The following is a 112,863-nucleotide window of genomic DNA, read 5'->3' as shown; positions in this document are numbered from 1 at the left end:
TTCAGGCAGCGGCGGGCGTGGCGGATCTGTTCCTCGACAGCGGCCTGATCGTCTACACCGAAGGGCGCCTGGCCAACACCGAGATGTCGTTCTCCGCCACCACCGCCACGCCGGCCCGTGACGTGCCGCTGGTGGTATTGATCAACGGTGGCAGCGCCTCCGCCGCCGAGATCGTCGCCGGCGCCCTGCAGGATCAGCGCCGTGGGGTAATCATGGGCACCGAGAGCTTCGGCAAGGGGTCGGTTCAGCAGATCATGCCGCTGGGCAACGGCGAAGGGCTCAAGCTCACCACGGCGCTCTACTACACGCCCAACGGACGCTCCATCCAGGCCCAGGGGATCGTCCCGGACGTGGAAGTGGTGCGCGGGCGCCTGGAGGTAGCGGACGAACGCCGCGGCATTCGCGAAATCGATCTCGAGGGCCACCTGGATAACCAGGCCGGCAGCGCCCAGACGCGCGGCGAGTTTTCAGAGCGACTGCGTGACGACTACCAGCTCAGCGAAGCGCTCAACCTGCTCAAGGCGCTCAACGTGGTGGATCGCCGCCGCTAGCTCAGCGGCATGTGGGCGGCAGGCGACCGCGCTCGCCGGTCGCCTGACGAATGATCAGTCGCTTGAGCGGGGTGGCCCGGCTCATCGCGCTCATCCCGAGGTTGCGCGCCAGCGTCAGCGCCGGTGAGCGGCTACCGAACAGCTCCTTGAAAGCCTTCATCAAGGCGAGCATGGCGGCGTTGTCCAGTCGCCGACGTCGCTCGAAGCGATCGAGGGTAGCACGCTCGCCCCAAGGCGCGCCCCGCCGCCAGGCGCGCACCACCTCATCGGCGAGCACCGCCGCATCCATCAGACCGAGATTCACTCCCTGGCCCGCCAGTGGATGGATCGTGTGCGCGGCATCGCCCACCAGCGCAAAGTGATCCAGCACGTAGGTGCTGGCGTGGCGCTGAACGAGCGGGAAACGGTAGGCCACGTCGCACACGTCCACCCGGCCCAGGCGATGCCCGAAGGCCTCGCCCAGGGTCTCGCCGAGCGCCTCGCGGGAGAGCCCGCTCAAGAGTCTTGCGTGTTCCGGCGTGGTCGACCAGACGATCGAGCAGTAGCGGTCGTCGCCCTCGACGGTCAGCGGCAAAAAGGCCAGCGGCCGGCCGTCGATGAACACCTGGCGGGCTGCGCCGCCGTGAGGCCGTTCGCAGCGTACCGTGGTCACCACCGCGTCCTGCTCCATGGCCTCCTCGCTGACCTCGATACCCGCCAGCGCCCGCAGCGTCGAGTGCGCGCCGTCGGCGGCCACCACCAGCGGCGCGTGCAGCTCGCGGCCATCCTCGAGCACCAGGCAGCGCCCGCGGGCAGCGCTCTGAAGCGTAGCCACCTTCGCGCCGAACATGGCGTGCAGGTGGGGGAGCACCAACACCTGATGGTTGAGCGCGGCGAGCGTCACGTCGTTCTCCACGATATGCCCCAGCACCGATGTTCCCGCGTCAAACGCGGAGAAGTCGATGCTGCCGCTGCCCTCGCCGTCCCATACCTGCATATAGCGATAGGGCGTGATCCGCGTCCTTTCCATGGCGGGCCAGGCGCCCAGGTGGGTCAGAAGCCGCTGGGAAACCGGCGTGAGCGCGCTGACGCGTGCCGCCGGCTTCGCCAGATCCAGCGACGCCAGATCAAGCGGCGCCGCGGCGGCCTCCACCAGGGCGGTGCGCATCCCGGCACCGGCCAGAAGCCCCGCCAATGCCGCTCCCACCATGCCCGCCCCGACGATGACCACGTCGAACCGCTCGAAGGATCCATTCGGTGACGCCTTTGGCGTTTGCATAACGCTCCCTAATGACGACTGATTGAAGACAGATGATCGCAATGCGCCAAGAAAGTGAACACTCACTCAGCGCTCGAGCCCCATAGCTCGGCGCGCCAGCCCACGACGCAGTGGGCCGACCAGGTTGAGTCCGATCAGCCCCGCCGCCCGGGCGTGGGGCAGCAGCGGAAACGAAGCGCCGAACAGCCGTATCAGGCTGTCGCTGAAGCGGATCACGTTGGCGCGATCCCGCGCCCGGCGGCTCTCGAAGTCGAGCAGCGTCTCAAGATCACCCAGCGATCGTCCCTGCTCGTGACCCAGGGCAAGCGCCTCGACCAGATCCACCACCGAGCGAAGTGCCAGGTTGAAGCCCTGGCCCGCCACCGGGTGCAGGGCATGGGCCGCGTTGCCCAGCACCGCCAGGCCCGGGCGCACCGATTCGCGAGCGGTGACTAGTGACAGTGGGTAGCTGAAGCGCTCGCCCACCTTGGTGAAGCGTCCGGCGCGGTCGCCGAAGGCGCGCTGGAGCTGATCAAGAAACGCACGGTCGTCGAGGGCCAGGCGAGCGCGTTCGTCTCCGCTCTTGTGGGTCCAGATCAGCTCCATCGCCTGATGCTTCAAAGGCAGAAGCGCGATCGGCCCCTCCCGGGTGAAGCGCTCGAAGGCCACCCCTTGGTGAGGCTGGCTCACGCCGACGTGGGCGATCAGCGCGGTCTGGTCGTAAGGACGGCGACGACTCTCGATGCCCAGCTGCTCCTTGAGTCCGGAGCGACCGCCGTCGGCCAGCACGGTGAGCGTGGCGGTGAGCTCGGCGCCGGTGGAGAGCGCCAAGTAGTGCCCCTGGGCGGTCGGTGCGAGGGTCTCGACCCGGGCCGGACAGTGCCAATCGATGGGCAGCGCCGACAGGTGCTCGTGCAGCACGCGCCCCATCCAGGCGTTGGGAATCACGTGGCCGAGCGCATCGACCCCCAGCTCCGCCGCGCTCAGCCGGGTCGCGCCCAGCCGCCCGCGCTCGCTGATATGGATACGCTCGATCTTTGCGGCTTCGCGCCGCATCGCCTCCCACACGCCCAGCTCGCGAAAGCGCTGGGCGGAGCCTTCGGCGATGGCACTCGCCCGGGCATCGAAGCTCGGCTGCCACTCGGCCGTCCCCTCGGTGGGCAGCGCCGCGGCTTCAACGATCGCAACGCGCAGGCCCTGGCGCGCGATCAGGGGCGCCAAGGCACAGCCCAGGCTCGCCCCCACCAGTCCACCGCCCACGATGACGATATCGTAGTGAGCTGTCGCTGTAGCGTTGTCCGGCGCTTGAATGGTCATCGACCGGTCTCCTCTACCATGCGTGTAATTTCGTAATATTTTTACGTATCTAAAACAAGACACATCATTAGCTGATCATTTATTCGCCATCAATGCCTCGATTTCTTCTACCTGCTTGGGCACATCGCCAGTGAGCACCTCGCCACCGGTGTCGGTCACCACCACGTTATCCTCGATCCTGATACCGATACCGCGATAGGCGTGCGGCAGGTCCTCGGCCTCGGGCACGTAGAGCCCGGGTTCGACGGTGACCACCATGCCTGGAGCGAGCGGGCGTGCCGTGTCCTCGTCGAACCGATACACGCCCACGTCGTGCACGTCGAGCCCCAGCCAGTGAGAGGTGGAGTGCAGGTAGAAGCGCCGGTAGCTCTCGTCTTCGATGCGTGCTTCGACCTCGCCCTGGAGAAGGCCAAGTTCGATGAGCCCGCGAGTCAGATCCTCCACCACCCCTGTATGGATGTCGGCAAGCGTGACGCCCGGGGCCACGGCGGCCACCGCGCGCTCCTGGGCACGCAGCACCACGTCATACAGCGCGCGCTGGGCATCGCCAAAGCGGCCATCGACCGGGAAGGTACGGGTGATGTCACCGGCGTAGAGGTCGAACTCGGCGCCGGCGTCGATCAGTACCAGCGTGTTCGCCGCGAGTTCGGCGCTGTTCTCAATATAGTGCAGCACGCAGGCATTGGCGCCGCCGCCGACGATAGTGCCGTAGGCAGGGCCGCTGCCGCCGTGCCAGACGAACGTGTGCTCAAGCTCGGCCTGAAGCTGATACTCGAAAAGCCCCGGGGCGCAGGTGCGCATCGCTCGGCAGTGGGCCAGGGCGGAGATATGCGCTGCGTGGCGCAGGAGATCGATCTCCGCCGGGCTCTTGACCAGCCGTTGTTCGTGAATCAGCTCGCGGCTGTCGAGAAAGCCCTGTAGTGCCGGCTTGCCGCGCCGCCGGCCGGCGCGCGCCCGGGCAAGCGCCTCGTCGGCGATGGCCAGCGCCTGCTCGTCGTCCAGCGGCAGGTAGAGGCGGGTACACCCGTCAAGCAGTGCCTCCAGGCGCTCCTCGCGCTCGGCGTTCTCGAACGCCTGATCGATGCCATGGCGCGCTACCACCCCGCTTGCGCCGAGTCGTCGGCCCGTCCAGGCCTCCAGCGTCGGGTCACGGTCCTGGCAGAACACCACGCTCGTGCCGCCGTCCTGGCTCGGCAGCAGCACCAGGAGCGCATCCGGTTCGGTGATGCCGGTCAGGTAGTAGAAGTCGCTCTGCTGGCGAAAGGGGTACTCACTGTCGTTGGAGCGGGTCACAAGGCTCGCTCCGGGCACCAGCATCGCCGCCCCCTGGGGAAGATGTTCTATCAAGGTGGCGCGGCGGGCGCGGTACTCGTCATTGGTGATGGCGGCGGGGCGCAAGAGACGTTCGGGTAGCATCGAAACTCCTTGGATCAGTGAACCGGGGCGTCGGTCTGTTCCACTTGGGGCTTGCCGGGATGCTGCTCGGTGTAGAGCATCATCGCCGCCATGCGCGCATGTTCGCTGAGCGCGAACAGGTCATTCTCGTTCTCGGAGCTGTCCTCGAGGTCGGTGTCGATCTGGCCAAAGCCCGCCAGGTCGTCGATCGCTTCACCCAGCGGCTGGGACCAGCGCTGTCTGAGCGCGTCGTCGGCCACCTCCTCGACCACTTCCATGAAGCCCAGCGCCCACTCCTTGAGACCCTGGGCCTGCTCGCCGAGGGAGAAGAGCTCGTCGGGCAGCAGCGGCGCGTAGTTCAGGTCGCTGGCGCTGAGCGCGTCCAGGGTCTGGCGGCGCCAGCCGAGCAAGCGCTCGGCGCTTTCCGGGTCACGGGGCTGCTCTACCCCCAGGCTCGTGGTGACCTCGTCGAGCCACGCCTCGGCGCTGACGTCGCGCAGGGCGAGCAGCGCGCAGAGCCGGCCATCCAGGAAGGCGGGCGACTGCATGCTGCCGTGAAGCAGGAAGACGTCGGCGATGTCGGAAAAGTCCTGGCGCTGGTCGATGACTGACATGATGTGCTCGCATTGGTATCGTCGAATTGAGGCAGAGGGCGCGTTGACCCCGCGCAAGCGGCTCTCTTATAGTGAACGCCGACCCTCACCCATGACGGTGATGTTAACGCATTCGGGCCCGCACGTGCCCGCGCCGGAGTCTTCGATGAGCACCGCCAAGCGGCCAACCAAAGAAATCACCCTGCTGGGTCGCGGCTACATGATCGCCTGCGACAGCGGCGAAGAAGCCAAGCTTGAACGCGCTGCTCGCTACCTGGACCGTGCCATGCAAGGCATTCACTCCCAGAGCAGCGTGCTGGGCAACGAGCGTATCGCCATCATGGCGGCGCTGAACATCACCCACGAGCTGCTCGAGGCGCTGGACGAACACCGCGCCGGCGAGGCGAGCCTGAATCGCCTGCACGACCGGCTCGAGCGCGCTCTGGAAGGCGCCCGCCCGGCGAAAAGCTAGCCAATCCTTTGGCATTGCGCCGGGCTCTGTTAAAATGAAGCGGTTCTCTGGAGTGTGCGCCAGTCGTTATAGTCCCTCGAGCCTATGCGCAGTACCCAGGGGGCCAAATGCTAGCCAGGCCCGTGTGCATGTCCGTGCGTCGGAAAGCCTGACGGTCTGGCTGCGGCCACCCACCTGAACCAGTAGGTTCAGGGCCAGAACGACAGCGGCACTTCGGGGAACTCTCGTGCAATACCACACCCTCATCGACGCCGACCGTTTCGACAAGCCTGCCCTGCGCCGCGAACTTCGCCGCAAGCGTCGCGCCTTGAGCGATGCGCAGCAGCAAACGGCGGCTATCTCTTTATGCCAGCGCCTGAAGCGCCTCCCCGAACTCCAGCGCGCCCGCCGCGTGAGCCTTTACCTGCCCGTGAGCGGCGAGATCGACCCGACGCCGCTGCTGCCCTGGTTCGAGAAACGCCGCGTGGCGGTCTACCTGCCGGTTCTGCGCCCCTTGAGCGACAATTCGCTCTGGTTCGTGCGCTTTGATGTCGACACCCCCATGGTCGAGAACCGCTTCGGCATTCGCGAGCCCTGCACCCGCTTTGCTGCCCAGCGCGGCAACCGCCTGCCCGCTTGGGCGCTGGATACGCTGATCGTGCCGTTGGTAGGCTTCGACGCCCGCGCCAACCGCATGGGCATGGGAGGCGGCTTTTATGATCGCACTCTGGCCTTCATGAAAGGCAATGGTCCCAAGCCGCGACTCATCGGTGTCGCTCACGCCTGCCAGCAGGTCAGCGAACTACCGGTAGAACCCTGGGATATACCGCTGGACATGGTGGTCAGCGACCGCACCTGCTGGCCTCGACGCTAGCGCGCCTCGGCAGTGACATTTCCCGCGACGATGGTTGGCGCGTTTTCGGTTCGATCCGCCTGTCGATCGCCCATCATCGACCATTACAGGGTCGCTTTAGCATCCCTCTTTTGTATATACGAAAGATTAATTGACCCCTCCCACGTTAGCCCTTTTACTGACAGTGCATGTGCAATCGTTTGCACAAACAGTTAGGAATTCGATGTAAAAAACCCCATTCCAAGAATAAGAGTGAGAAAACACTATGCGTAAATTCCTCATTACCCTGATGGCGCCAGCCCTCCTTATCGCGGCCCCTACCCTTCACGCCAATGAAAAGATTATTCGGATTGCGACCAGCGTTCCGGAAACCAATTATCTGACTCAGAGCATTCAGCGCTTTGCCGATGAGATCACCGAGCGTACCGACGGCGACATCACGTTCGAGGTGTACGCCGCTCAATCGCTGGCCACGGACCAGCAGATGGATGAAGCCGTGAGTAACGGCACTGTGGACATCGGGGTCGCTTCCGCCTCGATCATGGCAGGCACGATTCCCGCTTTCGATATCTTCGCCGTTCCCTTCTTCTTCGATACCCAGGAGAAAATAGATCGCTCGACGACGCCCGGCAGCCCCATCCGAGAAATCCTCGACGAGGAGATGGAATCGAAGGGGTTCGTCACGCCGTTCTGGATTCCCTACGGCTCGATCGTGCTGGTTACCCGCAACGCGCCCGTGCGCGTACCGGAGGACATCCAGGGCATGAAGATCCGCACCTTCGGTGCGACCGTGAGCGACTTCATCGAATCCGTGGGCGCCTCGCCCGTCGTCACCAGCGGCGGCGAGCAGTTTCTCGCCCTGCAGCGCGGCATCGTGGCGGGGGGGCTGACCGGCTGGCCGTCGGTCATCGACCGACGACTCTACGAAGTGACCGAGTACGTCACCGCCTTGAACCATATGTACGAAACCCACTTCGCGCTCATGAACCAGCGTACCTGGGCATCACTCAGTGAGGAGCAGCAGGCGATATTCATGGAGGTCGGCCAGACTCTCGAGCAGGCGCTGCACAGGGACATTGTCTCGAAGGCGGAAGAGGTCAAGCAGGAGCTTGATGGGCGCATGACGGTCATCGAACTGGACGAAGACCAGCGAGCGCTCTGGCAGCAGGCCTCGGCCTCCGTCGCCGAGCGCTTCTACGAGCAAGGGGACGACGTGTCACGTCGAGTGTTCGAGGAAGCCGAAACGCTGCAGTCACGTTGAGGAACCCGCCATCGACCACCCTGTCGTGCCCTTTCGGCATCCTGGCGGTGGTCGGGCCCCCTAGCCCATCAACTCGAGACCAGAGAACCATGCCCGATATCACAGGCAATCGCGCCTTGCTCACCTGGCGCAAGCTCATGAAAGGCTTCGGTGAAGCCGCCTCCTGGATCTACTTTTTTATCGGCATCGCCGTAGCCTACGAAATCGTCTCGCGCTACCTGTTCAACAGCCCCACCCACTGGGTCGAGGAAATGTCCCGCGTGGGTATCGTATGGGCCACTTTCGGGCTACTGGCGCCTTGTCTCAATCAACGTCAGATGATCGCCATCACCCTCTTGCGCAACAACGCAAGTCCCCGGGTCGGGTTCTCGATGGATCTTCTGCAGCTGGTGGCCATGTTCGCGGTAGGGGTGATCGTTGGATGGTTCGCCTTTGCCCAGATGATGCAGTCGATCGAGATGGGACGCTCCACCGCGACTACGTTGGCCCTGCCTTACTGGGTCTTCCATCTGGCGCTGGTCGTCGGTTTTTCGCTATTCGCCCTGCAGGCGGCCATCGAGACGGTCTGGCTCTGCCTGAGCGGCGAGCGCCTGTTCGACGCCGAAGACAGCGGGGAGATGCACTGACATGGATACGTTCATCATACTTACGGGCCTGCTCGCCCTGCTGCTGGCAGGCATTCCCGTCGCCATCTCGTTGACCCTGGTGGGCATCGCACTGATTGTCTCCCTCGGTGTTCCCCTAGCGAGCATTCCTCAGGAGTTTCTCGGCTCGACCAACAGCTTCATCCTGTTAGCGGTACCTCTTTTCCTGCTGACCTCCAACATCCTGCTCAAGGCGGGGGTGGCTCGGGATCTTTTCGACGCGGTGCACAGCTGGATGGGTAACGTACGCGGTGGTGTCGCCATCGCCACCATTCTTTCCTGCGGCATCTTCTCCGCCATCTCGGGTTCTTCCGTGGCGGTTGCCGCCATGATTGGCACCGTCGCCATTCCGGAAATGACCAGCCGTGGCTACGAGAAGCGTTTCGTGATGGGCACGTTGGCCGCCGGCGCGACTCTAGGGATCCTCATCCCGCCCTCGATCCCCTTGATCGTCTATGCAGCTGTGGCGGAGCAGTCCACGGTCAGCATGTTCCTGGCCGGGATAGGGCCGGGGCTCTTGTTGATCGGTCTGTTTCTGTGCTACTGCATCGTCAAGTCGTTCATGGGGGGAGCCCCTGTCGTTGGCAAGGGGGAGAGCGTCGATGTCGAGGCCCGGTTTCGCGCGACCCTGAAGGCGCTGCCGACGATCGGTATCGCCTTCACCATGATTGGCGGCATCTACGCCGGCGCCTTCACCCCCACCGAGTCTGCCGCGGTCGGGCTGATCCTGACGCTGGTTTACGTGCTGGTCTTCAAGCGCAGCATCGTGTTCAGTCAGCTTCGCGAAGCCATCGCTGAATCCGGTCTGACCACATCAAAGCTGCTGCTGATCGTTGCGGCGGCCAACGTCTTCGGCAAGGGCATCATGCTCTATCGCATTCCCTACGAAGTCTCCAGCTGGATCGCCATGAACATCCATACCCCGTTGATGTTCATTCTGGTAGTGATGCTGGTGCTGCTGTTGCTAGGACTTTTCCTGGAAGGTATCGCGATGATTCTGATCGTGCTGCCGATTCTGATGCCGTCGCTCAGTATTCACGGCATCGATCCGGTCTGGTTCGGCATCTTCTTCGTTCTGATGATCGAGCTTGCGCTGATTACTCCCCCGGTGGGGATGAACCTCTTCGTCATACAGTCCGTGGCCAGGTCGCCACTCAAGGAAGTAGTGCGCGGAGTCGTCCCTTACGTAGTGATCATGATGGCATCGGTCTTCATCATCTACTTCTTTCCGCAGATCGTGCTCTATCTACCCTTCAACATGTGAAAGGCGGGATCACCCTCCGCTCGAGCCGCGAATGAGAAGCCGCCCCTTCAGGCTGATGGTTTCATCCGGAAGGCTGGGGGTGGCCACCCGGTTGGCAAGCAGGGCGAAGGCACGCTCGATCATGGTCGTCAGCGGTTGCTCGATCGTGGTGAGGTCATAGATCGGGCGCGCCGCGGCGGGAAGCCCGTCAAACCCTACCACCGCCATGTCCGACGGCACCGCCACGCCCTTCAGGCGCAGCGCATCGAGCAGCCCCATGGCCATGATGTCGCTGAGGGCGAACACGGCGTCCGGGCGCTGGGCACCGGAGAGTTTCGCAAGCTCGAGTCCCGCCTCGTAGCCGCCCTCGTAGTGGGACTTGCCATCGTAGCGATGGGCGAGCGAAAGCCCTGCCCGTGCGAGCTCGTCGACGAAGGCGTCCTCACGCTCCTGGGCGGTCGAACTGTAGGACGAGGTGGTCACGACGGCGAACTTGCGCCGGCCGCTTTCAAGGAGCAAGCGCGCCAGATCACGTCCTCCTGCCCGGTTGTCACAAGTCACGGCGCAGCCATGCTGAAGAGCCACCCGGTTCACCATCACCAGGGGCACCGCGTTCTTCTCGCACACTTCTGCCACCCGGGAGCTCTGGATGGCGGAAGACACCAGACAACCGTCGACCTGATACTGCAACAGCGCCTCGGCGGTGCGCTCCTCGACGGGGCCGGAGCCGGCATGAATGATCAAAAAGCGATAGCCCAGGCTTTCCACCTGGCGGGTCGCCTCATGCAGAAGCTCGGAATAGAAAGGGTTGGAAGAGGGTCCCAAAATCAGGCCGTACAGGCCACTTCGTCCGGACGACAGGGTTCTGGCCAGCACGTTGGGGGTGTACCCCTGCTCTTGTGCCAAGGCAGCGATACGTTGGCGCGTCTTTTCCGAGATACGCGTATCGCCACGTAACGCACGGGTGACGGTGGAGGGGGCCACCCCCGCCAGTTTCGACAGCGTGACGATGGTGGATCGGCGGCTCGGGGAGGACATGGGCATCTTCTTTCAAAGTGAATCGACGCATTGAAGCTTAACTTAAAACCAGTATTGACCCTACCAATTCACCAAGTGTTAGACCTATTGTTAATGAATAAGTACTTGCCATCGCCAAAAAGCCAGGCATAGACTTCAACAACTGTGCAAACGTTTGCACTTGACCAATAAACAAGATGCTCGAAAGGTGGATAGACATGACAACAAATAAACGTCAGATAAAAATGGTGGGCTTTCTACAGGCACAGAACTGCTCGATCGCGCCGGGCTCCTGGCGCCATCCTGCCAGCGCGACGGACTTTTTGACCCCGGAGTATTTCCAGCGCATCGGCCGCGTCCTCGAAGAGGGCAAGTTCCACCTGGCGTTTTTCGACGATCGCCTCGCCATGCCGGACATCTACCAGAACGATCATGGAGAGGCAGTCGAGAACGGCGTTCGAGTGGTCAAGATGGATCCGGTATCGATCATCACCGCCATCGCCATGGCGACCCGCCGTATTGGCCTCGGCATTACCTACTCCACGACCTACTACGAGCCCTTTCACGTGGCGCGCCTGTTCGCCACCCTGGACCTGATGAGCAAGGGCCGCGCTGCCTGGAACGTGGTGACCTCGCTGAACAATTCCGAAGCCGCCAACTTCGGGCGCACTGAACACCTGGCCCACGACCTGCGCTACGAGCGCGCCGATGAATTCCTGGAGGTCGTCCAAGGACTCTGGAACAGCTGGGAAGAGGACGCGCTGGTCGTCGACAAGGCCTCCGGCCAGTTCGCCCATGCCAACAAGGTCCACCGCCTATCCCATAAGGGCAAGTTCTTTTCCGCCAGCGGACCCTTGCCGGTCCCCCGCTCGCCCCAGGGCCAGCCGGTATTGATCCAGGCAGGACAGAGCGGGCGCGGGCGCCAGTTCGCTGGCCGCTGGGGAGATCTGATCTTCGTCGTTTACCCGACCCTCGAGGCGGGCAAGCGCCAGTATGCGGCGGTGAAGCAGGAAGTCGAGGCTGCCGGGCGCAATCCCGATGACGTGGCCATCTGCCCGGCCTGCTACGTTTGTGTCGGGGAAACCCAGGCCATCGCCGAAGAGAAGCGCGAGTACATACGCGCCCTGGCGAAGCCAATCGATGCCCTGGTACTGCTCTCCGAAGCACTCAATTTCGATTTCGGCAGCAAGTCCATGGACGATGAATTCACCGATGCGGAGCTAGAGACGCTCTCCTGGACCGGGTTTCGCGAGCGGGTGGTCGAGCTCAGCGGCAAGGCCAACCCCACGGTTCGTGACTTCGTGTACTTCTCCGGTCGCGGCACCATCGGCGAGTTCCCCATCTTCTGCGGAACGCCGACAGCGGTCGCCGACCAGATGGAGGAGTGGTTCACCGAGCGCGCCTGTGATGGGTTCGTGCTCGCCGCGACCCACACCCCCGGCGCCTTCGAGGACTTCACCCGAATGGTGGTTCCGGAGCTTCAGCGCCGCGGTCTCTACCACAAGGACTATCCGGGCACGACCCTGCGCGACAGCCTCGGTCTTGCCGTGCCGTCCCGATCAGCCTGACCCGCCTTTACCACCAACACCCACTGCATGAGGCTGATATGAAAGAGTTTCGTATGTTATCGACCAGCGGGATTCTCGGCTACGGTTTCGCCGAAGAGTCGCTGAAGATCGGCATGTCCTGGGAGCCCCACGTCATCGGCTGCGACGGAGGCAGCACCGACCCCGGTCCTTACTACCTGGGCGCGGGTAAATCCTTCTGCTCGAGACTGTCAGTCAAGCGCGACCTGCGCTTGATGTTGAAGGCCGCCATCGACGCCGGCATTCCCTGCATCATCGGTACCGCCGGCGGTTCCGGCGGCGAACCACACCTGAAGGACATGGCGGCGCTGGTACGGGAAATTGCCGCCGAAGAAAACCTGTCATTCAAGATGGCGCTGATCCACTCGGAGCAATCCAAGGAGGTCGTCAAGCAGTGGGTCGGCGCCGGCATCACCCGGCCCTTGGCCCGCATGCCAGCCTTGGATGAGGCAAGGGTCGATCGGGCGCGCCGTATCGTCGCCATGATGGGACCAGAGCCGTTTTGCAAGGCGCTGGACGAGGGCGCTCAAGTGATCCTGGCCGGGCGCAGCAGCGACCCGGCTCAATGGGCGGCACCGGCCATTCGCGCGGGCATGAACCCGGCACCGTCCTGGTACGCGGGCAAGATGCTCGAGTGCGGCGCGGAGCCGACGGTGCCGAAGGAGCCGGACTGCATCTTCCTGCGAGTGCGGGAGGATCACGTGGTATGCGAGCCGCCGAACCCGATTCGGCGCTCGACGCCCCTGGCGGTGGCCAACTTCGCCCTTCACGAGAACTCGAGTCCGATCCACCACATCGAGCCCGGCGGCTTGCTCGATACCAGTGCATGCCGTTTCGAGGCCGTGAGCGACCGGGCCGTCAAGATCGATGGCATGATCTGGCAGCGCGCCGAGCGCTACACGGTGAAGCTCGAAGGGGTGGAAAGCATGGGCTTTCGGGCGATCGCGATTTGCGGCACCCGAGACCCGGTGCTCATCAGCCAGATCGACGACTACCTGGCAATTCACCGCGAGAAGGTCATGACCAAGGCCGAATCCTTCGGCGTTGCGCGCACGGACTACACCCTGATCGTGCACTGCTACGGCCGCAACGGCGTCATGGGAGACTGGGAACCACAAAAGGCTTTTACCTCCCACGAGCTCGGTTTCGTGATCGAGGTGGTGGGCAACACCCAGGAAACCGCCAATGCGGTGCTCGCCATGGCGCGCACCTCGATGCTGCACGCGGATTTCCAAGGTCGGCTTTGCAAGGAGGGCAACATGGCCTTCCCCTTCAGTCCGTCGGATATCGAGATGGGCGAGTGCTACCGGTTCAGCGTCTTCCATACCGTCGAGGTGGACGACCCCTGCGCCCTATTCCCCATCGACTACGAAGAGGTTCGCTGACCATGGCCCTGATCAAGGACATCGCTCAGATCTGCAAGAGCAAGAATGCCGGCCCGTTCTATATCACCATCGACGTGCTGTTCGAGGATCACACGCTCTACCGCCAGGTGAAGGAGACCGGGGTACTCTCGCCGGCGCTGTTCGCGACCCTTTACGGCGTCGAGGAGAAGGACGTGCTGTTCACCCCCTACGATACCGCCGCCGCCTTCAAGGCGACACTGCCCCGAGCGATCCCGGCAGGGGATCTGGGTGACACCGACGTGTACGGCGCCCAGCAGCACGCGCCGCTTCTGGACGTCGACATTCCGCTGCCGGGCTAGCCCCCATCGGTGGCTCACTCTTTCTGCACCGCTCGAGCCATCCTGCTGACGTCTCGAAGCGGTGCCCACTCAAGGACACAATCGTCATGAACAATGAACAGCGTATCCTGCGAAACGCCCTGGGTTCGTTCGCCACCGGAGTCACGATCGTGACCACCCGGGGCGAGGATGGCAAGGACCTGGGAAGAACCGCCAACAGCTTCAGCTCCGTGTCGCTGGATCCGCCCTTAATCCTCTGGAGCCTTTCCAAGACCTCCTCGGCGTTTGCCGCCTTCAAGCAGTCGAATTACTTCGCCGTTCATATCCTCGCCGCGGACCAGGACACGCTCTCCGGTGCCTTCGCCTCCTCCGCCGCCAATCCCTTCGATCACATGGAGGTGAAACGCGGCCACGATGACATTCCGCTGATCGAGGACTGTGCGGCGCGCTTCGAGTGCCGCACCACCTACCAGTACGAAGGGGGCGATCACATCATCTTCGTCGGCGAAGTGGTCGATTTCCAGCACTCCTCCACGCCGCCCCTGCTCTTTCACGGTGGCCAGTACGGGCGCCTGGTCAGCCACCAGAAAAGCGAATACTCCTTCGCCTCTCGCGCCGAAAGCCTCACGCCGGACGATTTCATCTATCTGATCTCTCGCGTGTTCTACAAGATTCGGGAAGAGGCGGTGGGCGAGCGTAAAAAACGCGGCTGGAGTGATGCCCAGTACGCGGTGCTGACCCTGCTTGGCCACGAAGACGGGCGCAGCCGGGACGAGATTTACCGTATCGGGCGCGCCCGGGGCGACGAGGTCGATCACCAGACCCTCGAGGACCTGGAGCACCGCGGCCTGATCACCCAGCAAGGCGGTGCCGACCCGGACTCGACGGTACGTCTTACCGAGAGCGGTCGACGTGCCATGATCGAGATCGTGGCGCTGCTCAAGGCCTCCGAAGCCCAGTGCCTGGCCCCCATGCACGACAACGAGATCCGCATACTCAAGCAGCTTCTAAGCAAGCTCGCCATCGACGAGCAGCGCCAGGGGTGGCCCCCCATTCCCAAACCCCTCGACCGGCAGGCCCCCTAGCGCCGCTTTCACGCCGCTCTCGGCATTTCGGTCCCACCACGACGATGGAGGCTCTTCGATGAAAACCCGCGCTGCCGTATTGAAGGACATGACCTCGGCCCCCCCTTACAGCCATAGCCGCCCGCTGGAGATCAGAGAGATCGTTCTCGATCCGCCGGGCCCCGACGAGGTGTTGGTACGCATTCGAGCCGCCGGCCTGTGCCATTCCGATCTCTCCGTGATCAATGGCAACCGTCCTCGCCCCATGCCCATGACCCTGGGCCACGAAGCGGCAGGCGAGGTGGTGAGTCTGGGCGCCAACGTCGATGACCTGGTGCCGGGTGATCACGTGGTCCTCACCTTCATGCCCAGCTGCGGCCACTGCCTGCCCTGCGCCGAAGGACGGCCCGCCCTCTGCGAGCCCGGGGCTCGGGCCAACGGCGCGGGTACCCTGCTGTCCGGAGAGGTTCGCCTGCACGAGAACGGCGCGGCCATCTTCCATCACCTGGGCTGCTCCGCCTTCGCCGAGCATGCGGTGGTGTCCCGCCGTTCGCTGGTCAAGATCGACAAGACCCTGCCCTTCACCGAGGCGGCGCTGTTCGGTTGTGCAGTGCTGACCGGCGTAGGGGCAGTGATCAACACCGCCCGGGTACAGGCCGGACAAACCGTGGCGGTGATCGGGCTCGGTGGCGTGGGGCTCGCCGCGGTACTGGGAGCCGTCTGTGCGGGTGCGACGCAGATCGTCGCGGTCGATCTATCTGATGACAAGCTCACGGTGGCCAAGGCGTTGGGCGCGACGGCGACCTTCAACGCCCGGGACCCGGACCTGATGGAGCAGATACGCGCGCTCACCGACGGCGGAGTGGACGTTGCTCTCGAGTTCGCGGGGTCGGAAAAGGCGCTGTCGAACGCCTACAGGATGACCCGGCGCGGCGGTACCACGGTCACGGCGGGCCTGCCTGGCCCCGATACCGATCTGAAGCTCAATATCGTCAGCCTGGTGGCGGAAGAGCGTACTCTCAAGGGAAGCTACATCGGTACCTGCGTGCCGCCAAGGGACATCGCCCGCTACGTCGCGCTATACCGGCAAGGCAAGTTGCCGGTGGGCAAGCTTCTCAGCGGCACGCTTCGTCTTGAGGAGATCAATGAGGGTTTCGACAGACTGGACAAGGGCGAGGCGATAAGACTGATCATCGAGCTGTGACAAGTCCTGAGAAGGGAAGAACGGGTTGATGCTCCTCGACCCGTTCCGCTACCTACGTTGGTACACGACGGCATACGTTGAAACACAAGACTGGATAGACCTTATTAGCGTTCGAAAGCCATCTGCTGGACGCTGACGTCACACGTGGCGGTCAACTTCCCGCCAATGCCTGCGCATACCCGGTTGCCAGTACTCCCAGCATAAAGACCACTGTCAACGCCATTACCACATCGGGCTTTTTCCGCCGCATGCCTTCTCTCCAACGTTTATTGATTGCCAATGCCCTCGAGTGCGTCATCAGCGTGTCGATGAGAGAAGATGACTCACTTGACTATTTTTCAAAGCCGACTATAGGGCCAAGGCCGGGCAGTGACAATAGCCATAAGCGCATTTTTTAACGCCTATTTAAACGTTTAGACATCGCAGACGGCCTGACCGCGCTAAGGCCTGGCGTTAGTGAGTGCTCACATAATCACGCCATGAACAGCCGGTAGGCCGGATTGTCGCTTTCGCGCCAGTAGCGATAGCCGATGGCGTCGAGATGCTCGGCCACGTGGGTACGGTCGGCGCTCGGCACCTGCATGCCCACCAGCACGCGCCCGTAAGCCGCGCCGTGATTGCGGTAGTGGAACAGCGAGATGTTCCAGTCGTGAGGCAGGTGCGAGAGGAAGTTCATCAGCGCCCCGGGGCGTTCGGGAAACTCGAAGCGGTAGAGCTCCTCGTCGAAGTGCTCGCTCGGGCGCCCACCGCTCAGGTGGCGTATATGCAGCTTGGCGAGCTCGTTGTCGGTCAAATCCTCCACCGGATAGCCGCCCTCTCTGAGCCGCTCGATCACCGCTTGGCGGTCCTCGCCGCCGGGCTTGACCTGGACCCCGACGAAGATGTGCGCCTGGCGGTCGTCGGCGTAGCGGTAGCTGAACTCGGTCACCATGCGCTTGCCGAGCACGCGGCAGAACTTCTTGAAGCTGCCGGGCTTCTCCTCGATGGTCACGGCGAGGATCGCCTCGCGCTGCTCGCCGAGCTCGGTGCGCTCTGCGATGTGCTGCAGCCGGTCGAAGTTGGTGTTGGCGCCGGAGTTGATGCACAAGAGCGTTTGCCCCTCGGCGCCGGTGCGCTGCACGTACTTCTTGAGTCCAGCCAGCGACAGCGCCCCGGAGGTCTCCGCCACGGCCCGGGTGTCATCGAAGATGTCCTTGACCGCCGCGCACATCTCGTCGGTATTGACGGTGATGACCTCGTCCACGAGCTCGCGGGCGAGCGAGAACGGCACTTCGCCGATCTGCGCCACCGCCACGCCCTCGGCGAACACGCCGACCTGGTCGAGCACCACGCGCTCGCCGGCGGCCAGCGCCGCCTTGAGACAGGCGCTGTCCTCGGCCTCGACGCCGATGATCTTGATCTCCGGGCGCAGGTATTTCACGTAGGCGGCGACGCCGGCGATCAATCCGCCCCCGCCGACGGGCACGAAGATCGCATCGAGCCGACCGGTGTGCTGGCGCAGGATCTCAACGCCGATGGTGCCTTGGCCGGCCACCACGTCGATGTCGTCGAAGGGCGGAATGTAGGTGTAACCGTGCTCCTCGATCAGTTCCTGGGCGTGGGCGGCGGCATCGGAAAAGGCATCGCCCTTGAGCACCACCCGGGCGCCGCGCGAGCGCACGCCCTGCACCTTGATCTCTGGGGTGATACGCGGCATGACGATCACCGCCTTCACCCCCATGAGCTTGGCCGCCAGCGCCAGCCCCTGGGCATGGTTGCCGGCGGAGGCGGCGATCACCCCGCGCGCCTTCTGCTCCTCGGAAAGCGTTGCCATCTTGTTGTAGGCGCCGCGAATCTTGAACGAGTAGACCGGCTGCAGATCCTCGCGCTTGATCAGAATCTGGTTGTTGAAGCGACGCGACAAAAAGGGAGCGGGCGAAATGGGCGTCTCGCAGGCCGCCTCGTAGACGCGGGCCTGGAGGATCTTTTTGACGGTAGCTTCGAGCATGCGGATATCCAGATGAGAGCAGATGAGAGCGGTGGCCGGAGCCGGGAAAAGCCTTTATTGGTAGCAGATCGCCCCCGGCAACGTCCAGCGTTACGCGCGCGCATCAACACGGGCGCGCCAAGGCGGTATACTGGCGCGGCCCTCACACAACCCCGGAGCCCCCATGACCCAGGACGCGCTGAAAGCCGCCGTCGCCGACGCCGCCATCGCCGAGATAACCCCCATGCTCGAGAAGAGCACCGTGCTCGGCATCGGCACCGGCTCGACGGCGAATCTGTTCATCGACCGTCTCGCGCCACTGCGCGACCGCTTCAAGGGAGCGGTGGCCAGCTCCGATGCCTCGAAAGCGCGCCTCGAGGCGCTGGGCATCGAGGTATTCGAGCTCAATGACGTGGGGACAGTGCCGGTCTACATCGACGGCGCCGACGAGGTGAACGGCGCACTCGAGATGATCAAGGGCGGAGGAGCAGCACTCACCCGCGAGAAGATCGTTGCCGCCTGCGCGGAGCGCTTCATCTGCATCGCCGACGGCTCCAAGCGCGTCGAGACGCTCGGGCGCTTTCCGCTGCCGGTGGAGGTGATTCCCATGGCCCGCTCCTATGTCGCCCGCGAATTGGTCAAGCTCGGCTTCGAGCCGGTCTACCGCCAGGGCGTGGTGACCGACAACGGCAACCAGATCCTCGACTGCTTCGAGGTGATGATCGAGCGCCCGGTGGAGATGGAGACCCGCATCAACGCCATCGTCGGCGTGGTCACCAATGGGCTGTTCGCCGCTCGCGGTGCCGACGTGCTGCTGCTGGGCACCGCCGGCGGCGTCGAGCGCGTGACGCGTTAGGCTGCCTTAACCCAAGAACTCATCGAGGCCCGCCAGGGTACGCGCCAGCGCCCCGCGGTGGGCCTCGATCACGCGCGGCCCGGCGGCTCCGCGCTGCCGGGCCGCCACCGGGTCGGCAAACAGCGCCTCGAGGGCGCCGGCCAACGCATCGGTCGAGTCGACCGTGGTGAGAACGCCCGCCTCGATCAGCGGTGCGGCCACGTCAGCGAAGTTCTCAAGCGATGGCCCGCACAGCACGGGCCTTCCAAGTGCTGCGGGTTCGAGCACGTTGTGCCCGCCGAGCGCCACCAGCGAGCCGCCCACGAAGGCCACCTCACCCGCCGAGTAGTAAAACGTCATCTCGCCCAGCGTATCTCCCAGGTAGACCGCGACCTCCTCATTGATAGGGACGTTGTCGCTGCGCCTGACCATGGCAAGGCCTTCGCGTCTGCAAAGCGCGGCAACCTCGTCGAAACGCCGGGGGTGGCGGGGCACGAGAATCAGCAGCGCCTCGGGGTAGCGCCGGCGCAGCGCCCGGTGAGCGTCGAGCAGCAGTGCCTCCTCGCCTTCACGGGTGGAACCCGCCACCCAGATCCGCCGCGTGCCGCTCTCCAAAGGCAAGCGCTCACTATCAATGCAAGGCTGATCATTGGTGACAATCTCGAACTTCAACGAGCCCACCACGCGGGTACGAGAAGGCGTGCCGAGCGCCTGGAAGCGCGCCGCATCCTCGGCGGATTTCGCTGCCAGCCAAGTGACGTCGGAAAGCGTCGCGGCCATCAGCGGACGTATGCGCTGGTAGCGCGCGAACGCCCGCTCGGAGAGGCGACCATTGACCACCGCTACCGGCACGCCCTGGCAACGGCAGGCATGCAGCAGATTGGGCCACAGCTCGGTCTCGAACATCAACGCGAGCGCGGGCTTCACTCGCGCCACGAAGCGCCGGGCCGCGCCCGGGAAATCCAGCGGCAGAAAGCGGTGGGCAAGGCGCGCCCGGTCCGCCTCGCGTTGACGCGCGATCAGCGCCTGAACCTGCTCTGCACCGGTCGCGGTCATGGTGGTGATCAGCAGACCGTGATCTCGATAGCGCGCCAGCAGCGCCTCGATCAGAGCCGTGGCGGCGCGTACCTCGCCGACGGAGGCGCAGTGCAGCCAGAGGCGCGGCGCCGCCGGCAGCTCGCCAAGACCCGCATCGAGCCCCATGCCCAAGCGCTGCCGCCGTGGGTAAGTGGGCACTTGCTCTCGCCAGATGCGCGCCAGAATCAGCGGCGAGAGTGCATAGAGCGCCGCCGAGTAGAGCGTGCGAGGCAGGCGCTTGCCCACTAGGCTTCGCGCTCGAGGATCGTCTGGATCATGCCGGAGGTGGAGACGCCTTCTTCGAAGCCCAGCACCTTCACGTCGCCGCCGTTCTCGAGCACGGCGTCGCTGCCGGCGATCTCCTCGACCCGGTAGTCGCCGCCCTTGACCAGGATATCCGGCAGCACCGCCTCGATCAGCGAGGCCGGCGTGTCCTCGTCAAAGGGCACCACCCAGTCCACCGCGCCAAGCCCCGCCAGCACCTGCATGCGCCGAGCGAGCGGGTTGATCGGGCGCTTCTCGCCCTTGAGCCGGCGGATGGAGGCGTCGTCGTTGACCGCCACCACCAGCCGGTCGCCCAGCCGCCGGGCCTGCTCCAGGTAAGTGACGTGGCCGGCATGCAGGATGTCGAAGCAACCGTTGGTCATCACCACCCGCTCGCCGCGGCGCTGGGCGGCGCGCACCGCCGCGACCAGCGCCGTGACCTCGGTGACGCCGAACTCGGCGGGCTTGTCGCCGTACTGGGCACGCGACAGCTCCTCGAGGGTAAGCGTCGCGGTGCCGGGCTTGGCCACCACCAGCCCCGCGCCCAGGTTAGCGAGCATCATGGCATCGGGAAGCGAGCTTTGTGAGGCGAGCGCCAGGCCCAGCAGCGCAATCACCGTGTCGCCGGCGCCGGTCACGTCGAACACCTCCTGGGCACGAGTAGGCAGGTGCAGCGCGGCGTGATGCTCGCGAATCAGCGTCATGCCCTTCTCGCTGCGAGTGATCAGCAGCGCGTCCAGCGCGAGCTCGGCGCGCAGCGCCTCGCCGCGCTGCTCCAGCGACTCATCAGAATCGCATACCCCGGCCACGGCCTCGAACTCGGCCAGGTTCGGAGTGATCAGGCTCGCGCCCCGGTACTTGGCGAAATCGACGCCCTTGGGGTCGATCAGCACGCGCTTGCCTTGGGCTTTCGCCATCTCGATCAGCCGTTCGACCTGGTTGAGCGTGCCCTTGCCGTAGTCCGAGAGAATCATCACGTCGGCTTCAAACAGCGCCGCGTCCACCTGGGCGAGCAGCTCGTCGGTCTCGACACCGGCGAGCGACTGCTCGAAGTCCAGGCGCAAAAGCTGCTGGTTGCGGCTCATTACCCGCAACTTTGTGATGGTCGGTATACCGGGGCTGACTTGAAAGTGAGTGCTCACATTGGCAGTATCAAGCTGCTCTTTCAGCAGGGCGGCGTGCTCGTCGTCTCCCACCACGCCGGCCAGCGCCACCTGGGCCCCGAGGGCGGCGATGTTGAGCGCCACGTTGGCCGCCCCACCCGGGCGGTCGTCGGCACCCTCGACGCGTACCACCGGTACCGGCGCCTCCGGCGAGATGCGCGAGGTGCTGCCGTGCCAGTAGCGGTCGAGCATCACGTCGCCCACTACCAGAACGCGGGCGTGCTGCAGGGCGGTCAAATCAACTTTCATCGGAAACTCCCGTAATCGACGGTGCGGCGGTGTGCGCGAGCAGCGCATCGAGCTTCGCGATCACCGCGTCGGTCTTGATCAGGTCCATGGCGTCGGCGTGGCGAACGCGCTGGCCCCAGCTCACCTCTTCCACCGACTTGTCGAGATAGGTACGCACCGCCTCGGGGTAGGCGTCGACGGCGAAATCACGCCACAGGTAGGGTGCGGCGCGGCGCGGGTTAGTCGTGGCGTAGAGCCCGAGCGTGGGAGTGCCCAGGGCATTGCCCATGTGAGCCGGGCCGGTGTCCGGAGCGATTACCGCCCGCGCCCTTTTGATCAGCGCCAGCACGCCCTTGAGAGACGTGCCCCCGATAGCGTTGACGACGCTGCCGGGCGGGCAGAGCGCCTCGATGGCATCGGCCATTTCGCGCTCGGCGGCGCTGCCGCCGCCGGTGAGCACGCTCCTGAGTCCGTGATGGCGGTAGGCGTGCTCGATGACGCTGGCATAGCCTTCGACCGACCAGTTGCGAAAATTCCTCAGTCGGGCATTGCTGCAGGGGTTGATGACCAGGTACGGCGCCGGTCCCGCGAGCGCTCGGGCCTCGTCGAAGGCGGTCTCGGGGATGGCCAGGTTCCACTCGAGGCGGTCGTCGGTCACGCCGAGCAGCCGGGCGAAGTCCATGAACGATTCGAGCACGTGGGGGTGCTGGCGCGGCGCGATCTGGCGCTGGGTGAACCAGTGCTGGAAGTCCTTGGCCCGCGCCTTGTCGAAGCCCACCCGCACATCGGCCTTGAGCCCCAGCGACAGAAGGCTTGCACGGATCGCCTGCTGCATGTGCAGCAGCACGTCGAAGCGGGTGTCGGCAAGCTCGCGCCAGATCCGACGCATGCCGGCAAGGCCGGTCGCCTTGTCGAACACGACGAACTCGACCCCGGACAGGCCCGCCAGTAGACTGTGCTCGCCCTTGCCGATGATCCAGGTGATCCGCGCCTCGGGCCAGTGGCGCTGCAAGGCGCGTACCGTGGGCACGAGATTGCACACATCGCCCAGCGCCGAGAGGCGCAGAATGGCAATATGGCGAGGTTTCTTGGGCAAAGAGGGCTTCATGCGCTTAGCGGCACTCCAGCAGGAAAATTGGCTGATTCTACATGATGTAGACAGTTTATGTGACGACGCCACGGCGTACCAACCCGGGCCTGCGCTGTTCGATGGCGCGGCGTGGCGCCGCCGCGGGCACGTGGTGGGCGAGGCCCCGGGCCGGGGCGAGAGCCTGTTTCTCCAGGCAGGGAAAGAGCAGTGGGTGCTGCGCCCCTACCGGCGCGGCGGGCTCGTCGCCCGGGTCTGCGAGAAGCGCTACGCGTGGTCGGGCGCCGAGCGCACCCGCGCCTTTCGCGAACTGCGCCTGACCGCAGATCTTTATGATCAGGGTCTACCGGTACCGCGCCCGGTGGCCGCCGGCGTCGAGCGCCTGGGCCTTTTTTATGAGGCGGCGCTGATCACCGTGCGCATCGAAGGCGCCCGGGCGCTGGCCTCGCGGTTATCCGAGGGCAGCGCCGATGAAGCACTGCTCAAACGGGTGGGCGCGATGATCGCTCGCTTTCACGAGGTTGGGCTCGATCACGTCGACCTCAACGCCCGCAACATCCTGGTGGACGGCGACGGCGCGCCCTGGCTGATCGACTTCGACCGCTGTCGGCTGCGCACCTCGGGCCGCTGGCAGGAGGGCAACCTCGCGCGGTTGGCGCGCTCGGTGGCCAAGTTCAGCACCGTGCCCGGCGTCGCCATGGACGCGATCTCGGCGGGCTACGCCAGCGCCTCGTAGTAGCCGATCAGCGCCTTGACGTGCTGGCGGTTGCTGAAGTGGCGCTCCACGCGCTGGCGGGCGGCCTCGCCCATCGCCCGGCGGCGCGCATCATTCTCGATGAGCACGGCCAGAGCATCACGCCAGGCCGGCACGTCGAAGGGTCCGACCAGCACGCCGCTGGCCTCGTCGACCAGCTCCGGCAGCGACCCGGTGTTGGAACCGATGATCGGCATGGCGCAGGCCATGGATTCGATGATGGTCAGCCCGAACGCCTCGTTCTCCGAAGGAATGCACACCAGATCCAGCGCCGGCAGGATCTCGGCGAGATCCGCGCGATGGCCCAGAAAGCGGATCTTGTCGGCCAGCGGCGTGCCCTCGATCATCGCGACCAGCGCGCGGTAGAACGTCTCGGTGCCGCCGGAGGCGTAGTCGGTCCCGCCGATCGACACTGCGAAGAAGTCGAGCTCGTCAGGCAGCGCCAGAAGCGCTTTCACCCAGACATCCTGCCCCTTGCCCGGCGTCACCCGCCCCGGCAGACCGATGGCCACCGCGCCCTCGGGAATCCCCAGCTCGGCGCGCTTGGCGGCCACGACTGCCCCGTCCGTGGCCGGCCGGTACGTCGTGGTGTCCACGCCGTGGGGCAGGCACGTGACGCGCTCGCGCGGCAGCGGCAGGTTCTTGACGTTGCGCGCATACGTTGCCTGGCTGATCGAGAGCACGCGGTCGACGTTGCCGTAGGCAAATCGATGGTAGGGACTCTTCTTGGCGCGCTGACCGCCCACGTGGTCGGTGTAGAGCACGCGAATGCTTGGCAGCAGCAGTTTCAAGAGCGCGGTGAGGCGCAGGTCGCTCGACTTGTGGCAGTGAATCACCCGCACGTTCTCGTCGATCAGCCAGCGGCGCAGACCCCAGACGCTGCCCAGCGCCTGAAGATTGCTCTTGAAGGCCCGGTAGGCAACGCCGTTGCGCTGAAAGTAGGTTTCGATACGGGTATCGCTCAGGCAGATGCCAATCACCTCGACCCCTTCGGCCTGCAAATCCTCGATGACCCGATCCACGTAAAGCTCCATGCCGCCCTTGCCGTCGGACATGCAAAGCTGCAGTACCTTGTTCGCCATTCCTTCACCCGCTCGTTGCGCGCCGTTCAACAACGCTTTCATTGTCTTGTAGTATACAGGCTGCAATTGACGGGGTATTCCTATGGCACCCAACGTGCTGGTCGTGCGTAACGACAAGATCGGTGATTTCATGCTCGCCTGGCCGGCGCTCGCCTGCCTGAAGAGCGCCCTTCCCTGCCCTCGGGTGAGCGTGCTGGTGCCCGCCTACACCGCCGAGCTCGCCCGCGCCTGCCCTTGGGTGGACGAGGTGATCATCGACCCGGGGCCAAAGGCAGACACGCCGGCGCAAGCGGCGCTGCTGGCCAGCGTGAAGGCGAAGCGCTTCGATGCGCTGCTCACGCTGTTCTCGACACCGCGTATCGGCTGGCTCGGCTTTCGGGCGAGGATTCCGTTGCGTCTGGCGCCGGCCACCAAGTGGGCGCAGCTGTTCTACACCGTGCGCATCACCCAGCGCCGCTCGCGCTCGGAGAAGCCGGAGTACCAGTACAACGTCGATCTTGCCTGCGCGCTGCTCGAACGGCTGTCGCTCAAGCTTGCTTACCTGCCCGCCCCGCCCTTCTGGCCGCTGGCGCCAGCCGCGCGTGAAAGCGCCCGGCAGGCGCTGGCCGACCCGCAGAGCTCTGCGGTCGTCATCCACCCGGGCAGCGGTGGCTCGGCGGTCAATCTTGCGATCGAACAGTACGCGAGGCTGGCGGCCGATGTCGCCCAGCGCTGCGAGCATTCGCTTGCCTGGTGGGTCAGCGCAGGCCCCGGCGAGGAGGCGAAGGCCGACGCGCTGGTCGACGACCTGACGGCGCTAGGGGTCGAGGCTCGGCGTCTGCCGCCCAGTACGAGCGTCACGGCGTTCGCCCATCAGCTTGCCGGTGCGGATCTGCTGATCGCCGGCTCTACGGGCCCTCTGCACATCGCCGGCTGTCTGAATGTCGCCACCGCCGGCTTCTACCCCGCCAAGCGCTCGGCAACGCCGCTGCGCTGGCAGACCTGCAACGACGCCGACAAGCGCCTGGCCTTCAGCCCGCCTGCCGGGGCAGCCCACCATGACATGACAGCAATCGACCTCGCCGCCGCCGCCGAGGAGATCTCAGCGCAGCTCCGGGCCGGGCTGACCACGCACCCATAGCGCCGCGTACTTGTTGAAGGTGGAGTGCGCCGAGAGCAGCGACAGCAAGAACCCCTGCCGGCCATCCCTGAAGCCCGCCTTGAGCAGATACATCTTGAGAAAGCAGCCCAGCGCGTGGGCTACGCCCTGGCCGAGAGAGGCCGTCTTGCCCCGGGCGGCGCGCTGCTCCGCCCAGGCATCGGCGTAGTGGGCGGACTTCTCCAGGTAGTGGCGCACGTCGCGGTAGGTGTAGTGCAAAAGGTCGCCGGCGAGCGGGCGTACCTCGAGGGTATCCGGCACCACCAGCTTCTCGTGGACCAGCGCCGCGTTGTAGGAGGCGAGCCCCTTGGGGTAGAGGCGCAGCACCCGGTCCGGGTACCAGCCGCAGTGGTGGATGAAGCGTCCGAAGCACCAGGAGAGCCGGGGCAGCGCATACACCGCCGGGGGCGCCGTTACCGCCTGCTGGATGCTGCGAGCGAGCTCCTCGGTGACGCGCTCATCGGCATCGACCATCAGGATCCACTCATGGCGCGCCAGCGCCTCGGCGCGCTGGCGCTGCACGCCGAACCCCTGCCAATCCGCCGCCACCTGAACGTTGTCGGTGAACTCGCGGGCGATCGCGAGGGTCTCGTCCTGGCTTCCGGCGTCCAGCACGACGATCTCGTCGGCGAAGGAGAGCGTTTCGAGGCAAGCACGCAGGTGGTGCGCCTCGTTCTTGACGATCAGTACAGCGGAAATGGCCACGGGTCACCTTTGCCAGCGCAGTCGAGAATAGCGTTGCCCGCCGGGGATCTTCCCACCGGCGCGCACTAACTTGGTAAGCTACCATACTCATTCGGTCGAAGATGGAAAGGGAATTTGGCATGGCGTCGACAAGGACCTCTCGATTCACCCCGTGGCTTCCGCTGCTGGTCATCGGCGCAAGCCTCGGCTACGCCGTGACGGTAGTCACGCGCCTGCCCTGGTGGTCGCTTTTCGTCATGGCGGCGGCGTGGATCGGCGTAGGGCTGAAGCTGCGCTGGGGGGTGCCGCGCAACGCGCGCTACCGGCGCATCTGGCCTTGGTCGCTTGTGCCGCTGAGCCTTCTGGGCATCTACGTCTATCTTGCCGACAGCTTCGGCAACGTCGACCTCGGCGCGGTGTTCTTCCATCTTCAGGCAGGCATGACCGACCACGGCGGCGGCGGCAAGGTCGTCATCGCGGCGGTGTACGTGATCACCATGCTGGCGGTGCTGGCCTCAGTCACCTGGATGGCGCGTCACGACCAGCGCTGGCGGCTGGCCGAGCGCTTCTTCGCCCTGCTGATCCTGGCGATCAACCCGCTGCTCTACGGCCTTGGCCAGCGCAGCGCGGCGATCGTCACCGACGACGGCGAGTGGCTCGACCGGCGCTACGTGGCACCGCCCACCGAGGAGCAGACGCACCGCCCCAATCTGCTGCTGATGTACCTGGAGAGTCTGGAGCGTACCTACTCGAGCGATGTCTTCGGCGACGCCTACGCCGATCTCAAGGCGCTCGGCGAGCGCGGTCGAGTGTTCGAGGGCATTCGCCAGATGGACAACACCGGCTGGACCATGGCCGGCATGATCGCCAGCCAATGCGGCGTACCGTTGATGCCGGCGGGACTGTTGCACGACACCCAGTTCGAACCTTTGCAGCAGGTAGTGCCCGGCGTCGACTGCCTGGGCGACATCCTGGCAGGCCAAGGCTATCGGCTGAGCTACCTGGGCGGGGCCAGCTCGCAGTTCGCCGGCAAGGGGCTGTTCTACCGTGGCCACCAGTTCCAGACCGTCAAGGGCAAGGAAGATTGGCTCCCCGAGCTTGACGACCCGGAGTACGTCAACAGCTGGGGAGTATTCGACGACACCCTCTACGCCGAGGTCGAGCGCGAGATTCGCCGCTACCGGCAAGAGGACGATGGCCCCTGGGCAGTGGTCAATCTGAGCCTCGCCGGCCACGCCCCCCACGGTTTTCCTTCGCAGACCTGCATCGACCGCCAGGGCCCCTTCGACGGCCAGGACATTCTCTACTCGGTGGAGTGCTCTGCCTGGCAGGCGCGGGATCTGATCGAGCGGCTCGAGGCCGAGGGGCTTCTGGAGAACACGCTGGTGGTGTTGATGAGCGATCATCTGACCATGCGCGTATCGGTGTGGGATCAGCTGACGGCGCTGGATCGCGACAATACCCTGATCATGCTGGGCAACGGCATCGAACCCGAACGCATCCGCCGCAACGCCACCATGCTGGACGTCTTCCCCACTCTGCTGGAGGCGCTGGGCCTGCCGCTGGAGGAGCACCGCGCGGGGCTCGGAGCCTCGCTGACCGGCGATCATTCGACGCTGGCCGAAACCCACGGCCTCGACGTGCTCAACGAACGCCTGCGCGAGGAGACCGCCCTTCAGCACCGTCTCTGGGAGGGGCTCGCTCCCCAGCGCCGCGAGGCGGCCTCGCCCGTCGAGCAGGTCATCACCCCCGACCGCTGACGATCACCCCGCCCGCGCGCTCCTGCTCGGCGCGCAGGGCGTGGTAGACCCCCTGTTCGCCCAGCTGGTTGAGGCAGTTGGTGTGGCCGAGCGGGCATACCCGCTTGAAGCAGGGCGAGCACGCAAGCCCGAGATAATGAATGGTAGCGCTGTCGGTCAGCGGCGGCGTGTAGCGCGGCGACGACGAGCCGTAGAGCGCATGCACCGGCACGCCCACGGCGGAGGCCACGTGCATCAACCCGGAGTCGTTGGTGACCACCTGGCGGCAGTCGGCGAGCAGATCCACCGCATCGGCGAGCGAGGTGGCACCGCACAGGTTGTGGGCGTGCTCGAGGCCCTCAACGATGCGCTCGCCCACCGCGTGATCCTTCGGTCCGCCGAAGATGCGCACCTCGAAGCCCTCCTCGATCAGCCGGCGAGCCAGCGCACGAAAGTAGTCCGGCGGCCACTGTTTGGCCGGCCCATACTCCGCCCCGGGCATCATGCCTACCGCCAGACGCGAGGAGAGCGCAAGCTTCAGGCGCAGGTTCACGAGATTGTCGTGGTCCACGCCAAGGCGCGGCGCGGGGATGTCGAACGCGCCCCGACTCGCCTGCTCGCCGGGCAGGCCGAGCGACACGAAGCGCTTGACGGTCTGATCGAGCACGCCCTTATCGAGCCTGCGCGTCTCGGTCAGAAGCCCGTAGCGGTACTCACCGAGAAACCCTACCCGCTCGGGGATACGCGCCAGAAAAGGCACCAGCGCCGCCTTCCAGGAGCGCGGCAGCACGATGGCGCGATCAAAGCGCCCTTTCAGGCGAGCCGCTAGCTCGCGGCGGCTCTTCAAGCCGAACTGGCCATGCCCTACCGCCAGGGGCAGCACGTCGTCCACCTGCGGCATGCGCGCCAGGATCGGCTGCGACCAGGCGGGCGCCACTACGCCAAGATGAGCGCCTGGGTGCTGGCGCTTGAGCGTGATGAACAGGCTCTGGGCCATCACCATGTCGCCCACCCAAGACGGGCCGACGACCAGCAGCCGAGGCCCGGTGCTAGCCATTGAGCCACTCCAGGTAGGCCTTCACGCCTTCGGCGACGGTCTTGAACTCGACGTCGCAGCCCGCCTCGCGCAGGCGTGAAATGTCCGCGCGGGTATAGCTCTGGTAGCGCCCCTTGAGCTCCTCGGGAAAGTCGATGTACTCGATTTTGCCCTTTCCGTAGTAGTCGATGACCGCCTCGCCGATCGCCTTGAACGGCTCGGCGCGACCGGTGCCCAGGTTGAAGATGCCGGAAACCTTCGGGTTGTCGAGAAACCACAGGTTGACGTCCACCACGTCGCCGACGAACACGAAGTCGCGGCTCTGCATGCCGGCCTCGAACCCGTCGTGGGCGCCGAAGAGCTTCAAATCGCCGCCGGCGCGGACCTGACCATGGTTGTGGAAGGCCACGCTCGCCATCTTGCCCTTGTGCTGCTCGCGCGGGCCATACACGTTGAAGTAGCGAAACCCGACCACCTGGGTGGTGAGCGTCGGCATTCGCGCACGCACGTGCTGGTCGAACAGAAGCTTCGAGTAGCCATAGACGTTGAGCGGCTTCTCGAACTCGGGGGACTCCTTGAACACCTCGCTTCCGCCGTAGGTGGCCGCCGAGGAGGCGTAGAGCAAGGCAATGCCGTGCTGCTCGCAGTACTCGAGCAGCACCTTCGAGTACTCGAAGTTGTTCTCCATCATGTACTGGCCGTCCCACTCGGTGGTGTCCGAGCAGGCGCCTTCGTGGAAGATCGCCTCGATGGCGGGCAGGTCACACGGCTCGCCTCTGAGCGAGGCGCGCACTTCACTGATGAAGTCATCCTTGTCGCGGTAATCAAAAAGCGTGCAGTCGGCCAGATTGACGAACTTGGTGCCATCGGAAAGGTCGTCCACCACCAGGATGTCGGTACGCCCGCGCGCGTTGAGCGCCTTGACGATATTGGCGCCGATGAATCCGGCCCCGCCGGTCACTACGATCATGGGATCTCCTTCAAAAACGGCTTGGGAGGCATGCGTGCCTATAACCCATCTGCTGGGGATTGTATACTTGACGGCTCATGAATTCATGGCCAATGGTGCTTTTTGCGATGAGTGTCTCGACGAATCAATCGACGCCGGACGTGTCGACCTTTCAAGGCTTGATCCTTGCGCTGCAGCAGTACTGGGCGGAACAGGGCTGCGTGATCCTTCAGCCGCTGGACATGGAAGTAGGCGCGGGCACCTTCCACCCGGCCACCTTCCTGCGCTCGATCGGCCCGGAATCCTGGAATGCCGCCTACGTGCAGCCCTCGCGGCGCCCCACCGACGGCCGCTACGGCGAGAATCCCAACCGCCTGCAGCACTACTACCAGTTCCAGGTGGTGATGAAGCCCTCCCCGGCCAACTTCCAGGAGCTCTACCTGGGCTCGCTCAAGCGTCTCGGGCTCGACCCGCTGGTCCACGACGTGCGCTTCGTCGAGGACAACTGGGAATCCCCCACCCTCGGCGCCTGGGGTCTTGGCTGGGAAATGTGGCTCAACGGCATGGAGGTGACCCAGTTCACCTACTTCCAGCAGGCCGGCGGCATCGAGTGCTATCCGGTGACCGGCGAGCTCACCTACGGGCTCGAGCGCATCGCCATGTACCTGCAGGACGTCGATAGCGTCTACGACCTGGTCTGGGCGATCGCCCCGGACGGAAGCAAGGTCACCTACGGCGACGTCTACCTGCAGAACGAACGCGAGCAGTCCGCCTACAACTTCGAGCACGCCGACGTCGACCAGCTCTTCGCCAATTTCGATCACCAGGAGCAGGAGTGCGGCAAGCTACTGGAGGCCGCACTTCCACTGCCCGCCTACGAGCAGGTCCTCAAGGCCTCGCATACCTTCAATCTGCTGGATGCCCGCCACGCGATCTCGGTCACCGAGCGCCAGCGCTTCATCCTGCGGGTGCGTACCATGGCGCGCAATGTGGCCCACGCTTATTTTGAGTCGCGCAAGGCTGAAGGCTTCCCGATGGCCTCCGAGGCCCTTCGCCGTGAACTGCTAGACGACCAGGGAGACGCTTGAATGGCCGCTGATACGCTGTTACTCGAACTCGGCGCCGAAGAGCTGCCGCCCACCGCTCTCGACGCATTGTCGGACGCTTTTGCCGCCGGTATCGAAAAGGGGCTCCTCGAGGCCGAGATCGCCTTCGACCGAGTCATCGCCTACGCCACCCCACGTCGCCTAGCCGTACGGGTGGAGAACCTGGCCGACAAGCAGCCGGATCGCGAGGTGGAAAAGCGCGGCCCGGCACTGGCCGCCGCCTTCAAGGAGGGCGTGCCGACCAAGGCTGCCGAAGGCTTCGCCCGCTCCTGCGGCGTGAGCGTCGATGAACTGATCCACCTGGAAACCGACAAGGGCACCTGGCTTGGCTACCGCGAGCGCCAGAGTGGCGAGAGCGTGCAGGCACTGCTGCCGGCGCTGTTGCGCAAGACGCTCACGTCACTACCCGTGCCCAAGAACATGCGCTGGGGCGCCTCGCGGATCGAATTCTCACGCCCGGTACATTGGCTCGTGGCGCTCTACGGCAGTGACGTGATCGCCGCCGAAGCGCTGGGTCTCGAGGCCAGCCGCACCACCTACGGCCACCGCTTCCACGCGCCGAATGCCCTCCAGCTCGCCCATGCCGACGACTACCTCGACACCCTCGAGAACGCCTACGTGCTGGCGGATCGTACCCAGCGCCGTGAGCGCATTCGCGAGCAGGTACTGGCCGAAGCCGAGGTCGTTGATGCGACGGCGGTGATCGACGAGGATCTGCTGGTCGAGGTGAGCGGTCTGGTGGAGTGGCCGGTGGCGCTGACCGGCAGCTTCGACGAACGCTTTCTGAAGGTGCCGGCGGAGTGCTTGATCTCGTCGATGAAGGCGAACCAGAAGTACTTCCACCTGCTGGACAACGATGGTGCGCTCAAGCCGCTGTTCATCACCATTTCCAACATCGAGAGCGCCGATCCGCAGCAGGTGATCTCGGGCAACGAGAAGGTTATTCGCCCACGCCTGGCGGACGCGGTGTTCTTCTATGACACCGACCGCAAGCAGCGCCTGGCGGCGCGCATTCCCCAGCTCGAGAACGTGGTGTTCCAGAAGGAACTTGGTTCGCTTGCCGACAAGGTGCGACGCAGCACGGCGATCGCCACCTTCATCGCCCAGCAGATCGGCGGCGACACCGGTCATGCCCAGCGCGCCGTGGCGCTTGCCAAGTGCGATCTGGTCACCGAGATGGTGCTCGAATTCCCCGAGCTTCAAGGGATCATGGGCCGCTACTACGCCGAACAGGACGGGGAGCCCGACGAGGTCGCCCAGGCGCTCGAGGAGCAGTACCTGCCGCGCTTCGCCACGGATGTCATCCCGCAGAGCCAGGCCGGCATGGCACTGGCACTCGCCGACCGCCTCGACACCCTGGTGGGCATCTTCGCCATCGGTCAGCGCCCCACCGGCGCCAAGGACCCCTTCGCGCTGCGTCGCGCCTCCATCGGCGTGCTCAACATTCTGGTCAAGGGCGAGCTCAACCTGGACCTGCACGAGCTTCTGAGCGTAACCGCCGAGCAGCACCGCGAACTCGCTTCCGACGAGCTGGTCGGCGAAGTACTCACCTACATGCTCGATCGCTTCCGCGCCTGGGGGCAGGACGAGGGCATCACCGCCGAGATGTATCTCGCCGTACGCGCTCGCCCGGTCACCAAGCCGCTGGACTTCGCCCGCCGCCTGCGCGCGGTCAAGGCGTTCTGCCAGCGCGAGGAAGCCAAGGCACTGGCGGCGGCCAACAAGCGGGTTTCCAACATTCTGGCCAAGCAGGAACACGACGGCAGCACCGCTGTCGACTCGGCGCTTTTGCAGGAAGACGCCGAACGCGCGCTCTTCGATGCCGTATCGAAAAGCCAACGAGACGTTGCTCCGCTGTTCGCCACCGGCGACTACCAGCAGGCCCTCGACAGTCTCGCGACCCTGCGCGCCCCCGTCGACCGTTTCTTCGATGACGTGATGGTCATGGCGAACGATTCAGCCATTCGACACAACCGCCTGGCGCTGTTGGCGAGCTTGCAGGCGCTGTTCCTCGAAGTAGCCGATATCTCCTTGCTACCCCAGTAAGACCATCGCCACGATCTACCTGAAGGGGACGGCAGTCCCCTTTTCTAGTTGCACCCGCCCAGCTTATTCCCACCTGCAATGTTTCACGTGAAACATCACTTTTGCTCCTGATATTTGCTAAGATTTATTAACCACCCAATGCATCAATGCCCTGGCGCTTGATAAAGGAAGGAATGATGTACCAAGCGTTTCTAGAGCAGAACTACCCTTCTCAAGAGCCGACGATCGCACGCTATACGCTCGGTGCGGAAACGGTCTGGCTCAAGCGAGCGGCCAAGCGTAATTCCCGCCTGGCCTACGCACCACTCACTCTGTTGGCGAAGTGGTTAAACATCGAGGTGCTCAAGCCCGTACCCAATCTGGGTGGCCATCAAAGCATCGCCACGGAAATCGCGCGGCTGCACTCGCTCAAGGCGGCCGGGATCGAGGTTCCACGTCTGTTGGCTACTCACTCCCAAGCACTGCTACTGGAAGATGCCGGCACTCCTGAAGCCCCGGCTCGAACGCTGCTGGACCGACTCAAGCGAGCCGACAGCGAAGCCGATGTGGATCACGTACTGACACGTAGCATCGATGCTCTGATCGAGGTTCATCGTCGAGAGTGTTACTTGAGCGAGGGCTTCGCTCGCAATATTCTGATGTCCGATGATCGCGTGGTCTTCATCGATTTCGAAACCGATCCGGGTGACGTACACTCCTCTCTCCAGTGCATGGTGCGAGACTGGTACTGCCTAATCTTTTCGCTTTACGGCAAGCTACACAAACGTCCCCTCGTATGCCAATGCCTGACACCAACGCTGATCGATGGCTTGACGCGAGAGCGCAGTGACGTGCTGATGGCCTTCAAGTCGGTACTGCCTGCCTTGTTGCGCCTGCGCAGAATTCCTTTCAAGTACCTGGGTGGCGATGGACGCGGGCTACATGTCACCCTCGATGCCTTGGTGATGCTTCATCAGCGCCTTCCTTGATCTCCATGAGTAAACCGATGCCGATTTCTGCTTCACGTCTGGTCATCCTGGACCGCGACGGAGTCATCAACCAGGACTCCGATCACTACGTCAAATCCCTCGAAGAGTGGGTCGCCTACCCCACCTCCATCGCCGCCATCGGCGAGCTGACTCGCGCGGGCTTCACGGTCGCGATCGCCACCAATCAATCGGGGATCGGCCGCGGCTATTTCGACGAACAGACGCTTGAAGCCATGCACGACAAGCTCGAGCAGCTGGTCGAGAACGCAGAAGGCCGCATCGCGCATATCGCTTATTGCCCCCACGTACCCGATGACGACTGCCACTGCCGTAAGCCGCTGCCGGGCCTACTGTTAGAGATTCAGCAGGCGCTAGGGCTCGATACCCTCGAAGGCAGCTGGATGGTCGGCGATAGCCTGCGTGACCTTCAGGCCGGTGAAGCGGTTGGTTGCCAGAGCGTGCTGGTAAAGACCGGCAAGGGACAACGTACGCTCGAAAAGGGCCAGGGGCTCAAGAACGCTCGCGTCTTCGACGATCTGGCGACCTTTACCGACTGGCTCTGCCGCAACGGCTGATGCCAAAAAAAAGCGCCGCGTGAAACGCGGCGCTTTTACATGTTTCACGTGAAACACGTCATACGTCGAGGTTGGCTACCAGCGCATTGGTCTCGATGAAGTCGCGGCGCGGCTCTACCTCGTCGCCCATCAGCGTATTGAACATCATGTCTGCCCCGACGGCGTCCTCGATGGTCACGCGCAGCATGCGACGGCTATCCGGGTCCATGGTGGTTTCCCATAGCTGATCCGGGTTCATTTCACCCAGGCCCTTGTAGCGCTGTACGGAGAGACCACGCTGGCCTTCAAGCATCAGCCATTGCAGCACCTCGGCGAACTCCGCCACGGGCTTCTGGCGCTCTCCCCGGGCGATATAGGCGCCCTCTTCCAGCAGGTTGTTGAGGGTTTCACTGAGTCCCGACATCGCACGGTAGTCGGCGCTTTCGAAGAAATCGAGTCCCCAGACGTATTCGTTGGTCACCCCGTGGGCGATCAGCGACACCGCCGGCAGCTGAAGGCCGCGCTCGCTGTCCTCCTTGAGGTAGAACTGGTAGCGCGGGCCGCCTTCGTAGGCCACGCGCTCGTCCATGGCAGTCTGCAGCTCGCCGATCCAGTTCTCCATGGTGACGCGATCCTTTAGGCTCGCCTCGCCTTGCAGAGCGCTTGCGTAGACGGCCTGGCGTAGCACCTCGATGGGGAAGACGCGACCCAGTCGGTCGATACGCTTCATCACGCCGCGATACTGGTTGACCAGCGTTTCGAGCTGGGAGCCCGAGATACCCGGCGCCTCGGCGTTGACGTGCAGTCTGGCGCCATCCAGGGCCGTGGTGGTCAAATAGTCGACCATCGCCTGCTCGTCCTTCAGGTAGAGCTCCTGCTTGCCCCGCTTGATCTTGTAGAGTGGCGGCTGGGCGATGAAGACGTGGCCGCGTTCGATCAGCTCCGGCATCTGGCGGAAGAAGAAGGTCAGCAGCAGCGTGCGGATGTGCGAGCCGTCCACGTCGGCATCGGTCATGATGATGATCGAGTGATAGCGCAGCTTGTCCGGGTTGAACTCTTCGCGCCCGATGCCACAGCCAAGCGCGGTGATCAGCGTACCGACCTCCGCCGACGAGAGCATCTTGTCGAAGCGCGCCTTCTCGACGTTGAGGATCTTGCCCTTGAGCGGCAGGATCGCCTGGGTGCGCCGGTCGCGCCCCTGTTTGGCGCTGCCGCCGGCGGAGTCACCCTCCACTAGGTAGAGCTCCGACTGGCTAGGGTCCTTCTCCTGGCAATCCGCCAGCTTGCCGGGCAGACCGGCGATATCCAGTGCTCCCTTGCGGCGGGTCATGTCGCGTGCCTTGCGCGCGGCTTCCCGGGCCCGGGCGGCGTCGAGCATCTTGTTGACGATCGCCTTAGCCTCGTTGGGCTTTTCGATCAGGTACTCGGCGAACAGTCGGCCCATTTCCTGTTCGACAGCGGTCTTCACCTCGCTTGATACCAGCTTGTCCTTGGTCTGGGAGGAGAATTTGGGGTCCGGCACCTTGACCGAAATGATCGCCGTCAAACCTTCACGGGCGTCGTCACCGGAGGTGTTGACCTTGGACTTCTTCAGAAGCCCTTCGGCCTCGATGTAGTGGTTGAGCGTGCGGGTGAGCGCGGCGCGAAAGCCCGCCAGGTGCGTGCCGCCGTCGCGCTGGGGAATATTGTTGGTGTAGCAGAAGATGCTTTCGGTGAACGCGTCGCTCCACTGCATTGCCACTTCCACCTCGACCCCATCCTCGCGGCCGGCGTTGAAGTGGAACACCGGGTTAAGGGTCGACTTGTTCTTGTTGAGGTGGTCGACAAATGCCTTGAGCCCCCCCTCGTAGTGGAACAGCTCCTCCTTGCCGCTGCGCTCGTCCATAAGGCGAATCGCCACGCCGGAGTTCAGAAACGACAGTTCGCGCAGGCGCTTAGCGAGAATGTCGTAGTGGAACTCGATGTTGGCGAAGGTCGCCGGCGACGGACGAAAATGTACCTTGGTGCCGCTTTTATCGGTCTTGCCGACCACGCCCAGCGGCGCGTCGGGCACGCCGTGGCGGTACATCTGCTCGAACACTTCGCCCTGACGCCAGATGGTCAGCTTGAGTTCTTCCGAGAGCGCGTTCACCACCGACACGCCTACGCCGTGAAGACCACCGGAGACCTTGTAGGAGTTATCGTCGAACTTGCCGCCGGCGTGCAGCACGGTCATGATGACTTCCGCCGCAGAGACACCCTCCTCCTCGTGCAGCTCGGTCGGGATACCCCGGCCGTTGTCACTGACGGTGATGGACTCGTCCGGGTGGATCACCACGCGAATCTCGCTGCAGTGGCCCGCCAGTGCTTCATCGATGGAGTTATCCACCAGTTCGAAAACCATATGGTGCAGCCCGGTACCGTCGTCGGTATCGCCGATGTACATGCCGGGACGCTTGCGTACCGCATCGAGCCCTTTGAGCACCTTGATGCTTGATGAATCGTAAGCCTGCTCGCTCATTGACCACTCCGTCGTGAAGTCTGTCTCGTTCCGTGTCGTCTAGCCGGTCGGTGTCAGTCGGCTCAGGCCGTCATCGCGCTGTTTCACGTGAAACATCTCGATGGCGGTGTTCTCCTGCCACATCGATCTGATAGCGTCCGGCTCGACGCTGGTGATGAATACCTGGCACTGCATTTCCTCGAGCAGCTCGCAGAACAGCGAGCGATGCCGATGATCGAGCTCTGCCGGTAGGTCATCGATCAAGTAAATGCAGCGTCGCCTGGCGCTGCTTTCCAGAAGCCGGCCCTGGGCGAGTTTGAGGGCGCTGACGACCAGCTTCTGCTGACCTCTGGAAAGCACTTCGATCGCGGGCTGCTTGTTGAGTCTTATACGCAAATCGGCACGTTGCGGGCCATGCTGGGTGAAGCCCATCTGCTGGTCGGTTGCTCGACTGTCTCTCAGCACATCCATGAGCGACCGCTTAATGTCCCAACCGCGTGCGTAGCGAAGCGTCAGTCCTTTGATCGGCAGCATTCGCTCCAACGTCTCCTCGAACATCGGTTTGAATGCGCTGAACCAGGTCTGACGCATAAGATGCATCTGCTCGCCCCATTCGGCCAGCTCCTGCTCCCATACGCTGACTTCCGCATCGGTCATTCTACCACGCCTTAACAGCGCATTCCGATGTTTCAGCGCCCGTCTGGCGCGCTTCCAGGCATCAAGAAAATCATGTTTCACGTGAAACACGCCCCAATCCATGAACTCGCGACGCCCGGCGGGCGAGCCTTCGAGCAGTCGAAAGGCATCAGGATTGATCAGCTGCAGCGGCATGGAGTCGACCAGCTCCGCCAGGCGCACGTCCTTTTCGCCGCGAAGGCGCAGCTCCAGCTCGCGTTCAGCGCGTAGCCGTCTAACCCCTAAGGACACCTGTGGATCGCCCGCCAGGCGGCCATGGAGCGTCATGGCGGCGGCATTGAACTGGATGGCGTGTTTGAGCTGGCGGGTACGAAATGAGCGTCCCATACCGAGGATATGGATCCCCTCCAGCAGACTGGTCTTGCCGCTGCCATTCAGGCCATGCACCAGGTTGATGTGGGGAGAAGGTGTCATCGACAGCGGTTCGAGATTGCGCAGGCCCTGGAAGCCGAGCTGAGTCAGGCTCATCTAAAAGGTTCGCCTCGGTTCGATCAATAGAAAACGGCGCCTTCACTGAGGCGCCGTCTCGAAGGAGTGAGGTCTTAAAGCCGCATCGGCATGACCACGTAAAGCGCATCGCCGCCGCCGGGCTCTTCCAGCAGTGCGCTGCTGTTCGGATCGGCCAGGGTCATCTGCACGCGCTCCTCGTCGAGCACCGCCAGCACGTCGACTAGATAGCCGACGTTGAAACCGACCTCCATGCCGGGCCCGGTGTACTCGATAGCCACGTTCTCCTCGGCTTCTTCCTGCTCGGGGTTGTTGGCCATCACCTTGAGGTTGCCCTCTTCCAGGTACAGACGCACGCCGCGGTACTTCTCGTTGGAGAGGATCGCGGTGCGCGACAGGACCTGGCGCAGCTCGGCGCGGTCGGCGATCAGCACCTTGTCGCCGTTTTTAGGCACCACCCGCTCGTAGTCCGGGAACTTGCCATCGATCAGCTTGGAGGTGAAGGTAAAATCGCCGGTGTGGGCGCGCAGGTGTGTAGCACCCAACGTCAGGCTGACCGGCTCGTCACTGTCGTCGAGCAGGCGCGAGAGTTCGAGGATGCCCTTTCTCGGCACGATCATCTTCTGCGGCTCGGCGACCGCTACCTCGGTCTGGCGCGAGCACATCGCCAGACGGTGGCCGTCGGTGGCCACGGCGCGCAGCAGGTGGTTCTGGATGTCGAGCAGCATGCCGTTGAGGTAGTAGCGCACGTCCTGCTGAGCCATGGCGAAGGAGGTCGCCTCGATCAGGTGCTTGAGCGTGCCGCGCGGGATGCTCAGCTCCTGGCTGCTCGCCCCATCCTCGATGTTGGGGAATTCGGCGACCGGCAGGGTCGAGAGCGTGAAGCGCGAGCGGCCGCTTCGCAGGACTGCGCGGCCCTCTTCGAGCGCCAGCTGGATATCGGACTGCTCCGGCAACGACTTGCAGATGTCCATCAGCTTGCGGGCGGGAACGGTCGCCCCGCCCTCCTGCTCCACCTGGCTCGCCACGGTGCGGCCGACAAGCTCGACCTCGAGGTCGGTACCGGTCAGGGCGACCTGATCGCCCTCGACCTGGATCAGCACGTTGGAAAGCACCGGCAGCGTCTGACGGCGCTCGACCACGCCCGCCACCAGGGTCAAGGGGCGCAGCAGTGCCTCTCGGGAAATTGAAAACTTCATCACTACTCCGGTTTCAATGGTCGTCAGCCGTGGTCGGCTTCGCTATCGGGTTCAATCGCGCAGGCTCAGCTGGTGAGCAGGCGCAGAAGGTTCTTGTAGTCCTCGCGGATATCCGCGCTCTCTTCCTGCAACGCCTTCACCTTGCGGCAGGCGTGCAGCACCGTGGTGTGATCGCGCCCGCCAAAGGCGTCGCCGATTTCCGGCAGGCTGTGGTTGGTCAGCTCCTTGGCCAGCGCCATCGCCACCTGGCGCGGCCGTGCCACGGAGCGCGAACGGCGCTTGGAAAGCAGGTCCGCCACCTTGATCTTGTAGTACTCCGCTACGGTGCGCTGGATGTTGTCCACGCCTACCTGCTTGTCCTGCAGCGCAAGAAGGTCCTTCAACGACTCGCGGATGAAATCCTGGGTGATCGGCTTGCCCATGAAGTGAGAGTCGGCGATCACCTTCTTGAGTGCCCCCTCGAGCTCGCGCACGTTGGAGCGAATCTTCTGGGCGATGAAGAACGCCGCATCGTGGGGCAGATCGACGCTCGCCTGATCGGCCTTCTTCATCAGAATCGCCACCCGGGTCTCGAGCTCCGGCGGCTCGATGGCCACCGTCAGCCCCCAGCCGAAGCGCGACTTGAGACGCTCCTCCACCCCGTTGATCTCTTTCGGATAACGATCCGAGGTGAGAATCATCTGCTGACCGCCTTCCAGCAAGGCATTGAAGGTATGGAAGAACTCCTCCTGGGAGCGCTCCTTGCCGGCGAAGAACTGAATGTCGTCGATCAATAGCGCATCGACGCTGCGATAAAAGCGCTTGAAATCGTTGATGGCGTTGAGCTGCAGCGCCTTGACCATGTCGGCGACGAAGCGCTCGGAGTGCAGGTAGACCACCCGGGCGTTCTCGCGCCGTCCGGCCAGAGCGTTGCCCACGGCGTGCATCAGGTGGGTCTTGCCAAGCCCCACGCCGCCATACAGAAACAGCGGGTTGTAGGCACCGCCAGGATTTTCCGATACCTGGCGCGAAGCGGCGCGGGCCAGCTGGTTCGACTTGCCCTCGACGAACTTGTCGAAGGTGAAATTGGGGTTCAGGCCACTGACGTGCTTAAGACTGCCCTCGACCTGTACCTGGCGCTCGCTGCCGCGTCGCCCGGCGGGTTCCTCGCGCAGCCGGTCGATCTCGCGCTCATCGGCGATATCGCCGCGAGGCGGGGTATGCACGGCGGGAGCGGCGGGCCGCTCCGGCGCGGCGGACACCGGATGACCCAGATCGCGCGGCTGGGGCGTGGCGGCCACCGTGCGGCGGCTGCCCACGCTCAGGCTCACCTTGGGGGGTTTGGAGGGCGCGAGCTCACGAATCAGCTCGCTGATGCGCTTGGCGTACTTGTCGCTCACCCAGTCGCGCACGAAGCGGTTGGGCGCCAGCAAGCAGAGCTCGTTGGCCTCCCCCTCTTCAGCCTGCAAGGGGCGAATCCAGGTGTTGAACTGCTGGGAGCTTAGTTCGTCCTGCAGATAGTCCAGGCACTGTTGCCAAAGCGCGAGTGACACTCATCTCACCATCAGTTGAAAACGGCCGACTATTGTACCGCCCATGGCGCCGGTTATCCACACGCGAAATGGGCTCATTACGGGCTGTGGACAACTCCTCATGAGCCATTGGGAGAAGCCGGGCACGACATGAGGACAGAAAGGCAAAATCGTCGTTTTCAAGGATCCATGCACACCCCACGCACATCTTCCAAAGCGTTTTCCAACGGCTTATGCACACATTTTTTATGCTTGTAAGCAGTTGTTAATAAAATTCAAAAACCACTTATCCACAATTAGTATCCCCACTATTAATAACAATGGGTTTTAAATAACTTCACTAGTAATGATAGTAGCGTCAAAACCTCGATTTGAGGTCACGTTAAGGGGCGTTAGAGCATATTTAGCGCTTTTTATGCATGGAAAAATTGCACCCAGACCGCGAAGTCTCTACAATTTCCGGTCTTGAATTGAACCTCCCCGGCTAGTTCCTCCACTGGACCGGGTCGTTTGGAATTCACTTTCGTCCTAAACCACGTGGGAATAACCAGTTATGAAACGCACTTTTCAACCCAGCGTTCTCAAGCGCAAGCGCGCGCATGGCTTCCGTGCTCGCATGGCCACCAAGAATGGCCGCGCCGTCATCAACCGTCGTCGCGCCAAGGGCCGCAAGCGTCTGAGCGCCTGATTTCAGATTGCGTGTGCCGCACCAAGGCTTTCCCCGGGATTTGCGCTTACTGAATGCCGGGGATTTCAGCTACGTATTCGAGCAGGCAGACCTGAAGGTCCACGGCAAAGGTATGATGGCGCTCGCGCGTCTCAGTACCCGGGGGCATCCTCGCGTTGGACTGGTGGTCAGCAAGAAGAATGTCAAGCTCGCCGTCGATCGTAATCGCTTCAAGCGTCTTGTCAGAGAATCCGTCCGGCTTCGCCAGCACCGTTTGCCCTCCATGGACATTGTGATCCTGGCCAAGCGCGGTGTGCAGGATATTGACAATGAAACGCTCGCCCGCCAGCTGCACGGCATGTGGAAGCGACTTTCGCGCGATGCGCTTGCACTCTCGCCGCCTCCCTCGCTTGCTAATGTTACGCACGGCGCTTGATCGCACGCCTTACCGCTCGGCCTCGGCCTGCCTCCTGGCAGGCTTTCGTGTGTCTCGGGGCGAGAAATGACACTGCGCCATTAGCATGTTCACCACCCATCGGGCAGAACCCTCATGGACGTAAAACGACTTTTATTGCTGATTCCACTGGCCGTACTGGCCTATCTTCTGGTTGTTCAGTGGAATCAGGACTACGGGCAGACCAGCTTCGACTCGACGCCGGAGATCACCCAGCGCCAGAGCAGCGAGCAAGGCGTCGACGACGGCGGCGGTAACGACTTGGCCGTTCCCACTTCCAATGCCCCCCAGGGCAGCGCCAACGAGGCGATTCCCACGGACAACGGCAGCGAATCTGCCAGCCGTGACTTCATTGCCGTCACCACCGACGTGCTGGACGTGCGCATCGACCCCTACGGCGGCGACATCGTCTTCGCGGCCCTCCCCCAGCACAAGATGACGCTGGACTCCGAGCGCAACTACGTGCTGCTCTCCGACAACGCCTCGCGCAGCTACGTGGCGCGCTCGGGCATTCAGCTCGACGGCCAGGCCAGCCGCATCGCCTTCACGCCGGCGAGCACCGAATACCGCCTGGGCAACGACGAGCAGTCCCTCGAGGTCGATCTTCGCGCCGAGGTCAACGGCGTCGACGTGACCAAGCGCCTGACCTTCGAGCGCGGAAGCTACGCGGTGGACGTCAGCTACTTCGTGGCCAACAACACCGACGAGCCGGTCACCGCTCGCTTCATTGGCCAGCTCGCCCGCGACAACAGCCCCGACCCGTCCAGCGGCGTGACCCTGGGCATGAACTCCTACATGGGCGCGGCCTTCTCGACCCCGGACACCCGCTACGAGAAGATCGACTTCGCCGACATCCAGAACCGCCGCTTCGAGAACCGCGAAGCTCAGGGCGGCTGGATCGCGATCATCCAGCACTACTTCGTTTCCGCCTGGGCGCCTTCCCAGAACCAGCAGAACCTCTACTACGTCACCACCGACGCGCGTGATCGCAACGTGGTTGCCTTCGCCGGCCCCACTAGCAGTATCGCCGCCGAAGGTGACGCCACTCTCGGCGCCACGCTCTACATGGGCCCGAAGGTACAGGACTATCTCGAGCAGGTGGCACCGAATCTTCAGCTGACCGTGGATTATGGCTGGCTGTGGTTCATCGCTAACCCGCTGTTCTGGCTGCTCGACAAGATCCATGACCTGGTGGGTAACTGGGGCTGGTCGATCGTGCTGCTGACCGTGCTGGTCAAGGCGGCGCTGTTCCCGCTCTCCGCCAAGGCGTACAAGTCGATGGCGCGCATGCGCAAGCTCGGCCCGGAAATGCAGCGTCTCAAGGAGATGTACGGCGACGACCGCCAGAAGATGTCTCAGGAGATGATGAAATTCTACCAGAAAGAGAAGATCAATCCGCTCGGCGGCTGTCTTCCGATCCTGGTACAGATGCCGGTATTCATCGCCCTGTACTGGATGCTGCTCGAGTCCGTGGAGCTTCGCCACGCACCGTTCATGCTCTGGGTCCAGGATCTCTCGGTGAAGGATCCCTACTTCATCCTGCCGATCCTGATGGGCGTGTCGATGTACGTGCAGCAGCTTCTCAACCCGACGCCTCCGGATCCGATGCAGGCGAAGATCATGAAACTTCTGCCGATCATCTTCACCTTCTTCTTCCTGTGGTTCCCGGCGGGCCTGGTAATCTACTGGGTGGTCAACAACATCATCTCGGTGGCACAGCAGTACTTCATCACCAAGCGCATCGAGAACGACCCCACCGTCGGCAAGGGCATGCGAACCAAGTAACGCCCTCGTGCTTGACCTCCAGACCCCCGCCCCGTGCGGGGGTCTGGCGTTTCGGGCGCCGTGAATTCACACTAACGCCATTTCTCAAAGAGACGCGCCATGGCCTCAAGACTCTACACCCAGGACACGATCGCCGCGCTCGCCACCCCGCCCGGGCGCGGCGGCGTCGGCATCATTCGGGTCTCCGGCCCCGCCTGCGGCGATATCGCCACCGCCATACTGGGCAGCCGCCCGGCCAACCGCTACGCCCACTACGGGCCGTTTCACGGCGAGGACGCCATTATCGACGAGGGTATCGCGCTGATCTTCCAGGGCCCGAACTCCTTCACCGGCGAGGACGTGCTGGAGCTCCAGGGCCACGGCGGACCGATCATCATGGACATGCTGCTCGAGCGCTGCGTTCAGCTTGGCGCTCGCCTCGCCCGGCCCGGCGAGTTCTCCGAGCGCGCTTTTCTCAACGACAAGCTCGACCTCGCCCAGGCCGAGGCGATCGCCGATTTGATCGACGCCACCTCCCGCTCGGCGGCCGAGAACGCCGTGCGCTCGTTGCAGGGCGAGTTCTCCCGCCGCGTGGCCGCGCTGGTCGAGCGTCTGATCGAGCTGCGCGTCTACGTGGAAGCCGCGATCGACTTCCCCGAGGAGGAGATCGACTTTCTCGCCGACGGTCACGTGGCCGCACGGCTACAGGGCGTAAAAGAAGAGCTTGAGTCGGTACGCCGCGCCGCGGGCCAGGGGGCGCTGATGCGCGAAGGGATGAGCGTGGTGATCGCCGGGCGCCCCAACGCCGGCAAGTCGAGCCTCCTCAACGCCCTGACCCAGCAGGAGACGGCGATCGTCACCGACATCGCCGGTACCACCCGGGATGTCTTGCGCGAGCATATCCACATCGACGGCATGCCGCTGCACGTTATCGACACCGCCGGGCTCAGGGACACCCCGGACGCGGTGGAGAAGATCGGCGTGGCCCGCGCCTGGGCCGAGATCGAAAAAGCCGATCGGGTGCTGCTGATGGTCGACGCCGCCACCACCGAGGCCACCGACCCGATGGCGATCTGGCCCGAGTTCGTCGAACGCCTGCCGGATCGAGCGCGGCTGACCCTGGTGCGCAACAAGATCGACGAAAGCACGGAAACCGCCGGCATCGATTTATCCACATCCACTCCGACGCTACGCCTGTCGGCGAAGACCGGCGCGGGTGTGGACAACTTGAAGGCGCATTTGAAGGACGTGATGGGCTTCGCCGCCACCACCGAGGGGCGCTTCTCGGCGCGCCGGCGTCACCTGGACGCGTTGGACCGTGCCAGGGCCGCGCTGGAAGCCGGACGCGCGCAGCTCGAAGGCATGGGCGCCGGCGAACTGCTTGCCGAGGACCTGCGCGACGCCCAAGGCGCACTTGGCGAGATCACCGGCGAGTTCAGCGCCGACGACCTGCTGGGCGAGATTTTCGGCAGCTTCTGTATCGGGAAATAATAAGCCAATGGCGGTGCTTTCATTGCCCATCGCAGCAGCGTTGGTCGAAAGCACCGATAAGATGACGCATCCTCATGCGCCACTCGCTCCTACTCCTCCACCAGCCAACGCGTAGAGAAACGGCTTTCGCCGCCAAGCAGCGTGGTGACCTCTTTCATCACGCCCCTCATGCGCTCATCGAGCCCCCAGGGTGGGTTCACCACCAGCATGCCGCTGGCGTACATGCCGTGGCGCTCGCCGCCCGGCTCGCGCAGTTGCAGCTCGCTTTGCCAAATCTTGCGCACGCCGCTGGCACTCAGGGCGTCCAGCAGGGTGTGGTGGGCACCGGAGGGCAGCAGCGGGTACCAGATCATCAGTACGGCGTGGCGCACCTTGGCGAGCGCGTACAGGGCGCTGTCGGCGACCTCCTGGTACTCCGTCTTGCGCTCGAAACTCGGGTCGATCAGCACGCAGAGCCGGGGGGTGGCCACCGGCACGCGCGCCTCGAGCTCCTTGAGCCCGTCGCCGTGAACGCGCACCGCCTCCGGGGGCAAGGCTTGCTCGAAGAGCTCGGCGTGCTCGCCCGGGTGCAGCTCGCAAAGGCGAAGTGCATCCTGGCTGCGAAGCCCTTGGCTCAACCACCAGGGCGATCCCGGGTAGCAGCTCAAGCTAATACCATCGGGTTGGACGAGTGTCACTTGAGAAAGCCATTCGCACAGAAGGGGGTTGCTCAGGGTTTTTCGCGCCTTCCACAACGGTTCGATTCCTTCACGATGCTCTTGAAGCTTCAGTGTCTCTTTCGATGCCAATGGGTAGAGCCCACGACCGGCATGCGTATCTATATATGTAATAGCGCTTTTTTTACGTAAAAGATAATCTTTCACCGTATAAAGGGTGAGGTGCTTGTGAACATCGGCAAAATTGCCCGCGTGATAGGCGTGTTGGTAGGAGAGCATGGTGATCCGCACTGATGAAATAAAAAAAGCCCGCTATCCATGATAGCGGGCTCGTGGGTCAGACCCTACCGAATCAAACCAGATCGATCAGTAGTTGCCTTGACCTTGGCTCTGGCCTGCCTGGCCGGTCGGCGTCAGCGTGATCTCGACGCGACGGTTCTGGGCGCGGCCCTGGTCGTTGTCATTGCTGGCGACCGGCTGGGTAGCGCCGTAACCGCGGGTATTAAGACGCGAAGAGGAGACACCGTTCTGGCTCAGGTAGCTGCCCACGGCCTGAGCACGACGCTCGGAGAGGCGCTGGTTGTAGTCGGCGGCACCGGTGCTGTCGGTGTGGCCGGCGATGTTGACGCGGGTATCGGTATACTGGGTGAGAACGTTGGCGACTTCGTTGAGCGCGCTGCGCGCCTGGCCGGTCAACTCCGAGGAGTCGAAACCGAAGGTCACGCTGCTGGGCATGTTGAGCACGATGTCATCGCCACGACGGTCGATCTCGATGCGCGAGCCCTGCAGGCTTTCACGCAGCTGGTTTTCCTGACGATCCATGTAGGCACCCACGCCGGCGCCGGCGGCTGCGCCCACGGCGGCGCCGATCAAGGCGCGGTCGCGGCGGCTGGTGCTACCGTCACCGGACAGGGCACCCGCCGCAGCACCTACCGCGGCACCGATGCCGGTGCCGATACCGGTATTGGAGCGCTGCGTTTGGCCACCGTAGGGGTCGGACGTGGCGCAGCCGGCCACGAGAAGGGCGGCGGCCACAGGGGTCAGCAGTCGAGAAATACGCATCACTCACTCCTTAAAAGCTTGTTTGATTGATCGCGCTGCCGGGTCAATCGTCACTGATCAGCCCGAGCAGCTCGTTCAAGAATAATAGACCATGAGGTGAGGTACGCAGCTTTTCGGGCATTTCCATCAAAAGTCCTTTTTTCTCCGCATCTTGTAACCGGGCAATCAGCGCCTCTCGCGGCTGCCCGGTGTAGGCGCTCCACAGCGCCATGTCGACGCCGTCGGTCAGGCGCAGCGCGTTCATGGCAAACTCCAGCGGCAGCTCCTCATGCGCGATGGCACTCTTGCCGGCCACGAAGCCGCGCGGGTCGATCCGCCGGCGCAGGTACGCCTTAGGCTGGCGGGTCTTCCAACGCCGCTCGATCGTCCATCGGCCATCGGCGCCGATGCGCGAAAGCTTGCCGTGGGCGCCGGCGCCAATGCCCAGGTAGTCGCCGAAGCGCCAGTAGTTGAGGTTGTGACGACTCCGACGATTGGCGCTTGCGTAGGCAGAGATCTCGTAGCGCGAGAGCCCGGCGCGGGTCAGCCGTTCGTGGCCCTGCTCCTGAATGTCCCACAGCGCTTCTTCCTCGGGAAGCACCGGCGGGCGCGAGTGAAACGCCGTATTGGGCTCGAGGGTCAGCTGATACCAGGAGAGGTGTTCCGGGCCGAGCGCCAGCGCCTGGTCGATATCCGCCAGGGCGAGTTCGGGGGTCTGGCCTGGAAGCCCATGCATGAGGTCGATGTTGAGGTTGTCGAATCCCGCCGCACGGGCCTGGCTCACCGCGCGAATCGCTTCGTCAGCGCTGTGGATGCGCCCGAGGGCGGCAAGCTGGGCGGGCTGGAAGCTCTGGGTGCCGATGGAGAGCCGGTTGATGCCCGCCTCGCGATAGCCATTGAAGCGCCCCTGCTCGGTGGTGCCGGGGTTGGCTTCAAGAGTGATCTCGATGTCCGCGGCGAAGGGCAGCCGCGCACTCACCTCGCGCAGCAGACGGCGGTAGAACGCCGGCGATAGCAGGCTCGGCGTGCCGCCGCCAATAAAGATCGAGACGAGTTCACGACCGTCGGCCAGCGCCAGGTCGAACTCCAGGTCACGCACCAGGGCATCGAGGTAGTCGGTTTCCGGCAGCTCGCCGCCGGTGGGCTCGTGGGAATTGAAGTCGCAGTAAGGACACTTTCGCAAGCACCAGGGGGTGTGAACGTAGAGCGACAGCGGCGGGGTGCTACCCATGCGCCACCTTCAGAAGCTCCACCAGGCCCTGCAGCGCACGGCCGCGGTGGCTGAGCCGATTCTTGGTATCGGCGGCCAGTTCGGCCACGCTCATGGCCTGCTCCGGCAGCCAGAACAGCGGATCGTAGCCGAAACCGTTCTCGCCGCGCGGGTGGGCCAGGATCTCGCCGTCCCAGCTGCGCTGAACGATGATCGGCACCGGATCATCGGCATGGCGCAGGTAGACCAGCACACACCAGTAACGTCCGGTGCGCTGCCCTTCAGGACAGTCGGCCAAGGCGCGAAGGAGCTTTTCGTTGTTGCGCGCATCGCTCTTGGGTTCGCCGGCAAAGCGCGCCGAGTAGATGCCCGGCGCTCCCGACAGGGCGTCCACTTCGAGGCCCGAGTCGTCGGCCAGCGCTGGCAGGCCGCTGACGCGGCTGGCTTCACGTGCCTTGAGCAGGGCGTTCTCCACGAAGGTGAGCCCGGTCTCCTCGACATCGTGCACGCCGAACTCCGACTGCAGACGGACATCGAGCATCAGGGGGGCAAGCAACTGCTTGAATTCTTTCAGCTTGCCAGCGTTGCCGCTGGCCAGGACGAGCGTATCGGTAGCGGACATGGCGCTTCTCCCATCGGTAGGGCGCCAGTTTACGCTGAACCGCAGGTCAGCTAAAGAATCTGCGCGTACAACGGCGATTACTGGCCATTATCTAAGTATGAATAGACATCATTCTTTTTAATGATATTCGATAAATGAATATCAATATTAAAATTACGTTTTAAATATTTAAAGTAACATAACTTTACTAAAAATGCGTTCTGGGTAACAATCCACTCATTCTCGCCTCACACTTTATTTCCACATGGAGGGTTTCCCGATGACGCAGGAAAAGACCTCGAGCGTGGTGTACATCATCACCGAGAAGAGCCCTCAATCGCAGCTGTTCGCGGAGTACCTGACCAAGCAGACCGGCTACGCCGTCAATCTCCACGCCCCCGGCGCGTCGCTACCCCACTCGACGCAGTCACGTCAGCTATTGCTGGTGGATGCCGACCACATTCCGGTCGATGCCATTCCCGACTGGCAGGATAAGCTTCCGGATACCCTCTCCCGCGTTCCGCTGGCGGCCTTCAATATTCGTGACATGGACCATGCCCTGGAGGCGCTCTCCTGCTCCCAGCTCAAGGGCGTGTTCTACCGCAACGAGAACCTCGAAGTGATCTGCAAGGGGATCCATGCGCTGCTCGACGACGAGTTGTGGATGTCGCGGGACTTGATGGCGCGGCTCATCCTTTTCTATCGCAAGTACCAGAGCAACGCGTTTCGCCCGGCTTGCGGACTGACCAATCGGGAAATGGAGATCATCTCGCTGTTGAGTGCAGGCTCCTCCAACCAGCAGATCGCCGAGAAGCTCTTCGTCAGCGAGCACACGGTCAAGTCGCACCTCTACAACATCTTCAGAAAGATCAATGTGCACAACCGTATCCAGGCGCTGAACTGGATCCACCAGAATCTCGGTCCCATTCTGCCCAACATCGAAACCGCGCGCAGTTTGCAGCGTGGCAGCCGCTGACCCTTTGAAGGAGGGACTGGCCATGGTCTCGAAGAGCACCCTGCTATCGGTCGGCGCCCTGCTTCTGGCGCTGGCATGTCCGGCCCTCGCTCAGCAGGTCGAGGATGCGGTATCGCCCAACCTGCCGGTACCACCCAGCGACACCCTGCCGGAGAACGAGCAGGAGGCGGTGGATGCCATCAACCGGCTCTCCGGTCCCGACGGCGAGGCAATACAGGAGCGCAATTACGGCAGCAGCGAACTGACCGGCATCATGGTCGATCGCACCATCACCATGGCGGGCAAGTCCTTCTACCGCGCCTTCAGCCAGCGCGCCATGGACAACCCGCTGATCAATGGCGCCACCATCACCATTCAGGAGCGCCCGGACGCCCGTTGGGGCAGCCAGCTCTGGATCATGCAGGGCAACCAGATGTTCTTTCGCACTCAGCTTTCTCCACGCATCGGCCAGGCGGACCAGGTAGCGGAAGAAGCGGTGCAAATCGTCCAGGAAGCGCTTCTCCAGCAGCAGCTGGCCTCGGCGCTCTCCTCTGATATCGACCTGGGAAGCGAGGAGTTGCAGTAATGAACCATCCACGACGTAGCATCGCCGTCAACCTCCTGGCCGCCGCCGCGCTGGCCACCACCCTCGGCGCCTCGGCGGGCGAGCTGGTCTACCGGCCGCTCAACCCCTCCTTCGGCGGCGACCCGTTCATGGGCAGCTACCTGCTGGGCAAGGCGCAGGCCCAGGACACCAATACCGATCCCAACGCGCGCAGCGTCCAGTCGCTCTCCTCCACCGACCGCCTGGTCCAGAACCTGGAGAGCCGACTCATCTCGCAGCTGATCTCGGATGTCGGGGCGGGCAACGTCAACCAGGGCTCCTTCGACAGCGGCGAGTTCAACGTGGTGGTCAGCGACGATGGCGGCCAGCTCGTGGTACGCGTGGTCGACAAGCTGACCGGCGATGTCACCAACATCAGCGTCGGCGGGCTCTTCAACCCTTAGCTCGGACCGGCATGCATAGCGCTATTCGGCACACTCATAAACCCACCGGCCAAGGCCGCCATAACACTTCGTGTCGTCAGGGGATCACAATGAAAATCATCGCTTCACTCGTACTGGCTGCGCTTCTGAGCGGCTGCGCGGGCATGGTCGCCAACTCGGAAAACCTGGAAGGGGCCCAGGCCACGCTGACCCCGCGCGGGGCCACCTACCAGGATCTGGTCTCGCTGCCGCCGCCGGCAGGCAAGATCTTCGTCTCGGTCTACGACTTTCGCGACCAGACCGGCCAGTACCGTCCGGCGCCGGCCAGCACCTTCTCCACCGCCGTGACTCAGGGAGCGGCGGCGATGCTGACCGGGGCACTTGCGGACTCCGGCTGGTTCATTCCGCTCGAGCGGGTGGGGCTTCAGAACCTTCTGACCGAGCGGCGCATCATCCGCGCCGAGTTCGAGCGCTTCGGCCAGCCAGATACGCTGCCCTCGCTGCGCGCGGCCTCGGTGATGCTCGAGGGGGGCATCATTGCCTACGAGTCCAACGTGCGCACCGGTGGGGCGGGGGCCGAGTACTTCGGCATCGGCGCCTCGGGGCAGTACCAGGTCGACCAGGTGACGGTGAACCTGCGCGCGGTAGAGATCTCCACGGGTGAAATTCTCGCCAACGTGACCACCACGAAGACTATCTACTCGAAGGAGCTGCGCGCCGGCGTCTATCGGTTCATCGATTTCCGCCGCCTGCTCGAGGCGGAAGCGGGGATCACCACCAACGAACCGGTGCAGATGGCGGTGATGTCGGCAGTGGAGTCGGCGGTCATCCACCTCATCGCCCGCGGCGTGGAGAACAACCTGTGGAACCTCGCCAGCGGCAATACGCTGCAAAATAGCGTGCTGGCCGACTATCTCAACGCTCCCACGCCTGCGCTCTAGGTCGATAACGCGCGACAATTCATCTTCATATCATTGATATCAAAAGCCAAAAGGCGATGCGGACTCGGCCCGCATCGCCTTTTTCATGGGCATTTCCCAGGTATTAGAAAACTCCTGTTTTAGAGTGAGTTTTTCTCTAAATATTTCAACCGATCTCTAAGAAAAGTTCCGATAGCGCATTTCAGCCAATCGTCCAAACTCATCCCCATGAATACATTTTGATACAAAACTTTTCAAAGGGTATAGCGATGAAACTCGACCAGGCGTTTTCTTCACGTAAAGCGCGGGCGCCCAAGGCGCTGCTGGCCCTTTCGCTTGCCACGCTTGCTCTGGCACTGATGACCTCGGTCCAGGCCCAGGCTGCTCAGGACAACCGCGTGGAGCAGTATCGGCAAAGTGCCGACGCGGCTCTGGCGGGCAACTACAGCATCATTCGTCAAAACGGCAACAACAACCGTACGGCGGTCTTTCAGTCCTACTCCGCCCAGTACCAGAGCGGCAACTTCTCGGCCATCCGCCAGATCGGCAGCTCGAATAGCGCGTTCATCACGCAGTTGGGCGGCAACAATGCCGGCGTCATCCTGCAAAACGGCGATCGTCACATCGCCACGATCAATCAGGCCTATGGTCGCCAGGGACTGGAAGCCTTCGTCTCCCAGTCCGGCAACCAGAGCGATATCGCGATTTCACAATCGGGGAGTGGCTACCGCAGCGTCAGCGTAGAACAACAGGCGTTCTCGGGGAATGCGCGACCAGTCACCGTCGAAACCTACTGAGCACGATAGCGTGTCTCGGTAACAACTAAAGCAAACGTCATGAAGGGGAAGTCAGCATGAAAACTCAGATCACCACTATCGCTGCCGCCGTTGCCATCGCCATGAGCACCGCTGCCTCTGCTCAGTTCTACACCGGTGGAAGCGATTCGACCATCTACCAGGAAGGTCAGCGCAACACCAACAACGTTACCCAGTACGGTACCCAGACCTCACGCGTCAACCAGACCGGTACCTACAACACAACCAACGTCAACCAGGACGACGTGGCGGGTGTCGCCACGATCCTGCCGGGCCTGAACAACTCCGCAATCGACCAGGTAGGTGACGGCAACGACGCCAATGTCGACCAGCTGGGTGCCAAGAACCACTCCGTGATCTACCAGGTGGGCCGCGACAACACCGCCGGTGTCGACCAGAACGGCAGCGCCAACAGCGCCGACGTCTACCAGCAGGGCGCCAACAATGTGGCCTCCGTCGAGCAGATGGGCAGCTTCAACAAGTCCGTCGACAGCCACATCGGTGACTACAACGAATCTGACGTGATGCAAAACGGTCGCCTGAACGACAGCTACGCCTACCTCGAAGGCCGCGGCAACAGCGCTACCGTGACCCAGGAAGGCACGCTGAACAAGTCCGTCGTCGAAGCGACCGGTGCGTCCAACGAGGCGACCATCGCCCAGAACGGCTGGGGCAACGATAGCTACGCCTACCAGGAAGGCAACAACAACATGGCCGACGTCAGCCAGACCGGTACCTACCACGAGAGCACCATCCTGACCACCGGCAGCTACAACACCGCCGACGTGACCCAGTCCGGCTTTAACCACGACTCCTACATCTACACCAGCGGTGCCGGCAACCAGCACACTGTGACTCAGAGCGGCAGCTTCCTCGGTGGGCACACCTCCAGCATCACCACTCTTGGCAGCAACAACGTCAACGTCGTCGCCCAAGGTCACTAAGCGCCCGACACGTTCGACCGCCGTCTTCGAAACCGCCCTCACGGGCGGTTTTTTTCGTGCTCAGCGAAGGGTCAGGTTGAGGGTGCTGCCCTTGCCCTGGGTGGAGGAGCGGGTGCGGTTGCCGTCTTTCTGGATATCCACTTCCAGCCGGCCGTGGTCCGTGAGCAGCGTCACCTGGCCCATGAGCGCCGTGCCCACGTAGTCAAACTGCGCCGGTACGCCTAGACGTTCCTCGCGATACTCGGTGACGTCGTCGCCATCGCTCACCCGCCAGTGCATGGAGAACTCGGTACCTGGCGTGCCACTGATAGCGATCTGGATACGATTCATCTCCTGCTCCTCGAAGGCGAATGCACCGGTGGATAACACGGCGACCAGCGCCGCAAGGCCAACATGGCAGGAAAGCGCCGGGAATCGTTTCATGGTGGTCTACCTCGCAACCACGAGCGCCGCGAGATCGCGGCGCTTTCAGTGTAGCAGTGGCGGGGCGACCAGGCGCTAGAGCAGGGCGAACGCTTTCTCGGCGGCGTCCAGCGTCTTCTGAATGTCCTCCGGCGTGTGGGCGCTGGACATGAAGCCCGCCTCGAACGCAGAGGGCGCCAGGTAAACACCATGGTCGAGCATCGCACCGAAGAAGCGCCGGAAGACTTCCGGGTCGCAGGCGGTCGCCTGGGCGAAGTTGTCGACCCGCGACTGTGCGGTGAAGAAGAGCCCGAACATGCCGCCGACGGACTGGGTCGTCATCGGCACGCCCGCCGCAGCCGCGCGCTCCTCGAGCCCGTTGCACAGCGTCCGCACCCGCTGGGCGAGCGCCTCGTGGAAGCCCGGCTCACGCAGCTTCTGCAAAAGCGTCACGCCGGCGGCCATGGCCAGCGGGTTGCCGGAGAGCGTCCCCGCCTGGTAGATCGGCCCCATCGGCGAGAGGTTCTGCATGATGTCGCGTCGCCCGCCGAAGGCCCCCACCGGCATGCCGCCGCCGACGATCTTGCCAAGGCAGGTGAGATCCGGGGTAATGCCGTAGTGCGCCTGGGCGCCGCCGAGGGCCACCCGAAAGCCGGTCATCACCTCATCGAAGATCAGCAGGCTGCCATGCTCGGTACACACCCGGCGCAGGGTTTCCAGAAAGCCGGGCTGGGGCGGGATGCAGTTCATGTTGCCCGCCACCGGCTCGACGATGATGCAGGCAATCTCGTCTCCGATCTCGGCAAAGCACGTCTCGACCCCTTCCGGGTCGTTGTAGGAGAGCGTGACGGTATGCTCGGCGAGCGATGCCGGCACGCCCGGCGAGCTCGGCTCGCCGTGGGTCAGCGCGCCGGAGCCGGCCTTGACCAGAAGCGAATCCGAGTGGCCGTGGTAGTTGCCCTCGAACTTGACGATCTTGTCGCGGCCGGTGCTGCCGCGGGCCAGGCGAATCGCCGACATGGTCGCCTCGGTGCCGGAGCTGGTCATGCGTACCATCTCCATGGAGGGGATCATCTCGCAGATCAGCCCCGCCATGGTGGTCTCGACGGCGGTGGGCGTACCGAAGGAGAGGCCGTTGTCGAGACGCGCGCGTACCGCCGCCAGCACGTCCTGGTCGGCGTGGCCGGTGATCATCGGCCCCCAGGAGCCGACGTAGTCGATGTAGCGGTTACCCTCGACGTCGAACAGGTAGGCGCCCTGGGCACGCTCCATGAAGACCGGCGGACGATGCAGGCCCTTGAACGCGCGAACCGGTGAGTTGACGCCGCCGGGAATGTGGCGGGTGGCGAGTTCGAAGAGTTCGGCAGATGTGGTCATGGCATCCTCGGCTTGAAGGGTTCGGTGGTTGATAGCTTAGCGCGCGCGACGCGAAACGAAAGCCGCCCGGGCCCGCCGGTTAAAAGCGGCTCGACCGCGCCAGGCGATTGGGCAGGTATTGACCTCCCGGGGGCACGTAGGCGTGAGACAGGGCACGCCAGGTAAAGTGCTGGGCCTGCTCGCAGGCCGTGGAGAGGCGCTCGCCCACGGCCATGCGCGCGGCCAGCGCCGAGGCGAGCGTGCAGCCCGAGCCGTGGTAGCGGTGGGGCAGGCGCGGCCACTGCCACTGGCGCGTGGTGTCCGGCGAATGCAGCGTATGCACCACCAGATCCGGGTTGCCCGGCAGCGGATCGTCGGTGCCCGTGACCAGCACCGCCTGGCAGCCTCGCGAGATGAGCGCCACGGCCCGGGCGGTATCGTCGTCGGCGGCATCGATCTCCGGGGTCAGCGCGGCGAGCTCGAAACGGTTGGGCGTCAGGATATCCACCAGCGGCAGCAGACGATCCACATAGAGGCGCCGCAAGGCGGCTGTGGATAAGTCAGCGCCCCCCCCGGCCTTGAGCACCGGGTCCGCCACCACCGGCACGCCGGGAAAGCGGCGGATGATGCGTTCGGCGGCCATGAGCGTCGCCTCGTCGGCGAGCAGCCCCAGCTTGATGGCGGCGATCGGGAAGTCACCCAGCGCCTCGACCATCGCCTGCATGGCGTCGGGGTCGGCAGGCAGTACTCGCGCCACGTTATGGCAGTTCTGCACGGTGGTGGCGGTGGGCACGGTCAGCGCCCAGCCGCCGCAGCCGGCCACGGCTTCGCTGTCGGCGATCAAGCCGGCACCGCCGGTCGGATCATGCCCGGCCAGCACCAATACGGTGGGAGGAAGCGGTAGCTGCATCAAAAGGGCTTCAGGATGGCGAGCAGCACGATCGCGATCAGTGCGATCACCGGCGCCTCGTTGAACCAGCGAAAGAAGACGTGGCTCTTGGTGCAGCGGTTCTGGGCGAACTGCTTGAGATAGATCAGACAGACGTGATGGTAAGCGATCAGGGCCACCACCAAGGCGAGCTTGGCGTGCATCCACCCTTGGCTCAGCCAGCCCGGCACGAGATACAGCATGGCAGCGCCGAACACCAGCACCAGGATCATCGACGGGGTCATGATGCCGCGATAGAGCTTGCGCTCCATGGTCGCGAAGTAAGTGATCGCTTGCTCATCGCCCTGGTCACGCGCCATGGCGTGGTACACAAAAAGCCGCGGCAGATAGAACAGGGCGGCGAACCAGGTCACCATGGCCACCAGATGCAGGGCCTTCATCCACAAATACATGCTCTCTCCTCAGACGGTCGGCTCTTTGTCTTGGGGGTCCGAGTAGTGGTAGTAGCGCTCGATCGCCCCCCGCGTAATGATACCTGAAATTCGCTGCTGCTTCGGTCGGTAGCCATGCACCACGTAGAGCGCGCCCAGCGCCTTGTCCTGAAGCTTCAAGAACGCCTCGGAGAGCGTGGCCTGCAGCGCGATCGGTGCCATCTCCACGCGCTGACCCGGGATCTCGAGCAGGTCGACCACCTCGTCCGCCGGGGGCGGCTCGCCCTTGAGCGCCTCGTCGTGCTCGAGAAGCCAGCGCGCCAGCGCCGCCGCCTTCATGCCCAGCACCGGCTTGTCGTCGCTGGAGCGCTCGATCAGAAGCCATACCGGGTTGGTGTCGAGCAACTTGCGCGCCTGCTCCGGGGTGACGATGCGCTCGGTGCGCACCAGCTGGCGCTCCATCACCGCCGGCACCGAGACGCGCGAGAGCGCCTGCATCAAGGGCTGCTGCAAGGGGTGAAGCCCGTAGCGCACCGAACTCACGAAAAAGCCCTCGCAGCCGGTGAGCTGGCGCGAGGTCAGACACGCCACCACGACCACCAGCATGCCTGGCAGCATGATGTTCGGCGTATGGGTCAGCTCAAGAAGCGCCATGAGGGCCGCGAGCGGCGCCTGAAGCACCGCGCCCATCATCGCCGCCATGCCAAGCATCGCGAACACGCCGGGGTCGGCGGCGCTCGCCGGCCATAGCCAGGCGCCGAGCGCGCCGCTCAAGGCGCCGGCCGCGGCGCCGATCACCAGCACCGGGCCGATGATGCCGATGGGCACGCCGCCAGCCACGGTGATGGCGGTTACCAGCAGCTTGGCGATCACAAGCACCAGCAGCACCTGGAGACCGAGCTGGTTGTTGAGCGCCGCCGCCAGGCTGTCGTAGCCGATACCCTGCACCTGGGGAAACCACCAGGCAGTGGCAGACGTGAGCACGCCCACCACCGCCAGGCGCAGCCATAGCGGAAGCCCGCTCAGTCGCCGGTTGCGCGAGACGTGAATGAAAAGTCCCGCCAGCAGGCCGATGGCAAGACCGGTGATCACCACCCAGGGCAGATTCATCAAAGAGCCCAGCGACACCTCGGGAATGCGAAAGGCGGGTTCGCTGCCATACACCGCCTGTGCGACCACCGCGCCCATGGTGGAGGCGAGAATCACCGGCATGAAGCTCATCAGGGTGTACTCCATCATCACCACTTCCATGGCGAAGATGACCCCGGCGATCGGCGTGTTGAAGGACGCGGAGATGCCCGCGGCGGTGCCGCAGGCCACCAGCACGCGCAGGCTGTTGTTGGGCAGGCGCAGCTTGACCCCGAGCCCGCTCGAGGCCGCTGCCCCCAGGTGGATAGCCGGCCCCTCGCGCCCGGCGGAGAGCCCGCCGAGCACCGAGACCACGCCCACCCACCACTGGTTGAGCCAGTTGCGCAGCGGAAAGCGGCCCTGGTGGTAGGAGAGCCGCTCGATCACATGCCCCACGCCGAGCTTGTGCGCCGCCGCCTTCTGGCGATACAGGAACACGCCGATCAAGGTGACGGCGAGCAGCGGCAGCAGCGCACGCAGCCAGGGGGCGAGTCCTTCGAAGGCTTCCGGGTCGGCTCCGGGCATGTAGAGAAGGGCACCGGCGTCCAGCAGCAGGCGAAAGGCCACCATCACCGCACCGGTCATGACGCCGGAAAGCAGACCCAGCACGCAAAGCTGCGGCAGCGCATCGACGTTGGCCAATTGGCGGCGAAAGGCCTCCAGGGTGAAATCTGCTCGGGAAAACCGTGCCACGGGCCTTTTCCTTGGCTGAGGGATGTTGCGACTTTTTTGAAATCGGCGTTGAACTCGGCGCTTCAGTGCGGTCACTCTTGTGTATCATAGCCTTGTAGCATAGCTGCCTGCGCTTAAACAGCCCGCGCGTGGTTCGCGGGCCGTGTCGACAGGTGCAGATAGTTTCCCAGGCTCAACGTCAAACGCTAGATCAAACGCTAGAGAGGTGGATCGTGATCAAGGTCGGTATCGTCGGCGGTACAGGGTATACCGGGGTGGAGCTCTTGAGGCTTCTCGCCCAGCATCCAGCGGTCAGCGTCGAGGCGATCACCTCGCGCTCCGAGGCCGGCGTCAAGGTGTGCGACATGTACCCCAACCTGCGCGGCCACTACGATACCCTTACCTTCAGCGAACCCGATGCCCGCGCCCTCGGCGCCCTCGACGCGGTGTTCTTCGCCACGCCCCACGGCGTGGCCCACGCGCTTGCCGGCGAGCTTCTCGAGGGCGGCACTCGGGTGATCGATCTCTCGGCGGATTTCCGCCTGCGCGATGCCGACGAGTGGAGCCACTGGTACGGCCAGCCCCACGGCGCCCCGGCGCTTCTCGACGAGGCCGTCTACGGGCTGCCCGAGATGCACCGCGAGAAGATCAAGCACGCGCGCCTGATCGCGGTGCCCGGCTGCTACCCGACCGCCGTGCAGCTTGGCTACCTGCCGCTGCTCGAGGCGGGGCTGATCGACCCGACCCGGCTGATCGCCGACTGCAAGTCCGGCGTCACCGGCGCCGGGCGCGGTGCCAAGGTGCCCTCGCTGCTCGCCGAGGCGAGCGAATCCTTCAAGGCCTATGGCGCCTCGGGTCATCGCCACCTGCCGGAGATTCGCCAGGGATTGAACGACATGCAGGCCTCCCCGGTGGGGCTGACCTTCGTGCCGCACCTCACGCCCATGATCCGCGGCATCCACGCCACCCTCTACTCGACGCTGACCGCTGGCGCCGATGACCTGCAGGCGCTGTTCGAGAAGCGCTACCAGGACGAGCCCTTCGTCGACGTGCTGCCCGCCGGCAGCCATCCGGAAACCCGCAGCGTGAAGGGCAACAATACCTGCCGCATCGCCGTTCACCGCCCGCAAGGCGGCGACACCGTGGTGGTGCTCTCGGTGATCGACAACCTGGTCAAGGGTGCCTCGGGTCAGGCGATCCAGAACCTGAACCTGATGTTCGGCTTCGACGAGAAGCTCGGACTCGATGCCCCGGCGCTGATGCCCTAGGGCTTACTTCCCGGCAGCGGAATCGACAATAGTTGACCCTTTTGCTGGGGATTACCCATAATTGCCGCTACATTCATTCGTTCAAGCTCGCGGGAGGTACCTATGAGCGGTGCAGAAGCGTTCGTACCCACCCCATTACTGTTATCCGACAGCGCCCGCAAGCGCATCAAGGCGCTGCGCTTTGAAGAGCACAACGATGCGCTCAAGCTGCGCGTCTACGTCACCGGCGGCGGCTGCTCCGGTTTTCAGTATGGATTCGATTTCGCCGAAAGCGTCGCCGATGACGACACCCTGATCGAGTTCGGCGATGCCACCCTGGTGGTCGACCCGCTCTCCTATCAGTACCTGGTCGGCTCCACCATCGACTTCGAAGAGGGGCTCGCCGGCGCGCGCTTTCGCGTCCAGAACCCCAACGCCACCACCACCTGCGGGTGTGGCGCCTCCTTCATGGTCTAACCTGCGTTAATACAAGCCCCCACCCCGTGACTTGACGCCTTGGCGGTTTCTCGCCAAGGTTGACGGGTCAATAACATCGCGTCGCGAATCGAACGGCAAGCGCTCATCGATTCCGCCACGCGCAATAACTACGGGGAAACATCCATGCAGACCAAGCTTACCTACAGTATGATCGCCGCCGCCCTCGCGCTCGGCAGCACCGCTGCCCTGGCCCAGACGCCGTCGGTCAACGTCGCCACCGACCCGAGCTTCGTGCCTTTCGAGATGATGGACCCGGACACCGGCGAGATGATCGGCTTCGACATGGACATCATCAACGAAGTGGCCGATCGTGCCGGCTTCGAGGTCAACCTCACCACCATGGAGTTCTCCGGTATCATTCCGGCGGTGCAGACCGGAAGCCAGGAGATCGCCATCGCCGGTACCACCATCACCGATGAACGCGCCCAGGTGGTGGATTTCTCCGACCCCTACTACGACTCCGGCCTGCAGATCATCGTGCGCGCCGACAACGACGAGGTCGAGTCCATCGAGGACCTGGCCGGCCTGAAGGTCGCCACCAAGATCGGCTCGACCAGCTACGAATTCCTCCAGCAGCAGTTGGGTGACGACGCCGAGATCACTCCCTACCCGGGTACCGCCGACATGTACATGGCGCTTCTGGGCCGCAACGTTGACGCAGTGCTCTATGATGCGCCCAACGTCGCCTACTTCTCCCAGACCCGTGGCGATGGCCGCACCAAGGTCGTCGGTCCCCTCTACGAAGGCCAGCAGTACGGCATCGTCTTCCATAAGGGCAGCGAGTGGGTAGAGCCGACCAATGAGGCGCTGGCCGCCATGCGCGAAGACGGCACCTACGACGAGATCTATGAGAAGTGGTTCGGCGAAGCGCCGACCGCCGACTGATCGTCAAGCACTGACGCGATCTACTCCTGCAGGGTCGGACGATGTGTTGTCCGGCCCTTTTAGTTGTGACTTTTCTCTGGAGATAACGCGTGGACGTTAACTTTCAGTTCGACTGGTCGGCGGCGCTGGCCTCGATCCCCCATCTGCTGCCGGGCATTCCCTGGACCCTGGCGATCTCCTTCGGGGGGCTCGCCATCGGTTTCATCATCGGCATCTTCTTCGGCCTTCTGCGCTTGAGTCCCGTGGCTTGGATGCGCTGGCTGGCCAGCGTCTACATCGAGGTGTTTCGTGGCACGCCGATTCTGGTGCAGGTGCTGTTCATCTTCTACGGCCTGCCGCAGCTTCTCGACGGGCCGATCAACGCCCTGACCGCCGGCATCGCCGCCATCGCGGTCAACTCCGGCGCCTACATATCCGAGATCGTGCGCGGCGGCGTGCAGTCCATCGAACGCGGTCAGCGCGAGGCGTCGCTGTCGCTCGGGCTGTCGCGCGCCCAGGCGTTTCGCTACGTGATCTGGCCCCAGGCGCTCAGGCGCATGGTACCGCCGCTGGGCAATCAGGCGATCATCAGCATCAAGGACACCTCGCTCTTCTCGGTGATCGGCGTGGGCGAGCTGGTCCGCCAGGGACAGATCTACATCGCTACCACCTTTACTGCTCTCGAGGTCTATTTCGTGGTGGCACTGATGTACCTGGCCATCACCTGGACCCTCTCCCTACTGCTGCGCTACTTCGAGCGCTCCAACCTCGCCGACCAATAAGGAGCGTGCCATGACGACGAACAAGCCCCCCATCGTGCGCATGCAAAAGCTCCACAAGCACTTCGGCAGCCTGCACGTACTCAATGACATCGATCTGGAAATCACCCCCGGCGAAGTGGTGGTGATCATCGGCGCCAGCGGTTCGGGCAAGTCCACGCTGATTCGCTGCATCAATGGGCTCGAGGAGTTCCAGTCCGGCCTGCTCGAGGTGGACGGCAACCTTTTGAAGCCCATGGGCAAGAGCACCAAGGCGCTGCAGACCATCCGCACCGAAGTCGGCATGGTGTTTCAGCAGTTCAACCTGTTCCCGCACCTGAGCGTGATCGACAACGTCACGCTCGCGCCGATCAAGGTGCGCGGACAGCGCCGCGATCAGGCCATCGAAACCGCCAAGCGTCTACTGGCCAGAGTGGGCATCGCCGACCAGGCGAACAAGTACCCGAGCCAGCTCTCCGGCGGCCAGCAGCAGCGCGTGGCGCTGGCCCGGGCACTCGCCATGGAGCCGCGGCTGATGCTGTTCGACGAGCCCACCTCGGCGCTCGACCCGGAGATGATCGGCGAGGTGCTCGACGCCATGCGCGAACTCGCCAAGGAGGGCATGACCATGGTGATCGTCACTCACGAGATGGGCTTCGCCCGCGAGGTGGCGGACCGGGTGATCTTCATCCACAAGGGCGAGATCGCCGAGCAGGGTGCGCCAGAGCAGTTGTTCGACGCTCCCCAGCACGAGCGTACCCAGGCGTTTCTGGCGCGGGTACTCAAGCATTGAGCCACGTCTAGCCAAGCGTGTGTGCGCTCGAAACCGTTAATTTTCCAGGCCTGTCGTCATGACAGGCCTTTTTTGTGCCTGTGGATATTTTCTTTTCGAATTTATTCACGCCCCTCCACGAGGCCCGCTACAGCGGCCTCTGGTGAAATTCGCATTCATCACCACGCTTGTTCACAGCCCGGCGGACAGTACCGGTATGCAGCAGTGGATAACCAGTGCTTTCGCGACGCTGTGCATAATTGGCCTTTCGATCCACAGCCTCGCCACCGCTTGCACGCAGGCACTCCGCCGTTTAACCACGGATCGGTCAACAATATATTACCCTGATAAATATAGTTTTTAGTTGGTTATACACAGATTTTATCCACACCAGTAGTTACAACATCAACAGAACTTCTTTCTATATTTTTTATTTTGTTATTAGTAAGTGATGACCCGTCTGAAAGCGGTGTGGAAAAACCTGACTGTTATGCACAGGCGGTTTATACTGGCGGGCTTATCGAGCCCAGGCTCACGTTAATTCGACGAATTCGGCGCTCATTGAAGGGCCAAGTTGAGGTGTCAATTGAATTACCCCGACCGCTTTGACGTCATTGTCATCGGCGGTGGCCATGCGGGAACCGAAGCCGCGCTGGCCTCTGCTCGCATGGGTTGTCAAACCCTGCTGCTCACCCACAACATCGAGACCCTGGGGCAGATGTCCTGCAATCCCGCCATCGGTGGCATCGGCAAGAGCCACCTGGTCAAGGAGATCGATGCGCTGGGCGGCGCCATGGGGCTTGCCACTGACCTGGGCGGTATTCAGTTTCGCGTGTTGAACGCCCGCAAGGGGCCGGCAGTGCGCGCCACCCGTGCCCAGGCGGATCGCATTCGCTACAAGGCCGCCATTCGTGGCATGCTGGAAAACCAGCCGAACCTGACGCTGTTCCAGCAGGCGGCGGGCGATCTTATCGTGGAGAACGACACCGTGCGTGGGGTCGTCACCGAAACTGGCATCCGCTTTCTGAGCGACACCGTGGTGCTGTCGACCGGCACTTTCCTGGGCGGCGTGATCCACATCGGGCTCGACAAGAGCCGGGGTGGCCGCGCGGGGGATCCACCCTCGAACGCCCTGGCCGAACGCCTACGGGCGCTGCCGTTTCGCGTCGACCGACTCAAGACCGGCACGCCGCCGCGCATCGACGCCAAGAGCGTCGATTTCAGCCAGCTCGAGGAGCAGCCCGGCGACACCCCGACACCAGTGATGTCCTATCTCGGTACCCGGGAAATGCACCCGCAGCAGGTGAGCTGCCACATCGCGCACACCAACGAGCGCACCCACGAGATCATCATGGCGAACCTGGATCGCTCGCCGATGTACTCCGGTGTCATCGAAGGCGTGGGGCCGCGCTACTGTCCGTCGATCGAGGACAAGGTCCACCGCTTCGCCGACAAGTCGAGCCACCAGGTGTTCATCGAGCCCGAAGGTCTCGACACGCATGAGCTCTACCCCAACGGCATCTCCACCTCGCTGCCTTTTGACGTGCAACTGCAGGTGGTGCGCACGATCAAGGGGCTGGAAAACGCCCATATCACCCGGCCCGGCTACGCCATCGAGTACGATTTCTTCGATCCGCGCGATCTCAAGCACTCGCTGGAAACGAAATTTATCCACAACCTGTTTTTCGCCGGCCAGATCAATGGCACCACCGGCTACGAAGAGGCTGGCGCCCAAGGACTTCTGGCCGGGCTCAACGCCGCCCGCCGGGCGAAATCCCTGGACGCCTGGCATCCGCGCCGGGACGAGGCGTACCTGGGCGTACTGGTGGATGACCTGATCACCCTGGGCACCAAGGAGCCCTACCGCATGTTCACATCAAGAGCGGAATACCGCTTGATGCTGCGCGAGGACAACGCGGACCTGCGCCTGACCGAGAAGGGCCGCGAGCTTGGCCTGGTCGATGATGCGCGCTTTCAGGCCTTCAGCGAAAAACGCGAGGCGATCGAGCGTGAAAGCGCGCGGCTGAAGGCGGTGTGGGTGCAGCCCAACACCGCCGCCGCCGACAAGATCGCCGAGAAGACCGGCCACCCGCTGGGCCGCGAGTACTCGCTGGCGGATCTTCTCAAGCGCCCGGAGCTGACCTACGCCGATATCACCGCACTCCCCGGACTCGAAAGCGACGCCGTTCAGAGCGGTGCCGTCGCCGAGCAGGTGCAGATCCACGCCAAGTACCAGGGCTACATCGATCGTCAGCAGGACGAGATCGACAAGCTCAAGCGTCACGAGGCGACCCCCTTGCCGGCGGAGCTCGACTATCAGAAGGTCGAGGGACTCTCCAACGAGATTCGCCAGAAGCTGTCCGAAGCGCGTCCCGAGACGCTCGCCCACGCCGCGCGAATCTCCGGCGTCACCCCGGCGGCGGTATCGATTCTCTTGATCCACCTGAAAAAGCGCCGTCTGATCGCAGGTAGCGAGGTAGCGAACGGATGAGCTCGCTGGACGCGCTTTCAAAGACCCTGCCGGCGGAGGTGGCCACACGCCTCGACAGCGGCCTGAGAAGCCTCGCCATCGAAATTAGCGCGGAGCAGCGCGAACGCTTGCTCGCACTGATCGCGCTGTTGCACAAGTGGAACCGGGCTTATAACCTCACGGCGGTACGCGACCCGCTCGAAATGGTCGCCCGCCACGTGCTCGACAGCGCCGTCATCGCCGCTCACGTCACCGGCAAGACGCTGGTGGACGTCGGGGCGGGCCCAGGGCTTCCGGGGCTGGTGATCGCCATCCTGAAGCCCGAGCTTCGCGTCACCCTGATCGACAGCAACGGCAAGAAGGTACGCTTTCAGCGTCAGGCGGTGATGGAGCTGGGGCTTGACAACGTCACGCCGTCCCAATCCCGGGTCGAGGCGTTCGCGGGCCAGACCTTCGATCAGGTGGTCTCGCGGGCCTTCGCGAGCCTTGAGGACTTCATCGGCCTCACCCGCGCGCTGGTCGCACCCAATGGACAGTGGCTCGCCATGAAGGGGCCGGGCGCCGACGAGGAACTCGCCGCCCTTTCCGCCGACGTGGCGCTGACAGCGCGTCACCGTTTCGACATTCCCTTTGATACGGCCGAGCGGCAGCTGTTGATTCTGACCCCCGAAGGAGCCTTGTAGTGAGCCAGATCATTGCCCTGACCAACCAGAAAGGCGGCGTGGGCAAGTCCACTTCGGCCGTCAACCTCGCCGCGAGCCTGGCGAGTCTCGACCGCCGCGTGCTGCTGGTGGATCTCGACCCCCAGGGCCACGCCAGCATGGGCAGCGGCATCGACAAGTACGCGCTCGACAAGAGCGTGCTCGACGTGCTCTTGGGCGAGGCGAGTGCCGGTGACGCCATCGTCACCGGGCTTTCCGTCAAGTACGACGTGCTGCCGGGCAACGGCGACCTGACCGCCGCCGAGGTGGAGCTTCTGGATCGCGACGAGCGCCAGAGCCGGCTCTCGACGGCCCTGGCCACGGTCGCCGATGACTACGACGTGGTGCTGATCGACTGCCCGCCGTCGCTCAACATGCTCACGGTCAACGCCTTGACCGCCGCTCACGGCGTGCTGATTCCGCTGCAGTGCGAGTTCTACGCCCTCGAGGGGCTCTCGGCGCTTCTCGATACCGTCGAGCAGATCAAGGAGAGCGTGAACCCGGAACTCGCGATTTCCGGTATCCTGCGCACGATGTACGATAAGCGTACGAGCCTGACTCGCGAGGTCGACAAGCAGCTGCGCGACTTCTTCGGCGACGCGCTGCTCAAGACCACCATCCCGCGCAACGTGAAGGTGGCCGAAGCGCCCAGCCACGGGCTTCCGGTGACCCAGTACGCGCGCTTCTCGCGGGGCAGCCAGGCGTACCGCGTGCTCGCCAAGGAGATGATTCGCAAGCTGTCGCTTTGAAGGCGACCGGGGACGGGCGATGAACGCCTGACGGCAGGGTCTTGGTCTTGATTCAACGTACAAGGGGAAACGCATGACGCGTAAACGCGCGCTGGGACGTGGCCTGGATGCCCTCATCGGAGCGGGCGCCCGTCGCCGCGACACGCTGGACTTGACCGGCGATGGCGTACTGCAGCAGGTGGAGTCGCCGCTGGCGGCCACCGCCCAGGATCCTGCCCTGGAGCGGCTGGAGCGACTGCCGCTGGGTCAACTGAGCCGCGGCAAGTACCAGCCGCGCCGTGACATCCAGCCCGAGGCGCTCGAGGAGCTGGCCGACTCGATTCGCGCCCAGGGCGTGATGCAGCCGATCGTGGTCCGTCCGATCGGCGAGGCGCGCTATGAGATCATCGCCGGCGAGCGCCGCTGGCGCGCCGCCCAGCTGGCGGAACTCGACGTCATTCCCGCGGTGATCCGCGAGGTCAGCGACGAGGTGGCGCTGGCGCTGGCGCTGATCGAGAACATCCAGCGCGAGAACCTCAACGCCGTGGAGGAGGCGCTGGCGCTCAAGCGACTCGGCGACGAGTTCGAGCTGACCCAGCAGCAGATCGCCGACGCGGTGGGCAAGTCGCGCACCCAGGTGGCGAACCTTCTGCGCCTGTTGACCCTGGACGCCGAGGTGCAGACTCTTCTGGAGCGCGGCGATCTCGACATGGGCCACGCCCGGGCGCTTTTGTCGCTTTCCAGCGCCCAGCAGCGTCGCGTCGCCCACGAGGTGGTCAACAACGACCTGACCGTGCGCGCCACCGAGGCGCTGGTCAAGAAGCTCGCCAGCGACGAGGCCGCCCGGGCCACACCGAAGCGCGCGCTAAAGACCGCCGACGTCACAAGGCTCGAAACCCAGCTTGGCGAGCTCCTCGGCGCGCCGGTTTCCATCGATCATGGCCAGCGCGGCAAGGGCAAGGTCACCATTCGCTACACCAGTCTCGAGGAGCTCGACGGCATTCTCGGGCATATCAAGTAACCGCATCGGTCAGGTAACTAGCAGGCTCATTAAATGGCCGCACGATAGACGCCTTTTTTAACGCTTTGGTCACAAGTGCGCGCGTAAACCCGCAAATTAGACGCAACTTCGGTTGAAGGTGTGATAGCGCTTCCCTATAATCGCGCAAGATTTGCACAGGTCGTTTTCGATGACGAAACGACCTGGCCCGGATGAAACAACACGCGGCGACAGGTGCCGACACGTCATGCAGCGATTTGAAGTCCGGCGACGCCAGGCGTACACCGTGTCACTGCTACGCGCCCAGCTGGTGCTGGCGCTTGTGGGCACGGCGGGCGCGTTTGGACTGGAGCGCGCCGGTGGCGCGGCCTCGTTCGCCTTGGGGGCACTGGTCGCGGTACTGCCTCATGTGTTCTTCGTTCAACGGATGGGAATCTTCTCATCGCACCGGGTTCGCGGCGCCAACCGCCTGTTGCGCGCTGCGGCGGGCAAGTTCGGTTTGACGGTGGCTCTTTTCACGCTGATGTTCGTGACAGTGCCTCCTTCAAACCCAACTTTCTTTTTTAGCGCTTATGTTGCGGTCATCTCGACGCACTGGCTGGCACCCTGGCTGATGCTCAAGACACGCCGCACAACTGATTGAGGTGACATCTCTATGGCCGCAGGAAACGAAGTCTCGACGACTTACTATATCCAGCACCACTTGCAGAACCTGACCTTCGGGCATCACCCGGTCAATGGCTGGTCGCTGGCGCACTCGGCCGAAGAGGCCGTCGAGATGGGGTTCTGGGCCATTCACCTGGACACCATGGGCTGGTCGATCGCCATGGGCCTCTTGTTCATCTGGCTGTTCCGCAAGGCCGGCAAGGTAGCCACCTCCGGCGTTCCGGGCGGGCTTCAGAACGCCGTCGAGATGGTCGTCGAGTTCATCGAGAACCTGACCCGCTCCACCTTTCACGGGCGCAACCCTCATATCGCGCCGATCGCGCTGACGCTGTTCGTGTGGATCCTGTTCATGAACACGCTGAAGATCATCCCGGTGGACTACGGCCCGGTGCTGTTCTCCAAGCTCGGCGTCGACTACATGAAGATCGTGCCGACCACCGACGTCAACGCCACCCTCGGCATGGCGCTGGGCGTGTTCGGCTTGATCCTCTACTACAACTTCAAGGTGAAGGGCGTGGGCGGCTTCGCGCGCGAGCTGTCGCTGACCCCGTTCAACCACTGGGCACTGATCCCCTTCAACCTGGTGCTCGAGATCGTCTCGCTGCTGGTCAAGCCGTTCAGCCTCGCGATGCGTCTGTTCGGCAACATGTTCGCCGGCGAGGTCATCTTCATCCTGATCGCGATGCTGCCCTTCTGGGCCATCTGGGTACTGGACGTGCCGTGGGCGATCTTCCACATCCTGGTCGTCACGCTGCAGGCATTCATCTTTACCGTATTGACGGTGGTGTACCTGAGCGCGGCGCACGAGCATCACTAGGCGTTCATCAGACGTCACCGGTTTCGAATAACCCGTAACTTCAACCCTCAACCCTTAACCACCACTTGAACTCAGGAGCAACATCATGGAAATGGTTTATCTCTCAGCTGCGATCATCATCGGTCTGGGCGCACTGGCGACCGGCATCGGCTTCGCCATCCTGGGCGGCAAGCTGCTCGAGTCCACCGCGCGTCAGCCGGAACTCGGCGACCAGCTGCAAACCAAGACCTTCATCATGGCCGGCCTGCTCGACGCCGTACCGATGATCGGCGTTGGTATCGCGATGTACCTGATCTTCGTTGTCGCCGGTTAAGCAAGCCTGACCGGGCGGCACTCCGCTCGGTTCTGCTTTACTCCGGTCGCCACGAACTTGTCAGAGGTACAGTCCTGTGAATATCAACATGACGCTTATCGGGCAGACGATCGCCTTCGCGATCTTTGTCTGGTTTTGCATAAAGTACGTGTGGCCTCCGATCAGCAACGCGCTTCACGAGCGCCAGAAGAAGATTGCTGATGGCTTGGATGCAGCCAGCCGTGCGACGCGCGATCTCGAGCTTGCTCAAGAGCGCTCCGAGCAGACGCTCAAGGAGAGCAAGGAGCAGGCCTCTGCCATCATCGAGCAGGCCAACAAGCGCTCCGCCCAGATCGTCGAGGAAGCTCGCGCCACGGCGCGCGCCGAAGGCGAACGTCTGGTCGCCAGCGCACGTTCCGAAATCGAGCAGGAAGTGAATCGCGCGAAAGACGAGCTTCGTGCTCAGGTGTCTCGCCTCGCGATCATCGGCGCCGAGCGCATCCTGCAAGAGTCGGTCGACGAGAAAGCGCATCGCAAGTTGCTTGATGAGCTTGCTGCCGAACTGTAAGGAGGTGACCCATGGCGGAACTACTTACCGTCGCTCGTCCTTACGCTAAGGCGGCGTTTGAATACGCGCGTGATCAACAAGCGTTTGATAGCTGGTCCCAGGCGTTGAACTTCCTGAGCGTGGCCGTCGCCGATAAAGGCGTCGGCCGCGTGCTGGGGAGTCCGAAGGTCGCCAACGACAAGAAGGTCGAGCTGCTGGCCGGTGCATTGCCGGAACAGCCCGACGGCGTCGAGCGCTTTCTGGTGGCCCTGGCCGATCAAGGGCGCCTGTCTGCCCTGCCCTTTATCGCTGACCAGTTCGAGCGCCTGCGCGCCGAATTCGACCAGCGTGTCGAGGTCACCGTCACGTCCGCCTACAAGCTGACGGCGGCGCAGCAGACCAAGCTCGCAAACGCGCTCAAGAAACGTCTGAATCGCGAAATCTCCATTACTACTCAGGTCGACAAGTCGCTCATCGGCGGTGTCATCCTGCGTGCCGGCGACACCGTCATCGACGGGTCGGTACGCGGTCGATTGAACCGCCTTTCTGACGCGCTCACCGCTTGAGTCCGAGGGACATGGCATGCAGCAACTGAATCCTTCCGAGATCAGCGACATCATCAAGCAGCGTATCGAGAAGCTTGACGTCGCATCCGAAGCCCGTAACCAGGGCACCATCGTCACCGTTTCCGACGGCATCGTGAAAATCCACGGCCTCGAAGACGCGATGTTCGGTGAAATGATCGAATTCCCGAATGGCATCTTCGGCATGGTGCTCAACCTCGAGCGCGACTCCGTCGGCGCCGTGGTTCTGGGCGACTACCTCCTGCTCGAAGAGGGCATGACCGCTACCTGTACCGGTCGTATCCTCGAGGTGCCGGTGGGCCCCGAACTCGTTGGCCGCGTGGTCGATGCACTCGGTAACCCCATCGATGGCAAGGGCGACATCAACGCCAAGATGACCGACGCGGTCGAGAAGGTCGCGCCGGGCGTCATCACGCGTCAGTCCGTCGACGAGCCGATCCAGACCGGCCTGAAGTCGATCGACTCCATGGTGCCGATCGGTCGTGGTCAGCGTGAGCTGATCATCGGCGACCGTCAGATCGGCAAGTCGGCGATCGCCATCGACGCGATCATCAACCAGAAAGGCAAGGGCGTGACCTGCGTCTACGTCGCGATCGGTCAGAAGCAGTCGACCATCGCCAACGTGGTGCGCAAGCTCGAAGAGCACGGCGCCATGGGCCATACCATCGTCGTCGCCGCCGGCGCCGCTGACCCGGCCCCGATGCAGTTTTTGGCCGCCTACTCCGGCTGCACCATGGGCGAGTACTTCCGTGACCGTGGCGAAGACGCGCTGATCGTCTACGATGATCTCTCCAAGCAGGCCGTGGCGTATCGTCAGGTATCGCTGCTGCTGCGTCGTCCGCCGGGTCGTGAAGCCTACCCGGGTGACGTGTTCTACCTCCACTCACGTCTTCTGGAGCGCGCCGCGCGCGTCAACGCCGACTACGTCGAGAAGTTCACCAATGGTGAAGTGACTGGCAAGACCGGCTCATTGACCGCACTGCCGATCATCGAGACCCAGGGTGGCGACGTGTCCGCGTTCGTTCCCACCAACGTGATCTCGATCACCGACGGCCAGATCTTCCTGGAAACCAACCTGTTCAACTCCGGTATCCGCCCGGCGATCAACGCTGGTCTCTCGGTATCGCGGGTAGGCGGCTCGGCCCAGACCAAGATCATCAAGAAGCTCGGCGGCAGCGTGCGTCTGGCCCTCGCCCAGTACCGCGAACTGGCGGCGTTCTCGCAGTTCGCGTCGGATCTCGACGAGGCGACCCGCAAGCAGCTCGAGCACGGTCAGCGCGTCACCGAGCTCATGAAGCAGAACCAGTACTCGCCGATGTCCGTGGCCGAGATGGCGCTCACGCTCTACGCCGCCAACGAAGGTCATCTGGATGATGTCAGCGTCGACAAGGTGCTGGACTTCGAACGTGCACTGCACGACTACATGAAGTCCGAGCACGGTGATCTGATGGACAAGATCAACCAGACCGGCGACTACAACGACGAGATCAAGGGCGGCTTGAAGTCGGGTCTTGAGCAGTTCAAGGCGACTCAGAGCTGGTAATGGTCGGCCCGCCTGCGGGCGGGCTTCGCTACTTTCTGAGAGCCACGAACGAAGGGTAGATCGCTATGGCAGCTGCAAAAGAGATACGCACCCAGATCGGGAGCATCAAGAATACGCAGAAAATCACCAGCGCCATGGAAATGGTCGCTGCGTCGAAGATGCGTAAAGCGCAAGATCTGATGAAGGCTGGCCAGCCCTACGCACGGCAGATTCGCAACGTGGTCGGTCACATTGCCGACGCCAACCCCGAGTACAAGCACGACTACATGGTCGAGCGCGAGGTGAAGCGCGTTGGTTACATCGTGGTGTCCACGGATCGCGGTCTGTGCGGCGGCTTGAACGTCAACCTCTTCAAGGCCGTGTTGAAAGACGCCGCGGCCTGGAAAGAGCAAGGCGCCGAGCTCGACTTCTGTGCCCTGGGCTCCAAAGCCTCCGCCTTTTTCCGCAAGTACGGTGGCCATCTGGTCGCTGCGAAGAGCGGACTAGGCGAGAAGCCGAGCGTCGAGGGGCTGATCGGTAGTGTCAAGGTCATGCTCGAAGCCTACGACGAGGGCCGGCTGGATCGTCTGTACGTGGTGTACAACGAATTCGTCAACACCATGACGCAAAAGCCGGTGGTTCGTCAGCTTCTGCCGCTCTCGTCCTCGATGGGCGACGATGCGAAGCATGACGAGGAAAACGCCCGTCCCGGAAGCTGGGACTACCTGTATGAACCGGATGCCAAGGCGTTGCTCGACAGCCTGCTGGTTCGTTTCATCGAATCGCAGGTGTATCAGGCGGTGGTCGAGAACGGCGCGTGCGAACAGGCCGCCCGGATGATCGCCATGAAGAGCGCGACCGACAACGCGGGCAATCTGATCGACGATCTGGAGATGGTCTACAACAAGGCCCGCCAGGCCGCCATCACCCAGGAAATTTCCGAGATTGTCGGCGGCGCTTCAGCCGTATAACGCCTTTGAAGCCGCCCGCCGGCTTCAGGCAGACAGGTTTCATTTGCAGGTTTTAAAGAGGAACCAAGATGAGCGGACGTATCGTACAAATCATCGGCGCGGTGATTGACGTAGAGTTTCCGCGGGACTCCGTGCCCAAGGTCTACGACGCGCTGACAGTCTCCGGCAAGGAGACCATCCTCGAAGTCCAGCAGCAGCTGGGCGACGGCGTGGTGCGCACCATCGCCATGGGCTCCACCGAAGGGCTCAAGCGTAACCTGGACGTGACCAACACCGGAGCCGCCATTTCCGTGCCCGTGGGTAAAGAGACCCTGGGCCGGATCATGAACGTGCTCGGCGAGCCGATCGACGAGGCCGGCCCCATCGGTGAAGTCGAGCGCATGCCGATTCACCGCAAGGCGCCGAGCTACGCCGAACAGGCGGCTTCCAACGAACTGCTGGAAACCGGCATCAAGGTCATCGACCTGGTGTGCCCGTTCGCCAAGGGCGGCAAGGTCGGGCTCTTCGGCGGCGCCGGTGTGGGCAAGACCGTCAACATGATGGAGCTTATCCGCAACATCGCCACCGAGCACAGCGGCTACTCCGTGTTCGCCGGTGTCGGTGAGCGTACCCGTGAGGGTAACGACTTCTATCACGAGATGACCGAATCCAACGTTATCGACAAGGTATCGCTGGTCTACGGTCAGATGAACGAGCCGCCGGGCAACCGCCTGCGCGTGGCGCTGACCGGCCTGACCATCGCGGAGAAGTTCCGTGACGAAGGCCGCGACGTGCTGCTGTTCGTCGACAACATCTACCGCTACACCCTGGCAGGCACCGAGGTATCGGCGCTCTTGGGTCGTATGCCGTCAGCGGTAGGCTACCAGCCGACCCTGGCCGAGGAGATGGGCGTTCTGCAGGAGCGTATCACCTCCACTCGAAACGGCTCGATCACCTCCGTGCAGGCGGTCTATGTCCCTGCGGACGACTTGACTGACCCGTCGCCGGCGACCACCTTCTCGCACCTGGACGCCACCGTGGTACTGGCGCGCTCCATCGCCGAGCTGGGCATTTATCCTGCGATCGACCCGCTGGACTCCACCTCGCGCCAGCTCGACCCGCTGGTGGTCGGTGAAGAGCACTACAACATCGCTCGCGGTGTTCAGGGTGTTCTGCAGCGCTACAAGGAGCTCAAGGACATCATCGCCATCCTCGGCATGGACGAGCTGTCCGACGAGGACAAGCTGGCCGTGGCTCGGGCGCGTAAGATCCAGCGCTTCTTGTCGCAGCCGTTCTTCGTGGCCGAGGTGTTCACCGGTTCGCCGGGCAAGTACGTGTCGCTGAAGGACACCATTCGCGGCTTCCAGGGGATCCTCGCCGGCGAGTACGACGATATGCCCGAACAGGCCTTCTACATGGTCGGCTCCATCGACGAAGCGGTCGAGAAAGCCAACCAGATGAAGAAGTAATCCCGTTCATTAGGGGGATTCGCTATGGCGAATAGCTTCACTTGCAACATCGTCAGCGCCGAAGCGTCCATCTTCTCCGGAAGCGTCGAGCAGGTCATCGCTTCTGGTCTGATGGGGGACCTGGGGATTCTCCCGGGCCATACGCCGCTTCTGACCGAGCTTCAGCCGGGGCCGATCCGCGTGATCATGGACGGCGGCAGGGAAGAGAACTTCTTTGTCTCCGGCGGCTTCATGGAAGTCCAGCCGGACGTGGTGACAATCCTGGCCGACGCCGCGGCACGGGCGGGGGATCTCGACGAGGCCGCCGCCGAGCAGGCACGTCAGGACGCGCTCAAGGCCTTCAACGAGAAGTCCGCCGAGCTCGACTACACGCGCGCTTCGGCGGAACTCGCCGAGGCCGTGGCCCAGCTGCGAACGATCCAGCAGCTGCGCAAGAAGGCGGGCAAAGGCTGATACTCACGCCCCGGGCGTGAACAAGACGCTCCTTGAGCCCTCGGGTTCAAGGGGCGTTTTTTTTCTCTGCTACTATAAGGCCACGCAAGTGAAGCCCCCGTCTGCAAAAACTCATCCAACATGACGCCTTTGTCAGGGAGATTGCGATGTCGCTAAACGATGAAACCTTGCAGGAACTGAAGACGGAACTGCTGGGCGAACTCGGCAAGGAAGCGCCGAGCCGGGAGGTAGTGTCCGAGCGGCTGGCGGAAATACGCTCGGCGGATATCGGTGAAGTCCTCGAAGAGCTGATCGAGGAGGACGAAGAGCTCGCGGCGGCCCTGGCCGTGCTCGAGATTCTCTCCACCGAACGGGCGGCCAACGTGCTGGGCTATCTGCCCGGCGAGAGCCAGCTCGAGGTGGTCGGCGAGCTCTCCGACACCCAGGTGCTGACGCTTTTAGAGGAGATGGGTTCCGACGAGCGGGCGGATCTTTTCAACCTGCTCGGCGAGGATCGCCGCGAGGCGCTGTTGCGGCGCATGGCCCACCAGGAGCGCGAGGACCTCAAGCGGCTTTCGAGCTACGAAGAGGGCACTGCTGGCGCCATCATGACCTCTGACTATGTGGCGATAGCCAGTGGCATGACGGTGTCGCAGGCGCTGATGCGCGTGCGCCAGACCGCGCCGGACGCCGAGACGGTCTACCAGCTCTACGTGCTCGACGGTGACGGCGAGCTGATCGGCACCATGTCGCTGCGCCAGCTGATGGTGGCTCGCCCGGGAGCGCTGGTCGACGACATCATGATCAAGGACGTGATCAATACGGCAGTGGACAAGCCGCAGGAGGAGGTGGCCCGGGTGGTCGCCCGCTACGACCTGCTGGCGTTGCCGGTGATCGATCACGAGCGGCGGCTGGTGGGCATCGTCACCCACGATGACGCCATGGACGTCGCCGAGTCCGAGGCGACCGAGGATATCCACAAGGGGATGTCGATCGGCCAGCTCGAGGATGGCGTGAGCCGGGTGCCGCTCTGGAGCCTGTACCGCAAGCGCGTCACCTGGCTGGTGCTCTTGGTGTTCGCCAACCTGTTCTCCGGGGCGGGCATCGCCTACTTCGAGGACATCATCGCAGCGCAAGTGGCGCTGGTGTTCTTTTTGCCGCTTCTGATCGGCAGCGGCGGCAACGCCGGCGCCCAGGCGGCGACGCTGATGGTGCGCGGCATGGCCACGGGAGACGTCGGCGTCAAGGACTGGGGCAAGATGCTCGGCCGCGAGCTTCTGGTGGCGGGATCGCTTGGGCTGACCATGGCGGTCGCCGTGGCGCCGATCGGCATCATGCGCGGTGGCGAGGCGGTCGCCATGATCGTGGCGCTGAGCATGGTGACCATCGTGCTGTTCGGAAGCCTGATGGGCATGTGCCTGCCCTTCGTGCTCGAGCGCTTCAAGGTCGACCCGGCGACCGCCTCGGCGCCTCTGGTGACCACGCTGATCGATGCCACGGGCGTGTTGATCTACTTCACCATTGCCACCACCATTCTCGCCCACCTGTGAGCGCGGGTACGGCGCCTAGCGCCGTACCCAGCCGCGTGCGATGAGCGGGGCGAACAGCGTGCGATGACAGCGCAGCACGACCCGCTCGTAAGGCGGGGTCACCAGCCAGACGCGGCCGAGCCCGGTCAGTGCCGCCATCGTCGGGGCGAGCATCAAGGCCCCGATCATGTCTCGCGGGAAGTGAACACCCAGATAGACCCTCGCCCAGGCGACCGGCATGGCGGCCACCAGCAGCGCATGGCCGAGCCGCCGGGTGCGATCGTGCAGCGTCAGGCTGAAGGCCATGGTCAGCATGATCGTCAGGTGGTTGCTCGGAAAGGCGGGCGTGGCCGCGTGCTCGAGCAGGTATTCGCCGACCGGCACCATGAAGGGGCGCGGCATCGGCCACAGCGCTCCGATCGCCCCGCTGACGCCCAAGGCCAGAAGCGTGGCGACGAAGGCCTCGAACAGCGGCCGTCTTGAGGCATCGTCACCGAGCAGCCAGCCCAGCACCAGCAGTGCCGGTACCACCAGAATGATGTCCGAAGCGCAGAACGTGGCGATCGTCACGAGCCAGTCGGGAGCGTTCGAGGGAGAGTTGAGCAGTTCGAAAAGAGCGAGATTGAGGGCGTCCATGTCGTCCGGGGCAGCAGGTAGCGGGAAGGAGGCGGCTCGTTCGAGCCCCCTACATCGCGCACCGCCATTGTCGATGCGCACGGTGGCCTGAGACCGCCCCCTGCGACGATCGTTCAGCGCAGCGCGCTGCTCGCCGCCCGGGTGATGTAGAGAATCTCGACGTGACCAAGCCACTCGATATCGGCGGCCATGGCCTTCAACTGGCTCGCCAGGCACTGGGGCGGCTGGTGGACGGCGTCACTGATGATCAGCGAGACCGACACCTTGTTGTCCAGGTAGTGAAGCTGCAGTTCGTTGAGCGTACGCCACACCGGGTGGGCGTACCAGCGCGCATCGAGGGCCGCTTCGACCTCCGGGCGCAGAGGGAGGCCTGGAAGCTTGCTGGGGTCGCCTTCGCCGGCGTCGTCTTCCGGGTCGATGTGGAAGATCACGTCGGTGAGCAGCGGAAACGCCTGGCGCAGCCGGCGGCTGACTTCGTTGCCGATCTCGTGGGCTTCCGAGACGGTGATCGTCGGCCCCACCACGATATGCAAGTCGACCATCACCCAGCCGGCGGACTGGCGGGTGCGCAGGTCGTGCACGCTGTCCACCCCGGACACGCTGTGGGCCACGTCGTGCATCTGTTGCTGCACGTCCTCGGGAAGCGCGGTATCGACGAGCTCGCGGGCGGATTGCCATAGCAGATCCCACCCCACCTTGCCGACCAGCAGTCCCACCACCACTGCCGCGACCGCATCCAGCCAGCCGACGCCGAACTGGGCGCCCAGAAGCGCCACCAGTACCACGGCGGTGGAGAGCGCGTCGCTGCGCGAGTGCCAGGCATTGGCTTCCAGAAGCTTCGACTTGACGCGCTTGGCCACGCGCATGGTGTAGCGAAAGATCCACTCCTTGCTGGCAAGCGCCACCACCGTGATGCCGATCGCGACGAACCCCGGGGCGCTGACGCCCTGGCCGCTCACCAGCCGATCGAGGCTCGACCAGGCGATCCCCCCGGCGACGAAGATCAGGATACTGCCGAGCAGCAGAGTGGTGAGCGTCTCTATTCGACCGTGACCGTAGTGGTGGTCCTTGTCCGGCTCCTGGCGTCCGTAGTGGATGGCGGCCAGCACGAAGCCGTCGGTGACCAGGTCCGACAGCGAGTGGATGCCGTCGGCGATCAGCGCCGCCGAGCCGACCAGAAAACCGACCGCCACCTTGACGATGCTCAGCACGGCGTCGAGCCAGGCACCGATGTAGGTCACCCGCTTGGCTTCGCGGTGATCGAGCGCGTGGTGTTGAACCACTGGCGATTCTACGGTCTGAGACATGGGGTCCTTGCCGGGGCTCACGTTCAATAAGGTCCCATTGTAGCGTATGGCCGCGCAATCCATAGCCCTCTCTTGCCGGTGCGCTGCTCGAGGCGGACAAAAAAAGGGGGGATGTGTATGATTGGCGCGCGTCAGGCAGGTAACAACGACACCTTCACATACCGATAGGATACCTATGGATTGGCTCCAGGTCGCCGTGCTAGCAGTGGTACAAGGGCTTACCGAGTTTCTACCTATATCGAGTTCGGCTCATCTTATTCTGGTACCGGTGTTGACTCACTGGGACGATCAGGGGCTGGCCTTCGATGTCGCACTGCACATAGGCAGTCTCAGTGCGGTGTTGATCTACTTTCGCAAAGAGATCGGAAGGATGCTGGTCAATGGCCTGAAGGCGGTGAGTGGCCATGGAATCAATGAAGACGCACGACTGATGATCTGGATCGTCATCGCGACGATACCGGTGTGCCTCGTAGGCTTTCTGTTGAAGGACGTGATCTCTCATTACATGCGTTCGACCTTGATCATCGGCGCGAGTCTGATCGTTTTCGGGGTCGTGCTGGGGTACGCCGACTGGCGCAACCGCGGAACGCGCTCCGAATATCAGATGACCTGGAAGGATGCGCTCATCATCGGCGCTGCTCAGGTGCTCGCGTTGATACCCGGTACTTCCCGCTCCGGCATTACCATTACCGCTGCCCTGCTGACGGGCATGAGCCGTGAAGGCGCTTCCAGGTTCTCCTTCTTGCTGTCGATACCCGTCATCGTTCTCGCGGGTGGACTGGAAACCATCACCCTGCTGCAGAGCCCGCAAGCGATCGATGGACCGGCAATGATCGCGGGTATACTGCTGTCAGGCATCAGCGCTTACTTATGCATCCACTACTTTTTGGCCATCATCAAGAAGCTCGGCATGCAGCCGTTCGTCATCTACCGCGTACTGTTCGGCGCTTGGCTTTTGTGGTTTTTCCATTTTTAATGCCTGGGCGTCATTTCAAGGGAACATGACATGAGAAACACTTCGCCGCGGTGGCGCCGAGTCGTCTGGTTGACGGGCGCTCTATGGCTTGCGGGCTGTTCGGAGAGCGATCGGCCGCTCGAGTCCCCGGTTCGCTTCGAGGGCGGTATCTTCGGCACTTTCTACCAGGTGACCATCGTCGATGATCTGACCCAGAGTGAGGCGCAAGTGCTCGAAGAGGGCATCCTCGCCGAGCTCGATAGTGTCGACCAGGCGATGTCGACTTACCGCGACGACTCGGAGCTGATCGCCTTCAACCAGGCACCGCTCGATGAGTGGCAGCCACTCTCAAACGAGCTGATCGAGGTGATGGCGATCAGCCAGTCGGTGGCCGAGGCAAGCCACGGCGCCTTCGACGTCACCATCGGCGAGCTGGTCAACCTGTGGAGCTTCGGCCCCGGTGCACGCCCGGAAGAGGTGCCCTCCCCGGAGGCGCTCGAGCAGCGCCTGGCGCAGGTCGGCTTCGATGCCGTCGAGGTGGATACCCAGTCGATGCAGGCCCGTCGCGAGCGCGACGTCTTCGTCGATCTTTCCGGCGTCGCCAAGGGGCACGCGACCGACCGGGTGGCGGCCTACCTTGACCAGCAGGGCATCGAGGATTATCTCGTCAACCTCGGCGGCGACCTGATCTCGCGCGGGCATCGTGACGAGGCCGAGCAGGAACCCTGGCGCATCGGTATCGAGGTGCCCCGAAACGGCCGCCCCGAGGCGCAGCACATCATTCCGCTGGAGTCGCAGTCGGTGGCCACCTCCGGCGATTACCGCAACTATTTCGAGGTCGACGGGCAGCGCTACTCGCACACCATCGACCCGCGCACCGGGCGCCCGGTCACGCACAACCTCGCCTCGGTATCGGTGTTCCACCCCTCCAACGCCTGGGCGGACGCCTGGGCCACGGCGCTTCTGGTGGTCGGCGAAGAGCAGGGCATGCAACTGGCCGTCGAAAATGACCTGAACGTGCTGATGCTGGTCAACGACGACGAGGGCCACTGGCAGAGCCTGGCGAGCCCCGCCTTCGTCGACGACTTCGGCGAGGCGCTGCTCGACGAGCTCGGCATCGATGCCTGGACCCCCGCTCTCTCTTCTACAGGTGAATGACATGCAGGAACTCGATATCGTCGTCCTGGCCGCTGGCAAGGGCTCGCGGATGCGCTCGCAGACGCCCAAGGTGCTGCATACCCTGGCGGGAAAGCCATTGGTGGAACACGTGCTCGACGCCGCCGCCGAACTTGCCCCGACGCGTACCCACGTGGTGATCGGCCACGGCGCACAGGCGCTGCGTGAAGCGCTCGCGGATCGCAATGTCACCTTCGCCGTCCAGACGGAGCAGAAAGGCACCGGCCACGCCGTCGCCCAGGCGCAGGGCCTGTGGGGTAACGGCAAGGTGCTGGTGCTCTACGGCGACGTGCCGATGATCGAGGCCGATACGCTCTCCGCGCTGCTCGACCAGGTGGACGACACGCGAATGGGGCTTCTGACCGTGACGCTGCCCGACCCGACCGGCTACGGGCGCATCAAGCGCGACGCCCAGGGGCAGGCGATCGCCATCGTCGAGCAGAAGGATGCAAGCGAGGATGAGCTCGCCATCACCGAGTGCAACACCGGCATCATGGCGATGACCAGTGCCCAGCTTGCCCGCTGGCTGCCCACGCTCTCCGACGACAACGCCCAAGGTGAGTACTACCTGACCGACGTGATCGCCCTGGCCCACGAGGAGGGCACGCGGGTATGCACCGCCCAGCCCAAGAGTGCGCTGGAGGTCGAAGGTATCAACGACCGCGTCCAGATGGCGCGGCTCGAGCGCGCCTACCAGGCGCGCCTGATGCATGCGCTGATGGCCCAGGGCGTGGCGCTGGCGGACCCGTCACGGTGTGATATACGCGGCACGCTCACCTGCGGCGAGGATGTGTTCATCGATGTCGGCTGCGTGTTCGAAGGCACGGTGGTATTAGAAAAGGGCGTCCATGTAGGCCCCTACAGCGTGATCAAAAACAGCACCCTCGGCGCCGGCAGTGTGATTGACAGCCATAGCGTGATCGAGGATACCGTAAGTGCCGGGGACAACCGGATCGGCCCCTTTGCCCGGCTGCGTCCCGGCACGCGCCTGGGCAGAGGCGCCAAGGTGGGTAATTTCGTCGAGACCAAGAACGCCGAGGTGGGCGAGGGCAGCAAGATCAACCACTTGAGCTACGTGGGCGATGCTATCCTGGGGCGCGAGGTGAACGTTGGCGCGGGCACCATCACTTGCAACTACGACGGCGCCAACAAGCACCGCACCGTGATCGGAGATGCGGCGTTCATAGGCTCCAACAGCGCCCTGGTGGCCCCGGTCACGGTCGGCGCCGGCGCCACCATCGGCGCGGGATCCACCATCACCCGTGACGTCGACGAGCAGGCGCTGTCGTTCACCCGTAGTCTGCAGCGCCAGAAGGCTGACTGGCCGCGTCCGAGCAAGAAAACGTCTTAACCACCCCGTCTTGAAAGCTCAGGAGAGAACCCATGTGTGGCATCGTCGCGGCGGTTGCACAGCGCAACGTACAAGAGATCCTGCTCGAAGGCCTCAAGCGCCTGGAGTATCGCGGCTACGACTCCGCCGGCATGACGGTGCAGGACGGGTCCGTGCTCTCGCGTCACCGGGCAGTGGGCAAGGTGGGTGCGCTTGCCGCCAAGCTCGCCGCCGCGCCGCTGCCGGGCACTACCGGTATTGCCCACACCCGCTGGGCGACCCACGGCAAGCCCACCGAGGCCAACGCCCACCCGCACCACGGCGCCGAGCGCGTGGCGGTGGTGCACAACGGGATCATCGAGAATTACGAGCCGATCAAGCAGCGCCTGGAAAGTGACGGCGTGACGTTCAACTCGCAGACCGATACTGAAGTGATCGCTCACTTGCTCGACGAGCGGCTTTCGAAGGGCGAGGATCTGTTCGAGGCGACGCGCACCATCGTCACCCAGCTGGGCGGCGCCTATGCGCTGGGCGTGATGAGCGCTTCGGAGCCCGGCGTGGTGGTCGGCGCCCGTCAGGGGAGCCCGCTGGTGGTGGGCGTGGGTATCGACGAGGCGTTTCTTGCCTCCGACCCGATGGCGCTTTTGCCGGTCACCGACCGCTTCATCTATCTCGAAGAGGGTGATCTGGTGGTGCTTCGCGAGAAGGGCGCGATCAGCGTGGTCGACCGCGCCGGGCAGCCGGTCGAGCGCACGGTGCACACCTTCGAGCACGGCGATGGCGCGGCGAGCAAAGGCGAATATCGCCACTACATGCTCAAGGAGATCTTCGAGCAACCCGAGGTGATCGAGGCGGTGCTGGAGGGCCGGCTGAGTGCCGGCAGCGTGCTGGTCGAAAGCTTCGGCCCCGATGCCCAGGCGCTGTTCCAGCGCGCCCGGCAGATCCATGTCATCGCCTGCGGCACCAGCTTTCACGCGGGGCTGGTGGCGCGTTACTGGCTCGAGCGTTACGCCGGCGTCCCGGTACAGGTGGAGGTCGCCTCTGAGTACCGCTACCGCCATCCGGTGGTGCCCGAGGGTACGCTGTTCGTTGCCCTTTCCCAGTCCGGCGAGACCGCCGATACCCTCGCTGCGCTGCGTTTTGCCAAGACGCTGGGCTACATCGGCTCGCTTGCGATCTGCAACGTGCCGGGAAGCTCGCTGGTGCGCGAATCCGACGTGGCGCTGATGACCCGCGCGGGCCCGGAGATCGGCGTGGCCTCGACCAAGGCGTTCACCACTCAGCTCGTCGCGCTGATGCTCCTGACACTTGCCGTGGCCAAGGTGCAAAGGGGCGATGACCATCGCGACATCGTCGAGGTGCTGGGCACGCTGCCTGGACTGTGTCGCCAGGTACTGGCCCTCAATGGTCAGATCGAGGCGCTCTCCCAGGCCTTCGCCGAGAAGCAGCATGCGCTGTTTCTGGGGCGCGGCGCCCACTACCCGGTGGCGCTGGAGGGCGCGCTCAAGCTCAAGGAGATCTCCTACATCCACGCCGAGGCCTACCCCGCCGGCGAGCTCAAGCACGGGCCGCTGGCGCTGGTGGACAGCGAGATGCCGGTGATCTCGGTAGCGCCCAACGACGATTTGCTCGAGAAACTCAAGTCGAACCTGCAGGAGGTGCGCGCCCGCGGTGGCCAGCTGTTCGTGTTCGCCGACGAGAACGTCGACATCACGGGGCAGGAAGGCATTCAGGTACTGACGCTGCCCTACGTGCACGAGGCGCTGGCGCCGCTGCTCTACACGCTGCCGCTGCAGCTTTTGAGCTATCACGTGGCGGTACTCAAGGGCACCGACGTCGATCAGCCGCGCAACTTGGCAAAGAGCGTAACGGTTGAGTAGCGCTTCCCGGGCGGTATAAAATGGAGTTTGCGGATGCGGCGAATCGTCGCATCCGCATGTGCAGGCGCTGCGTTGCACCATTTCGTTAGGGTGCTTATCATCGCAGCGTTGCCCACCTACTCCTAACGCCCAGGATCCCACCACCATGACTCCATCAGACGTCCTCGCAACCCGGTGCATCGACCGCCGGGGCGCGTGGCTGTTGATCTTATTCGTGCTACTTGCCTTTCCCTCGCTCGCCTTCGCCGCCCCCGGCTCGCTCGACTTGACCACCTCCGTCGCCGGCATCGTCTCGGTGGCGCTGTTCATTCTCGCCTACGCGCTGGTGATGAGCGAAGAGATCATCCACATGCGCAAGTCCAAGCCGGTACTGGTGGCGGCGGGGCTGATCTGGGCGATCATCGCCTGGGTCTACGTGCAGGCGGGCTTGCCCGAGGAGTCCGAGATAGCGTTTCGCGAAACGCTTCTGGAGTACACCGAGCTTCTGCTCTTCTTGCTGGTGGCGATGACCTACATCAACGCCATGGAGGAGCGGCGCGTGTTCGATGCACTGCGCGCCTGGCTCGTACGCAAGGGATTCAGCTACCGCAGCCTGTTCTGGATCACCGGTTTTCTTGCCTTTTTCATCTCGTCGATCGCCAACAACATGACCACTGCGATGTTGATGTGCGCGGTGGTGCTGAAGGTCGCCGAGGGCGACAAGAAGTTCATCGGTCTCTGTTGCGTCAACGTGGTGGTCGCCTCCAATGCCGGCGGCGCTTTCAGCCCGTTTGGCGACATCACCACACTGATGGTCTGGCAGGGTGGCCAGGTACCCTTCATGGGCTTTTTCGTGCTGCTGGTACCGGCGATCATCAATTTCATGGTGCCGGCGGTGATCATGAACTTCTTCATCGTCAATCGTCAGCCCGCCGCCCTCACCGAGAACGTCTGGCTCAAGCGTGGCGCACGGCGCATCATCGTGCTGTTCCTCTTGACCGTGGCGATCTCGGTGTTGTGCCACTCGATCCTTCACCTACCGCCGGCGATGGGCATGATGTTCGGTCTCGGTCTGCTGCAGTTCTTCGGCTACTACCTGCGCCAGAGCCTGCCGCGCTCGCTCGAGCGCAAGCGCGAGCGCTACTCCCGCCGCGGTGACTGGAAGAAGCTCGAGCAGCTCGGAAGCGTCGTGCCCTTCGATATCTTCAGCCGGATTGCCCGCTCGGAGTGGGACACACTGCTGTTCTTCTACGGGGTAGTGCTGTGCGTCGGGGGCCTCGGATTCATGGGCTATCTCGCCCTTCTCTCGGAAACCCTCTATGGCGGCTGGAACCCGATCTGGGCCAACGTGGTGCTGGGTCTGATCTCGGCGGTGGTCGACAACATCCCGGTGATGTTCGCCGTGCTTTCGATGGCGCCGGACATGTCCGAAGGCAACTGGCTCTTGATCACCCTGACCGCTGGCGTCGGCGGAAGCCTGCTTTCCATGGGCTCCGCAGCGGGGGTGGCACTGATGGGCCAGGCCCGCGGCATCTATACCTTCGCGGTACACCTGCGCTGGATGCCGGCCATTTTGCTCGGCTATATCGCCAGTATCGGTGCACACCTTCTGATCAACGCCTCGCTGTTCTAGGTCACGGGCGTCATCTACCCGTCATTGCCAACCGAAAGGCGCCCGTCGGCGCCTTTCTTTCGGTCGTTGAAGGCCCAAAAAAAACCGCCCTCCAAGGAGGACGGTCGTGGAAAGGGGTCGTATTACAGGTCGTGGCCGGTGATGACCTGGCAGATATCGGCGAAACTGTTGGCCATGGGCACCACGGTGTTGGGCACCTTGCTGCTCGCGCCCTTACCGATGGCGTTCTGGATATCGGTCACAGAGATGAGGCCGCGCACGCTCAGCGCACCCTCGGCGTTATGCTCGGTCACCAGCAGGTGCTGCTCGGTGAAGCTCTCCATGGAGAAAATCAGATCCTGGATGCTCAGCGAGGCGAGGTGCTCCATGGGCATGGCGCTGAGTTTTTCCCATGGCGTCATGATCATTTCGGCAGTGATCTCCTCGCGGTCGAGCTGGCGCTGCTGCATGGCCAGGTTGATGCGCCGGGTACCGATCACTTCCTTGGAGGTCAAGACACCGATGCAATGCGCGTCACGATCTATAACGAACAGCAGTCGCACGCCACCGTGGCGCATCTTGAGGTGGGCATCGCTGATCGGCGTGTCGGCGGCAATCGATTGCGGCGCCACCTGGGTGAAATCGGTCAGCACCGAGAGCGCCGGGCTGTCGGGGCTGAGCTTCTTGGCCGAAGGGGTGGCCAGCACCGGGGTTTCACCGAACTGGACGAGCGGTTTGGGCTTGCGAACCATCAGATTCATGGCACTACCTCCGTGATAAAAATGTGCAGAGCACTGTCTGCCAGGTACTTTGTCAGTACCTTTACATTTGCACGGAATTCTTACCGCAACCTTAAGAACGCCCAATCATTGTTAAATAGCCGCGATAGCGCTCGGCTATGTCGGCTCGCCATGGTGCTTTCGCGCAAGTCTTGCACGCACGCGAAGCCCGCCACCGGGGGCATCCTCGAGATGCAGGGAGCCGCCGTGACGCTTGACCAGCCGCTCGACGATCGAAAGCCCCAGCCCTGAGCCCGCTCCGGGGCCGGCGCGTTGGAAGCGCTCCATCACCCGGGCGCGCTCGCTCGGTGCGATGCCCGGGCCCTGATCATCGACGATGAAGGTCACGGCATTGGGCTCGGCGACGAGGTTGACGGTCACGGTGCTCTGGGCGGGGGCGTGCTGCAAGGCGTTGCCCACCAGGTTCTGCACCAGCGTCTCGACGGCGCCGGCTTCCTCGTGAAGCTGCCACCCTGCCTGTTCGTCGGCGTTGAGTAACAGCTGCTGGCCGCCTTGGGCGGCCAGCGGCGCGAGCTTGGCCAGGGTCTCGCGGGTCTCCACCGCGACGTCGGTCAGGCGCCGCGTGGAGTGGCTCTCCTGTTCCGGGTCGAGCCGCGCCAGGGTCAGAAGCTGGCCGACCAGGCGTGTCGAGCGCGCAACCCCGTCACGCAGGTGAATCAGCGACTCCTCTCGATCCTTGGCGTCGGTGGCGGCCAGGGCGTTCTGGGCGTGCAGGTCGAGCACCGCCAGCGGCGTGCGAAGCTCATGGGCGGCATCGGCGATGAAGCGTTTCTCGCGCACGCGCATGGCGTTGAGCCTTGCCAGCAGCCGGTCGAGGGCACCGGCGATGGTGCCGAGCTCGGTAGGCAGTGGCGCCAGCGACAGCGGCTTGAGATTGTGCGGATCGCGGTTTCTGATCTGCTCGGCCATGCGCGACAGCGGCGCCAGTCCCCAGCCGATCGACCACCATAAAAGCGCCGTGAGCAGCGGCAGGCCGAACAAATCCGGCAGCAGCGTGCGCAGCGCCACGCGGGTGATCAGCTCGTCGCGCACGTCCTCGCGCTCGCCGACCACTACCTGGCGAGGGGTGCCGGCCACGTCGAGCACGTAGATTCGCCACTCGTGCTCGCCGATCATGACCGATGAGTAGCCCGGCGGGTAGGCGGCGAGTGGCGCGTCCGGGGCACTCGTCGAGCGCAGCAGCAGCGCGTTGTCCTCCCAGAGCTGGAAGGCGAGCTTGCTCTCGTAGCGATGGCCGGTGGCGCGCTGCGGGCCGAGCTCGGCCTCGCGCAGTGCGCTTTCCAGGCTGTCGATCAACACCGCGCGGTCGGCGTCGGGCAAGGGCGCCTGTAAAAGGCCCTCGAGCAGGCGAGCGTTCTGGGACAGGCTGGCGTCGTAGAGCTCTTCGATCTCCTGGGCGGCGTAGCGGTAGCTGATGAAGCCGATCACCAGCATGCTGAGACCGAAGACCAGCAGCGCAAGCCCGAGCGTTCGACGGCGGATCGAATTCATGGCAGCGCGTCCTGAGGCTTGTCCATCACGTAGCCGATACCGCGCACGGTGCGAATCACGTCGCTGAAGAGTTTCTTGCGCAGGTGGTGGACGTGCACTTCGATGGCGTTGCTCTCGACATCCTCCTCCCAGCCATACACCAGCTGGGCCAGGGTATCGCGGGTGAACACTCGTCCGGGGTGGCTCATGAATTCCTGCAATAGCGCAAGCTCTCGACGCGACAGCGCCACCTCTCGCGTTTGGTAGGTGACGCTCAGGGTATGCGGATCGAGAGTGATGCCGCGACAGCACAAAAGCTTGGTGGTCTGGCCCTGGCTGCGGCGCAGAAGCGCGCGCAGGCGGGCTTTCAGCTCGTCCACCTCGAAGGGCTTGGTGAGGTAGTCGTCGGCGCCGGCGTCGAGCCCGGCAATACGGTTGTCCACGTCGTCGCGCGCGGTGAGCACGAGGATGGGGACCCGGTTGCCCTGGCGGCGGACCGTATCGAGGACTTCCATGCCGTCCACCCTGGGCAGGCCAAGATCCAGGATCACCGCGTCGAAAGGCTCGTTCTTCAACGCGTTCAAGGCCTCCACACCGCTGGTAAGATGATCCACGGTATAGTGCTCAGGCTTCAAGGCCAGGCGGATGCCCGAGGCTAGGCTGGGATCGTCTTCGACCAGCAGAATACGCATAGGGGCGGATGACTCCTTCCAGTAAGGGCAAGCTGCTCGAGCGCCGCTTGAAAACGCTTTTCAAACGCTCGCCAAGCGCCGGAAACCTAACATGCCACGCCACAAGGCTTTAGACCACTTCTGTATTGCACGATGCCCGGCCTCGCGGCGCCGCGAAGCGCTGCTGCGACTGGCGGCGGTTCGCGATCCAACCGAGCAGTCCACGCTCAACGCCGCCCTGCAGCGCGCCAAGACCGTGGGCGAGGTCGCCTGGCAGGGTCTATGGGTGGCAAGCAGAGGCGAGCATATCGTGTCGGCCCTCTGGGTAGAATCATTGACAGCGACGACGGCCCGGCTGTGGCTGCCCGAGGCCCTCGACGCCGCCGCGCGGGCGCTGCTCGATGGCGTACGTCCGTGGTTGGCGACCTCGGCGGTGAGGCTTTGCCACTTCGCGCTCGATCCAGGCCAGGGCGAGCGCGCCTCCTTCCTGGCGGCGAGTGGACTCGAGCCTATCGCCACCCTCTGGCACCTGCGCGCGACTCTGGCACCGCCCGCACCGTCTTCGGCGCTCGCGCTCGCGCCGTTCGGCGCCCTGGCCCCGGCGCGCCAGGAGGCGCTCGTGAGCGCTCTCGCCGAGGGCTCGCTCGACTGCCCGGCGATTCTCGACACGCTGCCGGTCGAGGCGCTGCTGGCGGGGTTCTACGCTCAGGCGCCGGAGGCGCCGCGCCACTGGTACCAGATACTGCACGAGGGCGAGGCGGTCGGGGCGCTGCTTCTGGCCCCGCGCTCAAGCGCCGAGTGGGAGCTTCAACTGATGGGTCTCGTTCCCGCCTGGCGCGGGAGGAGATTGGGGCATGCCCTGGTGCGCGAGGCGCAACGCCTGGCGCTGGAAGGGCGGGCCACGACGCTCGCGCTCACTGTCGATGCCGCCAACGCCCCGGCGTGTCGCGCCTACGCAAGGGCCGGTTTTGAGGTAGAGCGCGAGCAGCAGCTTCGCGCCTGGCGCCTGCCGGGCACGCAAGATCGCCAAGGCGCGGATTTTTAACCTATACTGGGGGCTATTCACAAGGGAATGTCTTTCACTCATCATGGAGCAAGTGCTATGAAAATCATCCTCGGTATCATCGTATTCATCTTTCTCGTCGGCTTGCTGACGCTGACCGGCGTCTTCAAGCTGATCTTCTAGCACTGCCCGTCACGCTGGCGAAGGTCGAGTCGTTTCGACGCGCAGGCGAGACCACACGTTCATGTCGACAAGCGCTGGCGCAGGGCTCTCTGATCGAGAGCTTCGCGCCAGCGCTCGACGTTGGAAAGGCACGGGGCGCCATGGCAGGGGCGTTTTCAAGGAGTATCGAGTGAACTTCAAATACGTGACGGGTCTCGTTCTGGGCGGATTCACCACCTTGGCGCTGGCCGCCGACGATACCGGCTCGGTCGACGGCAAGGCGGTCTATGATCGTCTGTGCATGGCGTGCCACCAGACCGGCGTTGCCGGCGCCCCGATTCGCGGTGACGACGAGACCTGGGCGCCGCGCCTGGAGCAGGGCATGGAGACCCTGGTGGTACATGCCATCGACGGCATCAACGCCATGCCGCCCAGGGGCGGCAACCCCAATCTGAGCGACGATGAGGTGCGCGCCGCTACGCACTACCTGCTGGCGCCTCTGATTGATGCCGCCCTCGACCCGGTCGAGGCGTTGCCGGGCGAGCCCGTTACTGACGAGCCGGTTGCCGGCGCGCCAAGGGGTGATTCCCCAAGCGCGCTCGATGGCGAGGCGCTCTACGCCCGCGCGCGCTGTGCGACCTGCCACGCCACCGGCATTGCCGGCTCACCGGCGCTTGGCGATATCGACGCCTGGCGCGAGCGGCTGGAGAAGGGGCGCGAAGCGCTCTATCAGAGCGTGATCCTGGGCAAGGGCGTGATGCCGCCGCGCGGGGCGAGCACGGCGGACGACGACGAGCTCAAGGCGATGGTGGACTACATGATCGAGCGCTCGCAGTAGGAAAACGACTTGTCCACAGCCGATTTCGTCAAGCGGCTGTGGACAAATCGGCGCCGTCAGCCCAGCAGCGAGCGCAGCCCGGCGATGGCGTCCTTGCCGCGCGCCTGCTTCTTGTCCGGGTCCTCCCTGTCGGCGCGGCCCTCCCACTCCAGATCCTCTGCCGGCAGCTCGTCGAGAAAGCGGCTCGGCTGACAGTCCATCAGCTCGCCATAGGCCTTGCGCTGGCGGGCCAGCGTCATGGTCAGCGTGCGCCGGGCGCGGGTGATGCCCACGTAGGCCAGGCGGCGCTCCTCTTCCACCGTGCCGACCTCGATGGCGTTTCTGTGCGGCAGCAGGTCCTCCTCGAGCCCCATCAGGTAGACGTGGGGAAACTCCAGGCCCTTGGAGGCGTGCATGGTGAGTAGCTGCACGCGGTCGGAGTCGTCCTCTTCGGCCTGCTGCTCGAGGATGTCGCGCAGCACCAGCCGCGAGATCGCGGCTTCGACCCCGTCGGTTTCCGTCGCCGTGGAGTCGGTGTCCTCTTCCGGGTCGCGATTGAGCGATTTCTCGAGCTGGTCGATCAGTATCCAGACGTTGGCCATGCGCCGCTCGGCGATGGTCGGGGCGCTGGCGTTCTGATAGAGCCAGGCCTCGTAATCCATGTCGCGCAGCATGTCGCGGATCGCGGCGATGGCGTCGCCTTGATCCATGCGCTGTCGCACGCCGTCGATGAAATGGGTGAAGCGGGCGAGACGCTCCGTGGCCCGGGTCGGCAGCACCTGTTCGAGGCCAAGCTCATGGCAGGCGGCGAACAGCGAGATCGAGCGCTCGGTGGCGTAGTTGGCGAGTTTCTCGACGGTGCCTGGCCCCACTTCGCGGCGCGGCACGTTGACGATGCGCAAAAAGGCGTTGTCGTCCGCCGGGTTGATCAGAAGGCGCAGGTAGGCCATGGCGTCCTTGATCTCGTTGCGCGAGAAGAACGACGTGCCGCCGGAGAGCTTGTAGGGAATCTGGTAGTGCTGCAGCTTGAGCTCGAGAAGCCTGGCCTGGAAGTTGCCCCGGTAGAGCACGGCGAAGTCGCGCCACTCCGCCGACTCCTTGATACGCCGGGTGAGCATGTCGCTGGCTACCCGCTCGGACTCCGCCTCTTCGTGGCGGGTCACCACCACGCGGATCGGCGCGCCGTCGCCCATTTCCGACCATAGCGTCTTCTCGTAGACGTGGGGGTTGTTGGCAATCAGGGTGTTGGCGGCGCGCAGGATGGTGCCGGTGGAGCGGTAGTTCTGCTCGAGCTTGATCACCTTGAGCCGGGGGAAATCCTCGCCGAGGGTCACCAGATTTTCCGGGCGCGCGCCGCGCCAGGCGTAGATCGACTGGTCGTCGTCGCCGACCACGGTGAAGGTGGCGCGCTCGTCCATCAGAAGCTTCACCAGCAGGTACTGCGAGACGTTGGTGTCCTGGTACTCGTCCACCAGCATGTAGTGGATCTTGCGCCGCCAGCGTGCCAGCGCCTCGGCATCGTTTTGAAGCAGCACCACCGGCAAGAGGATCAGGTCGTCGAAATCCACCGCGTTGTAGGCCTTCAGGTGGCGGTTGTAGGCCTCGTAGACGCGGGCGGCGAACTGCGCGTCCTCATCCTCGGCGTGCGAAAGCGCGACACCCGGCAGCACCAGGTCGTTCTTCCAGGTGGAGATCTGCGCCTGCACCGCATTGATCTGCTCGGCGTCGACCTGGGCGTCCTTGTTCATCAAATCGCGCAACAGCGCCTTGGCATCTTCCGGGTCGAACAGCGAGAAGCCCGGTTTGTAGCCGAGCGTCTTGAGTTCGCCACGGATGATGTTGAGCCCCAGGGTATGGAAGGTGGAAACCGTCAGTCCGTGGCCCTCGCGGCCCTTGAGCATCTGGCCCACGCGCTCCTTCATCTCGCGGGCGGCCTTGTTGGTGAAGGTGACCGCGGCGATGCGCCGGGCGCTCATGCCGCACTCCTTCACCAGGTAGGCTATCTTGGTGGTAATGACGCTGGTCTTGCCGGAGCCCGCGCCGGCCAGTACCAGACAGGGGCCGTCAATGTACTTGACCGCCTCGCGCTGGCGCGGATTGAGGCCGTTCAGGCGCGTGAGAATACTGGACATGAAAACCACCTGGCAGGAAAGCGGTACGCTTTGGCCGTATCATACAGCCCGGTGCGGTGAAGACGAAACCGATCGACGAAAGCGGTCGGCAGCATCGAAAAAATCTTTTCTAGCATTAGACCAAAGTTCTATAAGAGTTTGTATAATACGCCACCATTCAAGAGCGTCATCCCCGCTTCGGTCGCCTCCGGCCCGTTCGAGTCGTCGATCGGCCCGTCAATGCAGCACGCACAGGAAGAGTCATGTTCGAGGTAGCGCTTTTCGAGCCGCGCATGGCGCCCAACACCGGCAACATCATGCGTCTGGTGGCCAATAACGGCTGCCGGTTGCACTTGATCGAGCCGCTGGGCTTCGATCTCGAGGAGAAGAAGCTGCGCCGTGCGGGGCTCGATTATCGGGACCTGGCCAACGTGACGCGCCACCGCGACTTTGCGGCGTTTCATGAGGCGATGGCCGGGCGACGGATCTGGGCGATCACCACGCGGGGCACGCGCGGTTACAGCGAAGTCTCCTTCGCGCCCGGAGACGTCCTGCTGTTCGGCTCGGAAACCGCCGGGCTCAGTACCGAGGCGCACGAGGCGGTGCCCGAGGCGCAGAAACTGCGTATTCCGATGCAGCCGAACAACCGCAGCCTCAATCTCTCCAACGCCGTGGCGGTGGTGAGTTTCGAGGCCTGGCGCCAGCAGAGGTTCGCCGGCGCCGTGGAGGGTCAGGCGACGCCGTAGCGGTCGCGGTAAGCGCGTACCGCCTCGGCGTAGGCGAGCATCTCGCCGCCGGCGTGCTCCTCGAGATACTCGAGTACCTGGGCCAGGGTGACGATGCTCACCACTGGCATGGCGTACTCGGCGGCGACCTCCTGGATGGCGCTTTTCTCGCCCTGACCGCGCTCCTGGCGATCCAGTGCCACGATTACGCCGCCGGCCCGCGCTCCCTCGGCCTCGATCAGCGTCATCACCTCGCGAATGGCGGTGCCAGCGGTGATCACGTCGTCGATGATCAGGATGTCGCCGGAAAGCGGCGCGCCGACGATGTTGCCGCCCTCGCCGTGAGCCTTGGCTTCCTTGCGGTTGAAGGCGTAAGGCATGTCCCGATCAAAATGGTCGGCCAGCGCCGCGGCGGTGACGGCGGCAAGCGGAATGCCCTTGTAAGCCGGGCCGAACAGCACATCGGCACGAAGTTCGCTTTGCTCGATGGCCTGAGCGTAGAAGCGCCCGAGCTTGGCCAGTGCCCGTCCGGTCTGGAACAGGCCGGCATTGAAGAAATAGGGGCTGACACGCCCGGACTTGAGCGTGAATTCGCCGAACTTGAGAACGCCCTGCTCGATAGCGAAGGCAATGAAGTCGCGCTGGTAGGGTTGAAGGGTCGAAGCCACGGCGGTGTTCTCTCGAGAGTGGGTGGGTGAGCGTGACGATATCGAAGGGCAGGCAGGCCGATTGAGCCTGCCTATTTACCCAAACGTCTAAACGTCGGGTATCATACCGCAGCGACGCAAAAGGGACGATTTATGAAAATTGCCAGCATTAATGTCAACGGTATTCGTGATGCCGTCGACCGCGGCTTCCTGGACTGGCTGGCTCAGCAGGACGCCGACGTGGTCTGCGTGCAGAACCTCAAGGCCAAGAGCTTCGAACTGGGCGACCATATCCTCTATCCGGAAGGCTACGAAGGCTATTTCCTGGATGCCGAGGAGGATGGCTTCTCCGGGGTGGGGCTCTATTGCCGCAAGATTCCCAAGGCGATCATGTACGGGCTGGGCTTTCCCCAGTGCGATCACGAAGGGCGTTTTCTGCAGGCGGACTACGACCGCTTCAGCATCGCCACCTTCCTGATGCCGGACGGCTCGGACCAGAAGGCCAAGCACGCCTTCATGGAGCAGTACCAGGAGTACCTGACCAAGATGTCGCGCAAGCGTCGCGAGTACATCATCTGCGGTACCTGGCACGTCGCCCACAAGACCGTGGACCTGGCCAACTGGTCCGACAACCAGCTCACCTCCGGCTTTCGCCCGGAAGAGCGCGCCTGGATGGATCAGGTGCTCGGCCCGACCGGCTTCATCGACACCTTCCGCGAGATCAATCGCGACGCCGGCGAGTACACCTTCTGGCCGAAGCTCGACCAGGATGTGCCGCGCAGCCGTCAGGAAGGCTGGCGCATCGACTACCAGTTGGTCGGCCCCAACTTCCGCCGCCACGTGGTGGACGCCTGGATCGACTACGACGCGACCTTCTCCGAGTACGCCCCGCTGATTGTGGAGTACGATCTGGCGCTGTAGTCACCGGTCTCCCGCGTCGTCGCCAACGAAAAGGCCAGCTCAGCGCTGGCCTTTTCGTTTCTGCAAGGGGCGATTCTGGAAGGGCGGATGGAACTAGTCGCGAATCTCCAGCGCCTCGCGCTGGTGGCCGCGAAGGGCCTCGCCGGCCTGCTCGGCGAGATCGAGCATGGCATTGAGCTCGGCGCGGCTGAAGGCGCCCGCTTCGGCGGTGCCCTGCACCTCGATCAGCTCACCGCTTTCGGTCATCACCACGTTGAGGTCGGTGTCCGCCTTGCTGTCCTCCGGGTAGTCGAGATCCAGCACCGGCACGCCCTTGTAGATGCCCACCGATATGGCGCTGACCAGCTGCTTGAACGGATCGCTCTTGATCAGCCTCTCGCGCTGAAGATAGCGAAGCGCGTCCACCAGCGCCACGCAGCCGCCGGTGATCGCCGCGGTGCGGGTGCCGCCGTCGGCCTGGATCACGTCGCAATCCACGGTGATGGTGAACTCGCCGAGCTTCTTGAGATTCACCGCCGCGCGCAGGCTGCGCCCGATCAGCCGCTGGATCTCCAGCGTACGCCCGCTCTGCTTGCCACGGCTGGCTTCACGCCCGCCCCGGGTGTGGGTAGCCCGGGGCAGCATGCCGTACTCGGCCGTCACCCACCCCTGGTGCTTGCCGCGCAGCCAGCGCGGCACGCCCGCCTCCACGCTTGCGTTGCACAGCACCTTGGTATCGCCGAACTCGACCAGCACCGATCCTTCGGCGTGGCGGGTGAAGTCGCGGGTCAGGCGAATGTCGCGCAGCTCGTCGGCGGCGCGGTTACTGGGGCGAACGACGTCGGGACGCATGGCACCTCTCTTGGCGAATATTCTCAAAGCGGCTCATTGTACACCCTCGGCGAGGGCGCGTCGGCGCTCATCCGTCCAGGCGTCCGGCGTAGAGCGCCTTGAACGCCTGGTAGCGGGTGGCGTGCAGCTCGGCCATGGCCGGGTCTGGCGCCTGCACTCGCTCGCCCGGGGCGAGGGTCTTGGCCACGCCCAGCACGTCGCCGTTAAAGCCTGCGCCCAGCGCCGCCACCGCCGCGCCCAGCAGCACCGGCTCCGGCGCCTCGGAGATCACTACCCGGCAGCCGGTGCCGTCGGCGTAGAGCTTGCGCAGCAGCGCCGACCGGCCATGGCCGCCGCTCAGGTGCAGGGTGTCGATGGCGTAGCCGTGGGCGTTCATGCGGTCGATGATCGCCCGGGTGCCGTAGACCAGTGCCGTGGCGGCCGCCCAGTACACCTTGATGAAGCTCTCACGAGGGGAGTCCAGCGTGAGTCCGGTGATCGCGCCGCGAATCTCCGGGTCCGCCAGCGGCGAGCGGTTGCCGATGAAATCTGGGCAGACGTGGGTATGCGGAGCCGGGTCGCCCTTTGCCAGGCGCTCGAGCAGGATCTCGGAGAGCGCGCCGTGGACGTCGTCGCCGAACTCGCCGCCAGCGGCGAACATCGCCACCAGGTGATCGAGCAGCGCGCCGGTGATGCTCTGGCCGCCTTCGTTGGCCACGAAGGCGTCGCCTAGCGCCCCGGGGTAGGGGCCCCACACGCCGGGCACCGCGCAGCGCTCGGGCTGGGCGGCGATATGGCAGGTGGAGGTGCCGCCGATCACCGCCAGGCGGCGCTTGGGGCCGTCGGTCAGGCTGCGACCCAAGGTTCCCAGGGCGCCGGCGTAGGCGTCGATCATGCCTACCGAGAAGCGACACCCGGTGGTCAGACCGAGATCCGCGGCGGCGGCCTCGGTGAGCGCCCCCAGATCCACGCCCACGGGCTGCGCGGTTTCCGGGAGTGCGGCGCGCTCGATCACGTCCGCCATGTCGATGCGAGCGAGGAAGTCACGGTCCCAGCCGTGGCCCGGGCGCGGGTCGAAGGTCCACTTGCAGGCCAGCATGCACACCGAGCGCTCGAAAGAGCCGGTGCACTGAAAGCCCAGCCAATCGCCGAGATCCCCGGCGTAGCCGATCTGCTCGTAGAGCGCCGGGCGGTGACGCTTGAGCCACTTGAGCTTGGGCATCTGCATTTCCGGCGACATCGTCCCGCCCAGGTTGGCCAGCGGCGCACCGCCGGTGGCCGTGCACTCGGCGGCTTCAACCGTGGCGCGGTGATCCATCCAGACGATGATGTCAAAGGGCTCCTCGCCCGGCGAGAGCGCCAGCGGCCGGTACGCCTTGTCCAGCAGCACCAACGAGCAGGTGGCGCTGACCGACATGCGCGTCACGCTCGCAGCACTCACCCCGGCGGCCTCTCTCGCCCGTCGGGTGGCGCTGCATACCGCACGCCAGATGTTGGTCGAGCTCTGCTCGACGTGATGCTCGGCGGGGCGATGCATGGCGATCGGCGTCTTGGCCTCGGCCAGCATCACGCCGTCCGAGGTGAAGATACCCGCCCGGGCGCTGCCGGTGCCGATGTCGATGCCCAGAACGTGCTCTTGATGACTCATTTATTTACTCACGACTGTTTGAGAAACGGCATGCGCAGTGCCATCACGATGATCAGGAACCCGCCCCAGACGGCGGTGGCCAGGTGCTGGCTCGCGCCCATCAGGTTCATGCCCGAGGCGATCACCTGCAGGCTCATCAGTCCCAGCACCAGCGGCAGCACCCGGCCGAAGCCGCCGAACGGGTTGGCGCCGGCCAGAAAGCAGGCCAGCACGGTGATCAGCAGGTAGCTCTCGCCATGGCCCACGCGTACCGAGTTGAAGCGCGCCAGCATCACCATGCCGGCAAGCCCGGCCAGAAGCCCGGAGAGCGTGTAGACGACGATCAATACGCGCTTGACGTTGATGCCGGAGTACTCGGTGGCCCGGGCGTTGGAGCCGAGCATGTAGATCGAGAAGCCGGTGCGGGTGAAGTGCATGATGTAGAACAGCACCGCCGCCGCGCCGAGAAAGATCCACATCGGCATCGGCACGCCGAGAAAGTGGCCGGCGCCGATCACCTGGAATGCCTCGGGCATGCCGGAGAGGCCACCGCCGCGGGTCAGGAACTCGCCCAGCCCCTGCAAAAAGATCATCGCCCCGAGCGAGACCAGAATCGGGTGCGCGCCCACGTAGGCGACAATCACCCCGATCAGGCAGCCCGCTGCCGCCCCCACGCCGAGACCGGCGATGATGGCCAGCGGGGCGCTTGCGAGCCCCAGGTCCCCGAGCACGCCCTGTACCAGCCAGGCGGTAGCGAGACCGGCGATGTTGGCGGTGAAGGTGACCGAGAGATTCAGCCCCCCGGAGATGATCGGCACCAGCATGGCCAGCGACAGCAGCCCGAGCTCCGGCAGCTGCATCGCCATGGAGTTGAAGTTGGCGGCGCCGAGAAAGCCCGGTGCCGCGAAGGAGAAGAGCGCGATGCTCGCGACCAGCAGCGCGGCCATCACCAGCACTTCGCGGGTATCGCCGCCCAGGCGCAGGCCAGCGCGCGGCGTGTTCAACGGCTTGTTCATGGATTTTTCGCCCTGGTGGAACGGGGCAGCAGGTTGCCCAGGTTACTGGTGGTGATCGCGACGAGAATGATCAGCCCGACGATCATGCGAAACGCGTAGGGAGTGACGCCCAGCAGGTTCAAGCCGTTCTGCACCACGGCGAGCAGCAGCACCCCGAGCACCGCGCCGAGCACCGTGCCGCGCCCACCGCCCAGGGTCGCGCCACCCAGCACCACGGCAGCCAGGATGGTCAGCTCCTGGCCGATCAAGGCGTTGGGCACCACTTCCTGAACGATGTGTGCCTGCATCAAGCCGGCCACTCCGGCGCACAACCCCAGCCAGCCGTAGGCGAAGGCGTGGATCTTCCACACGCTGACGCCGGAGCGTCTGGCCGCCTCGGGGCTCGAACCGAAGCCGTAGACCGACCGCCCGAAGCCGGTGCGAGCCAGGATCAGCCAGGTCAGAGCGACCATCACCGCCATCACGGCGGCGGGCAGGTAGAGCGTCGCGGAGCCGCGCTCGGCAGGCAGGTCGAGCAGCGGGATCGCGTAGTAGAGCCAGTCCGGCACGTCGTAGATCGACACGCCGCCGGTCACGTACATCAAAAGCCCGAAGAACAGGTTGAAGGTGCCGATGGTGACGATGATCGAGACGATTCGAAAGCGGTGGATCAGAAAGGCGTTGATCAACCCGAGCAGCGCGCCGGTGAGCATGGAAAGCGCCATGCCCACGACCCAACCGCCGCCGCCCAGATGGTCGATCAGCAGCGTCATCACCACGTATTGCACCACCGAGGCGGCCACCGCGAAGGAGATGTCGATGCCGCCGGCGATCAGCACCACCACCAGCCCCACGGCGAAGATGATGTTGACCGACTGGTTGTTGAGCAGGTCGAACAGGTTCTGCACGCTCAGGAAACTGTCGGTCGCCAGTGACAGCACCACGCACAGCGCGAGCAGGATGCCCAGCAGCACGCCTTCGGTGCCGAGCCCCCGGCGGGATAAGAGCTTACGCATTGATCACGGCCTCCAGCGCTTCTTCGGTGGTCTCGGCGGGAATGATTTCGCAGGCGACGCGGCCCTCGCGCAGCACCAGTGCGCGGTCGGTGTTCATCCATATCTCGCCCGCTTCATCGGAGATCAGGATGATCGCCATGCCCTGGTCGGCAAGTTCGCGGATGATCTCGAAGATGCCCGCCTTGGCGCCGACGTCCACGCCGATGGTCGGGCAGTCGAGGATCAGGACGTCCGGCTCGGTGGCCAGCCACTTGGCCAGCGCCACGCGCTGCTGGTTGCCGCCGGAAAGCGATGACACCGCAAGCGTCGGGTCGCTCACCTTGGTCTTGAGCTCCTGGATCCAGTGCGCGGTGAGTGCCTTGATGCGCCCGGGCGACAGGAAACCGCGCGGCTTCTCGAGTGCGGGCAGCACCGTCACGGCGCTGTTCATCTCGATCGACTGGTTCTGCACCAGCCCCAGGTTCAGCCGGTCCTCCGAGAGGTAGGCGATCTGGTGGCGCACGGCGTCGCGGTTGGAGCGCAGTTTCAGGGGCTTGCCGTCCTTGAACATCTGCCCGCCGGTGGGCCGTGTCATGCCGAAGATCGCGTGGGCGAGCTCGCTGCGCCCGGCGCCGAGCAGTCCGGTCAAGCCCAGGATCTCGCCGCGGTGCAGGGTGAAGGAGACGTTCTCGAACTCACCTTCACGGCTCAGGTCTTGAAGCTCCAGCACCGGCGCGCCCTTCCAAGCGCTCGCCCGGGGCGTGTGTTCGAGCTCGAGGCCGGTCATCAGCGTGGAGAGCCGTGCCTGGGTCATGCCCTCGGTGGGGTAGGTGCCCACCAGGCGGCCATTTCTCAGCACCGTGACGCGCTGGCAGACGTCCAGCACTTCCGCCAGACGGTGGCTGACCAGCACGATCGAGATGCCTTGGGCGGCGAGCGAACGGGTGATGTCGAGCAGCGACTGCACTTCCTTGTAGGTCAGCGAGGCGGTCGGCTCGTCCATGAAGATGATGCTGGCGCCGGCGCGCAGCACCCGGCAGATCGCCACCAGCTGACGGTGGGCGATGGAGAGCTCCTCGACCCGGGCGGCAGGGTCGAGATCGAGCCCGAACCGGGCGATGATCGCGCGCGCCTCGTCAAGTGCGCGCCTGGCGGAAAGCGGGCGCCAGGGGCGGGCCACGTAGTCGTCGAAGACGATGTTCTCCGCCACGGTGAGGTGGGGAAAGAGCGCCAGGTCCTGCCAGATGACGTGGATACCGCGGCTACGCGCCTCCAGCGGGCTGATCGCGGACAGCGTCTCGTCGCCGAAGGTGAATTCCACCCCGGGTTCGGGGGTGTAGACGCCGTTGATGATCTTGATCAGGGTGCTCTTGCCGCAGCCGTTCTCGCCGGCCAGGCACAGCACCTCGCCCCGGCGCAGCTCGAACTCGACGTCGTCGAGCACGCGGCTTTGCCCGAATACCTTGCTGACATGACGCGCGCGAATCGCGATATCGCTCATCGGCGGCTTCTCTCTGGACATGAGGGTTCTCTTCACATGACTGCCGCGCTCGAGGAGCGCGGCAGGCGTTTTTACACGGTTCGAACAGCGTGGGGTCAGAGGCCGAGTTCGGCCAGCGCGTCGACACTGTCGGCATTGAGTTCCACGGGCTTGGCGGCGAAGATCGTGTGGCCGTCGAGGGTGATCTCGCCCAGTACCGGAAGCGCGTCGCCGTCGCTTACCTCGCCCCCCTCGTAGAGCAGGTTACCCAGCGCCACGAACGCCTGGCCGGCTTCCAGCGGGCTCCACTGGAAGCCGCCGGTGATCACGCCTTCGTGCACCAGCCGGCGACCCTGGCCCGGCGAGAACAAGCCCACCACGGCGACGTCGCCGGCCAGACCCCGCTCCTTCACCGCCCGGGCAGCCCCGATGGTGCCCTGGCTGCCGAAGGACATGATGCCGGCCAGGTCCTCGTGGGCACGCAGCAGGTCGAGCGTGGTGCTGCGGCTGTCATCGACGCTCTCCGCCACGCCGAAACGCTCCGCCGCCGGGGTCAGGCCCTGGCAATTCTCCTCCAGCCAGTTCACCGCGGCGTCCGCCCAGGCGTTATGGGCCGGCACGCTCAAGCCCCCCACGTAAACGGCGTAGGAGCCCTCGCAGCCGGTGGTGTCCGCCATGAGCCTGGCGTGCTCTTCGCCGAGTTGCTGGGCGGAGATCATCTCGAAGTCGTAGTCGATGTTGACCGACTCGGGGCTTTCGTGGGTCAGCACGATGATGCCCTGACTGCGGGCGCGCTCGAGCACCGGCTCCAGCACTTCACGATCGTTGGGCACCACGCCGATGACGTCCACGCCGCGGCTGATCAGGTCCTCGATAGCGCGGACCTGCAGTGCCGGGTCCGCGCTGGTAGGACCGACCATGTAGGCCTCCACGCCCAGTTCCTCGCCCATCTGCTCGATCCCCTTTTCCATGGCGTTGAACCAGGGAATGCCGCCCACCTTCGCCACCACGGCGATGGTCGGGGGTTGCTGGGCCAGGGCGGTGGCGCTGGCCAGTGCGCCGGTAAGCGTTGCGGCGGCCAGAAGAGCTCTTTGTGTCATCGTCTTTTCCTGTGCAGGTGGCGAACGAAGCCAGCGAAATGGGTGTCCCGAGTAACGTCGTCCGACGACCATCGGTGCGGCCCGTCTTTTTTCTTCGATCTTCGAAAAGTGTGTTTCGAGCGAATTAACAGACACTTGGATGCCTTGGGCGATCATCGACAACGAAACATGCACAATCGGTTGTGCAAAGTGTATCATTGTTGCGCGGCGTCATCACGTCAATGCGACTTTTATCTACTGCAAGGAGCTGCCACGTGGCCAGTGATTCAGCCAAACGGCTCACCATCTATGATCTCGCTCGGTTTGCCGAGACCTCGCCCAGCACCGTCAGCGCGGTTCTCAACGGCTCCTGGAAGCGCCGGCGTATCAGCCAGAAGCTGGCCGACAAGATCCTCACCCTGGCGCAGTCGGAAGGCTATTCCGCCAACATGCAGGCTCGGGCGCTGCGTCGCGAGCGCTCGGGCATCATCGGCATGATCCTGCCGCTCTACGACAACCGCTACTTCAGCTCCATCGCCCAGCACTTCGAGGCCCAGGCGCGCAAGCGCGGGCTGTTCGCCATCGTTGCCTGCACCAACCGCGATCCGGCCCAGGAGCGCGAGGCGGCGCGGATGATGCTTGCCTACCGAGTGGAGTGTCTGGTGAGCACCGGCGCCACCGATCCGGACACCATCTCCCTCATGTGCGAGGAGGCGGGCGTGGCCAGCCTCAATCTGGACCTGCCGGGAAGCAAGGCGCCGTCGATCATCTCCGACAACCGCGACGGCGCACGCCGCCTGACGCTGGCGATCCTCGATCGGCTGGACGCAAACGGCGCCGCGCACAGCGACGGCGTGCTGTTCATCGGCGGGCGCGGGGAAGACCACAACACCCGCGAGCGAATCGAGGGCTTCATCAAGGCGCGCACCGAGCGCGGGCTCGCCACCCGTGACGCCGATATCCTTCCCTGCGACTACGCCGCCGACAAGGCCCAGGTGGCACTGGAAGCCTACATGCGCCACCGCACCCGGCTTCCCGCCGCCATGTTCGTGAACTCCACCATCGCGCTGGAGGGGATCGTGCGCTGGCTGCAGCAAAGCGGCCACCAGCTGGACGAGGTGACGGTGGGCTGTTTCGACTGGGACCCGCTGGCCGCCGCGCTCTACCCGCACCTGATGATGGCGCGCCAGAGCGTGGAGGTGATGATCGAGCAACTTTTTGCAATGATCGACGATCCCGCCCAGGCGCCGGGCACGCTCGTCGAGGTGGCGCCGGAACTGATCGGCATCTAGGCCGCGGCGGGGCGAAAAACTGCGCTACACTGGGCCCACGCCCCTTCATCGAGAGCCCGCCCCATGCCGCACAGCATGACCGCCTTTGCACGCACCGAACGGGCCGCCTCGTTTGGCACCCTCCAGGTCGAACTGCGCTCGGTCAACCAGCGCTACCTGGACCCGCACTTTCGCCTGCCGGAGACGCTTCGCGAGCTCGAGCCTGCGCTGCGGGAAGCGCTCAGAACTCGCCTGGGGCGCGGCAAGATCGAGTGCCAGCTGCGCTTCGAGCCCACCGACAGCGCCCAGTCACCCACCGTCAACGGCGCTCGCCTGGCCGAGCTCGCCGAAGCCCTGGCCACCATCGCCGAGCGCGTGCCGAGTGCCTCCGCGCCCACTACGCTTGCGCTGCTCGACTACCCCGGCGTGCAGGAGACCCGGCACCTGGACCAGGAAGCCGTTCAAAGAGAGGCGCTGGCGCTGTTCGACCAGGCGCTCGATGAGCTGATCGCCGCCCGCGCCCGGGAAGGCGAGAAGCTCGGCGCGCTGATCCGCACGCGCCTGGACGCCGTGAGCGAACAGGTCGCCCAAGTGCGCGAGCTGCTTCCCGCCATCATCGAGCGCCAGCGCCGGCTCCTGCTCGAGCGCCTGGAAAGCGTGAAAGCGGAGCTCGACCCTCAGCGCCTGGAAGCCGAGCTGGTGCTGGTCGCCCAGAAGGCGGACGTGGACGAAGAACTCGATCGCCTCGATGCCCACGTCAGTGAGGTGCGCCGCCAGCTCGAACAAGAAGGCCCTCAGGGCCGCCGGCTCGACTTCCTGATGCAGGAGCTCAACCGCGAGGCCAACACCCTCTCGTCGAAATCCGTGGTCACCGACACCACCCGCTGCGCGGTGGAACTGAAGGTCTTGATCGAACAGATGCGCGAGCAGATACAGAATATTGAGTGATGCCTATGGTCGTTTTTTTAATTCTATATAATACTGTTTTATATATTTTTAATAAAATTATTGTCTATGCTCGTCCACCGAAATCCCGCTTAATCCACCGCCAAGTGGGTAGTAAAGTGGGTAGTAAAATGCCATGCTATCCACCAGATGGGCGTATTTCTGAGGTTTTGCTACCCAATATTAATATAAGTATTTGAAATATAAATAAATATATGGTTTTAGACGTTGGCGGAGGGGGGGAGAAGAGCGATGGGGAGTTTTACTGCCAAGAAAATTCAATCATTGATCAGAGAAGCCAAGCCTGGGCGCTACGGTGATGGCAACGGTTTGTACTTGATGATTCCGAAGTCAGGAGCGGCCTATTGGATGTGCCGCTACACCTTCGCGGGTAAGCGTCGCGGTATGACACTGGGTAAATGCTCTGAACTCTCCTTGCTCGAAGCTCGTGAGCAAGTGGTTGAGACTCAGAAAGCCATTCGTAGCGGTACAGACCCTCTTGTAGAGCGCGTACGTGAAGAAAAAATAACCATTAGCACGGTGCAGGATCTGTTTGACGATTGGTATCAGGAGCTCGAGAAGCGACTCAAGCATCCCAACATCCCTAAACGCGTCTTTGAAAAGGATATTGCTCCTGCCATCGGTTCGCTAACGCTGGCTAGCGTTACCCCTATGGATGTGCGTACCATTATCAGAAGGGTAACTAACAGCGGTCGCCCAACCGTTGCAAATGACGCCTTGATGTACTTAAAACAGCTATTTAACCATGGCATCAAGCTAGGGTTTTTGACCTATAACCCTGCGTCTGCTTTCAACGTCAACGATGCGGGCGGGGTCGAGAAAAGCCGTGATAGAGCACTTAGCGTTGAAGAGCTCAGGTTTGCCTTTGAGGTTTTCAGAGAAAATCGCACTAGCTTTACGCGTGACAACTATCTCGCATGCGCACTGCTTGTTGTGCTTGGAGTGCGTAAAACAGAGCTCACTGAAGCCACGTGGTCAGAATTTGACTTGAACAATGCGAAATGGAACTTACCCGGAGAGCGCAGCAAATCGGGTGTGGGAATGGCGATTCCTTTGCCACCACAAGCAGTCGAGTGGTTAGAGGAGCTTCACATCCGTGCTTGTGGTTCACCTTACGTATTTCCTAGCCGTCGTAGCAGTAAGCAGCCCCATATGGGCAGGGATACACTCAATCGCGCCATTGCTAAGCTATTTGGTAAAGAACCAGGCAAGAAGCAGCAACCTGAAAATAGAATGGGTGATTTACCCGAGTTTACGGTGCATGACCTTAGGCGCACTTGCCGCAGTCTGTTGGCTGAGACCGGCGTACCTAGCCATGTGGCTGAGCGCTGTTTGAATCATAAGCTGAAAGGTGTTGAAGGCGTCTATGATCGGTATGATTATTATGAGGAACGAAAGCGTGCTTTGATAAAAGTAGCAAATTTAGTTAATTCTGTAATGCTACCAAGTTCCTGCACACCCTACGCTGCTAATGCTGGGTGTGCTCTGGGTGCCACATAGCCTAATGACTGATGTGGCCGTTCTTCGTTGTAATACTGGACCCAGCGATTCAAATCGGTGTACCCAAATACACTCCTCTTTCAAGGAGCGAAAGAAGCCTTCCACTAGGCCGTTCTGCTCTGGTGTGTAGGGCGTTGTATACTCCTGATTCAGTCCATAGGCCCTGACGGTGCTCGTGTAGTGCCGATTGCTGAACACCAGACCGTTGTCAGAGCGCAGTGCCAGAGATGAGTGAACACGCCCCAGCGCTCCCAGACGATAGATCAGCGCTTCTTCCAACGCCGCCTCAGCCGTCTTGCTACTGCCGTTGACCGATAACCGCCAGCCGAGGATCTCACGTGTACAGCAGTCGATGACCACTGCCAGACTGGCTCGCCGATCCTTTCCACACCACACGTACGTCAGGTCGGTAGCCCAACGCTCATCCGGCCTTGAGGCGACGGACGGTAGGCTCCTGGCCCGAGGTCGAAAGCCTTGAGGACGCTTGCGCACCTGCCAGCCCTTCAACTGAAGGATGCGCTGTATAGGCTTGCGGTTCTCTCCCAGAACACACGCCAGATGACAATAGCCGTAAGTAGGGAATCGCTCCAGGGCCAGTTTGACCCAGCTGACCAGTTCAGCATTGATGGCGCGGCAACGTGCCCTGGGCTGGTAATACAGCGTCCTTCGAGGAATCCCCAGCCACTGACACAGCTCAACGAGCGAGACCACGTGGCTCTCTTGGGCCATTTCCGCCTGTAACGACCTTACGAGTTCTCGTCCTCGTCGAGCAGGCGTTTGAACTTTTTTAAGGCATAAATCTGCAGATGAGCCTCACCCAATGCTTCTCTGGTTTCCCGCAGCTCGGACTCGTACTGCTCTCGAATATCCCTGGGGCGGGCTCGGAACCCGTTTTCCATGTTGCGCTGCGCTTACTCAACCCAGCCTTCGACGTCTGAAACGGTGAGGTCGTGCTCCCGAGCGACTTCGGTAACCGTGGCTTTGCCTTTGAAAATGTCCATGACCACGGCGGTCTTGCGCTTGGCGGTCCAGCGTTTAACGGTAAGTTAGTGACTCATATCGTCCTCCTAATGGCTACACTATAACCTGTGCAGCTACGATGGGGGGCACTTCAGATCATAGATATTGCAGCGGTAACGCCATACTGATTGGCTAACTCGATATCCGTAAGTAGGTGGTTCTTTAGAACCACCGCAGCTTGTTTGCTATAGCTTTATATCCATAAACCTGTTCTCGGATGAACGACTAAAGAAGCTCCCTAGCAGCTAGCAAAGGATAACTCTTATATTAATAAATACTTCTTCTTTGAATGGGAGTTCCGGAATTTCACAGCCACCCTTCATCTTCTTGGCCATTTATCTTACTGTAAGAATGCATGTTGCTTGTGTTTATATTTAAGCTTTTTAAAAGCTCCAAGGAATGCATTGTATATTCATTAAATTCGGCTTCACTTAGTGGAGTAGTAACACTCTTTTTTCCAAAGTCATGACTATAGTTGTGTTGTATAGGCAGTGCATAGCTCTGAGAGGCATTGACATTAGGGGCATGATGGTTCATAGCACCTAATAATCTTAAATTTTCATTATGAATCAACATTTCTAATGTTTGACTAGCTGTAATGCCGTAATGATTCTTTATTTTTTCTAGCAGGTTTCGGCTGCTGCTGGGTAGCTTAAATGTGCAAGGCTTAAGATCAGGGTTTTTATTCTTTGACACATTTTGCCTTATGTTATTTTTCAACTTCCTCTCGCAATCTTTAAAGTATAAATCTCTCGCATTTTCTCTTTCTATCTCTCTTATCTGTTCAATAGCACTGAGCTTCTTGTTTTTTCCAAAAAAACCTTTCTTATTCAAGTAATCGAGTGCCATCTCTTCTGCTGCAACGTCTTTTTTCTCCAGCCACTTGGACAATGTTTCCATTTTCAGCACCTAAAAAACATGTGAAAGCTATTTAAAACCAAAAAAATTGATACCACAAAAAATAAGATAAATCAACAATAAATAAATAAAAAGGTGCTATTTCATGTGTTTTAGTAATAATTTACATTATTTTTAATAAAAATTTAACATTTAAAAGCACTTTTTTAATGCATTTTAAATAATGTTATTTTTCACACAAAAAACATCAAAATAATAATAAATCATTGATTTTTATGAAATATATTTTTTATGCTCATAATTCTTGAATTTAGGCTTTGTGCGAAAATCCTTATCCGCTAGTTTCCTCTATAAAAAGGAGCATAGGGGAAAGCAATGGTCGGATGTTACGAGATCTCTGATAACGGCTGGGTACAGATTGAAGACATTGTATCGCCACCTCAACTCATGGGGAGGCTTGGGCGAGATGACCGGCAAGTTCTCAGCGGTATTTTCTGGGTGCTGTACTCTGGTGCTAAATGGCGCGATCTGCCTGAGCGCTACGGTCCTTGGTCTACCGCTTATGAACGCTTTCGCAAATGGCGAGATGACGGCACGTTTGAGGCCATTCTTTCTCACTTACAGCTCAAGTTACGTGAGGACGGCCTGATGGATTTGGATACGTGGATGACTGATTTAACATCGGTTCGTGCCACCCGTGCTGCCGCAGGAGGCGGCAAAAAAGGGCTCTGAAGAACCGCTAGATCTTGCCCTTGGCCGCAGTCGCGGCAGTTTAACCACTAAAATTCATTTGGTTTGAAATCGCCATGGCTGACCACTGGCATTCACGCTGTCTCCCGGCCAAGAGGCAGACTCTCGGCACTTTAGAGAGCGTTTACCTGCCCGGTAACTTAGGGCGCCCGCGCAAACGTAGTCGCTATATGGTGGCTGACAAAGGCTATGACAGCGATGAGCTGCCTAGTTATTGCGATAGGCACGGGATGAAGCTGGTCATAGCTCAACGCAACATGTATCGAAGAAGGCGGCCAGGTCTACCTAGACGGTTTGATAAGCCTAAATATCGACAACGAAATGCGGTAGAACGCTGTTTTAGCTGGCTAAAGGAGCTACGCCGCGTTGCCACACGCTACGATAAGTTAGCAAGCAGCTTTAAGGCAACTGTATGCATGGCGTGCATCTTAACTACTTGTCCGCCAGAGTTTAATGTAATCGGTGTTCTTTGACGCCAGATGTGAAATAAATGATTGCAGTTTGATTCTTAATCGACGCTTGACCGATCATGCGATGAGCTGCATCGATTGTCCAAAGACTATGAAACTGATTATGCAATACGGTTTTACTGAAAAATTTAGAACATGGATGCTTGCGGTTAATACTCACAAGAGCGTAAATAGTCTCCAGTGATTATCCAATGGTTAGGCCTTAAAAGTGGCTTAAGCCCCCCAGCGTGCTGCATGACACCAAAGCCACTCTCCAATTAAAAAATACTCACCTGCCTTATCTCATGAACGAATAACAGGAGTTCGTCATGAGCAATCGACTTATCCGCATCAAAGACGTCATGGATCGCACTGGGCTGGCTAGATCAACGGTCTACAAGTACATCAGCCTTGGGCAGTTCCCTCAGCCAATCAAGCTGGGCACTCGGGCTGTTGCCTGGGTCGAGCGTGAAGTGGAAGCCTGGATCTGCGAAAGCATCGAGCGCAGAGATGAAGCAGTGCTGAAGTAACTCAACCTTTCCTCATTTAATTGAAGAGTGATTATTCGCTGACGGCGACTCACTCCCACCAGCAACCATCAGTACCTATCGGTCACTACCCATTCTCAAGAGCCTTGTTTAATTATTATTAGTTAAATCAAAGGGTAATGGGAGGGGCATCAAGCCCCGTACCTGAGTAGCGAGCGTAAAGGTAGCCATCCACACGTATCCGTCTCAATGAATCCAGCCTCCGCTGGAGGCTTCGTCGTGCCTGACATACATGCTCATACCTCCGAAGGCATGAGTCGATCTCACTATCGAGGTAATTAAAATGCTTCAACGACACCCATCAAACGCTAATTTGTGCTTGAACGCTGCTCCTACCTTCAACGGGCTTGCTCTCCAAGTAAAACATCTCCCAATGGCCGATGAATACCTTCAGGCCCTTTACAATACAATGCACAAGGCTCTCGCTGACTACCCTCGCGTGCTAGCCTTCAGAGTCGATCCTGTCATTCCCACAACGATAAGCGACCGGATGAGGCCGGAGGATCACAAAGGCCTTATCGCAAGGTTCATCGCTTCCTTTAAAGCGATTATCAAACATGATCGTGAGAGTAAACGCCAAGCTGGCTGGGTGCCTGACACTAAGGTGCGCTACGTGTGGTGCCGGGAGATTGGCCTTAACGGCAAGCCGCACTATCACTTCTTCTTCCTACTGAATCGTGACGCGTATCACATGCCAGGTAAGGCAGGCTCTCAAAACGAGAACCTTATCAGCCGGGTGTCACGTGCTTGGTACAGCGCGCTGGGAATCATGTGGAGCCCTCAAGAGCCATGGGTACACATACCTGATAACCCGTACTACTGGATCGACCGAGGTGACCTGACTAGCTTTGAGCAGGCTTTCACACGCGCTTCGTATCTCTGCAAAGCGAATACAAAGCAGTATGGGCTAGGTGTACGAGCGTTTGGAACCAGTCGTCACTGAAAGCATCACTATCATCATTGAGCAAGGATGTTAAGCAGCACTTTGCCCCCATGCCCCCACACCGCTAAACTCGGTTCACTATTTTGTTGGGGCGATGTATCAGCCATGCCCACGGTTACTGCCATACATGGAATCATCAATGAGCCACACCGTTACGCTGCAACAGCTGGAAACCCCAGTAGGACTTTAACCTGTGAGCAAGGGATTATGAGTGCAACCAAACAAACTTTGGGATCGCGCCTGCAATGCGGAAACCAAGAATTATCAATACGTTATCTTTTCCAGGGATTACATTACTCACATGTCTTTCATCCTGTTAGCAGCCAGATGACAACCAGGCGGCGACCATATATCTGTGATATTGGCCTACCCTAAGAACATGAAGGACAACATAACACTTGCTGAAAAGGCCGCATTGAAAACACTGACCCACCAATTAAAGGAGGAAGTTTCTGGATGAGCATTTTTGACGAACTCCAAACATCGCTGCAGGAAGCCGTTGAGATTAATCAGGGCAACACTGAGGCTAGCCGCACAGCACGCCATGAAGTAGCCGATGTAAAAGCCATTCGTACCAAGCTCAATGTTTCTCAGGCGGAATTTGCCAGCGCAATGGGAACCAGCGTGGATACGATCAAAAGCTGGGAAGGCAAACGTAATAATCCTACGGGGCTAGCCGCTAAGGTACTGGCGACGATTCGGAATAACCCAGACTTTTTCAATGAGATTGCTTCACACTAACACCTACTTTCCTGACATAAGAATAATGGTAATTTGACGTGAGTGTGAAAAGCGCATTCTTAGACGCGCACTCCCGGAAAAATTGCGCCATCACCTGAAGCCCTTGAATCCGCATGCGAATGCAATGGCCTTGTTCAGCCAGCTACATACTACTGTCAACCACCGTAAGGTTGTCTTGGTCTGCGCAACAATATCTTCTTCATTAACTAAGACCCTCTCCTAGGGAATCTGCGCAGTCAACGAATCGGAGGCGTCCAATAGCCTGCTCGTCACAGAGTCAACAGCCGTTGCACAGATCTCGTTACGGTTGTACCAGACCCTAACGAGTTTAATGGCGTACAGTTACCACACCAGCCCGAGCCAACTCGGTGAATCGCATTACCTTTTCTTCAACTGTTCATTTTATTTCAGCTTAAAACCGAGAGGTTGCCTGAAGTTTACTATCTGGATTGAGTATTGCACGAGGGGCTTTCATCATGGCCTGAAACTCCAAAGCGAAGACTTGAATGCAAAATCACAGGCCAGCGGGCAATAGAGTGATCAAGCACACTCATAAGACCGGCGCAAACAAATAGGCCGCTCGAGCCGCCACCCGATGCCAAAGCGGCTTATCGCTGATCTCTTCTGGCTGCATCTGCCGTGCCCGCGCGAAATCCGCCTTGAACATCGCATCAACCTCGGCGGCAAAGTCGGCGTCCATCACCATCGCCGTCACCTCGAAGTTGAGTCGAAAGGAGCGGTTGTCGAGGTTAACGGTACCCACTGCCGCACCGATTTCGTCAACCAAAAAGGCTTTGCCATGTAAGAAGCCCCCCTCGTAGCGATAGACCTCGACCCCCGCCTCGAGAAGCGAATCGAGAAAGGCATAGGCCGCAAAGTAGGTTAGAAGGTTATCTGGACGTTCGGGAATCAGGATTTTCACCTCTACTCCGCTTAACGAGGCTAGTTTAAGCATCGCCAGCACCCCCTCATCTGGCACAAAGTAGGGACTGGATATCCAGATACGCTCTTGCGCGGCGTGAATTGCCTGTTGAATCATCAGACTAGCCGTCTCAAATCGGTCTGCGGGCCCACTCGGAAGAATGAGCACCGGTGTACCATGGCCGCTTGGAATTAGCGGTGACCAGGGAAGCTCGGGGATTTCCTCAGTCGCCCAGTGCCAATCTTCAAGAAACACCAGCTGCAGCGCCAAGGCCGCAGGCCCCTCAATCATTAGGTGGGTATCACGCCACGGGCCAATTCGTGGGTGGCCTTCCAAGTATTCATCGCCAACATTGAATCCACCGACCCAAGCTCTTTCCCCATCGGCCACCATTATCTTGCGATGGTTGCGAAAGTTGAGCTGGAAGCGATTACCTGTCCCCCGCGTAGAATGAAAGCGATGTACTCGAACACCCGCCTCTTCCAGCGTCTGGAGATAGTGGCTCGGCAACGCATAACTTCCAATTTCATCGTATAGAAAGAAGACCTCCACGCCCTGCCTAGCCTTCTCAATCAGCCGTGCCTGCAGCGCCAATCCCACTGCATCAGCCCGAACGATATAAAACTGCACAAGCAGATAGCGCTCAGCAGCATCAATACCGGCAAACAAGCTCTCGAAGGTCTGCTCACCGTCGATCAGCAGTTCCACCCGGTTGCCACCTAGAAACGGCAGCTTGGCCAGCTGTTCGACACCCACCAGATGCTTGTCAGCGTGTTCATCCGAAACCCCATGAGCCCGCAGCTCGGCCAGTTTTTCAGCAAGCGCCTGCCCCAACACCGAGTTCTCGTCGCGTCGTGCAGAGACATAGCCCTGGAATTTCGTGCGGCCGAACACCCAGTAGGCTGGCACCGCCACATAGGGCAATGTGTTTAGTGAAACGATCCAGGCCACAGCTCCCTGAGAGGTACGGCTCGACATCATCGCATCCAGTGACGACACAAACCCAACCAGATGAGCAACTCCCACCACGAGCAGTAAACGACGCCAGAATCGACGTCGCCTGGAGGGCAGCGTTACTGCCCCCGGCTTTTCCCTTTCATCGCTCATGCTCCCCCTAAACCACCTTTTCTTCGCTGTAAAATCAGTTTTATCATTGCCGCAACCTGAACGGTAAAGACAATACTCACGAGCCCTACAAACCAGAACCGAAACCAATTGGGCCCAGACACCCCACTCTGGAAAACTTGAACCGCCCCGGTTATTCCGGAGACCGGTTTGTTTGAGTCAGGCAGCTTCACCCGACTCTTCCAGTTGATGATAATACGTCCTTTCTCGTTCTGCTGGTGGAACGTTTCCGATGGGTTCCAGCA

Annotated in this window: 105 protein-coding genes, 1 other RNA gene and 3 pseudogenes (1 of these 109 only partly in view); 65 read left to right on the top strand and 44 right to left on the bottom strand. The window is 62.8% G+C overall.

What is annotated here, in order from left to right; all coding sequences use genetic code 11:
- A protein-coding gene (locus GEV37_RS16330) for a S41 family peptidase (RefSeq protein WP_227391331.1) crosses the window boundary here: on the top strand, positions 1 to 551 show its end. 751 nt of this gene lie to the left of the window's left edge; the window shows 551 of its 1,302 coding nt (coding positions 752-1,302); the start codon falls outside the window, past its left edge; it ends in the stop codon at positions 549 to 551.
- Between the two features lies 1 nt (position 552).
- On the opposite strand, the gene GEV37_RS16325 is transcribed toward GEV37_RS16330, so the two are convergent.
- The 4 genes from GEV37_RS16325 to GEV37_RS16310 form a co-directional block, all read right to left on the bottom strand.
- Positions 553 to 1,809, bottom strand: a complete 1,257-nt coding sequence (locus GEV37_RS16325) for a UbiH/UbiF/VisC/COQ6 family ubiquinone biosynthesis hydroxylase (RefSeq protein ID WP_227391330.1) — start codon at positions 1,807 to 1,809, stop codon at positions 553 to 555.
- A gap of 66 nt (positions 1,810 to 1,875) precedes the next feature.
- A complete protein-coding gene (gene ubiH / locus GEV37_RS16320) occupies positions 1,876 to 3,105 on the bottom strand; it encodes a 2-octaprenyl-6-methoxyphenyl hydroxylase (protein ID WP_227391329.1) in 1,230 nt (409 codons plus the stop codon).
- 75 nt (positions 3,106 to 3,180) lie between these two features.
- A complete protein-coding gene (gene pepP, locus GEV37_RS16315; RefSeq protein WP_227391328.1) occupies positions 3,181 to 4,521 on the bottom strand; it encodes a Xaa-Pro aminopeptidase in 1,341 nt (446 codons plus the stop codon).
- A 14-nt stretch (positions 4,522 to 4,535) separates the two neighbouring features.
- Positions 4,536 to 5,114, bottom strand: a complete 579-nt coding sequence (locus GEV37_RS16310) for a UPF0149 family protein (RefSeq protein ID WP_227391327.1) — start codon at positions 5,112 to 5,114, stop codon at positions 4,536 to 4,538.
- Positions 5,115 to 5,259: 145 nt separating this feature from the next.
- On the opposite strand from GEV37_RS16310, the gene GEV37_RS16305 reads away from it, so the two are divergent.
- The 6 genes from GEV37_RS16305 (at position 5,260) to GEV37_RS16280 (ending at position 9,566) form a co-directional block, all read left to right on the top strand.
- Positions 5,260 to 5,565, top strand: coding sequence for a cell division protein ZapA (locus GEV37_RS16305; protein WP_227391326.1), 306 nt, complete (start codon positions 5,260 to 5,262; stop codon positions 5,563 to 5,565).
- 41 nt (positions 5,566 to 5,606) lie between these two features.
- Positions 5,607 to 5,789: non-coding RNA, 6S RNA (gene ssrS / locus GEV37_RS16300), on the top strand.
- A gap of 2 nt (positions 5,790 to 5,791) precedes the next feature.
- Complete coding sequence (locus tag GEV37_RS16295; protein ID WP_227391325.1) at positions 5,792 to 6,418, top strand: 5-formyltetrahydrofolate cyclo-ligase; 627 nt, start codon at positions 5,792 to 5,794, stop codon at positions 6,416 to 6,418.
- Positions 6,419 to 6,662: 244 nt separating this feature from the next.
- A complete protein-coding gene (locus GEV37_RS16290) occupies positions 6,663 to 7,658 on the top strand; it encodes a TRAP transporter substrate-binding protein (protein ID WP_227391324.1) in 996 nt (331 codons plus the stop codon).
- Between the two features lie 89 nt (positions 7,659 to 7,747).
- On the top strand, positions 7,748 to 8,284 hold the full coding sequence (locus GEV37_RS16285; protein ID WP_227391323.1) for a TRAP transporter small permease: 537 nt from the start codon (positions 7,748 to 7,750) through the stop codon (positions 8,282 to 8,284).
- Between the two features lies 1 nt (position 8,285).
- On the top strand, positions 8,286 to 9,566 hold the full coding sequence (locus tag GEV37_RS16280; protein WP_227391322.1) for a TRAP transporter large permease: 1,281 nt from the start codon (positions 8,286 to 8,288) through the stop codon (positions 9,564 to 9,566).
- Between the two features lie 9 nt (positions 9,567 to 9,575).
- Here the strand turns inward: GEV37_RS16280 and GEV37_RS16275 are convergent, their stop codons facing one another.
- A complete protein-coding gene (locus GEV37_RS16275) occupies positions 9,576 to 10,583 on the bottom strand; it encodes a LacI family DNA-binding transcriptional regulator (protein ID WP_227391321.1) in 1,008 nt (335 codons plus the stop codon).
- Positions 10,584 to 10,780: 197 nt separating this feature from the next.
- Between GEV37_RS16275 and GEV37_RS16270 the strand changes: the two genes are divergently transcribed.
- The 5 genes from GEV37_RS16270 to GEV37_RS16250 all read left to right on the top strand — a co-directional run bounded on the left by GEV37_RS16270 (position 10,781) and on the right by GEV37_RS16250 (position 16,100).
- Entirely contained in the window at positions 10,781 to 12,130 is a 1,350-nt protein-coding gene (locus tag GEV37_RS16270) for an LLM class flavin-dependent oxidoreductase (protein WP_227391320.1), read from the top strand.
- 53 nt (positions 12,131 to 12,183) lie between these two features.
- Complete coding sequence (locus GEV37_RS16265; protein WP_227391319.1) at positions 12,184 to 13,533, top strand: acyclic terpene utilization AtuA family protein; 1,350 nt, start codon at positions 12,184 to 12,186, stop codon at positions 13,531 to 13,533.
- Between the two features lie 2 nt (positions 13,534 to 13,535).
- Positions 13,536 to 13,853 carry a DUF4387 domain-containing protein gene (locus tag GEV37_RS16260; RefSeq protein ID WP_227391318.1) on the top strand — a complete coding sequence of 106 codons (318 nt, stop codon included), beginning with the start codon at positions 13,536 to 13,538 and terminating at the stop codon, positions 13,851 to 13,853.
- A gap of 86 nt (positions 13,854 to 13,939) precedes the next feature.
- On the top strand, positions 13,940 to 14,917 hold the full coding sequence (locus GEV37_RS16255) for a flavin reductase (RefSeq protein WP_227391317.1): 978 nt from the start codon (positions 13,940 to 13,942) through the stop codon (positions 14,915 to 14,917).
- Between the two features lie 58 nt (positions 14,918 to 14,975).
- Positions 14,976 to 16,100 carry a zinc-dependent alcohol dehydrogenase family protein gene (locus GEV37_RS16250; RefSeq protein ID WP_227391316.1) on the top strand — a complete coding sequence of 375 codons (1,125 nt, stop codon included), beginning with the start codon at positions 14,976 to 14,978 and terminating at the stop codon, positions 16,098 to 16,100.
- 472 nt (positions 16,101 to 16,572) lie between these two features.
- Here the strand turns inward: GEV37_RS16250 and ilvA are convergent, their stop codons facing one another.
- Positions 16,573 to 18,087 (bottom strand): threonine ammonia-lyase, biosynthetic, encoded by a 1,515-nt coding sequence (gene ilvA / locus GEV37_RS16245; RefSeq protein WP_227391315.1) that lies wholly within the window; start codon positions 18,085 to 18,087, stop codon positions 16,573 to 16,575.
- Positions 18,088 to 18,250: 163 nt separating this feature from the next.
- Here ilvA and rpiA point away from each other — a divergent pair, with 163 nt between their 5' ends.
- The gene (gene rpiA, locus GEV37_RS16240) at positions 18,251 to 18,922 is read left to right on the top strand and encodes a ribose-5-phosphate isomerase RpiA (RefSeq protein WP_227391314.1); all 672 of its coding nucleotides are present in this window, start codon (positions 18,251 to 18,253) and stop codon (positions 18,920 to 18,922) included.
- A 6-nt stretch (positions 18,923 to 18,928) separates the two neighbouring features.
- On the opposite strand, the gene waaA is transcribed toward rpiA, so the two are convergent.
- The 3 genes from waaA to GEV37_RS16225 are packed head-to-tail and all read right to left on the bottom strand — an operon-like array spanning position 18,929 to position 22,741.
- Entirely contained in the window at positions 18,929 to 20,224 is a 1,296-nt protein-coding gene (gene waaA / locus GEV37_RS16235) for a lipid IV(A) 3-deoxy-D-manno-octulosonic acid transferase (RefSeq protein ID WP_227391313.1), read from the bottom strand.
- Positions 20,224 to 21,654 carry a bifunctional D-glycero-beta-D-manno-heptose-7-phosphate kinase/D-glycero-beta-D-manno-heptose 1-phosphate adenylyltransferase HldE gene (gene hldE, locus GEV37_RS16230; RefSeq protein WP_227391312.1) on the bottom strand — a complete coding sequence of 477 codons (1,431 nt, stop codon included), beginning with the start codon at positions 21,652 to 21,654 and terminating at the stop codon, positions 20,224 to 20,226. The genes waaA and hldE overlap by 1 nt, the downstream gene beginning before the upstream one ends.
- Entirely contained in the window at positions 21,644 to 22,741 is a 1,098-nt protein-coding gene (locus GEV37_RS16225; RefSeq protein WP_227391311.1) for a glycosyltransferase family 9 protein, read from the bottom strand. The genes hldE and GEV37_RS16225 overlap by 11 nt, the downstream gene beginning before the upstream one ends.
- Between GEV37_RS16225 and GEV37_RS16220 the strand changes: the two genes are divergently transcribed.
- Positions 22,740 to 23,456: a 3-deoxy-D-manno-octulosonic acid kinase gene (locus GEV37_RS16220; protein ID WP_227391310.1), complete on the top strand. Its 717-nt coding sequence runs from the start codon at positions 22,740 to 22,742 to the stop codon at positions 23,454 to 23,456. The two genes, GEV37_RS16225 and GEV37_RS16220, sit on opposite strands and share 2 nt — an antisense overlap.
- On the opposite strand, the gene GEV37_RS16215 is transcribed toward GEV37_RS16220, so the two are convergent.
- On the bottom strand, positions 23,438 to 24,556 hold the full coding sequence (locus GEV37_RS16215; protein WP_227391309.1) for a glycosyltransferase family 4 protein: 1,119 nt from the start codon (positions 24,554 to 24,556) through the stop codon (positions 23,438 to 23,440). The genes GEV37_RS16220 and GEV37_RS16215 overlap by 19 nt on opposite strands.
- Before the next feature lie 82 nt (positions 24,557 to 24,638).
- Between GEV37_RS16215 and GEV37_RS16210 the strand changes: the two genes are divergently transcribed.
- Positions 24,639 to 25,676 (top strand): glycosyltransferase family 9 protein, encoded by a 1,038-nt coding sequence (locus GEV37_RS16210; protein WP_227391308.1) that lies wholly within the window; start codon positions 24,639 to 24,641, stop codon positions 25,674 to 25,676.
- On the opposite strand, the gene GEV37_RS16205 is transcribed toward GEV37_RS16210, so the two are convergent.
- Complete coding sequence (locus GEV37_RS16205; RefSeq protein ID WP_227391307.1) at positions 25,638 to 26,399, bottom strand: glycosyltransferase family 2 protein; 762 nt, start codon at positions 26,397 to 26,399, stop codon at positions 25,638 to 25,640. The genes GEV37_RS16210 and GEV37_RS16205 overlap by 39 nt on opposite strands.
- A 119-nt stretch (positions 26,400 to 26,518) precedes the next feature.
- On the opposite strand from GEV37_RS16205, the gene GEV37_RS16200 reads away from it, so the two are divergent.
- Positions 26,519 to 28,138, top strand: coding sequence for a sulfatase-like hydrolase/transferase (locus GEV37_RS16200; protein ID WP_227391306.1), 1,620 nt, complete (start codon positions 26,519 to 26,521; stop codon positions 28,136 to 28,138).
- Here GEV37_RS16200 and waaF read toward each other — a convergent pair.
- Both waaF and rfaD read right to left on the bottom strand, forming a co-directional pair.
- Positions 28,122 to 29,174 carry a lipopolysaccharide heptosyltransferase II gene (waaF, locus tag GEV37_RS16195; RefSeq protein WP_227391305.1) on the bottom strand — a complete coding sequence of 351 codons (1,053 nt, stop codon included), beginning with the start codon at positions 29,172 to 29,174 and terminating at the stop codon, positions 28,122 to 28,124. The genes GEV37_RS16200 and waaF overlap by 17 nt on opposite strands.
- Positions 29,167 to 30,123, bottom strand: coding sequence for an ADP-glyceromanno-heptose 6-epimerase (rfaD, locus tag GEV37_RS16190; protein ID WP_227391304.1), 957 nt, complete (start codon positions 30,121 to 30,123; stop codon positions 29,167 to 29,169). Before rfaD ends, waaF begins: the two co-directional genes overlap by 8 nt.
- A 107-nt stretch (positions 30,124 to 30,230) precedes the next feature.
- Here rfaD and glyQ point away from each other — a divergent pair, with 107 nt between their 5' ends.
- The 4 genes from glyQ (at position 30,231) to gmhB (ending at position 34,797) form a co-directional block, all read left to right on the top strand.
- Entirely contained in the window at positions 30,231 to 31,190 is a 960-nt protein-coding gene (gene glyQ, locus GEV37_RS16185) for a glycine--tRNA ligase subunit alpha (RefSeq protein WP_227391303.1), read from the top strand.
- Positions 31,191 to 33,254, top strand: coding sequence for a glycine--tRNA ligase subunit beta (gene glyS / locus GEV37_RS16180; protein ID WP_227391302.1), 2,064 nt, complete (start codon positions 31,191 to 31,193; stop codon positions 33,252 to 33,254).
- 176 nt (positions 33,255 to 33,430) lie between these two features.
- Positions 33,431 to 34,222 carry a BUD32 family EKC/KEOPS complex subunit gene (locus GEV37_RS16175; protein WP_227391301.1) on the top strand — a complete coding sequence of 264 codons (792 nt, stop codon included), beginning with the start codon at positions 33,431 to 33,433 and terminating at the stop codon, positions 34,220 to 34,222.
- A gap of 17 nt (positions 34,223 to 34,239) precedes the next feature.
- Entirely contained in the window at positions 34,240 to 34,797 is a 558-nt protein-coding gene (gmhB, locus tag GEV37_RS16170) for a D-glycero-beta-D-manno-heptose 1,7-bisphosphate 7-phosphatase (RefSeq protein WP_227391300.1), read from the top strand.
- Positions 34,798 to 34,855: 58 nt separating this feature from the next.
- Here gmhB and gyrB read toward each other — a convergent pair whose 3' ends face one another.
- The 4 genes from gyrB to dnaA form a co-directional block, all read right to left on the bottom strand.
- Positions 34,856 to 37,276, bottom strand: coding sequence for a DNA topoisomerase (ATP-hydrolyzing) subunit B (gyrB, locus tag GEV37_RS16165; RefSeq protein WP_227391299.1), 2,421 nt, complete (start codon positions 37,274 to 37,276; stop codon positions 34,856 to 34,858).
- 39 nt (positions 37,277 to 37,315) lie between these two features.
- A complete protein-coding gene (gene recF / locus GEV37_RS16160) occupies positions 37,316 to 38,419 on the bottom strand; it encodes a DNA replication/repair protein RecF (protein ID WP_227391298.1) in 1,104 nt (367 codons plus the stop codon).
- A gap of 74 nt (positions 38,420 to 38,493) precedes the next feature.
- Positions 38,494 to 39,597, bottom strand: a complete 1,104-nt coding sequence (gene dnaN, locus GEV37_RS16155) for a DNA polymerase III subunit beta (RefSeq protein ID WP_227391297.1) — start codon at positions 39,595 to 39,597, stop codon at positions 38,494 to 38,496.
- Positions 39,598 to 39,662: 65 nt separating this feature from the next.
- A complete protein-coding gene (dnaA, locus tag GEV37_RS16150; protein WP_227391296.1) occupies positions 39,663 to 41,129 on the bottom strand; it encodes a chromosomal replication initiator protein DnaA in 1,467 nt (488 codons plus the stop codon).
- A 532-nt stretch (positions 41,130 to 41,661) separates the two neighbouring features.
- Between dnaA and rpmH the strand changes: the two genes are divergently transcribed.
- The 4 genes from rpmH (at position 41,662) to mnmE (ending at position 45,484) form a co-directional block, all read left to right on the top strand.
- The gene (gene rpmH, locus GEV37_RS16145) at positions 41,662 to 41,796 is read left to right on the top strand and encodes a 50S ribosomal protein L34 (protein ID WP_227391295.1); all 135 of its coding nucleotides are present in this window, start codon (positions 41,662 to 41,664) and stop codon (positions 41,794 to 41,796) included.
- A gap of 13 nt (positions 41,797 to 41,809) precedes the next feature.
- The gene (gene rnpA / locus GEV37_RS16140) at positions 41,810 to 42,211 is read left to right on the top strand and encodes a ribonuclease P protein component (protein WP_227391343.1); all 402 of its coding nucleotides are present in this window, start codon (positions 41,810 to 41,812) and stop codon (positions 42,209 to 42,211) included.
- Positions 42,212 to 42,325: 114 nt separating this feature from the next.
- Complete coding sequence (gene yidC / locus GEV37_RS16135; protein WP_227391294.1) at positions 42,326 to 44,014, top strand: membrane protein insertase YidC; 1,689 nt, start codon at positions 42,326 to 42,328, stop codon at positions 44,012 to 44,014.
- 99 nt (positions 44,015 to 44,113) lie between these two features.
- Complete coding sequence (gene mnmE / locus GEV37_RS16130) at positions 44,114 to 45,484, top strand: tRNA uridine-5-carboxymethylaminomethyl(34) synthesis GTPase MnmE (RefSeq protein ID WP_227391293.1); 1,371 nt, start codon at positions 44,114 to 44,116, stop codon at positions 45,482 to 45,484.
- An 89-nt stretch (positions 45,485 to 45,573) separates the two neighbouring features.
- On the opposite strand, the gene GEV37_RS16125 is transcribed toward mnmE, so the two are convergent.
- From GEV37_RS16125 to rdgB, 4 genes are all read right to left on the bottom strand, one after another.
- Positions 45,574 to 46,419 (bottom strand): 23S rRNA (adenine(2030)-N(6))-methyltransferase RlmJ, encoded by an 846-nt coding sequence (locus tag GEV37_RS16125; protein ID WP_227391292.1) that lies wholly within the window; start codon positions 46,417 to 46,419, stop codon positions 45,574 to 45,576.
- 87 nt (positions 46,420 to 46,506) lie between these two features.
- Complete coding sequence (locus tag GEV37_RS16120) at positions 46,507 to 47,202, bottom strand: YiaD family glycine zipper/OmpA-like lipoprotein (protein WP_227391291.1); 696 nt, start codon at positions 47,200 to 47,202, stop codon at positions 46,507 to 46,509.
- 43 nt (positions 47,203 to 47,245) lie between these two features.
- Positions 47,246 to 48,412 (bottom strand): radical SAM family heme chaperone HemW, encoded by a 1,167-nt coding sequence (gene hemW, locus GEV37_RS16115; protein WP_227391290.1) that lies wholly within the window; start codon positions 48,410 to 48,412, stop codon positions 47,246 to 47,248.
- The gene (gene rdgB, locus GEV37_RS16110; RefSeq protein WP_227391289.1) at positions 48,405 to 49,013 is read right to left on the bottom strand and encodes an RdgB/HAM1 family non-canonical purine NTP pyrophosphatase; all 609 of its coding nucleotides are present in this window, start codon (positions 49,011 to 49,013) and stop codon (positions 48,405 to 48,407) included. Before rdgB ends, hemW begins: the two co-directional genes overlap by 8 nt.
- Positions 49,014 to 49,272: 259 nt before the next feature.
- Between rdgB and GEV37_RS16105 the strand changes: the two genes are divergently transcribed.
- The 6 genes from GEV37_RS16105 (at position 49,273) to GEV37_RS16080 (ending at position 53,613) form a co-directional block, all read left to right on the top strand.
- Positions 49,273 to 49,968, top strand: a complete 696-nt coding sequence (locus GEV37_RS16105; RefSeq protein ID WP_227391288.1) for a LuxR C-terminal-related transcriptional regulator — start codon at positions 49,273 to 49,275, stop codon at positions 49,966 to 49,968.
- Positions 49,969 to 49,990: 22 nt separating this feature from the next.
- Positions 49,991 to 50,533, top strand: a complete 543-nt coding sequence (locus tag GEV37_RS16100) for a CsgE family curli-type amyloid fiber assembly protein (RefSeq protein WP_227391287.1) — start codon at positions 49,991 to 49,993, stop codon at positions 50,531 to 50,533.
- On the top strand, positions 50,533 to 50,955 hold the full coding sequence (locus GEV37_RS16095) for a curli assembly protein CsgF (RefSeq protein ID WP_227391286.1): 423 nt from the start codon (positions 50,533 to 50,535) through the stop codon (positions 50,953 to 50,955). Before GEV37_RS16100 ends, GEV37_RS16095 begins: the two co-directional genes overlap by 1 nt.
- A gap of 89 nt (positions 50,956 to 51,044) precedes the next feature.
- Positions 51,045 to 51,875: a CsgG/HfaB family protein gene (locus GEV37_RS16090; RefSeq protein ID WP_227391285.1), complete on the top strand. Its 831-nt coding sequence runs from the start codon at positions 51,045 to 51,047 to the stop codon at positions 51,873 to 51,875.
- 248 nt (positions 51,876 to 52,123) lie between these two features.
- Positions 52,124 to 52,651 (top strand): hypothetical protein, encoded by a 528-nt coding sequence (locus tag GEV37_RS16085; protein WP_227391284.1) that lies wholly within the window; start codon positions 52,124 to 52,126, stop codon positions 52,649 to 52,651.
- 56 nt (positions 52,652 to 52,707) lie between these two features.
- On the top strand, positions 52,708 to 53,613 hold the full coding sequence (locus GEV37_RS16080) for a curlin subunit CsgB (protein ID WP_227391283.1): 906 nt from the start codon (positions 52,708 to 52,710) through the stop codon (positions 53,611 to 53,613).
- Positions 53,614 to 53,673: 60 nt separating this feature from the next.
- On the opposite strand, the gene GEV37_RS16075 is transcribed toward GEV37_RS16080, so the two are convergent.
- The 5 genes from GEV37_RS16075 to GEV37_RS16055 all read right to left on the bottom strand — a co-directional run bounded on the left by GEV37_RS16075 (position 53,674) and on the right by GEV37_RS16055 (position 58,512).
- Positions 53,674 to 54,036 carry a hypothetical protein gene (locus GEV37_RS16075; protein ID WP_227391282.1) on the bottom strand — a complete coding sequence of 121 codons (363 nt, stop codon included), beginning with the start codon at positions 54,034 to 54,036 and terminating at the stop codon, positions 53,674 to 53,676.
- A gap of 75 nt (positions 54,037 to 54,111) precedes the next feature.
- The gene (hemL, locus tag GEV37_RS16070) at positions 54,112 to 55,392 is read right to left on the bottom strand and encodes a glutamate-1-semialdehyde 2,1-aminomutase (protein ID WP_227391281.1); all 1,281 of its coding nucleotides are present in this window, start codon (positions 55,390 to 55,392) and stop codon (positions 54,112 to 54,114) included.
- A 79-nt stretch (positions 55,393 to 55,471) separates the two neighbouring features.
- Positions 55,472 to 56,281, bottom strand: a complete 810-nt coding sequence (gene thiD / locus GEV37_RS16065; RefSeq protein ID WP_227391280.1) for a bifunctional hydroxymethylpyrimidine kinase/phosphomethylpyrimidine kinase — start codon at positions 56,279 to 56,281, stop codon at positions 55,472 to 55,474.
- Positions 56,281 to 56,712: a protoporphyrinogen oxidase HemJ gene (gene hemJ / locus GEV37_RS16060; RefSeq protein ID WP_227391279.1), complete on the bottom strand. Its 432-nt coding sequence runs from the start codon at positions 56,710 to 56,712 to the stop codon at positions 56,281 to 56,283. Before hemJ ends, thiD begins: the two co-directional genes overlap by 1 nt.
- A 9-nt stretch (positions 56,713 to 56,721) precedes the next feature.
- On the bottom strand, positions 56,722 to 58,512 hold the full coding sequence (locus GEV37_RS16055; protein WP_227391278.1) for a chloride channel protein: 1,791 nt from the start codon (positions 58,510 to 58,512) through the stop codon (positions 56,722 to 56,724).
- 212 nt (positions 58,513 to 58,724) lie between these two features.
- Here GEV37_RS16055 and argC point away from each other — a divergent pair, with 212 nt between their 5' ends.
- The 19 genes from argC (at position 58,725) to mgtE (ending at position 76,358) form a co-directional block, all read left to right on the top strand.
- On the top strand, positions 58,725 to 59,759 hold the full coding sequence (gene argC / locus GEV37_RS16050) for an N-acetyl-gamma-glutamyl-phosphate reductase (RefSeq protein ID WP_227391277.1): 1,035 nt from the start codon (positions 58,725 to 58,727) through the stop codon (positions 59,757 to 59,759).
- A 102-nt stretch (positions 59,760 to 59,861) separates the two neighbouring features.
- Positions 59,862 to 60,215 (top strand): iron-sulfur cluster insertion protein ErpA, encoded by a 354-nt coding sequence (gene erpA / locus GEV37_RS16045; protein WP_227391276.1) that lies wholly within the window; start codon positions 59,862 to 59,864, stop codon positions 60,213 to 60,215.
- 144 nt (positions 60,216 to 60,359) lie between these two features.
- Complete coding sequence (locus GEV37_RS16040) at positions 60,360 to 61,121, top strand: transporter substrate-binding domain-containing protein (RefSeq protein WP_227391275.1); 762 nt, start codon at positions 60,360 to 60,362, stop codon at positions 61,119 to 61,121.
- 89 nt (positions 61,122 to 61,210) lie between these two features.
- Positions 61,211 to 61,882 (top strand): amino acid ABC transporter permease, encoded by a 672-nt coding sequence (locus GEV37_RS16035; RefSeq protein ID WP_227391274.1) that lies wholly within the window; start codon positions 61,211 to 61,213, stop codon positions 61,880 to 61,882.
- A gap of 10 nt (positions 61,883 to 61,892) precedes the next feature.
- Complete coding sequence (locus GEV37_RS16030; protein ID WP_264477839.1) at positions 61,893 to 62,651, top strand: amino acid ABC transporter ATP-binding protein; 759 nt, start codon at positions 61,893 to 61,895, stop codon at positions 62,649 to 62,651.
- Between the two features lie 565 nt (positions 62,652 to 63,216).
- Complete coding sequence (gene mnmG / locus GEV37_RS16025; RefSeq protein WP_227391273.1) at positions 63,217 to 65,121, top strand: tRNA uridine-5-carboxymethylaminomethyl(34) synthesis enzyme MnmG; 1,905 nt, start codon at positions 63,217 to 63,219, stop codon at positions 65,119 to 65,121.
- Positions 65,118 to 65,783, top strand: coding sequence for a 16S rRNA (guanine(527)-N(7))-methyltransferase RsmG (gene rsmG / locus GEV37_RS16020; RefSeq protein WP_227391272.1), 666 nt, complete (start codon positions 65,118 to 65,120; stop codon positions 65,781 to 65,783). The genes mnmG and rsmG overlap by 4 nt, the downstream gene beginning before the upstream one ends.
- On the top strand, positions 65,783 to 66,550 hold the full coding sequence (locus GEV37_RS16015; RefSeq protein ID WP_227391271.1) for a ParA family protein: 768 nt from the start codon (positions 65,783 to 65,785) through the stop codon (positions 66,548 to 66,550). The genes rsmG and GEV37_RS16015 overlap by 1 nt, the downstream gene beginning before the upstream one ends.
- Positions 66,551 to 66,623: 73 nt before the next feature.
- Positions 66,624 to 67,550, top strand: coding sequence for a ParB/RepB/Spo0J family partition protein (locus GEV37_RS16010; protein WP_227391270.1), 927 nt, complete (start codon positions 66,624 to 66,626; stop codon positions 67,548 to 67,550).
- Positions 67,551 to 67,815: 265 nt separating this feature from the next.
- Complete coding sequence (locus GEV37_RS16005) at positions 67,816 to 68,172, top strand: ATP synthase subunit I (RefSeq protein ID WP_227391269.1); 357 nt, start codon at positions 67,816 to 67,818, stop codon at positions 68,170 to 68,172.
- Between the two features lie 12 nt (positions 68,173 to 68,184).
- The gene (gene atpB / locus GEV37_RS16000; protein ID WP_227391268.1) at positions 68,185 to 69,012 is read left to right on the top strand and encodes a F0F1 ATP synthase subunit A; all 828 of its coding nucleotides are present in this window, start codon (positions 68,185 to 68,187) and stop codon (positions 69,010 to 69,012) included.
- An 85-nt stretch (positions 69,013 to 69,097) separates the two neighbouring features.
- Complete coding sequence (atpE, locus tag GEV37_RS15995; protein WP_018918432.1) at positions 69,098 to 69,325, top strand: F0F1 ATP synthase subunit C; 228 nt, start codon at positions 69,098 to 69,100, stop codon at positions 69,323 to 69,325.
- Positions 69,326 to 69,401: 76 nt separating this feature from the next.
- Entirely contained in the window at positions 69,402 to 69,872 is a 471-nt protein-coding gene (locus GEV37_RS15990) for a F0F1 ATP synthase subunit B (protein ID WP_227391267.1), read from the top strand.
- An 11-nt stretch (positions 69,873 to 69,883) separates the two neighbouring features.
- Positions 69,884 to 70,417 carry a F0F1 ATP synthase subunit delta gene (locus GEV37_RS15985; RefSeq protein ID WP_227391266.1) on the top strand — a complete coding sequence of 178 codons (534 nt, stop codon included), beginning with the start codon at positions 69,884 to 69,886 and terminating at the stop codon, positions 70,415 to 70,417.
- Between the two features lie 16 nt (positions 70,418 to 70,433).
- Positions 70,434 to 71,978: a F0F1 ATP synthase subunit alpha gene (gene atpA, locus GEV37_RS15980; RefSeq protein WP_227391265.1), complete on the top strand. Its 1,545-nt coding sequence runs from the start codon at positions 70,434 to 70,436 to the stop codon at positions 71,976 to 71,978.
- A gap of 65 nt (positions 71,979 to 72,043) precedes the next feature.
- Positions 72,044 to 72,928, top strand: a complete 885-nt coding sequence (gene atpG / locus GEV37_RS15975; RefSeq protein WP_227391264.1) for a F0F1 ATP synthase subunit gamma — start codon at positions 72,044 to 72,046, stop codon at positions 72,926 to 72,928.
- 68 nt (positions 72,929 to 72,996) lie between these two features.
- On the top strand, positions 72,997 to 74,376 hold the full coding sequence (gene atpD / locus GEV37_RS15970) for a F0F1 ATP synthase subunit beta (protein ID WP_227391263.1): 1,380 nt from the start codon (positions 72,997 to 72,999) through the stop codon (positions 74,374 to 74,376).
- Positions 74,377 to 74,400: 24 nt separating this feature from the next.
- Positions 74,401 to 74,829, top strand: coding sequence for a F0F1 ATP synthase subunit epsilon (locus GEV37_RS15965; RefSeq protein WP_227391262.1), 429 nt, complete (start codon positions 74,401 to 74,403; stop codon positions 74,827 to 74,829).
- A 146-nt stretch (positions 74,830 to 74,975) separates the two neighbouring features.
- Positions 74,976 to 76,358 carry a magnesium transporter gene (gene mgtE, locus GEV37_RS15960; protein WP_227391261.1) on the top strand — a complete coding sequence of 461 codons (1,383 nt, stop codon included), beginning with the start codon at positions 74,976 to 74,978 and terminating at the stop codon, positions 76,356 to 76,358.
- A gap of 15 nt (positions 76,359 to 76,373) precedes the next feature.
- Here mgtE and GEV37_RS15955 read toward each other — a convergent pair whose 3' ends face one another.
- Positions 76,374 to 77,054 (bottom strand): phosphatase PAP2 family protein, encoded by a 681-nt coding sequence (locus GEV37_RS15955; protein WP_227391260.1) that lies wholly within the window; start codon positions 77,052 to 77,054, stop codon positions 76,374 to 76,376.
- Positions 77,055 to 77,086: 32 nt separating this feature from the next.
- On the bottom strand, positions 77,087 to 78,280 hold the full coding sequence (locus GEV37_RS15950) for a cation diffusion facilitator family transporter (protein ID WP_227391259.1): 1,194 nt from the start codon (positions 78,278 to 78,280) through the stop codon (positions 77,087 to 77,089).
- A gap of 175 nt (positions 78,281 to 78,455) precedes the next feature.
- Between GEV37_RS15950 and GEV37_RS15945 the strand changes: the two genes are divergently transcribed.
- The 5 genes from GEV37_RS15945 (at position 78,456) to nhaD (ending at position 85,233) form a co-directional block, all read left to right on the top strand.
- On the top strand, positions 78,456 to 79,256 hold the full coding sequence (locus tag GEV37_RS15945; protein ID WP_227391258.1) for an undecaprenyl-diphosphate phosphatase: 801 nt from the start codon (positions 78,456 to 78,458) through the stop codon (positions 79,254 to 79,256).
- A gap of 30 nt (positions 79,257 to 79,286) precedes the next feature.
- Positions 79,287 to 80,393, top strand: a complete 1,107-nt coding sequence (locus tag GEV37_RS15940) for an FAD:protein FMN transferase (RefSeq protein ID WP_227391257.1) — start codon at positions 79,287 to 79,289, stop codon at positions 80,391 to 80,393.
- 1 nt (position 80,394) lies between these two features.
- Positions 80,395 to 81,762, top strand: coding sequence for a bifunctional UDP-N-acetylglucosamine diphosphorylase/glucosamine-1-phosphate N-acetyltransferase GlmU (gene glmU, locus GEV37_RS15935; RefSeq protein WP_227391256.1), 1,368 nt, complete (start codon positions 80,395 to 80,397; stop codon positions 81,760 to 81,762).
- Between the two features lie 32 nt (positions 81,763 to 81,794).
- Positions 81,795 to 83,621 carry a glutamine--fructose-6-phosphate transaminase (isomerizing) gene (gene glmS, locus GEV37_RS15930; RefSeq protein WP_227391255.1) on the top strand — a complete coding sequence of 609 codons (1,827 nt, stop codon included), beginning with the start codon at positions 81,795 to 81,797 and terminating at the stop codon, positions 83,619 to 83,621.
- Positions 83,622 to 83,766: 145 nt separating this feature from the next.
- Positions 83,767 to 85,233: a sodium:proton antiporter NhaD gene (gene nhaD / locus GEV37_RS15925; protein WP_227391254.1), complete on the top strand. Its 1,467-nt coding sequence runs from the start codon at positions 83,767 to 83,769 to the stop codon at positions 85,231 to 85,233.
- 122 nt (positions 85,234 to 85,355) lie between these two features.
- Here the strand turns inward: nhaD and GEV37_RS15920 are convergent, their stop codons facing one another.
- The 3 genes from GEV37_RS15920 to GEV37_RS15910 form a co-directional block, all read right to left on the bottom strand.
- The gene (locus GEV37_RS15920) at positions 85,356 to 85,973 is read right to left on the bottom strand and encodes a CBS domain-containing protein (protein ID WP_227391253.1); all 618 of its coding nucleotides are present in this window, start codon (positions 85,971 to 85,973) and stop codon (positions 85,356 to 85,358) included.
- A gap of 135 nt (positions 85,974 to 86,108) precedes the next feature.
- Entirely contained in the window at positions 86,109 to 87,503 is a 1,395-nt protein-coding gene (locus tag GEV37_RS15915; RefSeq protein WP_227391252.1) for a sensor histidine kinase, read from the bottom strand.
- On the bottom strand, positions 87,500 to 88,174 hold the full coding sequence (locus GEV37_RS15910; protein ID WP_227391251.1) for a response regulator transcription factor: 675 nt from the start codon (positions 88,172 to 88,174) through the stop codon (positions 87,500 to 87,502). The genes GEV37_RS15915 and GEV37_RS15910 overlap by 4 nt, the downstream gene beginning before the upstream one ends.
- A gap of 91 nt (positions 88,175 to 88,265) precedes the next feature.
- Here GEV37_RS15910 and GEV37_RS15905 point away from each other — a divergent pair, with 91 nt between their 5' ends.
- Together GEV37_RS15905 and GEV37_RS15900 are read left to right on the top strand one after the other, a co-directional pair.
- Positions 88,266 to 89,198, top strand: coding sequence for a GNAT family N-acetyltransferase (locus GEV37_RS15905; RefSeq protein ID WP_227391250.1), 933 nt, complete (start codon positions 88,266 to 88,268; stop codon positions 89,196 to 89,198).
- A 310-nt stretch (positions 89,199 to 89,508) separates the two neighbouring features.
- Positions 89,509 to 90,156: a c-type cytochrome gene (locus GEV37_RS15900; RefSeq protein ID WP_227391249.1), complete on the top strand. Its 648-nt coding sequence runs from the start codon at positions 89,509 to 89,511 to the stop codon at positions 90,154 to 90,156.
- A 56-nt stretch (positions 90,157 to 90,212) separates the two neighbouring features.
- On the opposite strand, the gene rep is transcribed toward GEV37_RS15900, so the two are convergent.
- Positions 90,213 to 92,267 (bottom strand): DNA helicase Rep, encoded by a 2,055-nt coding sequence (gene rep, locus GEV37_RS15895; RefSeq protein ID WP_227391248.1) that lies wholly within the window; start codon positions 92,265 to 92,267, stop codon positions 90,213 to 90,215.
- 242 nt (positions 92,268 to 92,509) lie between these two features.
- On the opposite strand from rep, the gene GEV37_RS15890 reads away from it, so the two are divergent.
- The gene (locus tag GEV37_RS15890) at positions 92,510 to 92,992 is read left to right on the top strand and encodes a tRNA (cytidine(34)-2'-O)-methyltransferase (RefSeq protein ID WP_227391247.1); all 483 of its coding nucleotides are present in this window, start codon (positions 92,510 to 92,512) and stop codon (positions 92,990 to 92,992) included.
- On the opposite strand, the gene pyrE is transcribed toward GEV37_RS15890, so the two are convergent.
- On the bottom strand, positions 92,977 to 93,639 hold the full coding sequence (pyrE, locus tag GEV37_RS15885) for an orotate phosphoribosyltransferase (protein WP_227391246.1): 663 nt from the start codon (positions 93,637 to 93,639) through the stop codon (positions 92,977 to 92,979). The two genes, GEV37_RS15890 and pyrE, sit on opposite strands and share 16 nt — an antisense overlap.
- A 132-nt stretch (positions 93,640 to 93,771) precedes the next feature.
- On the opposite strand from pyrE, the gene GEV37_RS15880 reads away from it, so the two are divergent.
- Positions 93,772 to 94,539 (top strand): exodeoxyribonuclease III, encoded by a 768-nt coding sequence (locus GEV37_RS15880; protein WP_227391245.1) that lies wholly within the window; start codon positions 93,772 to 93,774, stop codon positions 94,537 to 94,539.
- A gap of 93 nt (positions 94,540 to 94,632) precedes the next feature.
- On the opposite strand, the gene rph is transcribed toward GEV37_RS15880, so the two are convergent.
- From rph to GEV37_RS15850, 6 genes are all read right to left on the bottom strand, one after another.
- On the bottom strand, positions 94,633 to 95,370 hold the full coding sequence (gene rph / locus GEV37_RS15875) for a ribonuclease PH (protein WP_227391244.1): 738 nt from the start codon (positions 95,368 to 95,370) through the stop codon (positions 94,633 to 94,635).
- Between the two features lie 67 nt (positions 95,371 to 95,437).
- The gene (locus GEV37_RS15870; RefSeq protein ID WP_227391243.1) at positions 95,438 to 96,997 is read right to left on the bottom strand and encodes an FGGY-family carbohydrate kinase; all 1,560 of its coding nucleotides are present in this window, start codon (positions 96,995 to 96,997) and stop codon (positions 95,438 to 95,440) included.
- Between the two features lie 8 nt (positions 96,998 to 97,005).
- Complete coding sequence (locus tag GEV37_RS15865; protein WP_227391242.1) at positions 97,006 to 97,992, bottom strand: ABC transporter permease; 987 nt, start codon at positions 97,990 to 97,992, stop codon at positions 97,006 to 97,008.
- The gene (locus GEV37_RS15860) at positions 97,989 to 98,987 is read right to left on the bottom strand and encodes an ABC transporter permease (protein ID WP_227391241.1); all 999 of its coding nucleotides are present in this window, start codon (positions 98,985 to 98,987) and stop codon (positions 97,989 to 97,991) included. Before GEV37_RS15860 ends, GEV37_RS15865 begins: the two co-directional genes overlap by 4 nt.
- A complete protein-coding gene (locus GEV37_RS15855; RefSeq protein ID WP_227391240.1) occupies positions 98,980 to 100,488 on the bottom strand; it encodes a sugar ABC transporter ATP-binding protein in 1,509 nt (502 codons plus the stop codon). Before GEV37_RS15855 ends, GEV37_RS15860 begins: the two co-directional genes overlap by 8 nt.
- A gap of 74 nt (positions 100,489 to 100,562) precedes the next feature.
- Entirely contained in the window at positions 100,563 to 101,546 is a 984-nt protein-coding gene (locus tag GEV37_RS15850) for a substrate-binding domain-containing protein (RefSeq protein WP_227391239.1), read from the bottom strand.
- A gap of 254 nt (positions 101,547 to 101,800) precedes the next feature.
- On the opposite strand from GEV37_RS15850, the gene GEV37_RS15845 reads away from it, so the two are divergent.
- The 3 genes from GEV37_RS15845 to GEV37_RS15835 all read left to right on the top strand — a co-directional run bounded on the left by GEV37_RS15845 (position 101,801) and on the right by GEV37_RS15835 (position 105,262).
- Complete coding sequence (locus GEV37_RS15845) at positions 101,801 to 102,817, top strand: substrate-binding domain-containing protein (protein ID WP_227391238.1); 1,017 nt, start codon at positions 101,801 to 101,803, stop codon at positions 102,815 to 102,817.
- A 63-nt stretch (positions 102,818 to 102,880) separates the two neighbouring features.
- Positions 102,881 to 103,744, top strand: coding sequence for a YicC/YloC family endoribonuclease (locus GEV37_RS15840; RefSeq protein WP_227391237.1), 864 nt, complete (start codon positions 102,881 to 102,883; stop codon positions 103,742 to 103,744).
- A gap of 249 nt (positions 103,745 to 103,993) precedes the next feature.
- Positions 103,994 to 105,262 (top strand): tyrosine-type recombinase/integrase, encoded by a 1,269-nt coding sequence (locus GEV37_RS15835; RefSeq protein ID WP_153843648.1) that lies wholly within the window; start codon positions 103,994 to 103,996, stop codon positions 105,260 to 105,262.
- Here GEV37_RS15835 and GEV37_RS15830 read toward each other — a convergent pair.
- The 3 genes and pseudogenes from GEV37_RS15830 to GEV37_RS15820 all read right to left on the bottom strand — a co-directional run bounded on the left by GEV37_RS15830 (position 105,223) and on the right by GEV37_RS15820 (position 107,182).
- Positions 105,223 to 105,991, bottom strand: a pseudogene (locus tag GEV37_RS15830) (IS3 family transposase). The gene GEV37_RS15835 and the pseudogene GEV37_RS15830 overlap by 40 nt on opposite strands.
- Positions 105,992 to 106,173: 182 nt before the next feature.
- Positions 106,174 to 106,290 (bottom strand): annotated as a pseudogene (locus GEV37_RS17115) (transposase); the annotation flags it as partial.
- A 298-nt stretch (positions 106,291 to 106,588) separates the two neighbouring features.
- Positions 106,589 to 107,182 (bottom strand): hypothetical protein, encoded by a 594-nt coding sequence (locus GEV37_RS15820; protein WP_227391235.1) that lies wholly within the window; start codon positions 107,180 to 107,182, stop codon positions 106,589 to 106,591.
- Between the two features lie 333 nt (positions 107,183 to 107,515).
- On the opposite strand from GEV37_RS15820, the pseudogene GEV37_RS15815 reads away from it, so the two are divergent.
- The 4 genes and pseudogenes from GEV37_RS15815 to nadS all read left to right on the top strand — a co-directional run bounded on the left by GEV37_RS15815 (position 107,516) and on the right by nadS (position 110,571).
- A pseudogene (locus tag GEV37_RS15815) lies at positions 107,516 to 108,363 on the top strand (IS5 family transposase).
- Between the two features lie 305 nt (positions 108,364 to 108,668).
- Positions 108,669 to 108,869 carry a helix-turn-helix transcriptional regulator gene (locus GEV37_RS15810; RefSeq protein WP_227391234.1) on the top strand — a complete coding sequence of 67 codons (201 nt, stop codon included), beginning with the start codon at positions 108,669 to 108,671 and terminating at the stop codon, positions 108,867 to 108,869.
- Between the two features lie 301 nt (positions 108,870 to 109,170).
- Positions 109,171 to 109,830: an inovirus Gp2 family protein gene (locus tag GEV37_RS17110; RefSeq protein ID WP_386111453.1), complete on the top strand. Its 660-nt coding sequence runs from the start codon at positions 109,171 to 109,173 to the stop codon at positions 109,828 to 109,830.
- A 456-nt stretch (positions 109,831 to 110,286) separates the two neighbouring features.
- A complete protein-coding gene (nadS, locus tag GEV37_RS15800) occupies positions 110,287 to 110,571 on the top strand; it encodes a NadS family protein (protein ID WP_039181156.1) in 285 nt (94 codons plus the stop codon).
- 550 nt (positions 110,572 to 111,121) lie between these two features.
- On the opposite strand, the gene cls is transcribed toward nadS, so the two are convergent.
- Positions 111,122 to 112,600 carry a cardiolipin synthase gene (cls, locus tag GEV37_RS15795; protein ID WP_050980320.1) on the bottom strand — a complete coding sequence of 493 codons (1,479 nt, stop codon included), beginning with the start codon at positions 112,598 to 112,600 and terminating at the stop codon, positions 111,122 to 111,124.
- The coding region (locus GEV37_RS15790; RefSeq protein ID WP_227391233.1) for a hypothetical protein at positions 112,597 to 112,863 on the bottom strand (267 nt) is incomplete at its 5' end. The genes GEV37_RS15790 and cls, both read right to left, overlap by 4 nt.

Source organism: Vreelandella malpeensis, from assembly GCF_020622355.1.
Lineage (GTDB): Bacteria > Pseudomonadota > Gammaproteobacteria > Pseudomonadales > Halomonadaceae > Vreelandella > Vreelandella malpeensis.
This window is presented reverse-complemented; position numbering and strand designations above follow the sequence as displayed.

Excerpts from the sequence above, each read along its gene's own strand:
- GEV37_RS16325 (WP_227391330.1), bottom strand. The coding sequence starts at position 1,809 with ATGCAAACGCCAAAGGCGTCACCGAATGGATCCTTCGAGCGGTTCGAC.
- ubiH (WP_227391329.1), bottom strand. The coding sequence starts at position 3,105 with ATGACCATTCAAGCGCCGGACAACGCTACAGCGACAGCTCACTACGAT.
- pepP (WP_227391328.1), bottom strand. The coding sequence starts at position 4,521 with ATGCTACCCGAACGTCTCTTGCGCCCCGCCGCCATCACCAATGACGAG.
- GEV37_RS16310 (WP_227391327.1), bottom strand. The coding sequence starts at position 5,114 with ATGTCAGTCATCGACCAGCGCCAGGACTTTTCCGACATCGCCGACGTC.
- GEV37_RS16305 (WP_227391326.1), top strand. The coding sequence starts at position 5,260 with ATGAGCACCGCCAAGCGGCCAACCAAAGAAATCACCCTGCTGGGTCGC.
- GEV37_RS16290 (WP_227391324.1), top strand. The coding sequence starts at position 6,663 with ATGCGTAAATTCCTCATTACCCTGATGGCGCCAGCCCTCCTTATCGCG.
- GEV37_RS16285 (WP_227391323.1), top strand. The coding sequence starts at position 7,748 with ATGCCCGATATCACAGGCAATCGCGCCTTGCTCACCTGGCGCAAGCTC.
- GEV37_RS16280 (WP_227391322.1), top strand. The coding sequence starts at position 8,286 with ATGGATACGTTCATCATACTTACGGGCCTGCTCGCCCTGCTGCTGGCA.
- GEV37_RS16275 (WP_227391321.1), bottom strand. The coding sequence starts at position 10,583 with ATGTCCTCCCCGAGCCGCCGATCCACCATCGTCACGCTGTCGAAACTG.
- GEV37_RS16270 (WP_227391320.1), top strand. The coding sequence starts at position 10,781 with ATGACAACAAATAAACGTCAGATAAAAATGGTGGGCTTTCTACAGGCA.
- GEV37_RS16265 (WP_227391319.1), top strand. The coding sequence starts at position 12,184 with ATGTTATCGACCAGCGGGATTCTCGGCTACGGTTTCGCCGAAGAGTCG.
- GEV37_RS16260 (WP_227391318.1), top strand. The coding sequence starts at position 13,536 with ATGGCCCTGATCAAGGACATCGCTCAGATCTGCAAGAGCAAGAATGCC.
- GEV37_RS16255 (WP_227391317.1), top strand. The coding sequence starts at position 13,940 with ATGAACAATGAACAGCGTATCCTGCGAAACGCCCTGGGTTCGTTCGCC.
- GEV37_RS16250 (WP_227391316.1), top strand. The coding sequence starts at position 14,976 with ATGAAAACCCGCGCTGCCGTATTGAAGGACATGACCTCGGCCCCCCCT.
- ilvA (WP_227391315.1), bottom strand. The coding sequence starts at position 18,087 with ATGCTCGAAGCTACCGTCAAAAAGATCCTCCAGGCCCGCGTCTACGAG.
- rpiA (WP_227391314.1), top strand. The coding sequence starts at position 18,251 with ATGACCCAGGACGCGCTGAAAGCCGCCGTCGCCGACGCCGCCATCGCC.
- hldE (WP_227391312.1), bottom strand. The coding sequence starts at position 21,654 with ATGAAAGTTGATTTGACCGCCCTGCAGCACGCCCGCGTTCTGGTAGTG.
- GEV37_RS16220 (WP_227391310.1), top strand. The coding sequence starts at position 22,740 with ATGCGCTTAGCGGCACTCCAGCAGGAAAATTGGCTGATTCTACATGAT.
- GEV37_RS16225 (WP_227391311.1), bottom strand. The coding sequence starts at position 22,741 with ATGAAGCCCTCTTTGCCCAAGAAACCTCGCCATATTGCCATTCTGCGC.
- GEV37_RS16215 (WP_227391309.1), bottom strand. The coding sequence starts at position 24,556 with ATGGCGAACAAGGTACTGCAGCTTTGCATGTCCGACGGCAAGGGCGGC.
- GEV37_RS16210 (WP_227391308.1), top strand. The coding sequence starts at position 24,639 with ATGGCACCCAACGTGCTGGTCGTGCGTAACGACAAGATCGGTGATTTC.
- GEV37_RS16200 (WP_227391306.1), top strand. The coding sequence starts at position 26,519 with ATGGCGTCGACAAGGACCTCTCGATTCACCCCGTGGCTTCCGCTGCTG.
- waaF (WP_227391305.1), bottom strand. The coding sequence starts at position 29,174 with ATGGCTAGCACCGGGCCTCGGCTGCTGGTCGTCGGCCCGTCTTGGGTG.
- rfaD (WP_227391304.1), bottom strand. The coding sequence starts at position 30,123 with ATGATCGTAGTGACCGGCGGGGCCGGATTCATCGGCGCCAATATCGTC.
- glyQ (WP_227391303.1), top strand. The coding sequence starts at position 30,231 with ATGAGTGTCTCGACGAATCAATCGACGCCGGACGTGTCGACCTTTCAA.
- glyS (WP_227391302.1), top strand. The coding sequence starts at position 31,191 with ATGGCCGCTGATACGCTGTTACTCGAACTCGGCGCCGAAGAGCTGCCG.
- GEV37_RS16175 (WP_227391301.1), top strand. The coding sequence starts at position 33,431 with ATGTACCAAGCGTTTCTAGAGCAGAACTACCCTTCTCAAGAGCCGACG.
- gmhB (WP_227391300.1), top strand. The coding sequence starts at position 34,240 with ATGCCGATTTCTGCTTCACGTCTGGTCATCCTGGACCGCGACGGAGTC.
- gyrB (WP_227391299.1), bottom strand. The coding sequence starts at position 37,276 with ATGAGCGAGCAGGCTTACGATTCATCAAGCATCAAGGTGCTCAAAGGG.
- recF (WP_227391298.1), bottom strand. The coding sequence starts at position 38,419 with ATGAGCCTGACTCAGCTCGGCTTCCAGGGCCTGCGCAATCTCGAACCG.
- dnaN (WP_227391297.1), bottom strand. The coding sequence starts at position 39,597 with ATGAAGTTTTCAATTTCCCGAGAGGCACTGCTGCGCCCCTTGACCCTG.
- rpmH (WP_227391295.1), top strand. The coding sequence starts at position 41,662 with ATGAAACGCACTTTTCAACCCAGCGTTCTCAAGCGCAAGCGCGCGCAT.
- yidC (WP_227391294.1), top strand. The coding sequence starts at position 42,326 with ATGGACGTAAAACGACTTTTATTGCTGATTCCACTGGCCGTACTGGCC.
- mnmE (WP_227391293.1), top strand. The coding sequence starts at position 44,114 with ATGGCCTCAAGACTCTACACCCAGGACACGATCGCCGCGCTCGCCACC.
- GEV37_RS16125 (WP_227391292.1), bottom strand. The coding sequence starts at position 46,419 with ATGCTCTCCTACCAACACGCCTATCACGCGGGCAATTTTGCCGATGTT.
- GEV37_RS16120 (WP_227391291.1), bottom strand. The coding sequence starts at position 47,202 with ATGCGTATTTCTCGACTGCTGACCCCTGTGGCCGCCGCCCTTCTCGTG.
- hemW (WP_227391290.1), bottom strand. The coding sequence starts at position 48,412 with ATGGGTAGCACCCCGCCGCTGTCGCTCTACGTTCACACCCCCTGGTGC.
- rdgB (WP_227391289.1), bottom strand. The coding sequence starts at position 49,013 with ATGTCCGCTACCGATACGCTCGTCCTGGCCAGCGGCAACGCTGGCAAG.
- GEV37_RS16105 (WP_227391288.1), top strand. The coding sequence starts at position 49,273 with ATGACGCAGGAAAAGACCTCGAGCGTGGTGTACATCATCACCGAGAAG.
- GEV37_RS16100 (WP_227391287.1), top strand. The coding sequence starts at position 49,991 with ATGGTCTCGAAGAGCACCCTGCTATCGGTCGGCGCCCTGCTTCTGGCG.
- GEV37_RS16095 (WP_227391286.1), top strand. The coding sequence starts at position 50,533 with ATGAACCATCCACGACGTAGCATCGCCGTCAACCTCCTGGCCGCCGCC.
- GEV37_RS16090 (WP_227391285.1), top strand. The coding sequence starts at position 51,045 with ATGAAAATCATCGCTTCACTCGTACTGGCTGCGCTTCTGAGCGGCTGC.
- GEV37_RS16085 (WP_227391284.1), top strand. The coding sequence starts at position 52,124 with ATGAAACTCGACCAGGCGTTTTCTTCACGTAAAGCGCGGGCGCCCAAG.
- GEV37_RS16080 (WP_227391283.1), top strand. The coding sequence starts at position 52,708 with ATGAAAACTCAGATCACCACTATCGCTGCCGCCGTTGCCATCGCCATG.
- GEV37_RS16075 (WP_227391282.1), bottom strand. The coding sequence starts at position 54,036 with ATGAAACGATTCCCGGCGCTTTCCTGCCATGTTGGCCTTGCGGCGCTG.
- hemL (WP_227391281.1), bottom strand. The coding sequence starts at position 55,392 with ATGACCACATCTGCCGAACTCTTCGAACTCGCCACCCGCCACATTCCC.
- thiD (WP_227391280.1), bottom strand. The coding sequence starts at position 56,281 with ATGCAGCTACCGCTTCCTCCCACCGTATTGGTGCTGGCCGGGCATGAT.
- hemJ (WP_227391279.1), bottom strand. The coding sequence starts at position 56,712 with ATGTATTTGTGGATGAAGGCCCTGCATCTGGTGGCCATGGTGACCTGG.
- erpA (WP_227391276.1), top strand. The coding sequence starts at position 59,862 with ATGAGCGGTGCAGAAGCGTTCGTACCCACCCCATTACTGTTATCCGAC.
- GEV37_RS16040 (WP_227391275.1), top strand. The coding sequence starts at position 60,360 with ATGCAGACCAAGCTTACCTACAGTATGATCGCCGCCGCCCTCGCGCTC.
- GEV37_RS16030 (WP_264477839.1), top strand. The coding sequence starts at position 61,893 with ATGACGACGAACAAGCCCCCCATCGTGCGCATGCAAAAGCTCCACAAG.
- rsmG (WP_227391272.1), top strand. The coding sequence starts at position 65,118 with ATGAGCTCGCTGGACGCGCTTTCAAAGACCCTGCCGGCGGAGGTGGCC.
- GEV37_RS16010 (WP_227391270.1), top strand. The coding sequence starts at position 66,624 with ATGACGCGTAAACGCGCGCTGGGACGTGGCCTGGATGCCCTCATCGGA.
- atpB (WP_227391268.1), top strand. The coding sequence starts at position 68,185 with ATGGCCGCAGGAAACGAAGTCTCGACGACTTACTATATCCAGCACCAC.
- atpE (WP_018918432.1), top strand. The coding sequence starts at position 69,098 with ATGGAAATGGTTTATCTCTCAGCTGCGATCATCATCGGTCTGGGCGCA.
- GEV37_RS15985 (WP_227391266.1), top strand. The coding sequence starts at position 69,884 with ATGGCGGAACTACTTACCGTCGCTCGTCCTTACGCTAAGGCGGCGTTT.
- atpA (WP_227391265.1), top strand. The coding sequence starts at position 70,434 with ATGCAGCAACTGAATCCTTCCGAGATCAGCGACATCATCAAGCAGCGT.
- atpG (WP_227391264.1), top strand. The coding sequence starts at position 72,044 with ATGGCAGCTGCAAAAGAGATACGCACCCAGATCGGGAGCATCAAGAAT.
- atpD (WP_227391263.1), top strand. The coding sequence starts at position 72,997 with ATGAGCGGACGTATCGTACAAATCATCGGCGCGGTGATTGACGTAGAG.
- GEV37_RS15965 (WP_227391262.1), top strand. The coding sequence starts at position 74,401 with ATGGCGAATAGCTTCACTTGCAACATCGTCAGCGCCGAAGCGTCCATC.
- mgtE (WP_227391261.1), top strand. The coding sequence starts at position 74,976 with ATGTCGCTAAACGATGAAACCTTGCAGGAACTGAAGACGGAACTGCTG.
- GEV37_RS15950 (WP_227391259.1), bottom strand. The coding sequence starts at position 78,280 with ATGTCTCAGACCGTAGAATCGCCAGTGGTTCAACACCACGCGCTCGAT.
- GEV37_RS15945 (WP_227391258.1), top strand. The coding sequence starts at position 78,456 with ATGGATTGGCTCCAGGTCGCCGTGCTAGCAGTGGTACAAGGGCTTACC.
- GEV37_RS15940 (WP_227391257.1), top strand. The coding sequence starts at position 79,287 with ATGAGAAACACTTCGCCGCGGTGGCGCCGAGTCGTCTGGTTGACGGGC.
- glmU (WP_227391256.1), top strand. The coding sequence starts at position 80,395 with ATGCAGGAACTCGATATCGTCGTCCTGGCCGCTGGCAAGGGCTCGCGG.
- glmS (WP_227391255.1), top strand. The coding sequence starts at position 81,795 with ATGTGTGGCATCGTCGCGGCGGTTGCACAGCGCAACGTACAAGAGATC.
- nhaD (WP_227391254.1), top strand. The coding sequence starts at position 83,767 with ATGACTCCATCAGACGTCCTCGCAACCCGGTGCATCGACCGCCGGGGC.
- GEV37_RS15920 (WP_227391253.1), bottom strand. The coding sequence starts at position 85,973 with ATGAATCTGATGGTTCGCAAGCCCAAACCGCTCGTCCAGTTCGGTGAA.
- GEV37_RS15915 (WP_227391252.1), bottom strand. The coding sequence starts at position 87,503 with ATGAATTCGATCCGCCGTCGAACGCTCGGGCTTGCGCTGCTGGTCTTC.
- GEV37_RS15910 (WP_227391251.1), bottom strand. The coding sequence starts at position 88,174 with ATGCGTATTCTGCTGGTCGAAGACGATCCCAGCCTAGCCTCGGGCATC.
- GEV37_RS15905 (WP_227391250.1), top strand. The coding sequence starts at position 88,266 with ATGCCACGCCACAAGGCTTTAGACCACTTCTGTATTGCACGATGCCCG.
- rep (WP_227391248.1), bottom strand. The coding sequence starts at position 92,267 with ATGTCCAGTATTCTCACGCGCCTGAACGGCCTCAATCCGCGCCAGCGC.
- GEV37_RS15890 (WP_227391247.1), top strand. The coding sequence starts at position 92,510 with ATGTTCGAGGTAGCGCTTTTCGAGCCGCGCATGGCGCCCAACACCGGC.
- GEV37_RS15880 (WP_227391245.1), top strand. The coding sequence starts at position 93,772 with ATGAAAATTGCCAGCATTAATGTCAACGGTATTCGTGATGCCGTCGAC.
- rph (WP_227391244.1), bottom strand. The coding sequence starts at position 95,370 with ATGCGTCCCGACGTCGTTCGCCCCAGTAACCGCGCCGCCGACGAGCTG.
- GEV37_RS15870 (WP_227391243.1), bottom strand. The coding sequence starts at position 96,997 with ATGAGTCATCAAGAGCACGTTCTGGGCATCGACATCGGCACCGGCAGC.
- GEV37_RS15865 (WP_227391242.1), bottom strand. The coding sequence starts at position 97,992 with ATGAACAAGCCGTTGAACACGCCGCGCGCTGGCCTGCGCCTGGGCGGC.
- GEV37_RS15860 (WP_227391241.1), bottom strand. The coding sequence starts at position 98,987 with ATGCGTAAGCTCTTATCCCGCCGGGGGCTCGGCACCGAAGGCGTGCTG.
- GEV37_RS15855 (WP_227391240.1), bottom strand. The coding sequence starts at position 100,488 with ATGTCCAGAGAGAAGCCGCCGATGAGCGATATCGCGATTCGCGCGCGT.
- GEV37_RS15850 (WP_227391239.1), bottom strand. The coding sequence starts at position 101,546 with ATGACACAAAGAGCTCTTCTGGCCGCCGCAACGCTTACCGGCGCACTG.
- GEV37_RS15840 (WP_227391237.1), top strand. The coding sequence starts at position 102,881 with ATGCCGCACAGCATGACCGCCTTTGCACGCACCGAACGGGCCGCCTCG.
- GEV37_RS15835 (WP_153843648.1), top strand. The coding sequence starts at position 103,994 with ATGGGGAGTTTTACTGCCAAGAAAATTCAATCATTGATCAGAGAAGCC.
- GEV37_RS15820 (WP_227391235.1), bottom strand. The coding sequence starts at position 107,182 with ATGGAAACATTGTCCAAGTGGCTGGAGAAAAAAGACGTTGCAGCAGAA.
- GEV37_RS15810 (WP_227391234.1), top strand. The coding sequence starts at position 108,669 with ATGAGCAATCGACTTATCCGCATCAAAGACGTCATGGATCGCACTGGG.
- GEV37_RS17110 (WP_386111453.1), top strand. The coding sequence starts at position 109,171 with ATGCTTCAACGACACCCATCAAACGCTAATTTGTGCTTGAACGCTGCT.
- nadS (WP_039181156.1), top strand. The coding sequence starts at position 110,287 with ATGAGCATTTTTGACGAACTCCAAACATCGCTGCAGGAAGCCGTTGAG.
- cls (WP_050980320.1), bottom strand. The coding sequence starts at position 112,600 with ATGAGCGATGAAAGGGAAAAGCCGGGGGCAGTAACGCTGCCCTCCAGG.